Below are 113510 nucleotides of genomic sequence, written 5' to 3'. Positions count from 1 at the left end.
GGGGCTACGCGTGATGCCCGGGATACGGGTGCGCGGCCCGGCTCGGACCCCTCCCCCGCCCGGCGCCCCGGTCTCGTGACCGACGCGGGCGCGGCGTACCGTGGAAGCTGTCCTGGTCAGGTTCCCCGACCGGCCCGGGACGGCTACGGGCGGGGAGAGTTTGATACGGGCGGATGGTGGATGCGATGCGGAAGCAGCATGGCGGTGGGCACGTCCAGGTTTTCCGGATCACCGGCGCCCGGGCGGGACTTCAGGACGACGTCCGCGGGCGGCAGCGCCGGTACGTGATCTCGATGACGGTCCGCACGGTCTCCGTGATCCTCGCGGCCACGCTGTGGAACGTGGAACGGCACGTGGCCATCGTGGCGTTGGTCCTCGGGCTGGTGCTGCCGTACATCGCGGTGGTGATCGCCAACGCGGGGCGCGAGAACGCGCCGTCTCTGCCGTCGACGTTCATCGCCCCGCCGGTGCGCCCGATGATCACGCCGCCGGGGTCGCAGGACGGTCCGGCGGGATCCGCAGCGGAAGATGCCGTGTCCGGGCCGGTGCCGGGTGCGCGGACCGAGTCCGGCGAGCGGTGAGGGGCTCTCACGGGCGGTCGCGCACGGGAGTCATCTTCGCGCCAAGCTCAAGAAAAGCTCAGATCAATCGTGTTGTTCCGGTGCCGGGCTCGGGGTTACCCGTGACATACTTCGTACGCGCTCCGCATCCCCCGTCGGAGCGACGGACCGACGCCGGGCAGCTCCCCCCGTGGCTGCTCGGCGTCGCCTTTTCTGTGTGCAGTGGTGAGACGAAGCAGTGAGTGACGAGACGCCGATCTGTTCCGCGAAGGGTTGCCGTGTCGACGCGGTGTGGGTGCTCGCGTGGAACAACCCCAAGATCCATACGCCGGAGCGGCGCAAGACCTGGCTGGCCTGTGAGGAGCATCGCGAGCATCTGTCGCAGTTCCTCGGGGTGCGGGGGTTTTTGAAGGACGTGGTTCTTCTGAAGGAGTGGGAAGCGCGGGACGTGTGACGCGTTCGGGTGCGGGTGCGTCGTGGCTTGTCGCGCTCACGCGGCGGAGCCGCACATGGTTGCAGCCCCGCGCCCCTGAGTGTCTCTAGCCGCCGATCGCCGACATGGGCCTGGTGGGCTGCACGAACGTCGGGTCGTCCAGGCCCGCTCCCGCCTTCTTGCCCCACATCGCCAGGCGCCAGATGCGGGCGATCTCCTCGTCCGGGGCGTCCGAGCGGAGCGCGGCGCGCAGGTCGGTCTCCTCTTGGGCGAACAGGCAGGTGCGGACCTGTCCGTCGGCCGTGAGGCGGGTGCGGTCGCAGGCCGCGCAGAAGGGGCGGGTGACGGAGGCGATGACACCGACCACGTGCGGGCCGCCGTTCACCAGCCAGCGCTCGGCCGGCGCCGAGCCGCGCTTCTCCTCACCCTCGGGGGTCAGCTCGAACCGCGTGCGCAGGGAGGCCAGGATGTCCCCTGCCGTGATCATGCCGTCGCGCTTCCAGCCGTGCTGGGCGTCCAGCGGCATCTGCTCGATGAAGCGCAGCTCGTAGTCGTGCTCGACGGCCCAGGCGAGGAGGTCGGGGGCCTCGTCGTCGTTGAGCCCCGGCATCAGGACCGAGTTGACCTTGACCGGGGTCAGGCCGGCGTCGCGCGCTGCGTACAGGCCCTCGATGACGTCCTGGTGGCGGTCGCGGCGGGTCAGGGTCTTGAAGACGTCCGGGCGGAGCGTGTCCAGGGAGACGTTGACCCGGTCCAGACCTGCCGCCTTCAGGGACTCGGCCGTGCGCTTGAGGCCGATGCCGTTGGTCGTGAGGGACATCTGGGGGCGCGTGTCCAGGGCCGCGACGCGCTCGACGATGCCGACCAGGCCGGGGCGCAGCAGGGGCTCACCGCCGGTGAAGCGGACCTCCTCGATGCCGAGTGAGGTGACCGCGATGTCGATCAGGCGGACGATCTCGTCGTCCGTCAGCAGATCCGGCTTGGCCAGCCACTGCAGGCCCTCCTCGGGCATGCAGTACGTACAGCGCAGATTGCACCTGTCGGTCAGTGAGACCCTCAGGTCGGTGGCCACTCGGCCGTAGGTGTCGATGAGCACGTGGGCCCCCTCCCTCGACGCGGATCATGCCCGGAGCACGCTTTCTCCGACACCTGCGAGCCTACGTGACCCCGGTGACAACACCACAGGCCCGATCCCACGACGCGGGACGCGGCCGCGCCGCAGGGACCTGGAGGTTCCTACGACGCGGCCGCGCGCGGGGGTTGGTGCTCAGTGGGCGCCGGTGCCGGTCAGCGACCTGACCTCCAGCTCCGCGTACTTCTTGGCGTCCGGCTCCTCCTTGGACAGGATCGTGCCGAGCCAGCCCATGAGGAAGCCGAAGGGGATGGAGATGATGCCCGGGTTCTTCAGCGGGAACCAGGCGAAGTCGACCTCGGGGAACATCGCCTTGGGGTCGCCGGAGACCACGGGCGAGAACAGCACCAGGCCGACGGCGACGATCAGACCGCCGTAGATCGACCACAGGGCGCCCTGGGTGGTGAACCGCTTCCAGAACAGGCTGTAGAGGATGGTCGGCAGGTTGGCGGAGGCGGCGACCGCGAAGGCGAGCGCGACCAGGCCGGCCACGTTCAGGTCGCGGGCGAGGGCGCCGAGGCCGATGGAGACGACGCCGATGAAGACGGTCGCCCAGCGGGCCGCGCGGACCTCCTCGGCGCCGGACGCCTTGCCCCTGCGGATGACGTTGGCGTAGATGTCGTGCGCGAAGGAGGACGACGAGGCGAGGGTGAGGCCGGCGACGACGGCGAGGATCGTCGCGAAGGCCACCGCCGAGATCGTGGCGAGCAGGATCGCGCCCCAGGTCGAGTCGACACCGCCGAGGTGCAGGGCGAGCAGCGGCGCGGCCGTGTTGCCCGACGGGTTGGACGCGATGATCTCGTCCTGGGAGATCAGCGCGGCGGCGCCGAAACCGAGGGCGATGGTCATCAGGTAGAAGCCGCCGATGATGCCGATCGCCCAGTTCACCGACTTACGGGCGGCCTTGGCGTCGGGCACCGTGTAGAAGCGGATCAGGATGTGCGGCAGGCCGGCGGTGCCGAGCACCAGGGCGATGCCGAGGGAGACGAAGTCCAGCTTGGAGGTGCCGGTCATGCCGTACTGGAGGCCGGGCTCCAGGAAGGCGGCGCCCTTGCCGCTGTTCTCGGCGGCCTGGCCGAGCAGGTCGGAGATGTTGAAGTTGAACTTCAGCAGCACCAGGAAGGTGATCAGGATCGTGCCGCCGATGAGCAGCACGGCCTTGACCATCTGGACCCAGGTGGTGCCCTTCATACCGCCGATGGAGACGTACACGATCATCAGGACGCCGACGAGGGCGACGATGAGGATCTTGCCGGCGTCGGAGGTGATGCCGAGCAGCAGCGAGACGAGGACGCCGGCGCCGGCCATCTGGGCCAGCAGGTAGAAGATCGACACGACGATCGTGGACGTACCGGCGGCGGTGCGGACCGGGCGCTGGCGCATGCGGTACGCGAGCACGTCGCCCATGGTGTAGCGGCCGGAGTTGCGCAGCGGCTCGGCCACCAGGAGCAGGGCGACCAGCCAGGCGACCAGGAAGCCGATGGAGTACAGGAAGCCGTCGTAGCCGAAGAGGGCGATCGCGCCGGCGATGCCGAGGAACGAGGCGGCCGACATGTAGTCGCCGGAGACCGCGAGTCCGTTCTGGAAGGCGCTGAACTGACGGCCGCCCGCGTAGAAGTCGGCGGCGTCCTTGGTCTGGCGGCCCGCCCAGATGGTGATGCCGAGCGTGGCGAGGACGAACAGTGCGAACAGGGTGATGATCAGCGGGCGGTGCTCGCTGGCCTCGTTCGCGGCGAGCAGGGTCTGCTGTGCGGGGCTCATGCGCCGCCCTCCATCCGGGACTTGATGGCCTCGGCCTTGGGGTCGAGCTTCGCGGCGGCGTGCCGCGAGTACCACCAGGCGATGAGGAACGTGGTGATGAACTGGGCGACGCCGAGGAGGAGGGCGACGTTGATGTTGCCGAACAGCTTGGTGCCCATGAAGCCGCCCGCGTAGTTCGACAGCAGGACGTACAGCAGGTACCAGGCGATGAAGGCGACGGTCAGCGGGAAGGCGAAGGAGCGGTGGGAGCGGCGCAGTTCACCGAACTCCGCGCTCTCCTGCACCTCGGCGAACTCCTCGGGCGAGGGGAGTTTGTGTTGCTCTTTCGAGGGGGGCGGTGCATCGGTGGACACGGAGAGTCTCCTCGTGACGACGGAAGCGGTATGAACGGGGACGGAGGCGAGTGTCCTCGCGCTCCCTGCTCAACGTCACGGCGGCACGCGAGAACCGGTTCAACGGCCGGGCTTTCTTTCCGAAGTCGTTTCGACAAAACGTTGCTGGCCAGCGAGAGCGCGGGATAGCTTCGCCCTGCACCACCCCGTCATGTACCTGCCCGAGCACCACCTGTGCCTCGGGCCGGTTTCGTTTCCGGATGATGTGGAGACCCCATGTCCCAGCTGCGTTCCAGACGCCGGCTCGCTCTCGCCGTGCCCGTCGTGCTGTCGCTGACGGCCTCGCTCGGCTTCCTGCCCGCCGCCGCGTCGGCGGCCCCGGCCGCGGAGCCGACCGCACGGGTGGCGAACGCGCCGACGCTGGCGTACGTCGTCAACACCAAGGTGGACCGTCACACGATCGCGTCGGTGAAGAAGGCGATCGGCGCGGCCGGCGGCTCGGTCGTGGCCACGTACGAGCGGATAGGCGTGCTCGTCGTGCACTCCTCGAACGCCGGCTTCGCCCAGAAGATACGCACGGTGCGCGGGGTCCAGTCGGCAGGTGCGACGCGGACCGCGCCGCTGACCGCCGCGGGCACGACGGAGGAGGGGGCGGCGCAGTACCTGACGGCCGCCCAGGCCCAGCGTGCGGAGGCGGCCTCGGCGAAGACGCCGGAGAGCGAGCCCCTCGAAGCGGACCAGTGGGACCTGCGCGCGATCGGCGCCGACAAGGCCGCGAAGATCAACCCGGGCAGCCGCAAGGTGACCGTCGCCGTGATCGACACCGGTGTGGACGACACCCATCCCGACATCGCCCCGAACTTCTCCGCGTCCCAGTCCGCCAACTGCGCGGGCGGCAAGCCCGACACCACCGAGGGCGCCTGGCGGCCGTACACCGCCGAGGACTACCACGGCACGCACGTCGCCGGTGAGATAGCCGCCGCCCGCAACGGCATAGGTGTCTCCGGTGTGGCCCCCGGAGTGAAGGTCTCCAGCATCAACGTGACCGACCGGGCCAACGGCCTCTTCTACCCGGAGAGCGTGGTGTGCGCCTTCGTGTTCGCCGCCGACCACGGCGTCGAGATCACGAACAACAGCTACTACGTCGACCCGTGGCTGTACAACTGCATGGACGACCCGGACCAGCGGGCCATCGTCGACGCCGTCAACAGGGCACAGCTGTACGCCCAGAAGAAGGGCACGCTCAACGTCGCCGCGGCGGGCAACTCCAACCACGACCTGGACTCGGACGCGATCGTCGACGACTCCAGCCCGGACGACTCCACCCCCGCCCCGCGCACCATCGACCCGCACGAGTGCTTCGACGTGCCGAACCAGCTGCCGGGTGTCGTCACGGTGAGCGCGACGGGCGTGAACAGCCTCAAGTCGTACTACTCGTCGTACGGCGAGGGTGTCGTGGACGTCGCGGCGCCGGGCGGCGACGGGCGCTACCAGACGCCGGACACGCCCTCGAAGAACGGCCGCATCCTGTCCACCCTGCCGAACGGCGCGTACGGCTTCCTCCAGGGCACCTCGATGGCCGCGCCGCACGCCTCCGGGGTCGCCGCGCTGCTGAAGTCCAAGCACCCGTGGGCGTCTGCGGCCCAGCTCCAGGCACTGCTGAAGGCACAGGCCGACCGGACCGCCTGCCCCACGTCCTACGACCCGGACGGCGACGGCACGCAGGACGCGGTGTGCGAGGGCGGCAAGCGCGTCAACGGCTTCTACGGGTACGGCATCGTCAACGCGCTGCGCGCGGTCAAGTGACCCGTACTCCTGAGTCCTTCCGCAAAGTCCGCTCGTACCGCGAACGAACTGGAGACACCATGACTGCGCCGCACGCGCGCCATCGGCGCGCCGTCGCGATCCCGGCCGGGATGGCCATGGCCACGGCCCTCGCGTTCCTGCCGAACACCGCGGCCACGGCCGCCGATCGGGCCCCCGCGGCGGTCTCGGCCGACGCGACCCCGCTCAGCTACGTCGTCAACGTGAAGCCGGGGCACGGCACTTCGGGGTCCGTGAAGAAGGCCGTCGGCAGGGCCGGCGGCACGATCGTGACGTCGTACGACCAGATCGGCGTGATCGTCGTCCACTCCTCGAACCCCGGCTTCGCCCAGACCGTGCGCAAGGTGCGCGGGGTGCAGTCGGCGGGAGCCACCCGCACGGCGCCGCTGCCGTCGGCGGCGACGACCGACCTGGGCGCGCCGAAGGTGCTGAGCGCGGCCGAGGTCGCGAACGCCGGGGCGGCGGCCGGCCAGGACCCGCTGGAGTCCTTGCAGTGGGATCTGCCCGCCATCAAGGCGGACAAGGCGCACGAGAAGTCGCTGGGCAGCGAGAAGGTCACGGTCGGCGTGATCGACACCGGCGTGGACGACACCCACCCCGACATAGCGCCCAACTTCGACCGCAAGGCGTCGGTCAACTGTGTCTCGGGCAAGCCGGACACCGCCGACGGGGCCTGGCGGCCCGCCGCCTCGGAGAGCCCGCACGGCACGCACGTGGCGGGAGAGATAGCGGCTGCCAAGAACGGTGTCGGCATGACCGGTGTCGCACCCGGCGTGAAGGTCTCCGGGATCAAGGTGTCCAACCCGGACGGCTTCTTCTACACGGAGGCCGTGGTGTGCGGCTTCATATGGGCGGCCGAGCACGGCGTCGACGTGACGAACAACAGCTATTACACCGACCCCTGGTACTTCAACTGCAAGGACGACCCGGACCAGAAGGCGCTGGTGGAGGCCGTCACGCGGGCCTCGCGGTACGCGGAGAAGAAGGGCGCGGTCAACGTCGCGGCGGCCGGCAACGAGAACTACGACCTCGCCTCCGACGAGATCACCGACCCGTCGTCCCCGAACGACACCACCCCGGGCGACCGGGTCGTCGACCCGTCGAAGTGCCTCGACATCCCGACCCAGCTGCCCGGTGTCGTCACGGTCGCGGCGACGGGCGCGAAGGGCATCAAGTCGTCCTTCTCCAACCACGGGCTGGGCGTGGTCGACATCGCCGCGCCGGGCGGCGACTCGACGGCCTACCAGAAGCCGGAGCCGCCGGCCACGAGCGGGCTGATCCTGGGCACGCTGCCGGGCGGCCAGTGGGGCTACATGGCCGGTACGTCCATGGCGTCCCCGCATGTCGCGGGTGTCGCCGCGCTCATCAAGTCGACGCACCCGTCGGCATCCCCGGCCCTGGTCAAGGCCCTGCTGTACGCGGAGGCCGACGCCACGCCGTGCACCGACCCGTACGACATCGACGCCGACGGCAAGGTCGACGCGGTGTGCGAGGGCTCGAAGAACCGCAACGGCTTCTACGGCCGGGGCATCGCGGACGCGCTGGACGCGGTGACCGAGTAGAGCTCGTGTGAAGACGTTTCGGGCCGGGCGGGGGCACCCGCCCGGCCCGCTGCGTTCCTGCGGCAGGATTCGTCGTCATGGACGTGTACGAGGATCGGTCGACCTGGTCGACCTGGACAGCCGAACCGGTGCGGCCGCGGTGGCAGTTGGCCCTGCGCTTCGCCGGGAGTGTGGTGTGGTTCCCGGTGGTGGCCGTGCTGTGGGTGGCGGTGGCGGCGGTGTTCATCGTCGTCGGGATGTTCGCCGAGGTGATCACGGTGTTCAGCAACACCCTCGAACGCGGCTACCTCAACATGATGGGCGCGGCGCTGGACCGCGTGGGTGCGCTGGCCTCCTGGTGTGTGTCCTGGCCGGAGCTGCGTCATGAGGGTGACGCGGACTTCTACAAGGCGCGCGTGGACAAGGTGGTCGGGAGGTGGACCGCGCGTGCCTCGGCGCCGCGCAAGCCGAACATGCCGCCCCCGCCGGTCGAGTGTGCGATACCTCTGCGGAAATACCGCTGCGTCGGCGGCTGGTACGTCGCCGAAGTGGCGCTCGCCCAGGGGTGGGAGGTGCGGCCGACGGACGTGCGCAAGGAAGTGCGGCTGAAGTGGTCGGCCGCGTCGAAGACCGACTGAGTTCGTCCTCCTGGACTTGCCCGCCGATGTGAAGGCTGGTGAAGATCCTGGGGTGACCTCGACAAGACCCACACCCGGGGCCGCCGACGCGCACGGGACCGAACGGCCCACCGGTGCGGGCCGGTCCGTCGCCGTCCTGGTACTGGTGGCACTGGCCGCGCTGATCCCGCTGTTCGGCCCGTCCGCCGCGCTGCACGGCACCGGGGAGGCGGCCGCGCCCGGCTCCGGGGGCATAGCCCTGCTGCGCACGGCGCTGTTCGCGGCGCTGTGCCTGCCGATCGGCGAGCTGTTCGTCAACCGGCTGGCACGCTCCGTGCCGGGCGCCCCGGAGAAGCCCGCCGACGGGCCTCACCCGCCCGTTCCCCGCAGTTGGTCGCCCTTCGCGGCCGTGTGCGGCTTCGTCGCCGCTCTCGGGCTCGCCTCGGTCGTGGCCACCGGCAACCTCGTCCCGGGCGGCCTGTCGGACATCGACGTCGGGGGGCTCTACGCGTCCCGGGACGGCAAGCTCGCCCTGCTCGAGGTCAACGCGTTCCTCGTGGCGGGGCTGTGCGCGGTGTCGCGCCGGCCCGCCACGCAGATCTGGCCGCTGGCCGCCGTCGTCGTGGCGGAGGCCCTGCGCGCGCACCCCACGACCGAGCACGGTCCGCTGACCGGTTCGGCGCTGACGCTGGTGCACCTGGCCTGCGCGGCGCTGTGGGTGGGCGGCCTGCTGCACGCGCTGCGGACCCTGCGGCTGTGGCACGGCCGGTACGGCACCCGGGCGGGTGCCGCCCTGCTGGGCCTCTACGCGCGGGTGGCGGCCGTGCTGCTCGCCGCCATCACCGCGACCGGCGTGTGGAGTTCGCTGCGCCGGATGCCGCCGGAGACGATCCTGGAGCAGCTGACGGCGACGGCGTACGGGCGGGCCCTGCTCGCCAAGGCGCTCCTCACGGCCGTCGTCGCCGGCCTCGCCCTGTGGGCCCGTCAGCGGCTGCGCCGGGCTGCCGACCCGCTGACGGCCTGTGCGCCGGCCCGGGCGGAGGTCGTCACGCTGGGCCTGGTGGTCGCGGTGTCCGGGCTGCTGACGGCTCTTCCGGCGCCGATCCGCTGGTGAGTCTCAGACGGCGCGCATCTCGCCGTAGGTCGCGGCCGGCGCCCGGCGGGCGTTGAGCGCGCCGAGCGTGCCGAGGACGAGCAGGGCCTGCGCCGCGATGTACGTGAGCATGATCCAGAAGTCCGGCCTCGGTGGCTGCGGCCATTCGGCGACGCCGGTCGCGATGAGCGTGTCGGAGAGCAGGAACAGGGCGCCGCCGAGTCCGGTGAAGAGACCGAGCCGGATGGCGGCGCCGTACGCCATGGCCGTGAGCAGGAGGCTGTACGCGGCGACGGGCACGCGCAGGTCCGCGGGCAGGTCCGGCCGGAGCAGCGCGACCGTCGTGACGAGGGCGGTGGCGTAGCCGACGGCGAGCAGGCCCGCACGCGCGCGTGGGACCGCGTACCGGCTGCCGTTCCTCGCGAACAGGACGAGGTAGCAGACGTGTCCCGCCGCGAAGGAGGCCATGCCGGCGAGGAAGGCCGGTTCGGCGTCGGACAGCAGCAGGACGTCCCCGCCCCAGCCGAACAGGAGGGCGGCCAGGAGCGGCCGGGGTGCCCGGCGCAGGGCGGCCCAGGCGGCAAGGAGCGGCATCAGCAACGGCTTGGCCACGACGTGCCCGGGGTCGAAGCCGGCCGCGAGCGAGACGAGGTCGGTGGCGACGGCGAGGCCGAGGGCGAGGAGGAGGACGCGGGAGAGGTTCACGCCGACGTGCTCTCACCGACCGGCGCGCTGCCACCGACCGGCGCGCTCTCGACCACCGGCGAAGCCGCCGGTGACGCGGCCTCTGCCCTGACCGGTCCCGGGCCCCATCCCGGCCCCCGGAACACCCGTCCGGCGCGCTCGCGCCAGTCGCGGGCCGCCCTCAGGTCCTTGGCGATGGACACGTACTCGTGCGTGGCCACCTTGAGGAGGTTGTACGTGTCGATGTTCTTGGTCAGTCCGTACACCGGCCGTGTGGTCTCGGCGACGAACGATCCGAACAGCCGGTCCCAGACGATGAGGATGCCGCCGAAGTTGCGGTCGAGGTAACCGCCCTGGGAGGCGTGGTGGACCCGGTGGTGCGAAGGGGTGTTGAGGACGAACTCGAACCAGCGGGGCATCTTGTCGATCCGCTCGGTGTGGATCCAGAACTGGTAGACGAGGTTGGCGGACGAGCAGAACGCCAGCGCGGCCGGGTGCACGCCGGCGGCGATGAGGGGGAGGTAGAAGGGCCACACGGTCAGGGACGTCCAGGGCTGGCGCAGCGCGGTGGTGAAGTTGAACTTCCGGCTGGAGTGGTGCACGACGTGGCAGGCCCACAGGATGCGGATGACGTGGTGGCCGCGGTGGGACCAGTAGTAGAAGAAGTCCTGGGCGAGCAGCATCAGCGGGACGGTCCACCACAGGACGGGCACGCGCAGGGGCGTGAGTTCGTAGACGGCCGTGTAGACGGCGACGATCGGGATCTTCCAGAGGAAGTCGAAGACGAGGCTCCCGAGCCCCATGCCGACGCTCGTCGCGGCGTCCTTCGCCTCGTAGCCCTCCGCGTCCTCGTCGGGGTGGAGACGGCAGCTCACCACCTCGACCACGGTGAGCAGCACGAAGGCGGGTATCGACCACAGCACGACATCGGGCAGGTTCGGCATGCATGCACCGTAGGACCGCTGCCCTGCCCCGACTAGACGTTGTTACCCACAAGTATTACCGACGGTACGCGCTTGCTTCTTGGCGATCTCCGCCAATCCCCGGGGCCGGCGGCGGAGCACCTGAGTATCGATCAGACGTACGCCTCGCGAACGGACAGACCGGACAAGACGCCTGAGGGGGCGTCGGAAGGGACGGGCGGACGCCCCTGGCGGACGGCGGTGTCAGTCATGGCCCGTATCCTCAGGAACCATGCTCGAAGACCTGACGACCGCAGCGCTCTCTTCCACATCGTGGCCGACCGCGTATCCCAAGGGATATGCGGTCGTTGACGTGGAGACCACGGGTCTGGCCCGGGACGACCGCATCATCTCCGCGGCCGTCTACCGGCTGGACGCGCGCGGCGAGGTCGAGGACCACTGGTACACCATGGTCAACCCGGAGCGGGACCCCGGGCCCGTGTGGATCCACGGACTGACGAGCGAGGCACTCGAGGGCGCGCCCCTCTTCCAGGACATCGCCGAGGAGTTCACGACGCGGCTGGAGGGGCGTGTGCTCGTCGCGCACAACGCCGTCTTCGACTGGCAGATGATCGCCCGGGAGTACGCGCGCGCCCAGCGCGAGGCTCCGGTGCGGCAGCGGCTGTGCACCATCGCGCTCTCCAAGGAGCTCGGACTGCCGCTGCCCAACCACAAGCTGGAGTCCCTCGCCGCGCACTACGGCGTCGTCCAGCGGCGGGCGCACCACGCGCTCGACGACGCGCGCGTCCTGGCGGAGGCGTTCCGGCCGAGCCTGCGGGCCGCGGCGGCCGGCGGCGTACGGCTGCCGCTGCTGGAGTGCCGCCCGCTGACGGAGTGGTCCGACCGCCCCGCCACGCCCCGGATCGGGCAGCAGGCGGGATACGGCGGATACCGGCCGACGAGTTGGCGCCCCTCCCGGAAGCGGCCCGCGTGCCCGTACCCCAACCCGGGGCGGTACGAGCCGGGCGGGCGGCTCAAGCAGGGCATGCGGGTCGCCTTCTCGGGTGACACCTCGACCGAGCGGGAACTGCTGGAGGACCGGGCCACGGAGGCCGGGCTGCACGTCGCCACCAGCCTGTCCCGGCTGACCAGCCTGCTCGTCACGAACGACCCGGACTCGGGCACGTCCAAGGCGGTCAAGGCCCGGCAGTTCGGCACGCCGGTCGTGGACGAGGCGGCGTTCGGGCAGCTCCTCGCGGATGTGGAGCCGGCCTCGCAGGGGTGACCGGACGGGGAACGGCACCGCGGGGACGACCGTACGGACGGGTGATTGGCGGGCGACTCGCCCGGTGGCGGCTCGCCCGGGCCACGGCGACGGCTCACCCTGTGGCGCATGGCGACCTGTGAGGTATGTGGCAATCAGTACGGAATGACCTTCGAGGTGCATGCGCAGGGAGCGGTGCATGTCTTCGACTGCTTCGCCTGCGCGATCCACCGCATGGCCCCGATCTGCGAGCACTGCAGGGTACAGATCATCGGCCAGGGCGTCGACGTCGACGGCCACTGGTACTGCGGTGCCCACTGCGCCCGCGCGGAGGGAAAGGTGGGAATTGTCGACAAGGTGTAAACCCGTACCCGCCTGAACGCACCCCGCGACCCGGTTGTACGGTCGTGGGGTGTACCGCTTCCTGATGTCCCGGCAGTGGGTGATCCTGACGCTGATCGCCCTGCTCCTCATCCCCACGATGATCAGGCTGGGCATCTGGCAGATGCATCGCTACGAGGAGCGCACCGCCCGGAACCAGCTGGTCACGGACGCGCTGGCGGCCGAGCCGGTGCCCGTCGAGAAGCTGACCACGCCGGGGCACACGGTCACCAGCGCCGAGCGGTACCGGACCGTGACCGCCAAGGGGCACTTCGACACCGAGGACGAGGTCGTCGTCCGCCGCCGCACCAACTCCGACGACGAGGTCGGCTATCACGTCCTGACCCCGTTCGTCCTCGACGACGGCAAGGTCCTCCTGGTCAACCGGGGCTGGATCCCGTCGCAGGGCCCGAGCCAGACCGCGTTCCCCAAGGTCCCCGCACCGCCCGGCGGCGAGGTGACGGTCACGGGCCGGCTGATGCCCGACGAGACGACCGAGGCGAGCGGCATCAAGAACCTCGAGGGCCTGCCGGACCGGCAGATCATGCTGATCAACAGCGAGCAGCAGGCCCGGCGCCTGGACGCCCGGGTGCTCGGCGGCTACATCGCGCAGACGGCGCCCGAGCCGAAGGGCGACACCCCCGAGCTGCTGGGCAACCCCGGCAAGGAGGACGCGGCGCTGAACTACGCGTACGCGATCCAGTGGTGGCTGTTCTCCGCCGCCGTCCCGGTGGGCTGGGTGGTCCTGGCCCGCCGCGAGGCCCGGGAGCGGGCACGGAAGGCGACCGAGGCGGCCGACTCCGAGCAGGCGGAGCCGGCCGCGGTGTGACGGACCGCCGCCGCGGCCTCAGCCGCAGCGCCCCTGCCGGCACTTCTCCCGACACGACCGGTTCAGCACCTCCGTGAGCTCCCGCAGAAGATCTTCTTGCCGGCCCGCGGTGAAGGTCGTCTCGCTGACCGCGGTGACCCGGCTGGTCCTGGAACGGTTCGGCGGTCCGGGCCCGGTCTTCGACGGTGCCGCCCGGCGGCTGGGGGACCCGGCACCGGCGCGCCGACCGCCGTCGGCACGTCACTCCCCCGGTCCCTGCCCTGATTGCCACGCCGACTTGCCGGGAACCCGCACTCCGTGCATCCCCGCATCGAGGACTACGCGATCATCGGCGACGAACAGACCGCGGCCCTGGTCGGCACGGACGGATCAGTCGACTGGCTGTGTCTGCCCCGCTTCGACTCGGCGGCCTGCTTCGCGAGGCTGCTGGGTGACGAGGACAACGGGTACTGGCGCATCGCCCCCGCGGGGGCGGACCGGTGCACCCGGCGCGCCTACCGCCGGGACACCCTCGTCCTGGACACCGAGTGGGAGACCGAGCAGGGGACGGTCCGGGTCACCGATCTGATGCCCCAGCGCGACGTCGCCCCCGACGTCGTGCGTGTCGTCGAGGGCCTCGACGGCGAGGTGACGCTGCACAGCACCCTCAAACTGCGCTTCGACTACGGTTCGATCATCCCGTGGGTGCGCCGGGTCGACGGCCACCGTGTCGCCGTCGCCGGCCCCGACTCGGCGTGGCTGCGCAGCGAACCGGAGGTGCGCAGCTGGGGCGAGGACTTCGGCACGCACGCCGAGTTCACGGTCAGGAAGGGGGAGAAGGTCGCCTTCGTCCTGACCTGGCACCCCTCCCACGAGCCGCGCCCGCCGCTCGTCGACCCCTACGTGGCCCTGCGCCACAGCGTCGAGGACTGGCAGTCCTGGGTGGCCCGGTGCCGCTACGACGGACCGCACCGGGACGCCGTCGTCCGCTCCCTGATCACCCTCAAGGCGCTCACCTACGCCCCGACCGGCGGCATCGTCGCCGCCCTCACCACCTCACTGCCCGAGGAGCCGGGCGGGGTGCGCAACTGGGACTACCGCTACTGCTGGCTGCGCGACTCCACCCTCACCCTGAACGCGCTGCTGGCGGCGGGCTACCAGGAGGAGGCCGAGGCCTGGCGGAACTGGCTGCTCCGGGCGGTCGCGGGCGACCCGGCGGACCTCCAGATCATGTACGGCGTGGCGGGTGAGCGGCGGCTGCCCGAGTACGAGCTGCCGTGGCTGTCCGGCTTCGACGGCTCGGTCCCCGTGCGCGTCGGGAACGACGCCGTGAACCAGCTCCAGCTGGACGTGTACGGCGAGGTCATGGACTCCCTGTCGCTGGCCCGTGTCTCGGGCCTGTCCGCCCAGCCCGACGTGTGGGCGTTGCAGACGGCCCTGATGGACTTTCTGCGGACCCACTGGGACCAGCCGGACGAGGGACTGTGGGAGGTGCGCGGCGGCCGGCGCCAGTTCGTGCACTCGAAGGTGATGGTGTGGGTGGCCGCCGACCGTGCCGTGCGCACCCTGGAGCACCATCCGGAGCTGGACGGCGACCTGGACGGCTGGCGCGCGCTGCGCGACGAGGTGCACCGCGAGGTGTGCGAGAAGGGCTTCGACTCCGAGCGCAACACCTTCACGCAGTCCTACGGCTCCCGCGAACTGGACGCGGCGCTGCTGCTCATCCCGCGCGTCGGTTTCCTGCCGCCCGACGACCCGCGGGTGGTCGGCACCATCGACGCGGTCCGCGAGGAGCTGGACCACGGTGGCTTCCTGCGCCGCTACACCACCGACGACAACGGGGACGTCGACGGACTCCCCGGCTCGGAGGGCACCTTCCTGGTGTGCTCGTTCTGGCTCGCGGACGCCCTGCACATGACGGGCCGTACGAAGGAGGCCCGCGACCTGTTCGAACGGCTGATGGGGCTCGCCAACGACGTCGGCCTGCTCTCCGAGGAGTTCGACCCGGTGTCCGGCCGGCAGCTCGGCAACTTCCCGCAGGCGTTCAGTCACATCGGCCTGGTGAACACCGCCCTCGCCCTGTTCGGGCCGGACGGGGCAGGATAGGGACCATGGATCTTGGACTCAATGACCGGGTGTACATCGTCACCGGGGCCACCCGCGGCCTCGGCAACGCCTCCGCGCGCGAGCTCGTCGCGGAGGGGGCGAAGGTGGTCGTCTCCGGGCGGGACGAGAAGAGCGTCGCCGAGGCGGCGGCCGAGCTGGGCCCGAACGCGGTGGGTGTGGCCGTCGACAACGCCGACCCCGAGGCGGCGGCCCGGCTGATCGGCGCCGCGCGGGAGCACTTCAGCCGGGTCGACGGTGTCCTCGTCAGCGTGGGCGGGCCGCCGGCCGGGTTCGTCGCGGACAACACGGACGAGCAGTGGCAGACGGCGTTCGAGTCGGTGTTCCTCGGCGCGGTGCGGCTGGCCCGCGCCGCGGCCGCCGAGTTGCGGCCCGGCGGTGTCATCGGGTTCGTGCTGTCGGGGTCGGTGTACGAGCCGGCTCCCGGGCTGACCATCTCGAACGGGCTGCGGCCGGGGCTCGCGGGCTTCGCCAAGTCGCTCTCGGACGAGCTGGGGCCGCGTGGGATCCGGGTGGTCGGTGTGCTGCCCGGGCGCATCGACACCGATCGTGTGCGCGAGCTCGACGCGCTGTCGGCGGATCCCGAGGCGACTCGGGCGGCCTCGCAGTCGCGTATCCCGTTGCGGCGTTACGGGGCTCCGGAGGAGTTCGGTCGGGTGGCCGCGTTCCTGCTGTCGCCGGCGGCCTCTTATGTGACCGGGGTCATGGTGCCGGTCGACGGGGGCATGCGGCACGGGTTCTGAGCGTGCGTGGGTGCGGGTGTGCGGGGGCTGGTCGTGCGGTTCCCCGCGACCCTCGAACGAGGGGCTGCCGCACTCATCCCACCCGTTCGGCGCCGTGCTTGACCCCCCGCAGCCGTACCTCCGCGGGAAGTGACGTCAGGCCCGCCGACGTCTTCGCGTGCGTCAGGGCGCCGGTCGTGAGGTCGGTCAGGGCGGTCCCGGGGTCGACGTGCGGCTCCAGTGCGAGGTGGACGCGGGCCTCGGGGGCGGTGCGGCGGCCCGTGAAGTGGCCCTGGGCGCGAGCCACACCGTCGATTCTGCCCGCCTCCTGGCCGAGGACGTCCTCCAGGGCCCGGCCGCGCAGGAGCGCGCCCTCGCCGTCGCCGGTGTCGACCAGGATCTCGGCCAGGCGGCGCCGGCGGAGCACGGCGACCAGCCACCACAGCGCGAGCAGCAGGAGCACCGCGAGTACGGCGATGACGACCGGCCACCACCAGCCCTCGTCCTGCCAGCGGGTGCGTTCGGCGTTGCTCAGCAGGACGTCGTGCCGGCTGTCGTGGATCCACCACGAGGGCGCCGGAGCGCCCAGACCGACGGCCAGCACGGAGCCGCCGAGCACCAGCAGGACGAGGCCCACGAGCCCGAGGAACACGCGATTGACGACCCGGAGCACCGCGGTCACCCCTTTCGTCCGGGCCGCCGGACGCGCACCGAGTGCCTCGGCGTCCGGGACAGTCCGAGTCCGCCGACGGCGTCGGTGAGCACGGCGTCCAAGTCGGTTCGTACGTCGTCCAGTTCCCGGAAGTGCGACGTGGCGCGGACGTCGGCCCTGGTCCTGCGCATCCGTACCCGGACCGACTGCACACCGGCGACCTCCATGGCCCGGTCGCGCAGCGCGGTCGCGGCGGCGTCCCGGTGCAGTCCGGCGCGCACGTCGCGGTGGGGGCGCCGCATCGGGAGCAGGTCCCGCAGGCCGGGTGTGGCGGCCAGGATCAGCAGCCAGAGGCCGAGGACGGCGGCGACCCCGGCGCCGACGAGCACCCAGGTGTCGTCGAGGGGCCGTTCGGCGAGCTGGTGGGCCAGTTCCCGCCGCCAGTACATCTCGGGCCGGCCGGCCCGTACGGAGACGATGTCGTAGAGGAACAGCCCGAAGAGGCCCAGGAGCAGCAGCGCGACGATGCCCGCGGGGATGCGGCGCGCCGACCAGAAGCGGCGTTCTCGGCCGCCCTCGCCGTCGAGGGCGGAGGGTTGTCCGGTGCCGGACTCCGGCGCGGACCGGTCCGGTTCGCTGCCGTTCTCCGACGTGTCGAGGATGGGCAGGCGCTGGGTGGCGCCTTCGGCGGGTTCCGTGCCCTGGGGTTCACTCATCGCGTCCTCCCCTGTACCGCGCCGGGCACCGCCACCAAGTGCAACCGCTCCACCTGGACGACGACCTCCGGCGCCTGCATTCCGACCAGATCGCCCACCCGCTCGACGACCTGGCGACGCACCTGGCGGCAGCGCGCGCCGACGTCACAGGGGTAGTCGAGTTCGATGTGGACCCGGACGTGGGCCACATCGTGGTGGACGACGACGGTGGCGGACGGCCGGCCGGCGTCGGGCGGCAGCGTCCCCACGGCCTCGCGGGCCGCCTGCGAGGCGACCTTCGCGACGACCCGGTCGGCGATCCGCGTCGCGCCGCGCTCGCCCGGCGGGACGACTGTCAGGGGTCTGCCGAGCTCACCGGCCCCCGTGCTCACGGGCGCCCCCGCCGCCGTTCGTCACGGGGGCGGAAGAAGTCGCCGAAGTCCATGTCCCCCTCCAGGAACCGGCCGACGACGAAGCCGACAGCGCCCAGCGCCGCCACCAGCAGGAAGGCCCCGAACCCGCCGAAGTACCCGGCGAAGGCCAGCGCCATGCCGGCGATCATGCCGGCTACGCCCATGTTCATGCGCTCCTCAGCTCCTCAGCCGCTGTGTCGTCCGTGGCCCGTGCCTCACTGGATCCGGCGTTCCGGTTCCTCTTCCTCCTCGTCCGGCAGCTTCACGTCGCTCACCGCGATGTTGACCTCGACGACCTCGAGGCCGGTCATCCGCTCGACGGCGTTGATGACGTTCTCCCGTACGTCCCGGGCCACGTCGGCGATCGACACGCCGTAGACGACGACGATCTCCAGGTCGAGGGCCGCCTGCACCTCGCCGACCTCGGCCTTCACGCCGCGTGTCACCGACTTGGCGCCGCCGGGCACGCGGTCGCGCACGGCTCCGAAGGTGCGGGAGATTCCGCTGCCCATGGCGTGCACGCCGTCGACGTCGCGTGCGGCGAGCCCGGCGATCTTCTCCACGACGCCGTCCGCGATGGTCGTCCGGCCGCGGGAGCCCGGGTCTCCCCCGCCGCGCTTGGTCAGCGGACTCCTGCGTGCCGCCGGTGTCTCGCTCTCCCCGCCCCGGTTCTCGGTCATATCGGTCATCGCCGTACGTCCTTTTCGGTTGACGTCCTTCGACCACCGTAAGCACGGTTGCGTGGCAGCGCGCCTTTGATGCGGCAGGCTGGAGGAATGACGGCCGACCGATGGACGCAGGCAGTGAGACATCAGCTGGGTTTCGGCAGGTTGCTGCCTCTGGGTGATGCCCGGGACGGCGCGTGGATCACCGAGCGGGCCGCCGAGGCGGTGCTGCGGGGTGCGGCGGGGGACGCGCCGGGCGTGCGCCTCGACGCGCTGCGCGTCACGCTCGCCGATGTGGCGGACGTCGGGGAGCCTGCCGTACCGGCTCCGCCGAGCGCTCTGCCGCCCGGGCCGCTGCGGGTGACGGCGGAGTTGCGGGCCACGTCCTCCCAGCCGCTGCCGGCGACGGCGTCCCTGCTGCGGACGGCGCTGGCGACCGGCGCGACGCAACGGCTCGGTCTGACGGTGACGGAGGTGGATCTGCGCGTGACGGGCCTGCTGGACGAGGGGGCGGAACCGCCCGGGCCCGCCGGGCCGCTCCCCGAACCGCCGCCCGCCGCGCAGGCCGTGGGGGACGACGAGAGCCGGGTGGCGGTCGCCGCGCTCGGGGTCCCGGGCGTGCTCCGGCTGACCGGCACGCTGGGCCGCCCGGTGCACATCGAGACCCGCCCCGGAGACGCCGCGCTGCCGCACCGCCACGTCCGGCTGGAACTCGCGGTCGGCGCCGACCGCCAGACCCGTGACGTGGCCCGCGCGGTCCGCGTCGCGGTCAGGAGGACACTGCCGGACCATCCGACCGTGGCGGTGCTGGTGAGTGCGGTCGGCTGACCGCACTCACGGTGAGCCCGGAGGCCGTCAGTCGCCGACGCCCGCGAGATCCCGCAGACGGCGGGCCTGGGACTGGCGTTCCGCGCCGCGCTGGGCCTCGTAGGTGCGGTCCTGGGCACCGCGCAGCAGGGCCTTGGTCTCGATGACCGCGTCGCGGGGCGCCGCGAGCACGGCCGAGAGCAGGTCCCGTACGGCGTCGTCGAGCTGGCCGGCGGGCACGGCGAGGTTGGCCAGCCCGGTGTTCACGGCCTCCTCGGCCGTGACGAAGCGCCCGGTCACGCAGATCTCCAGCGCGCGGGCGTAGCCGACGAGTCCCACCAGCGGATGTGTGCCCGTCAGGTCGGGCACGAGTCCGAGGCTGGTCTCGCGCATGGCGAACTGCACGTCGTCGGCGACGACGCGCAGGTCGCAGGCGAGGGCGAGCTGGAAGCCCGCCCCGATGGCATGCCCCTGGACAGCGGCGACGGAGACGATGTCGCTGCGCCGCCACCAGGTGAATGCCTCCTGGTATTCGGCGATGGTCGCGTCCAACTCGGCGTCACTGCCGCGCGCGAGGTCGACGAACGACGGTTCGCCGTCGAAGCCCTCGGGAGTGAACGCCTGCCGGTCGAGCCCGGCCGAGAAGGACCTGCCCTCGGCCCGCAGCACCACGACACGGACGGAGCCCGGCAGCTGCCGCCCGGCCTCGGTCAGCGCCCGCCACAGAGCGGGGCTCTGCGCGTTGCGCTTGTCCGGGTTGGTCAGCGTCACCGTCGCGACCGCGTCGTCGACGGTGAGCCGTACGCCGTCCTTGTCGAGTACGGGAACGAGGTCCTTGTCGGGCGAAGCCATAGGACGCCTCCGATGTGTGCGGTCAGCTAAGTGACTGCACAGTAACCACCCGGGCGGTCAGCCGAACGACCGGGTGGCCACCATCGAAGCCGAGGGGCCACCCGGGGTCAGGCCGTGGCCTTCTTGCCCCGGGTCGCCCCGCCACGCCCTCGCAGCGTGACGCCCGACTCACTGAGCATGCGGTGCACGAAGCCATACGAGCGGCCGGTCTCCTCGGCCAACGCCCGGATGCTCGCACCGGCGTCGTACTTCTTCTTCAGGTCTGCCGCGAGCTTGTCGCGCGCGGCGCCGGTCACCCGGCTGCCCTTCTTCAGAGTCTCGGCCACCCGTGCCTCCTCATGGGAAGTGCGCTCTGGTCTCCTCATGATCACCCCTCCGGGCCCTGATGGCCACCCATTCGGCAAGGTCCGTGAGACAAGGTTGTGACGACGGGAGCGCGTCCCCACAAGCGGAATCTGAAATTCCGAGGAGTGGCATCCGTACGCCCGAACGGATTGTTCCGGGAAACGCCTGGTCAGAAAGGCGTCGCGGCCGAGCCCGGAAGAATCGGGGGCTCGGCCGCGAAATCGATGTAGGACACACCTCGGTACGAGGAGATCTCACGCAGATGATGGATCACCACTGGGCCGAATGATCCATACGCCGTTGATCACGCATTCGATCAAGCGGCACTGACGCTCAGGCCAGGGCGACGAGATCCGCGTAGTCGGCGCCCCACAGGTCCTCGACGCCGTCCGGCAGCAGGATGATCCGCTCCGGCTGGAGCGCCTCGACGGCTCCCTCGTCGTGGGTGACGAGGACGACCGCGCCCTTGTAGGTGCGCAGCGCGCCGAGGATCTCCTCGCGGCTGGCGGGGTCGAGGTTGTTGGTGGGCTCGTCGAGCAGCAGCACGTTCGCCGAGGACACCACGAGCGTGGCGAGGGCCAGCCGGGTCTTCTCGCCGCCGGAGAGGACGCCGGCGGGCTTGTCGACGTCGTCGCCGGAGAACAGGAACGAGCCGAGCGTCTTGCGGATGTCGACCAGGTCCAGGTCGGGGGCGGCGGAGCGCATGTTCTCCAGGACCGTGCGCTCCGGGTCGAGGGTCTCGTGCTCCTGGGCGTAGTAGCCGAGCTTGAGGCCGTGGCCCTGGATGACCTTGCCGGTGTCGGGCTCCTCCGCGCCGCCGAGGAGGCGGAGCAGGGTCGTCTTGCCCGCGCCGTTGAGGCCCAGGATGACCACGCGTGAGCCCTTGTCGATGGCCAGGTCGACGTCGGTGAAGATCTCCAGCGAACCGTAGGACTTCGACAGGCCCTCGGCCATGAGCGGGGTCTTGCCGCACGGGGCGGGCTCGGGAAAGCGCAGCTTGGCGACCTTGTCGGACTTCCGCTCGGCCTCCAGGCCGGCCAGCAGCTTGTCGGCCCGGCGGGCCATGTTCTGCGCGGCGACGGTCTTGGTGGCCTTGGCCCGCATCTTGTCGGCCTGCGAATGCAGGGCGGAGGCCTTCTTCTCGGCGTTCTGCCGCTCGCGCTTGCGGCGCTTCTCGTCGGCCTCGCGCTGCTGCTGGTAGAGCTTCCAGCCCATGTTGTAGATGTCGATCTGGGCGCGGTTGGCGTCCAGGTAGAACACCTTGTTCACGACCGTCTCGACGAGGTCGACGTCGTGGGAGATCACGATGAAGCCGCCGCGGTAGGTCTTGAGGTAGTCCCGCAGCCAGATGATCGAGTCGGCGTCGAGGTGGTTGGTCGGCTCGTCGAGCAGCAGCGTGTCCGCGTCCGAGAACAGGATGCGGGCCAGCTCGATACGGCGGCGCTGACCGCCGGAGAGCGTGTGCAGGGGCTGGCCGAGCACCCGGTCGGGCAGGTTCAGCGCGGCGGCGATGGTGGCGGCCTCGGCCTCGGCGGCGTACCCGCCCTTGGTGAGGAACTCCGTCTCCTGGCGCTCGTACTGCTTGAGCGCCTTCTCGCGGGTGCCGCCCTTGCCGGTGGCGATGCGCTGCTCGTTCTCGCGCATCTTGCGGATCAGTACGTCCAGGCCGCGCGCGGAGAGGATGCGGTCGCGGGCGAGGACGTCGAGGTCGCCGGTGCGCGGGTCCTGCGGGAGGTAGCCGACCTCGCCGGAGCGGGTGATGGCGCCGCCGGCGGGCATGCCCTCGCCCGCCAGGCACTTGGTGAGCGTGGTCTTCCCCGCGCCGTTGCGGCCGACCAGGCCGATGCGGTCGCCCTTGGCGATACGGAAAGAGGCGTTTTCGATGAGGACGCGGGCACCGGCGCGCAGCTCGATACCGGAGGCGGAGATCACGGACAGACTCCAGGGCGGATACGGGGGCGGGATGGGCGGCTGAGGACGTTCCCGCCGTCTAATGCGCGAGGAGAATGGCCATGGGGGACAGTCTAACGGGGGCGTGCAACCACTTTTTCTGGTCCTGGTGCGGTTCTGGTCACGACGGCCCGGGGGCCGTTGTCAGTGGCCGGTGGAAAACTGAGCAGCAGGCCGGATTCCGGCCTCCCGGGGCAGCGAGACACAAGGAAGTGATCGCCATGACAGGCACGTCCGGCGGGCGTCCGAGCATCTACCCGACGCTGCTGTACGCGGACGCGAAGGCGGCGATCCGGCAGCTCACGGAGGCCTTCGGGTTCACGGAGCTGTCGGTGTACGAGGGCGAGGACGGCTCGGTGATGCACGCCGAGCTGACGCAGGGCAACGGCGCGGTCATGGTCGGCACCAAGGGCCGCGGCGGCGTGTTCGACGCGGCCATGAAGGGCTCGGGCGGCACGGGGGTCTACGTCGTGGTGGACGACGTGGACGCGCACCACCGCCGTGCCGTCGACCACGGTGCGGAGGTCCTGATGCCCCCGACGGACCAGGACTACGGCTCGCGGGACTACATGGCCCGGGACCTCGAGGGCAACGTGTGGAGCTTCGGGACGTACGCGCCCGAGATAGCGGCCTGACGGCCCGGTGCCGGCCGCCGGCCCGGGGCTAGCTGCCGCCGGTGTGCACCTGGAAAGCGGCCCGGCGTACGGCCTTGGCCAGGGCCGGGTCCGGGTGGGCCGCCGCGAGGGCGACCAGGACCTGCACGGTGCGCGGGTGACCGACGGCCCGTACCTCGTCCAGGAGCATCGGGACGGTCGGCTGCACCGCGGACTCCAGATGGCGGACGAGCAGCGGGGCCTCACCGTGGTCGGCGACGGCGGCGGCGGTGTCCACCCACAGCCAGGTCGCCTCCTCCCGGGTGAGGACCTCGTGGGCGTCCTCCGGGTCGGCCCCGTCGTGCTCGGCCAGCCACAGCAGCGCGTAGGGCCGCAGCGTCGGCTCGTCCAGCACGGCGCGGACGTCCGGCTCGGCGGGGGCGCCGACCACGCGCAGCGCCTCGAAGGCGAGGCCGCGCAGCAGGGCGTCCTCGCCGCGGGCGGCGCCGAGGAGTTCGGTGACGGCGCTGCCGACCGGGCGGGCGGCGAGCCAGGCGCGGTACTCGGCGCGGGCCGCGTTCGGGCGCAGCTGGGCGCAGCCGCGGAGCATGTCCTCGGCGCCCTGCTCGATGTTCCCGGCGGGGCTCTGCGCGGCGACGCAGATCTGCTCCAGCTTGACCCAGACGGCCCAGCTGCCGAGCGGGGTGAGCGTGGCCTGGCCGTCGCCGTAGGTGAGGGCGCCGACGGAGGCGAGGGCGCGCAGGGCCCAGTCGAGGAGCGGGGCGAGCGGGGCGTCGGTGGGCTCCGGTTCGGCCACCGGCTCGGGCTGCGGGCCGTAGGGGATCTCGCAGCGTGCGGTGCGCAGCTCGGTGACGCGCTGCTCCAGGAGGTCGAGGAGCTGCTCCACGGGGACGGGGCCGGCGGACAGCTGGAGGAAGGAGAGCACCTGCGGCATGGCCGAGACGACCTCGGCGACGGCGGCGGGCTCGTGGCCCTCGGGCTCCGGGTGGGCGAGCGACCAGGCGTCGAAGAGGGCGACCCAGCCACGCAGTACGGCGCTGTCGTCGCGGTCCCAGGCGCGCAGCCGCCAGCCGGGGCGGGCGCTGTCGCCGTGCACCTCGACCAGGCCGGCGAGGCGGGCGGTGTCCCAGTCGGCCCTGACCTGAGCCGGGGTCAGGCCCAGCTCTGCGGCGGCCCGTTCGGCGGTCGCGGCGGAGAGGGTGGCCTTGCCGTCGGCGGTGGCGCTGTCCCGGCCGGGGCCGAGCGCGGCGTCGGCCCAGCGGGCGACGCGGGCCGCGTCGGCCAGTCCTGAGCGTGCCATTCTGGCCAGCTCCGCCGGTGCCGGGGTGCCCTCCGGAGGGCGCGGTGCGGGTCGGCGCGAGGGCCGCTGGTTCATCGCTCTGGGGGCGGCGGCCAGGGGTCGCGGGCGGACGAGTCGAAGCCTGGAGTCGCGCGGGATACGGGACGTCACGGGGGCAGTCTTCCGGTTGACGGTCCGAAAACCCAAACGGAATGTCACGGCGGGCGACGGGGATGGCCAACGCACCGGGCCCCGGGAGCGGTCGAGGGCCATGAACAGGCCAGTGGTACGACGCTAAACGGAATCATCGCGACCGGTCGTCGGCGGGCGGGGCGCGAGGTGGTGGCGACGGGATGGAGGGGGCGTGAACTCGAGGTGCCTCGGCGGCGTGCCGCGGGAGGCGTCACATGAGCGGTACCAGGAAGCGCCGCAGCGCCTCCTCGTAGGCCGGCGGGTCGGCGTTCCACATCGCTCCGTGGGGGGCGCCGGCGACGCGGTGGAGGGCGACCATGTCCGGGCGGGTGTCGGCGAGACGACGGGAGAGTCCCCAGGGGGCCACCGAGTCGTCCGGTCCGTGGAAGACGAGCGCGGGGACGCGGAGCCCCGCGGCGGGAGGCGTGGCCGCGTCGCGGTCGCCATACAGGCCGGTGCGGCCCTGCGCGGCGCGGACCGCCAGCGGCAGCAGCGCGCCCGGGGTGCGGCGGGCCGCGGCGAGGGCGCGCAGGGTGGTCTCCCAGCTGAGCACCGGCGAGTCCAGGACGAGCCCGGAGACCCGGTCGCGCAGTCCCGAGCGGGCGGCGGCGCGCAGGGCCATGGTGGCGCCGGTGGACCAGCCGAGCAGGACGACCTGCCGGGCGCCGTACCGCACGGCGTAGCGGATCGCCGCGTCGAGGTCGCGCCACTCGGTCTCGCCGAGGTGATTCAGGCCGTCGGGCCTGCGGGGCGCGCCGAGGTCGCCGCGGTAGGCGAGGGCGAGCACCGGGAAGCGGTTGCGGTGCAGGAACCCCATGACGTTCATGGCGAGTTCGCGGGTGGTGCCCAGGCCGTGCACGGCGATCACCCAGGTGTCCCTGTCGCCGGGCACGAACCACGCGGGCAGGGCGCCGAGTTCGCCCGGGACGTCGACGTCGGCGTGCTCGATGCCGAGGGCGGCGCTCGGGTTGCCGACGTATACGTTCGGGGTGAGCCAGACCTTGTCGCCGGATGCGAGGGTGCCGTGCGTGACCCGCTCCAGGCGGCGGACGACGGTGTCGGCGGAGCCGGGGGCGTCGGCCAGGACGGGCCCGACGACCGCGTGGGAGCCGTCGCCGGAGAGGCCGTAGCGGCCGGGGCGCAGGGCGGCCAGGTCCCGGGTGAGGCTGATCTGCCCCGCTGAGGTGCCGTGCACGGTCAGCCGGGGTTCGGTGGGCAGCGGCCGGCCCGGGGGCGCCTTGAGCGCGGCGTCGCTGGCCAGCCGGCCGGCGGCCACGGCGGCGGCGCCGGCTCCCAGCACAGCGGTGACGGCGGCGGCCGTCGCTTTGACAGTGCGCATCCCTCCAGTGTCCTGGCGGACCGGACGGGCGACCAGTGGGCGGGGGCGGCGGGGTGAGGGGCGGGGCCGGGGCGGCGGCCGGGGCGGAGGTGTCAGCGGCGCTGGCCGTACCCGCTCAGGCGCTCCGCCACCTCCGCCAACTGCTCGCCGGAGAGCAGGCTCGGGGACAGGCCCGGCACCGACGCGGCGGTCAGCCACAGCCGGCACATCCATTCCAGCTGGGCGGTGCGGTCGTAGGCCTGGTCCAGGGACGTGCCGTAGGTGATCGTGCCGTGGTTCTGGAGGAGGCAGCCGGAGCGGTCGGCGAGGGCGCGCAACATGTTCTCGGCCAACTCGTCGGTGCCGTAGGTGGCGTACGGGGCGACCCGGACGGGCCCGCCGAGCGCGGCCGCCATGTAGTGGATCAGCGGGAGCTCGCGCACGAGCGTCGAGACGGCCGTCGCGTGCACGGCGTGGGTGTGGACGACGGCACGGGCGCCGGTGGTGCCGTAGACCGCCAGGTGCATGGGCAGTTCGCTGGTGGGGACGAGCGCGCCGAGGACCTGCCGGCCGTCGAGGTCGATGCCGGTGACGTCGTCCGGTCCCAGTCGGTCGTAGGGGACGCCCGAGGGGGTGACCAGGACCGTGTCCCCGACACGCACCGAGACGTTGCCGGAGGTGCCGACGACGAGCCCCTCGGAGACCGTCCGGCGGGCCGTCGCGACGAGGTCCTCCCAGGCCCGCGCCTCCTCGGGGTGCGCCTCCCTCCGCCGCGGCTCCCCCGCCTCCGGTGCGCCGCCCCTGACGCTCCCCGTGTCCCGTGCGTCACCTCGCTGTTCAGCCATGCGGCGATCCTGCCAGGCAGGCCCTCGGCCCGTACAGAAGCCCCGGGGCTCTCGGCCGCCCGGAGACCGTCGGGCATTCGGGCGATCGGAACCCCTTCGACAGGTCACTCGATCGGTTGAAAGAGTGCGTGCGGGGCGCCTAGGCGGCGGGCGTGCGGGGAGCCTGTCAGCAGGGCGGAACGGCAACCCTCGTTTGTGGACACTCCTGCGCCCCTCCCAGTTCATCTTCCGTTCACTCGGGTTACCTACGTTCGTCCGGCCAACGACCTCGAACGATTGCCTGGGTAAATGGAAAGCTTCTCGCTGATCCTCGCGATTGTGGTGGTAACCGCACTCGCGTTCGATTTCACGAACGGTTTCCACGACACCGCGAACGCGATGGCCACGACCATTTCCACGGGCGCCATGAGACCGAAGGTCGCGGTGGCCATGTCCGCGGTCCTGAACCTGGTCGGCGCCTTCCTGTCCGTCGAAGTCGCCAACACGATCTCCAAAGGCCTCGTCGACGAGGCCGGTGTCCGTCCCGAGGTCATCTTCGCCGCCCTGGTCGGCGCGATCCTCTGGAACCTGCTGACCTGGCTGGTCGGCCTGCCGTCCAGCTCCTCGCACGCCCTGATGGGCGGCCTGATCGGCGCCACGATCGCCTCGGCGGGCGTCGGCGCGGTGCACGGCGACGTGCTGGTCACCAAGGTGCTGATCCCGGCGATCGCCGCGCCGCTGGTCGCGGGCATCGCGGCGATGTTCGCCACCCGGCTGACGTACTCCCTCGGGAAGAAGGCCGACGGCAAGGCGTCCGAGAAGGGCTACCGGGCCGGCCAGATCGCCTCGGCGGGCCTGGTCTCCCTGGCGCACGGCACCAACGACGCCCAGAAGACGATGGGTGTCATCACCCTCGCCCTGGTCGCCGGCGGCGCCGTCGCCCCCGACTCCGACCCGCCCCTGTGGGTCATCCTCTCGGCGGGGCTCGCCATCGCCCTCGGCACCTACCTCGGCGGCTGGCGCATCATCCGCACGATGGGCAAGGGCCTGACGGACCTTCAGCCGCAGCAGGGCTTCGCCGCCCAGACCAGCGCGGCGACGGTCATCCTGGCCTCCTCCCACCTCGGCTTCTCCCTCTCCACCACCCACTCCGTGTCCGGCTCGGTGATGGGCGCGGGCCTCGGCCGCAAGGGCGGCGTCGTCCGCTGGTCGACGGCGACGCGGATGTTCGTCGCCTGGGCCCTGACCCTGCCGGCGGCGGCCCTGGTGGGCGCGCTCGCCGAGTACGTCACCGGCTTCGGCGACTGGGGCACGGCGGTGGTGGCGGTCTTCCTGGTCGCCTCCAGCGCGGTGATCTGGAAGCTCTCCCGGCGTGAGGTCATCGACCACACCAACGTCAACGCCGCCGAGGAGACGGAGCCGGCCGGTGTGGTGACCACGGCGATGGCCGCGGTCACGCCGCCGCCGGCGGGCGGCACGGCATCGGAGGAGTCGCTGCCCACGTTCCCGGCCCAGGCGGAGGCCGAACGGGAAGCCGCCGCCACGACCACCACGTCCACCCCGGTCTGATCCCGCCCACGCGGTTACAAGGAGAACCTCTGCCATGAAGATCGACTGGGCGGCCCTCGGCTCCGTCTTCGGCGTCAGCCTCGTGGTCACCGTGGCCCTGGTGGGCCTGTTCACCCTCGGCATCACCGGCCTGTCCCGCCAGGAGCGGGCGGCCGCGCAGGGCGGTTCGGCCGGCCTCGCGGTCACCGGCGCGTACGCCTGCTTCGCGGCGTGTGCGGCGGCCGTCGGGTACGGGATCTACCTGATCGTGGCCTGACCACGACTGCTTGTCGCCGGGCGGCGCGGGGCTTCGGCCCTGTGCCGCCCGGTTGTCGTGTGCGGGTGTCGTGTGCGGGCGACTCGGCGTCGTACCGCCCCCACCCGGTGTGGGGTTCTGCACACTCTCCCCTCGCAGGTCAACGGCAAGTTGACGGCCGTTCGCGGCCGTGGTGGACTGCCGGGGCCAGTACGGCGGCAGGAGAGGAAGCCGGTGGAAGTCCGGCGCGGTCCCGCCACTGTCACCGGGGTAGTGATCCCCGGGAGCCAGGAACTCTCACCGCCGGTCTAGTCGAACCAGGGCGTGGACACCCTGAGTGAGGACATATCGCGATGCGCGGCTGCCGTTCGAGGTCGAGTACCCCGCCCCTGACCGCTTCCGTGGGCGGCTGAGCCCATGGGTGCCGGTCGCGTCTTCGCGTACGGCGCCGCCGCCGGCCTCATCGGTGACCTGCTGCTCGGCGATCCTCGCCGAGGGCATCCCGTCGCCGTGTTCGGGCGGGCCGCGGGTGCCGTGGAGCGGGTGTTGTGGCGGGACCACCGGGGGTGGGGCACGCTGCACACCACCGTGTGCGCGGGCGGTGCCGTCGCGCTCGGGGCCATCGCCGCACGTGCCGTCCGTACCTCCGCCGTCGCCTCCGTCGCGCTGACCGGCGCCGCCACCTGGGCCGTGGTCGGGGGGACTTCGCTCGCCCGGGAGGCGCGGGCCATCGGGCGGGCCCTGGAGGCGGGGGACGTCGAAGCGGCCCGTGCGCGGCTGCCGCATCTGTGCGGGCGGGATCCGCAGGCACTCGACGCCGACGGGATCGCCCGGGCCGTCGTCGAGTCCGTCGCCGAGAACACCTCCGACGCGGTCGTGGGGGCTCTCGTGTGGGGGGCCGTCGGGGGTGTACCGGGGCTTCTCGGCTTCCGGGCCGTCAACACCCTCGACGCCATGGTCGGGCACAAGTCCGCCCGGTACCGGCGGTACGGGTGGGCCTCCGCCCGGCTGGACGACCTCGCGGGGTGGCCGGGGGCCCGGCTGACCGCCGTGCTCGCGACGCTGGCCGGACCGGATCCGCGCGGGGCCGTACGGGCCTGGCGGGCGGACGCGGCGAAGCATCCGAGCCCCAACGCCGGGCCCGTGGAGGCCTCTTTCGCCGGAGCGCTCGGGGTGCGGCTGGGCGGGACGCTCTCGTACGGCGGGCGGGTGGAGCACCGGCCCGTGCTGAACACGGAAGGGCGTGCCGTCGACACGCACGACGTCGCACGGGCCGTGCGGCTGTCGCGGCGCGTCACCTGGCTCGCGCTCGGGGTGTGCGCCGGTGCGCGGCTGTTGAAGAGGGGGCAGTGAGTATGAGCGGTGGGCTTCTTGTCGCCGGCACCACCTCGGACGCCGGCAAGAGCGTCGTCACGGCGGGGATCTGCCGGTGGCTGGTCCGGCAGGGCGTCAAGGTCGCGCCCTTCAAGGCGCAGAACATGTCCCTCAACTCCTTCGTGACGAGGGAGGGCGCCGAGATCGGGCGTGCGCAGGCCATGCAGGCCCAGGCCTGCCGCGTCGAGCCGACCGCGCTGATGAACCCCGTGCTGCTCAAGCCCGGTGGCGAGCGCAGCAGCCAGGTCGTGCTGATGGGCAAGCCGGTGGGCGAGTTGAGCGCGCGCGGCTACCACGGGGGGCGCCAGCAGAAACTGCTCGGGACCGTTCTCGACTGCCTCGCCGAGTTGCGGGGCACGTATGACGCGGTGATCTGTGAGGGGGCCGGTTCTCCCGCCGAGATCAATCTGCGGCGGACGGACATCGTCAACATGGGGATCGCGCGGGGCGCGCGGCTGCCCGTGCTCGTCGTCGGCGACATCGACCGCGGCGGGGTCTTCGCCTCGTTCTTCGGGACCGTCGCCCTGCTCTCGCCCGAGGACCAGGAGCTCGTCGCCGGGTTCCTCGTCAACAAGTTCCGCGGGGACGTGAGTCTGCTGGAGCCCGGCCTGGACATGCTGCACGGGCTCACCGGACGGCACACCTACGGCGTCCTGCCCTTCCGGCACGGGCTCGGCATCGACGAGGAGGACGGACTGCGGGTGTCCCTGCGCGGCACGGTGCGCGAGTCGACCGTCGCCCCGCCCGTCGGGGAGGACGTCCTGCGGATCGCCGTCTGCGCGATCCCCCTCATGTCCAACTTCACCGACGTGGACGCCCTGGCCGCCGAACCGGGTGTGGTGGTGCGGTTCGTGGACCGGCCGGAGGAGCTCGCCGACGCCGATCTCGTCGTCGTCCCGGGGACCCGGGGGACGGTCCGCGCGCTGGAGTGGCTGCACGAGCGGGGGCTCGCCGAGGCGCTGCGGCGCAGGGTCGCCGAGGGGCGGCCCGTCCTCGGCGTCTGCGGCGGCTTCCAGGTGCTCGGCGAGCACATCGAGGACGACGTCGAGAGCCGGAAGGGGAGCGTGGCGGGGCTCGGGGTCCTTCCCGTCCGCGTGCGGTTCGCCCGGGAGAAGACCCTGACCCGGCCGGTCGGGGAAGCCCTCGGCGAGCGCGTCGAGGGCTACGAGATCCATCACGGGATCGCGGACGTCACCGGAGGGGAACCCTTCCTGGACGGCTGCCGGGTCGGGCAGACCTGGGGCACGCACTGGCACGGCTCGCTGGAGTCGGACGGGTTCCGGCGGGCCTTCCTGCGCGAGGTGGCGGCCGCCGCGGGCCGCCGTTTCGTGCCCGCGCCCGACACGTCGTTCGCCGCGCTGCGCGAGGAGCAGCTCGACCGGCTCGGCGACCTGATCGAACAGCACGCGGACACGGACGCGCTGTGGCGGCTCATCGAGTCGGGCGCGCCGCGAGGACTGCCCTTCATCCCACCGGGAGCGCCCGCATGAGCACTGTGTTGTTGTTGTCGACCGCCGACACGGACCTGCTGGCGGCCCGGGCCGCCTCCGGTGCCTCGTACCGGATCGGCAATCCGACCCGTGTGGACGCCCGGGAGGAGCTTCCGGCCCTGCTGGAGGGCGCCGACATCGCCGTCGTACGGCTGCTCGGCGGCAAGCGGGCCTGGGAGGACGGGCTCGCCGCGCTGAAGGCGTCCGGCATCCCCACCGTGCTGCTCGGCGGCGAGGCCGTGCCCGACGCGGAGCTGATGGCCGAGTCGTCCGTGCCGGCCGGTGTCGTCGCGGAGGCGCTGAAGTACCTCGTCGAGGGCGGACCGGCCAACCTCACCGAGCTGGCCCGGTTCCTGTCCGACACCGTGCTGCTCACCGGCGAGGGCTTCGCCGCGCCGCAGCGGATGCCCGAGTACGGCGTCCGGGGCGAACGTCCGCGCCACCAGGGCCGGCCGACCGTCGGCGTGCTCTTCTACCGGGCGCACGAGCTGAGCGGCAACACCGCGTTCGTGGACACCCTGTGCGACGCGATCGAGGCGCGGGGTGCCGACGCGCTGCCCGTGTACTGCGGTTCGCTGCGCGGGGCGGACGAGGGGCTGTACGAGATCCTCGGGCAGGCGGACGCCCTCGTGGCCACCGTGCTCGCGGCCGGTGGCACCCACGCCTCGCAGGCCTCGGCGGGCGGCGACGAGGAGTCCTGGGACATCGGCGCCCTCGCCGAGCTGAACATCCCCGTGCTGCAAGGGCTGTGCCTGACGTCCTCGCGGCAGGCCTGGGAGGCGTCAGACGCCGCCCTGTCCCCCATGGACGCCGCCATGCAGGTGGCCATCCCGGAGTTCGACGGGCGGCTGATCACCGTGCCGTTCTCCTTCAAGGAGCAGGCCACCGAGGACGGCGCCGACGTGCCCGTGTACGTCGCCGACCCGGAGCGCGCCGCCCGGGTCGCCGGGATCGCCGTGCGGCACGCGGAGTTGAGGCACAAGGCGAACGCCGAGAAGAAGCTCGCGCTCGTCTTCACCGCCTATCCCACCAAGCACTCCCGGGTCGGCAACGCGGTCGGCCTGGACACCCCGGCCTCCGCGGTACGGGTGCTGGACGCCCTCAGGGACGCCGGGTACACCGTGGACGGACACCCCGACAACGGCGACGAGTTGATCCACCGGCTGATCGAGGCGGGCGGTCACGACGTCGAGTGGCTGACCGAGGACCAGCTGGCGTCGGCGCCCGCGCGGGTACCGCTCGCCGACTACCGGGCGTGGTTCGACAAGCTCGACCCGGAGCTGAAGGACGCCATGACCGAGGCGTGGGGCGAGCCGCCGGGCGGCCTGTACGTCGACGGCGACGACATCGTGCTGGCGTCCCTGCGGTTCGGGAACGTCGTGGTGATGATCCAGCCGCCGCGCGGCTTCGGCGAGAACCCGATCGCGATCTACCACGACCCGGACATGCCGCCCTCGCACCACTACATGGCGGCGTACCGCTGGCTGGAGAACAGTTTCGGCGCGGACGCGATCGTGCACATGGGCAAGCACGGCACGATGGAGTGGCTGCCCGGCAAGGGCCTCGGGCTCAGCGGCGGCTGCGCCCCGGACGCCGTCCTCGGGGATCTGCCGCTGATCTACCCGTTCATCGTCAACGACCCCGGTGAGGGCACCCAGGCCAAGCGTCGCGGGCACGCGACCGTCGTGGACCACCTCGTGCCGCCGATGGCGCGCGCCGACACCTACGGTGATCTGGCCAAGCTGGAGCAGCTCCTCGACGAGTACGCGCTCGTCTCCGACCTGGACCCGGCGAAGGCCCCGGCCGTGCGCGCGCAGATCTGGACGCTGGTCAAGGCGGCCGAGCTCCATCACGACCTGCACGTCGACGAGCAGCCGGACGACGAGGCCTTCGACGAGTTCGTCATGCACATCGACGGCTATCTGTGCGAGATCAAGGACGTGCAGATCAGGGACGGTCTGCACATCCTGGGCGGCGGGCCGGTCGGCGAGCCGCGCGTCAACCTCGTGCTGGCCGTGCTGCGCGCCTCGCAGGTGTGGGGCGGGCAGGCGAACGCGCTGCCCGGGCTCAGGGCGTCGCTCGCGGAGCACTTCGGGCTGGTGGAGAAGGAGCTGCTGGCCGAGCCGGGCGCGCCGGTGAAGATGCCGGTGGAGCTGACGGACCTGGTGCAGGGCCCGGCGCGGACCGCCGCCGACGCGATCGACCTGCTGGAACAGCTGTGCCGGCGGCTCGCCGAGGGCATGGAGGAACGCGGCTGGGCGGTCGCCGAGAGCCCGGCCCTGGTCCGGGAGGTGCTCGGCACCGGAGTGCCCGCCGCGGTGGCCGTCCTGGAGTTCGCCTGTACGGAGGTCGTACCGCGGCTGGCCAGGACCACCGACGAGATCGGGCACATCCTGCGGGCGCTGGACGGCGGTTACGTCCCGGCGGGCCCGTCCGGTTCGCCGACCCGCGGGCTGGTCAACGTCCTGCCGACGGGCCGCAACTTCTACTCCGTCGACCCCAAGGCGATTCCGTCCCGGCTGAGCTGGGAGGTCGGGCAGTCGCTCGCGGACTCGCTGGTGCAGCGGTATCTGAGCGACACCGGCGCGTACCCGAAGTCCGTCGGGCTGACGGTGTGGGGCACCTCGGCCATGCGCACCCAGGGCGACGACATCGCCGAGATCCTGGCGCTGCTGGGCTGCCGGCCGGTGTGGGACGACGCCTCTCGGCGGGTGACCGGGTTCGAGGTCGTCCCGCCGGCCGAGCTCGGCCGGCCGCGCATCGACGTCACGGTCCGCATCTCCGGCTTCTTCCGGGACGCGTTCCCGCACGTGGTGGGGCTGATCGACGACGCGGTGCGGGCCGTGGCGGAGCTGGACGAGCCCGCCGAGCAGAACTACGTCCGGGCGCACGCCGACCAGGACACCGCCGAGCACGGCGACCGGCGCCGCGCGACCGCCCGGATCTTCGGATCCAAGCCGGGGGCGTACGGGGCCGGTCTGCTGCCGCTGATCGACGCCCGCAACTGGCGCTCCGACGCGGACCTCGCCGAGGTGTACGCGGTGTGGGGCGGCTACGCCTACGGGCGGGGGCTCGACGGCCGGGCCGCGCGCGGGGACATGGAGACGGCGTTCCGGCGGATCGCGGTCGCCGCGAAGAATGTCGACACGCGTGAGCACGACCTGGTCGACGCCGACGACTACTTCCAGTACCACGGCGGCATGGTCGCCATGGTGCGGCATCTGACGGGCGCGAGCCCCGAGGCGTACGTGGGTGACTCGGCGACCCCGGACCAGGTGCGGACCCGCACGCTGGGCGAGGAGACGCACCGCGTCTTCCGCGCCCGCGTGGTCAACCCCCGCTGGATGGCGGCCATGCGGCGGCACGGCTACAAGGGTGCCTTCGAGATGGCGGCGACGGTGGACTACCTGTTCGGGTACGACGCCACGGCCGGGGTCGTGGACGACTGGATGTACGAGAAGCTCAGCTCGGAGTACGTCTTCGACCCGGAGAACCGGGACTTCATGAAGACGTCCAACCCCTGGGCGCTGCGCGGCATCACGGAGCGGCTGCTGGAGGCCGCCGACCGCGGGCTGTGGGCGGAGCCGGACGCGGAGACGCTCGAGCGGCTGCGTGCCACCTACCTGGAACTCGAAGGCGATCTGGAGGGCGACGCATGAATGCCCTGCACACCCCCGCGTCGGCGGGGAGCACACCAGCACACCGCCTGCCGCCGGCGACACGCCCGGACCACCCCGGCGTCGGCGGTGAGCAGGCTTCGACCAAGACGGGGCCGCGGCTCGGCTGCGCGTCGTTCTGCCATGAATCCCCCGAAGGAGTGATCACCGCGTGAGCACGCCCTATCCCTTTACCGCCCTCGTCGGACAGGACAGCCTCCGATTGGCGCTGCTCATCAACGCGGTGAGCCCGGCGGTCGGCGGGGTGCTGGTGCGCGGTGAGAAGGGCACGGCCAAGTCGACGGCCGTGCGGGCGCTGTCGGCGCTCGTGCCGGAGGTGGACGTCGTCTCCGAGTGCCGCTTCTCCTGCGACCCCGGCGCGCCCGACCCCGGCTGCCCGGACGGGCCGCACGAGCCCGGGGGGTTCGCCACCCGGCCCGCCCGGATGGTCGAACTGCCCGTCGGCGCCTCGGAGGACCGGCTCGTGGGCGCGCTGGACATCGAGCGGGCCCTCTCGGAGGGCGTGAAGGCCTTCGAGCCCGGGCTGCTCGCCGACGCGCACCGCGGGATCCTCTACGTCGACGAGGTCAACCTCCTCCACGACCACCTGGTCGACCTGCTGCTGGACGCGGCGGCGATGGGTGCCTCGTACGTCGAGCGGGAGGGTGTGTCGGTACGGCATGCCGCGCGGTTCCTGCTGGTCGGCACCATGAACCCCGAAGAGGGCGAGCTGCGGCCGCAGTTGCTCGACCGGTTCGGGCTGACCGTCGAGGTCGCGGCCTCACGGGAGCCCGACCAGCGGGTGGAGGTCGTCAAGCGGCGGCTGGCGTACGACGCCGATCCGGCCGGGTTCGCGGCCCGGTGGGCGGACGAGGAGACCGCGGTACGGGCGCGGATCGCGGCGGCGCGGAAGCTGCTGCCGTCCGTGCGGCTGGGCGACGCGGCGCTGCGGCAGATCGCGGCGACCTGCGCGGCGTTCGAGGTGGACGGCATGCGTGCCGACATCGTGATGGCGCGCACGGCGACCGCGCTGGCGGCCTGGGCGGGGCGTACGGACGTGCTCGCGGAGGACGTCCGGCAGGCGGCGCTGCTCGCGCTGCCGCACCGCAGGCGCCGCAATCCCTTCGACGCGCCGGGGCTGGACGAGGACAAGCTGGACGAGACCCTGGAGGAGTTCTCCGGGGACGACGACCCTGACCCGGACTCCGATCCGGACCCGGACTCCGATCCGGACCCGGACTCCGACCCCGACCCGGGGCCGGACGGGCCGGGCGGTGGCGGTGGGCAGCCGGCGCCCGACGAGGGGCCCCAGGGCGATGACTCCGAGGCCCGGCCCGAGGCCGGGGAGGGCGGGCAACCGCAGCCGCAGCCGTCGGGGGCCGGCGAGCAGTCGGCCGTACGGGCCGCCGAACCGTTCCGGACCAAGGTGCTGAGCGTGCCCGGCCTCGGCGAGGGCGCCGCGGGGCGGCGGTCCCGCGCGCGGACCGAGCACGGGCGGACCACGGGGGCCCGGCGGCCGCGGGGCACGCTGACCAAGCTGCACCTCGCCGCGACCGTGCAGGCCGCGGCGCCGCACCAGCGGGCTCGCGGGCGGTCCGGGCCGGGTCTCGTCGTGCGCCGGGACGATCTGCGGCAGGCCACCCGCGAGGGACGCGAGGGCAATCTCGTGCTGTTCGTCGTGGACGCCTCCGGGTCGATGGCGGCGCGGCAGCGGATGAGTGCCGTGAAGGGGGCCGTGCTGTCGCTGCTGCTGGACGCGTACCAGCGGCGGGACAAGGTGGGGCTGGTGACCTTCCGGGGGTCTGGCGCGGACGTCGCGCTGCCGCCGACGTCCTCGGTGGACGCGGCGGCGGCCCGGCTGGAGTCGCTGCCGACCGGCGGTCGTACGCCGCTGGGCGCCGGGCTGCTGCGCGCGCACGACGTGCTGCGCGTGGAGCGGTTGCGGGATCCGGCGCGACGGCCGCTGGTCGTGGTGGTGACGGACGGACGGGCCACCGGAGGCCCGGAGCCGGTCGCCCTGGCCGGGCGTGCGGCCCGGCTGTTCGCGGCCGAGGGTGTCGCGTCCGTCGTCGTGGACTGCGAGTCCGGGCCGGTGCGGCTGGGGCTCGCCGGGCAGCTCGCCGGTGAACTCGGCGGCACCGCCGTGACGCTGGACGAGCTGCGGGCCGACTCGATCGCCGGGCTGGTCAGGGATGTGCAGGGAACTTCGAGGAGGGCCGCTTAATGCCGCAGGGACAGCCGAGTGTCGTTCCGGACGACGGACTGACGACCCGACAGCGCCGGAACCGGCCGCTCGTCATGGTGCACACGGGCGTCGGGAAGGGCAAGTCCACCGCCGCCTTCGGACTCGCGCTGCGGGCCTGGAACCAGGGGTGGCCGATCGGGGTGTTCCAGTTCGTCAAGTCGGCGAAGTGGAAGGTCGGCGAGGAGAACGCGCTGCGGGTGCTCGGCGCCTCCGGCGAGGGCGGGTCGGTCGCCTGGCACAAGATGGGCGAGGGCTGGTCCTGGGTGCAGCGCGACGCGCAGCTCGACAACGAGGAGAAGGCCCGGGAGGGCTGGGAGCAGGTCAAGCGGGACCTGGCGGCGGAGACCTACCGGCTGTACGTGCTGGACGAGTTCGCCTACCCGATGCACTGGGGCTGGGTGGACACGGACGAGGTCGTGGACGTCCTGCGGAACCGGCCCGGCACCCAGCATGTGGTGATCACCGGACGCAACGCCCCCGAAAAGCTGCTGGACTTCGCCGACCTCGTGACCGACATGTCCAAGGTGAAGCACCCCATGGACGCCGGGCAGAAGGGGCAGAGAGGCATCGAGTGGTGACGTCCTCCTCCGTTCCCCGGCTGGTCGTCGCCGCGCCCTCCTCGCGGAGCGGCAAGACCACCGTCGCCACCGGGCTGATGGCCGCGTTCGCCGCGCGGGGACTCGCCGTGTCCCCGCACAAGGTCGGGCCGGACTACATCGACCCCGGGTACCACGCGCTCGCGACCGGGCGGGTGGGGCGGAACCTCGACGCGTACCTGTGCGGGCCGGAGCTGGTCGGGCCGTTGTTCCTGCACGGGGCGCGCGGGTGTGACATCGCCGTCGTCGAGGGCGTGATGGGGATGTACGACGGGGCCGCCGGGGAGGGCGAGCTGGCGTCGACGGCCCATGTCGCGAAGTTGCTGCGGGCGCCGGTGGTGCTGGTCGTCGACGCCTCGTCGCAGTCGCGGTCGGTGGCGGCGCTGGTGCACGGATTCGTCTCCTTCGACCCGGAGGTGCGGGTCGGGGGCGTGATCCTCAACAAGGTCGCGTCCGACCGGCACGAGGAGTTGCTGCGCGAGGCCCTGGAGCAGGTGGGCGTGCCGGTGCTCGGGGTGTTGCGGCGGGCACCGCAGGTGGACACGCCGTCCCGGCATCTGGGGCTGGTGCCGGTCGCCGAGCGGCGGGCAGCGGCCGTGGAGGCTGTCGCCGCCATGGCCGCGCAGGTGTCGGCGGGGTGTGACCTCGAGGCGTTGGCCGGGCTGGCGCGGAGTGCGGGTGCGTTGTCCTGTGCGGCTTGGGACGCTGCTGAGGCGGTGTCCTCACCCACCCACCACCTGACACGGTCGGACAAGAGGCCGGGCCGACGGGCGGAGGCCGGTGGAGGCGCGCCGAGGGTCGCTGTGGCCGGTGGGCCGGCCTTCACCTTCTCCTACGCCGAGCATGCCGAACTGCTCGCCGCCGCCGGTGCCGACGTCGTGCCCTTCGACCCCCTGCGGGACGAGGAACTGCCCGAAGGGACGAGCGGGTTGGTGATCGGGGGCGGATTCCCCGAGGTGTACGCCGCCGAGCTGTCCGCCAACGAAGGCCTGCGCAAGGCCGTCGCCGTCCTGGCGGAGAGCGGTGCTCCCGTCGCCGCCGAGTGTGCGGGGCTGCTGTACCTGTGCCGGGAGCTGGACGGGCTGCCGATGTGCGGGGTGCTGGACGCCGGGGCGCGGATGACCGAGCGGCTGACCCTGGGCTACCGGGACGCCGTCGCCGTCGGCGACAGTGTGCTCGCGGCGGCGGGGACGCGGATGCGCGGACACGAGTTCCACCGGACCGCCGTGGAACCCGGCTCGGGGGCGGACCCCGCCTGGGGCTTCCGTACTCCGCACCGGCGGGTCGAAGGTTTCGTACAGCGCGGTGTGCACGCGAGCTATCTGCACACGCACTGGGCGGCCGAGCCCGGTGTCGCCCGTCGGTTCGTGGAGAGGTGCCGGACGTCATGAGCAGCAGGCTGGTCGGAGTGGGGGTCGGGCCCGGCGATCCGGAACTGGTGACCGTCAAGGGCGTCAACGCCCTGCGGGAGGCGGATGTCGTCGTCGTGCCCGTGATGGCCGCCGCCGACGGAACGGACGGCGGGGAGCGCGGGCGGGCCGAGGCCACCGTGCTGCACTACGTGCCCGAGGAGAAGGTCGTCCGGGTCGTGTTCGCGCTGAACGAGCGGAGCGACCGGGCGCGGCGCGAGGCCGCCTGGGACGCGGCGGGTCAGCGGGTCGCCGCGCTGCTGCGCGGAAACGCCGCCGTCGCCTTCGCGACCATCGGGGACCCCAACGTGTACTCGACCTTCACCTACCTCGCGCAGACCATCACCGAGCTGGTGCCGGGCACCGTCGTCGAGACGGTGCCCGGGATCACCGCCATGCAGGACCTCGCCGCCCGGTCCGGTGCCGTGCTGACCGAGGGGACCGAGCCGCTGACGCTCGTGCCCGTCACCGCGGGGGCGAGCGCGCTGAAGGAGGCCCTCGCCGGGCCCGGGACCGTCGTCGCCTACAAGTTCGGCCGGCAGGCGCACGAGGTCGCCGAGGCGCTGCGGGAGACCGGGCGGCTCGGCGGCGCGGTGTGGGGGTCGGCGCTGGGACTGACGGAGGAGTCGATCCGCCCGGCCGCCGAACTCGACGGCGCTACCCTGCCCTACCTGTCGACGCTCATCGCCCCCGCACGGCGTGACGGCGGACGTGGCGGGAAGCTCTGACCCGCCCGCGCATCCCCTCGCTCCCCACCGACCCCCTGTACGAGAGGACCGACCCCATGGCCGACGCCCCCGCCGGCAAGGTGACCTTCGTCGGCGCCGGCCCCGGCGCCGCCGACCTGCTGACCTTCCGCGCCGCCCGCGCCATCGCCGAGGCCGACGTCGTGATCTGGGCGGCCAGCCTGGTCCAGGAGGAGGTCCTGCGGCACGCGCGTGAGGACGCGGAGATCCTCGACTCGGCGACGATGTCGCTGGAGGACGTGGTGGCCGTGTACGAGCGGGCCCACACGGAGGGGCTGCGCGTGGCCCGTATCCACTCGGGGGACCCCGCGCTGTGGGGTGGCACGCAGGAGCAGCTCGACCGGTGTCAGGCGATCGGCGTCGAGACGGAGATCGTCCCCGGCGTCTCCTCCTTCTCGGCCGTGGCCGCACTCGCCCAGCGGGAGCTGACGATCCCCGAGATCGCGCAGTCCGTCGTGCTCACCCGGCTGGGCGGCGGCAAGACGCCGATGCCGCCCGGCGAGGAGGTGCGGGAGTTCGCCAAGCACGGCACCACCATGGCGGTCTTCCTGTCCGCCGCCCGCAGCGGGCAGCTGGTGCGGGAGCTGCTGGAGGGCGGTTATCCCACGACCACTCCCGTCGTCGTCGCCTACCAGGCGACCTGGCCGGAGGAGCTGGTCGTGAAGTGCACGATCGGCACGCTGGAGGAGACGGTCAAGGAGCACAAGCTCTGGAAGCACACGCTGTTCCTGGTCGGCCCGGCCCTCGACGCGCACGGCACACGCTCGCACCTGTACCACCCGGGTCATTTCCACGGCTACCGCAAGGCCGATCCCGAGGCCCGCAGGGCCCTGCGCGAACGGGGTGCCAGTACGTGATCACCACAGTCCCGGTACGTGTCGGCGAACGTGTCGAAGAAGGAGTCGCTCAGTGATCGGCCTCATTTCCGCCACCGCGGCGGGAGCGGCTGCGCGCGACCGGCTGGCCGCCGCGTGGCCGGACCGCACGCGGGTCTACGAGGGTCCCGTCGGGGACGCCGTGCGGGCCGCGTTCGCGCAGTGCGAGCAGTTGGTGTGCTTCCTGGCGACGGGCGCGGTGGTGCGCCTGGTGGCTCCGCTGCTGTCCGGCAAGGCGGCCGACCCGGGTGTGGTGTGTGTCGACGAGGGCGGCCGGTTCGCGGTGTCGCTGGTCGGCGGACACGCGGGCGGCGCCAACGAACTCGCCCTCGACGTCGGTGAGCTGCTCGGGGCCGAGCCGGTGGTGACGACGGCGACGGACGCCGTCGGACTGCCCGGTCTGGACACGCTCGGCCTGCCCGTGGAGGGCGATGTCGCCGGGGTGTCGCGGGCGTTGCTGGACGGCGAGGCGGTGGCGCTGCGGGCCGAGGTGCCCTGGCCGCTGCCGCCGCTGCCGGTGGCGGCCGAGGGTGCCCGCACGATCCGGCTCACCGACCGTCTGGTCGAGCCGGCCGAGGGCGAGGCGGTGCTGCGGCCGCCGTCCCTGGTCGTCGGGGTCGGGGCGTCGAAGGGCGCCCCCGCCGAGGAGGTGCTCGCCCTGGTGGGGGGCGCCCTGCGGGAGGCCGGGCTGTCCGCCGCGTCCGTGGCCGAGCTGGCCACCGTCGACGCCAAAGCCGGGGAGCAGGGCCTCGTCGAGGCCGCGCGGCGGCTGGGCGTGCCGCTGGTGACGTACGCCGCCGGGGAACTGGCCGGGGTCGAGGTGCCCAACCCGTCCGACGCGCCGCTGGCCGCCGTCGGCACGCCCTCCGTCGCGGAGGCCGCCGCCCTGGTGCGCGGCGGCGAACTCCTCGTACCCAAGCGGAAGTCCGCCGCGACCCCGGCGATGGCCACCTGTGCCGTGGTACGGCGGCCCGGGCGGGGGCGGCTCGCGGTGGTCGGGCTCGGGCCGGGCGCCCGGGACCTGCTGACGCCGCGAGCGAAGGCCGAACTCCGGCGTGCCTCCGTGCTCGTCGGTCTCGATCAGTACGTCGACCAGATCCGCGATCTGCTGCGGCCCGGCACCCGGATCCTGGAGTCGGGGCTGGGGGCCGAGGAGGAGCGGGCGCGCACGGCCGTCGAGGAGGCCCGCAAGGGGCAGGCCGTGGCACTGATCGGCAGCGGGGACGCGGGGGTGTACGCCATGGCCTCCCCCGCGCTCGCCGAGGCCTCGGACGACATCGACGTGGTCGGCGTGCCCGGCGTGACGGCGGCGCTCGCGGCCGGCGCGATCCTGGGGGCGCCGCTGGGCCACGACCATGTGTCGATCAGCCTGTCCGACCTGCACACGCCGTGGGAGGTCATCGAGCGGCGGGTGCGGGCGGCGGCCGAGGCGGACCTGGTCGTGACGTTCTACAACCCGCGCAGCCGGGGCCGGGACTGGCAGCTCCCCAAGGCGCTGGCGATCCTCGCCGGGCACCGGGACCCGTCGACCCCGGTCGGTGTCGTGCGCAACGCCTCGCGGCCGGACGAGTCCGCCCGGGTCACGACACTGGCCGCGCTCGACCCGGCGACCGTCGACATGATGACGGTCGTGACGGTGGGCAACACGGCGACCCGCGAGGTCGCGGGGCGCATGGTGACGCCGCGTGGCTACCGCTGGCAGGAGGGCGCCGGGTGAACCGGGAGTCCCATCCGGTCCAGCGGGCGCCCGCCCGGCGGCCGCTTCCCCGCCAGGTCCGCTCGCGCACGCTCGACGCCCCGCCGCACCACCCCACTTCCGCCGAGGAGAAACCGTGACCACCCCGCCCGCCCTGCTCATCGCCGGCCACGGCACCCGGGACGACGCCGGAGCCGAGGCGTTCCGCGACTTCGTACGGGAGCTGGGGCGCCGCCACCCCGAACTGCCCGTCGCGGGCGGTTTCATCGAGCTGTCCCCGCCACCGCTGGGCGAGGCCGTCACCGAACTGGTGGAGCAGGGCGTACGGCGGTTCGCCGCCGTGCCGCTGATGCTGGTGTCCGCCGGGCACGCCAAGGGCGACATCCCGGCGGCGCTGGCCCGCGAGAGGGAGCGGCACCCCGGCGTCTCGTACACCTACGGGCGCCCGCTCGGACCGCACCCGGCGCTGCTGAACGTGCTGGAGCGGCGGCTGGACGAGGCGCTGGGCGGCACGGGGCGCAGGCCGGGCGACCGGGCCGACGTGACGGTGCTGCTGGTGGGGCGCGGGTCGACGGACCCGGACGCCAACGCCGAGGTGCACAAGGCGGCACGGCTGCTGTGGGAGGGGCGCGGATACGCCGGTGTCGAGACGGCGTTCGTGTCCCTGGCGGCGCCGGACGTGCCGAGCGGGCTCGACCGGTGCGCGCGGCTCGGCGCCCGCCGGATCGTGGTGCTCCCCTACTTCCTGTTCACCGGCATTCTGCCGGACCGGGTCCGGCTGCAGACGGAGGGCTGGGCGGAGGCTCACCCGGAGGTCGAGGTGCGCTCGGCCGATGTCATCGGGCCGGAGCCGGAGCTGCTGGACCTGGTGTGGGAGCGGTACGAGGAGGCCGTCCAGGGCGATCTGCGGATGAACTGCGACTCGTGCGTCTACCGCGTCGCCCTGCCGGGCTTCGAGGACAAGGTGGGGCTGCCGCAGCAGCCGCACTTCCACCCGGACGACGGGGGCCACCACCACGGGCACGGTCACCCTCACCACGACGCGCACTCGCATGCGCACTGAGGGCCCCATGCACCCGGAGAGCGGGCATGATCTGCGGCACCACGGGGACGCTGAGGTCCGGGACGACGGCGGCTCACTGGTCGACCTCGCCGTGAACGTCCGCGCGGACACACCCCCGATGTGGCTGCGGGAGCACATCGCCGCGTCCCTGTCCGGGCTCGCGGCCTATCCCGACGGGCGGGCCGCGCGGGCGGCCGTGGCGGCGCGGCACGGGCTGCCGGAGGAGCGGGTGCTGCTGACGGCGGGAGCGGCGGAGGCGTTCGTGCTGCTGGCGCGGGCGCTGAAGGTGCGACGGCCGGTCGTCGTCCACCCGCAGTTCACCGAGCCGGAGGCGGCGCTCCGGGACGCCGGGCACACGGTCGACCGGGTGCTGCTGCGGGAGGAGGACGGCTTCCGGCTCGACCCGGCGGCCGTCCCGGAGGACGCGGACCTGGTGGTGATCGGCAACCCGACGAACCCGACGTCGGTGCTGCACCCGGCGGACACGATCGCCTCCCTCGCCCGTCCCGGGCGGGTGCTGGTGGTCGACGAGGCCTTCATGGACGCGGTGCCGGGCGAGCGGGAGGCCCTGGCGGACCGTGTGGACGTGCCCGGCCTCGTGGTGCTGCGCAGCCTCACCAAGACGTGGGGCCTGGCCGGGCTGCGGATCGGGTACGTGCTGGCGGCGCCGGAGACCGTCGAGGCCCTGGAGCACGCGCAGCCCCTGTGGCCGGTGTCCACTCCGGCGCTGGCGGCGGCCCAGGCGTGTGTGGGACCGCGGGCGGTGGCGGAGGCGGCCCACGCGGCCCACCGGATCGCAGCGGACCGGGCCCACCTCCTGGCGGGTCTCGCCGGGTTCGCCCCGGCGGGGCTGCGGGTGGCGGAGCCCGCGGAAGGCCCCTTCGTCCTCGTCCGTCTGCCGCACGCGGCCGCCGTACGCCGTCGCCTGCGCGACCTCGGCTACGCGGTGCGGCGCGGGGACACGTTCCCCGGCCTGGACGAGCAGTGGCTGCGGCTGGCGGTGCGGGACCGCAGGACGACGGACGGGTTCCTGCGGGCGCTGGAGCGAGCGGTGGCCCCGTAACAGCCGCACGCCGGGCGCGGCGTGCGGCGCCCGGCGTGCGGCTCCGACGAGGCACCGGGCCACGGCCGGCCGCCCTCCGGCGCGACCCGGCGGGCTCACCGCACGCCGTGGTGCGGCTGGTGGTCGTACCTGGGGGCTGAGCGCGCTGAGCCCCCAGCCGCGGCGACGTACGACCCACCGCTCCCTCGTCCACGGCAGTGCCGCCCAGGTACGGCGTCGTCGAGCCGCCGCCCGTCGCGGCGAGCTCCTCCTCGGCGGGCGCGGCGGACAGCTCGGCCGGTGGCTCGGCGGCCGACACGCCCCAGGGTCTCGCAGAACGCCTCGGCCGACGTGAGCATGGCCGGGGTGCCGTCCACCCCGGCCACGCTCAACATCGGCGGGCACGGGCGTTCCCCGCCGCTAGCCCACCACGCGGCCGTTCAGCACCACCCGGCGCGGCGCGCCCAGCACGCGGACGTCCGCCCTCGGGTCCTCGTCGTAGACGACGAGGTCGGCCGGGGCGCCCTCCTCCAGGCCGGGGCGGCCGAGCCAGGAGCGGGCCGTCCAGGTGCCCGCCGCCAGTGCCCGCAGGGGCGGGATGCCCGCGGTGACCAGTTCGGCGACCTCCGCCGCCGCGAGGCCGTGGGCGAGGCCGCCGCCCGCGTCGGTGCCGACGAAGACCGGGATTCCGGCGTCGTAGGCGTTCCGGACGGTGTCGTAGCGGCGCTCGTGGAGCCGGCGCATATGGGCCGACCAGCGCGGGAACCGGGACTCGCCCCCGTCGGCGAGCTGCGGGAAGGTCGCGATGTTGACCAGGGTCGGCACGATGGCGACGCCCTGCTCGGCGAACAGCGGGATCAGGTCCTCGGTCAGGCCCGTCGCGTGTTCGACGCAGTCGATGCCCGCCTCGACGAGGTCCTGGAGGGAGTCCTCGGAGAAGCAGTGCGCGGTGACCCGGGCGCCCAGGCGGTGCGCCTCGGCGATCGCCGCCTCCACCGCCCCGCGGGGCCAGCAGGCCGACAGGTCGCCGAGGTCGCGGTCGATCCAGTCGCCGACCAGCTTCACCCAGCCGTCGCCGCGCCGGGCTTCCTGGGCGACGTAGGCGACCAGGTCCTCCGGCTCGATCTCCCAGGCGTAGTTGCGGATGTAGCGGCGGGTGCGGGCGATGTGCCGCCCGGCTCGGATGATCTTCGGCAGGTCCTCGCGGTCGTCGACCCACCGGGTGTCGGAGGGCGAGCCCGCGTCGCGGATCAGCAGCGTGCCCGCGTCCCGGTCGGTCAGCGCCTGCTTCTCGGCGACGTCCTGCGGGACCGCGCCGTGCCGGTCGAGCCCCACGTGGCAGTGCGCGTCGACGAGGCCGGGCAGGGTCCAGCCCGTCACGGTGCGGATGTCGCGGGCGCCGGGGGGACGGTCGTAGGAGACACGGCCGTCGACCACCCACAGCTCGTCCCGGACGTCCTCGGGCCCGACGAGCACCCGACCCTTCACGTGCAGCACCGCGCGATCGCTCATGCACCGCACCTTAGTGAGACGCCGGGTGTGGTCCGAAGGGGGCTGGTTGTCGCGGGCCTCGACTCACAAGGGGGTGGTACCCGGCGGTTACCCTCGTTGCCGTCGAACCCGTGAGTGAAGAGAGCATTGCCGTGACGCATCCGTTTCTGGACCTGGCCCCGCTCGGCGCGGACCGCTTCGCCGCGATCGAGGACCGTGTGGCGCGGCTGCTGAGCACCGAGCAGGACGTCGTGATCATGCAGGGCGAGGCGCTGCTGCCGCTGGAGGGCGCGATCCGTGCGGCGGCCGGTCCGGGGACGACGGCCCTGAACGTGATCACGGGCCCGTACGGGCAGACCTTCGGCGACTGGCTGCGCGACTGCGGGGCCACGGTGATCGACCTGGCGGTGCCCTTCCACACGGCGGTCACGGCCGAGCAGATCCGGCAGGCCTTCGCCGAGCACCCGGAGATCGACTTCGTGTCGCTGGTGCACGCGGAGGCGGCGACCGGCAACACCAACCCGGTCGCGGCGATCGGCGAGGTGGTGCGGGCGCACGGGGCCCTGTTCTACCTGGACGCGGTGGCGTCGATCGGTGCCGAGCCGGTGCTTCCGGACGCGTGGGGCGTGGACCTGTGCGTGATCGGGGCGCAGAAGGCGATGGGCGGACCGGCCGGGGTGTCGGCGGTGTCGGTGAGCGAGCGGGCCTGGGCCCGGATGGCGGCGAACCCGCGGGCACCGCGCCGCTCGTACCTGTCGCTCCTCGACTGGAAGGAGCGGTGGATCGACGGCGGCCGCAAGGCGCTGCTGCACGCTCCGGCGCAGCTGGAGATGCTCGCGCTGGAGGCGTGCGTGGAGCGGATCGAGGCGACCGGGCTGAACGCCGTGATGGCCCGGCACGCCGCAGCGGCGGCTGCCACGCGGGCCGGGGCGGTCGCGCTCGGTGGCGGTCTGGAGCCGTACGTGTACGAGGCGGGGGACGCGGCGCCGGTCGCCACGACGCTGCGGACGCCGTCCGGGGTGGTGGCGGCGGAGCTGGTGGCCCGGGCGCTGGAGGCGGACCCGGCGGTGCCGCTCGCCGCCGGCGGGGGTGCGCTGGCCAAGGAGATGATCCGGGTCAACCACTACGGGGCCGACGCGACGCCGGGGGCGGTCCGGGCGAGTCTGGCGGCGCTGGGCGTGGCGCTCTCCGAGCAGGGACTGACGGTGGACGTGGAGGGCGCGCTGCGGGCCGTCGAGCGTGCGTGGCGGCACTGAGCGGCCCACGCCGCTGTCAGTGGCCCGTGCCATGCTCCCCGTATGACCACCGACACACCTGCCGGCATCCCCGCCGATGCCCCCCAGGCCCTCCCCGACGGGCGCCCGATCCCCCACCTCACCGGTGACGAGCGGGCCATGCTCGAGAGCTGGCTGGACTTCCACCGGGCCACGCTGGAGCTGAAGTGCGCGGGCCTGGACGACACGCAGGCGCGGACCGCGTCGGCCGAGCCGTCCACGCTGACGCTGCTCGGGCTGGTGCAGCATCTGGCCGAGGTCGAGCGGAACTGGTTCCAGCGCGTGGCCGCCGGGCTCGACGTGCCGCCGGTGTTCGAGGACGGGACGGGCTACGCGCTGGATCCCGGGCGGGGGCTCGACGAGGCGCTCGCGATCTGGCGGCGGGAGATCGCCCGGGGGCGGGAGCTGTGCGCGGGGCTGCCGCTGGACCACGTCGGGCGGGTCGCCGAGGGCCCGGTCCCGGGGATGGAGGTCAGCATGCGCTGGGTGCTCATCCACATGATCGAGGAGTACGCGCGGCACAACGGTCATGCCGATCTCCTGCGGGAACGCATCGACGGAGTGACCGGGGCTTGAATTGCACGTGCTTTCCGCAACATCTCACATGTAAGCTGGCACACAATTAAGAATACTTTCAAGAACAGCTTCCCGTATTCTTCTGCCCGCTTTCCCCGGTCCTAAACACAGAGATTTTGAGGACATTCAGCGAGGTAATTCGGTTGGATCTCGTGGGGCCTACACGGCTGTGACGCGTTACACACTGTGACTGCTTTGCCCGGTATTATCCGTGCAATAGCGGGCATTTTGCCGCCTCTACGGGCGAACCCTCGCGCTCGCGCGATAACACAGACCTGGCTCATACGTAACCCTGATCGACGATGCAATTTTGAATTTCCCTGGGTAAGTTCAATTCGCATGACTGCCGTACAAGCAGATCCGCAAATCGATCGCCCCACAACGGCCGACGGAGCCGCGCTGTGGCGGATGGCGAAGGACTCGAAGGTTCTCGACCTGAACTCGTCCTACAGCTATCTGCTGTGGTGCCGCGACTTCGCGGCCACGTCGGCCGTCGCTCGTGACGAGCACGGCGAGCCGATGGGTTTCATCACCGGGTACGTGCGGCCGGACAGCCCGCACACCCTGCTGGTGTGGCAGGTGGCGGTGGACGAGGCGCACCGCGGGCGCGGCCTGGCCGCCACGCTGCTCGACGGTCTGGTCGCGCGCACGGTCGCCGAGCGCGGAGTGACGACGGTGGAGACCACCATCACCCCGGGCAACACCGCCTCGGAGCGCCTGTTCACGTCGTTCGCCGAGCGTCACGGCGCCCGGCTGGAGCGCGAGGTGCTGTTCGACACGGGCCTGTTCCCCGACGGGCCGCACGACGCAGAGGTGCTGTACCGCATCGGCCCGCTGCCCCACTGAGACTTCCCGCCCCACCCCACACCCGCAGACTTCCCCCACGCACCGAGGAGCGATTCGTCGTGACCATCACCCAGCCCGACCTGAGTGTCTTCGAGACCGTGGAGTCCGAGGTACGCAGCTACTGCCGCGGCTGGCCCACCGTCTTCGACCGTGCGGTGGGCAGCCGCATGTACGACGAGGACGGCCACGAGTACCTCGACTTCTTCGCCGGCGCCGGTTCACTGAACTACGGGCACAACAACCCGGTCCTGAAACGCGCGCTGATCGACTACCTGGAGCGGGACGGCGTCGCGCACGGGCTCGACATGTCGACCACCGCCAAGCGCACGTTCCTGGAGGCCTTCCAGAACCTGCTGCTGCGCCCGCGTGACCTGCCGTACAAGGTCATGTTCCCCGGCCCCACCGGCACCAACGCCGTGGAGGCCGCGCTGAAGCTGGCGCGGAAGGTGAAGGGGCGCGAGTCGATCGTGTCGTTCACCAACGCCTTCCACGGCATGTCGCTCGGCTCGCTGGCCGTGACCGGCAACGCCTTCAAGCGGGCCGGCGCCGGCATCCCGCTGGTGCACGGCACGCCGATGCCGTTCGACAACTACTTCGACGGCACCGTCGAGGACTTCCTGTGGTTCGAGCGGCTCCTGGAGGACCAGGGCTCCGGCCTCAACAAGCCCGCCGCCGTGATCGTCGAGACGGTCCAGGGCGAGGGCGGCATCAACGTGGCGCGTCCCGAGTGGCTGCGCGCGCTGTCCGAGCTGTGCGAGCGGCAGGACATGCTGCTGATCGTCGACGACATCCAGATGGGCTGCGGCCGTACCGGCGCCTTCTTCTCCTTCGAGGAGGCGGGCATCACGCCGGACATCGTCACCGTGTCCAAGTCGATCAGCGGCTACGGCCTGCCCATGTCGCTGTGCCTGTTCAAGCCCGAGCTCGACATCTGGGAGCCCGGCGAGCACAACGGCACCTTCCGCGGCAACAACCCGGCCTTCGTCACGGCCACCGCGGCCCTGGAGACGTACTGGGCCGACGGCTCCGCGATGGAGAAGCAGACCCGCAAGCGCGGCGAGCAGGTCGAACAGGCCATGATCTCCATCACCGAGGAGAACCTGGCCGACGTGAAGGAGTACCGGGGCCGCGGCCTGGTGTGGGGCCTGGAGTTCCACGACAAGGCCCGCGCCGGCAAGGTCGCCAAGCGCGCCTTCGAGCTCGGACTGCTGATCGAGACGTCCGGTCCCGAGAGCGAGGTCGTGAAGCTGCTCCCCGCGCTCACGATCACCCCCGAAGAACTGGACGAGGGCCTGACGACGCTGGCCCGCGCCGTCCGCGAGACCGCCTGACCAACCAACCTGCACCACTCAGCTAGGAGGCATCGCAGCACCGTGATTGTCCGTTCGTTCAAGGAGATCGAAGGTACCGACCGGCACGTGAAGGCAGCGTCCGGTACGTGGGAGAGCAAACGCATCGTCCTCGCCAAGGAGAAGGTCGGCTTCTCCCTGCACGAGACGGTCCTCTACGCGGGTACGGAGACGTCGATGTGGTACGCGAACCACATCGAGGCCGTTGTCTGTGTGGAGGGTGAGGCCGAGCTTACCGACCACGAGACCGGGCAGAAGCACACCATCACGCCCGGCACCATGTACCTCCTGGACGGGCACGAGAGGCACACGCTCAAGGTGAAGCAGGACTTCCGCTGCCTCTGCGTGTTCAACCCGCCTGTGACCGGACGGGAGGACCACGACGAGAACGGCGTCTACCCGCTGCTCACCGAGGAGGTGTGACGTTTCCATGACCGCCACCACCGACACCACCACCGGTATTCCGGACCTCTATCCCAGCCGCGGTGCCGCCGAGGCACTGACCCCGCGCCAGGACCCGGTGGTCTGGGGCGCCCCCGACGCCCCGGGCCCGGTCGCCCCGGCCGACCTGCTGTCCTTCGAGCGTGACGGCTTCCTGGCCATCGACGAGCTCATCACCGAGGACGAGGTCGCCGTCTACCGGAACGAGCTGAACCGGCTGGTGAACGACCCGGACATGCGCGCCGACGAGCGGTCGATCGTCGAGCCGAAGTCCAAGGAGATCCGCACGGTCTTCGAAGTGCACAAGATCAGCGAGGTCTTCGCCCGGCTGGTGCGCGACGAGCGGGTCGTCGGCAGGGCGCGGCAGATCCTCGGCTCGGACGTGTACGTCCACCAGTCGCGGATCAACGTCAAGCCGGGGTTCGGGGCCAGTGGTTTCTACTGGCACTCGGACTTCGAGACGTGGCACGCCGAGGACGGTCTGCCGCGGATGCGCACGGTGTCGGTCTCGATCGCGCTGACCGAGAACTACGACACCAACGGCGGGCTCATGATCATGCCGGGGTCGCACAAGACGTTCCTCGGGTGTGCGGGAGAAACGCCGAAGGACAACTACAAGAAGTCGCTGCAGATGCAGGACGCGGGCACGCCGTCCGACGAGGCGCTGAGCCAGCTGGCCGCGCAGCACGGCATCAAGCTGTTCACGGGCAAGGCCGGTTCGGCGACCTGGTTCGACTGCAACGCCATGCACGGTTCCGGCGACAACATCACGCCGTTCCCGCGCAGCAACGTGTTCATCGTGTTCAACAGCGTCGAGAACACGGCGGTCGAACCGTTCGCCGCGCCGGTCCGGCGCCCCGAGTTCATCGGAGCGCGGGACTTCACGCCGGTGCGGTGACCAACCCCCGGCCGGGGGTCCGGGGGTTGCCCCCGGAGGACACAGCATCGGAGCGCGGGACTTCACGCCGGTGCGGTGACCAACCCCCGGCCGGGGGTCCGGGAGTTGCCCCCGGAGGACACAGCATTGGGGCGCGGGACTTCACGCCCGTGCGGTGACCGCCGCTCGCGGTGACGTGACCGTGTGACAGAGCTGCCGGGTGGGGCCTCCTCGTGTGGGACGGGAGGCCCCACCCGGTTTTGTATTGTCCGGGTCGTCAGGCGGACAGGACGTCCAGCAGCCGGTCGACGTCCGCCGGGGTGTTGTAGAGGTGGAAGGCGGCCCGCAGATTCCCCGCCCGGTCGGACACCTCGATGCCCGCCCGGCTCAGTTCGCCCTGGCGGTGGCCGAGCCCCGGCACGGACACGATCGCGGAGCCGGGCGCGGCCACCGGCTCGTGGCCCAGCTTCGCGAGCCCGACGCGGAAGCGGTCCGCGAGAGCGAGATCGTGGGCGTGCACGACGTCCACGCCGATCTCCTCCAGCAGCTCCAGGGACGCCCGCAGCCCGGCGTAGGTGAAGAGGGAGGGGCTGATGTCGAAGCGCCGTGCGGAGTGGGCGAGTTCCTCGACCGGCCCGTAGCAGCTGTCCCAGGGAACCTCACCGGCGGCCCAGCCGGAGAGCAGCGGCGAGAGGCCGCCGAAGTCCTGCGGGGCGATGAAGAACGCGGCTCCGTGCGGTCCCAGGAGCCACTTGAATCCGACGGCGGCGAGGAAGTCGTCGGCGTCGCCGTCCATCGGCAGCCAGCCGGCCGACTGGGAGGCGTCCACGTAGGTGCGCGCCCCGTGCGCCCGGGCCGCCTCACGCACGGCAGGCAGGTCGGCGAGCCGACCGTCGGCCGACTGGACGGTGCTGACCGCGACGAGCGCCGTGCCGGGGCGGACGGACTCGGCGAGCCGCTCCAGGGGCACGGCGCGCACCTTGAGGTCGCCGCGCACGTGGAACGGGTTCACCAGGGACGCGAAGTCGCCCTCCACCGTGAGGACTTCGGCCCCGGCGGGCAGCGAGGCGGCGATCAGCCCCCCGTACTCGGCGACCGACGCTCCGGTGGCGACCCGCTCGGCCGGCACCCCGGCCAGCCGGGCGAAGGACGCGCGGGCGGCCTCCACCTCCTCGTACAGGGGACCCAGCGGCGTGCCCTCGGCACGCATCCGCACCGCCTGCTGCACGGCGGTGACGGTACGGGCGGGCAGCAGCCCGTTGCTCGCGGTGTTGAGGTAGGTGTGCTTCGGGGCGAACTCGGCACGGACGAGGTTCTCGAAGGTCTCCATGGAACCACTCTGCGTCCCACGGATCTCCCCGTCCATTGCCGTCTTCTGCGTGATACGGCCAAGCAGCGCTTATGTATGGGCCCTGGCCTGCGCGTTTCAGTGCTGGGGCACCGCACAGCCGTCCGGGCCGCACGCGTCCGCGTCACCGCTGTCCACGATCGTCAGCGGGGCACGGTCACCGTACGCCTGGCTCAGGGCCTGGGCGAAGACCTCGGCGGGCTGGGCGCCGGAGACGCCGTACTTGCGGTCGAGTACGAAGAACGGCACACCGCTCGCGCCGAGCTGCGCGGCCTCCCGCTCGTCGGCCCGGACCTCGGCGGCGTAGGCGTCCGGATCGGCGAGCACGGCGCGGGCGGCCTCCCCGTCGAGACCGGCCGCCACGGCGAGCTCCACCAGCCGTTCGTCGTCGCCGAAGACCGAGCGCTCCTCGGCGAAGTTGGCCCGGTACAGCTGGTCGAGGAGCTGCTCCTGGCGGCCCTGCTCCTTGGCGAGGTGGAGCAGCCGGTGCATGTCGAAGGTGCTGCCGTGGTCACGGCCGCGCGTACGGTAGTCCAGCCCCTCCGCGGCGGCCTGTGCGCCCAGGTTGTCCTCACCGGCCTCGGCCTGCGCCTCGCTCATCCCGTACTTCCTGGTGAGCATGGTGATCACGGGCTGGATGTCGTCCTTGGCGCGACCCGGGTCCAGCTCGAAGGAGCGGTGCACCACCTCGATGTCGTCGCGGTGCGGGAAGTCCCGCAGCGCCTTCTCGAAGCGGGCCTTGCCCACGTAGCACCACGGGCAGGCGATGTCGCTCCAGATCTCGACGCGCATGTCTTCGGCTCTCTCCAGCTCGTACGGGGACACGGAGGTGCTCCCTCCGCCGAGTGCATGAACGTTCAAGCAGCGGCGTTCATTCCCCGGGCACCGTCAGGCGCAGACACCGGTGGTGATCACCCTCGGCGGGCGGGTTCGCCGGATCCTGGACCCAGCCCTGACGGGCGTAGAAGGCCTGCGCGCGCAGATTGTCGACGTGCACCTCGAGGACGGCCGTCCGCCTTCCGTCGGCCTGCCACTCCTCGACGCAGGCGGTGTGCAGCGCGGTGCCGGCGCCGCGGCGCCAGTGGCCGGGGTCGACGTGGAACTGGAACAGCTTCACCGTGTCCGCGGGTGCGCCGTCGGGGGTGCGGAACGAGGCCAGGCCGATCATGCGGCCCGCCTCGACGAGGCACAGCACCCGGCCGTCGGGCCGCGTGAGGGCGCTCTGCCAGGCGGCGAGCCAGTCGGTGCCGTCCTGCGGCAGCCCGTCGGGGTAGTACGTCGCCCGGGCCCGGGCGTGCAGCGCGACGACGTCCGCCACCTCGGCGGGCAGGACGGTACGGATCACACGCCCCGGGAACACTCGTTCTTCGATCATGGAACGGATGACGTGCCGGGCCGGGGTGCGGTTCCCGGGCCTGGCACGTCCTCAACTGCCGTCGCGCAGATCGTCCGGCCAGTGGGGACGGAACTCGATGTGGTCGTACGTCACCACGCAGCCCTCCCCCATCGGGGACTGGGTCATGAAGCCGACCAGGGCGGCCCCGGTCTCCTTCTCGTCGCCCAGGGTGAACAGGCGGACGAAGGTCCAGCGCTCGCCGTCGCGGGAGGCGTGGAAGGCGAAGGCCCGGCCCGTGCGGCTGACCCGCAACCAGACGGAACTGCCGTCCACGGTGAAGGAGTTGGCGTCGTCCGAGTGACCCCGGGTGACGACCGTGCAGACCGTGGGGACGTCCGGGGAGTACTCCAGGCAGAGCTTGGCCCAGGCCCGCTCCCCGACGTGGACGTAGAGCACCCCGGCGTCGAAGGCCGCGCCGAACCCGACCGTGACCCGGGCGATCAGCTGGAAGTCCCCCTCGGGCGCCCCGAGCAGCCGCGGCGCGTCGGAGGCGGGGTCCAGCGCTTCCCCGGTGGGCGGCACGAACCGATCCTGCCGCCCTTCGGCCCACCCGGTGAGCACACCGTCCTCATGGGACCAATGGCCGTCGGGCCCATAGGTACGCAGGGCGAAAGGAAGTTCGGGAAGTTCGAGATCCATTCGACCAAGTGTTTCAGGTCCGCCCCTCAGGGGCGCGGGGAACTGCGCGATCAACCACAACGAACCCGCAGCCCGCAATCCACCCGCGCCCCTCCGGCGCTCACCGCTCCAGAACCCCGTTGAACCTACGCGGCAGCCCCAGCGGGTTCTCGTCCCGCAGCTCCACCGGCAGCAACGCCTCCGGTGCGTTCTGGTACACCACCGGCCGCAGCCACCGCTCGATCGCCGTCCCGCCCACCGACGTGGACGTCGACGTCGTCGCCGGGTACGGCCCCCCGTGGTGCTGGGCAGGCGCCACCGCGACACCGGTCGGCCAGCCGTTGACCAGCACACGCCCGGCCAGCGGCGTCAGCTCCTGCAACAGCTCCGCGCCACGGCCCTGGCCGGCGGCCTCCTCCTCGGACAGCTGCACCGTCGCCGTGAGGTTGCCCGGCAGGCGCGAGAGCACCGCCTTCACCTCGGCCTCGTCCTCGTAGCGGGCCACCACGGTGACCGGGCCGAAGCACTCCTCCAGCAGCAGGTCGTGCTCGCCCTCCGTCGCCAGCCTGCTCGCCGGCACCGTGAGGAAGCCCGCGCTGACGGTGTGGTCGCCGCCCGCGCCGGGCGTGACGGGCGAGTCGACGTCGGGCAGTTCGGCCCGCTCGGCGACGCCCGCGACGAAGTTGTCGCGCATGCGGTGGTCGAGCAGGACACCGGCGTCGGTGTCGCTGACGGCGTCGGTCAGCGACTTCAGCAGGGCGTCACCGGCGGCGCCGGCCGGGGCGAGGACGAGGCCCGGCTTCACGCAGAACTGCCCGACGCCCAGCGTCATCGAACCGGCGAGACCGGAGCCGATCGCCTCGGCCCGCTCGGCGGCGGCGGCCTCGGTGACGACGACCGGGTTCAGGGAGCCCAGCTCGCCGTGGAAGGGGATCGGCACGGGACGGGCCGCTGCCGCGTCGAACAGCGCGCGCCCGCCGCGCACGGACCCGGTGAAGCCGGCCGCCGCGACCAGCGGGTGCTTGATCAGCTCGACGCCCGCCTCGAAGCCGTGGACCAGGCCCACGACACCCTCGGGGATGTCGTGCCGGGCTGCGGCCCGGCGCAGCACCTTCGCGACGTACTCGGACAGGGCCGGGTGGTCGGGGTGGGCCTTGACGACGACCGGGCAGCCGGCCCCCAGCGCGCTCGCGGTGTCGCCGCCGGCGACCGAGAAGGCGAAGGGGAAGTTCGACGCCGAGTAGACGGCGACGACGCCCAGGGGGACCTTGTAGCGGCGCAGGTCGGGGATCGGCGGGGTCGCGGTGTCGTCGGGGTGGTTGATGACGACGTCGAGGAAGGCGCCCTCGTCGACGATGTCCGCGAAGGCCCGCAGCTGGTAGCAGGTGCGGGCGAGCTCGCCGGTCAGCCGGACCGGGCCGAGCGCGGTCTCGGCGTCGGCGGTCTCGACGAGACCGTCCTTGGCCGCCTCCAGCTCGTCGGCCGCGGTGCGCAGGAAGGCGGCGCGGACGGCGCGGTCGGCGAGCGCGCCGCGCGCTTCCTCGGCGGCACGGACGGCGGCGTCCACCTCCTGGGCTGTGGCCTCCACCGCAACCTGTTCACGCTGCTTCCCGGTTCGGGGGTCGACACTCCAGACTGGTGCTGCTGCCACCGCGGGTCCCTCCACGTGTATCTGGGTCATTCACCAGGGATGTTCGATATACTGAACGCTGTCTCTGATGATGAATATGCTGTCGGAGACTATTTCCCGTCGAACGAAGGGGTCAAGGGCGATGTCGGTAGCCGAGACAGGCGGCGGGGCACAGGTCAAGTCCGCGGTACGGACCGTTGAACTGCTGGAATACTTCGCCGGGCGGCCCGGTATGCACTCCCTCGCGGCGGTCCAGGAGGCCGTCGGTTACCCCAAGTCCAGCCTCTACATGCTGCTGCGCACGCTCGTCGAGCTGGGCTGGGTCGAGACGGACGCGACCGGCACGCGGTACGGCATCGGAGTGCGGGCGCTGCTGGTCGGCACGTCGTACATCGACGGCGACGAGGTGGTCGCGGCGGCCCGGCCGACCCTGGACCGGCTCTCCGACGACACGACGGAGACGATCCACCTGGCCCGTCTGGACGGCACGAACGTCGTCTATCTCGCCACCCGCCAGTCACAGCACTACCTGCGCCCCTTCACCCGGGTCGGCCGCCGGCTGCCCGCGCACTCCACGTCCCTCGGCAAGGCGCTGCTGAGCACGTACTCGGACGAGCAGGTCCGCAAGATGCTCCCCGAGACGCTGCCGGCGCTGACCGAGCACACGATCACCGACCGGGAGAAGCTCATCGAGGAGCTGCACCAGGTGCGGGAGCAGGGCTTCTCGGTGGACCGCGAGGAGAACACGCTGGGGCTGCGCTGCTTCGGGGTGGCGATTCCGTACCGCACCCCGGCGCGGGACGCGATCAGCTGCTCGGTGCCGGTGGCCCGGCTGACGCCGGCGCACGAACAGCTGGTGAAGGACGCCCTGTTCGACGCACGGGACCGGCTGACACTGGCGACCCGTAGGCTCTGAGCCATGAATGTCGAGCTGCGCGAGGTCCACGACAGCGATCTGCCGGGTCTTCTACCGGCAGATGAACGACCCCGAGGCGCTCCATATGGCGGCCTTCACCCCCAAGGACCCCTCCGACCGGGACACCTTCGACGCTCACTGGGCCCGGATCCGCTCCTCGGCCGACGTGGTCCGCACGGTGCTGGCCGACGGTGACGTGGTCGGCAGCGCGGCGGTGTACGGGGTGGCCGGCGAACGCGAGGTGACGTACTGGGTCGACCGCGCGTACTGGGGGAAGGGCATCGCCACGGCGGCCCTCCGGGCGCTCCTGACGGAGGTACCCGAGCGCCCCTTGTACGCCCGGGCGGCGACGGACAACGCGGGGTCCCTGCGCGTCCTGGAGAAGTGCGGGTTCCGTGCCGTCGCGTCGGCCCGAGGGTATGCCAACGCCCGGGGCGCGGAGATCGACGAGACGGTGCTGATCCTGGAGGGCTAGGGACACTCCCTGGGGGTGTCCTTCTTCCCCCGGTGCGTCCTTCTCCCCTCCCGGTGCGTCCTTCTCTCTCCAGACGGCGCGTCCTTCTCCCCCGTCCGGCGGAGGCGGATCGTCGCCGTGCAGGACGTGCCGTCGGCCTGCCGCGCGGGAGGGTGCTCGCATGACGCAGTCCCTGGCACCCACGGCCGTTCCCCGCCCCGCCGTTCGTCCCAGCCGCTCCCGGCGGGTCCTCCGCGGCGTCGCCGTCCTCTCCTGTGCGCCCTACCTCGGGCTCAAGACCGCCTGGGTCGCCGGGAGCCATGTGGGGATCCCCGACGGGAGCGGGCTGCTCGACGACCGGGTGGGCATGGCCGTCATCAACGGTCTCTCCGTGCTGCTGGACAGCGCGGTGATCGTGCTGGCGCTGGCGCTGACCCGGCCGTGGGGGCTGCGGGTGCCGGCCTGGCTGCTCGCGTTCCCCGTGTGGGTCGCCACCGGGCTGCTCGCGCCGATCATCGCCGGGTTCCCGGCACAGCTGGCCGTGAGGGCGTTCGCAGGCGGCAGCGCGGCGGGCACGGAACACGAGCCGTTCCTCCACGCGTGGGTGTTCACCGTCGTGTACACGGGGTTCATCCTCCAAGGGCTCGCCCTCGGCGCCCTGTTCGTGCTGTACGCGCGTGACCGCTGGGGCCACCTGTGGCGCGGCCGGGTGTGGGAGCTGCCCGTCGGCGCCCTCGGTCCGGCCCACCGGGCGCTGGCCGTCGCCGCGGCCGTGCTCGCCCTGCCGCCCCTCACCCTCCACGTCCTCTGGGCCTGTGGGGCCGGTGCCGGGCTCGGCGAGGGCCGGGCGGCGGACCGGGGCGGTGACTTCTACGTCCTGGAGGCCGTGTTCGTGGTGTTCCTCGTCGCGGCCGTCGCGGGCGGCGTCCTGCTGGCCTTCCGGCGCGGCCGGGTCCTGCCCGTGTCGGTGCCGCTCGGGCTGGCCTGGGTCGGTTCCGGTGCCGCCGCCTGCTGGGGCGGCTGGCTGTCGCTCGCGCCCCTAGGCGGTGCGGAGGACCTCGCGGATCGTGCGACACCGCTGATGAACCTCGCCTACGCTGGGCAGATGCTCGTCGGCCTGCTCGTCGCCGCCATCGGCGCCTACTACTTCGCGGAGCGCTCGGCCAGGGCCGTACGGCGGGCGGTGTGAGAGACGCCGTCCGGCTCCTGATCGGCCGGCGGGCACGGCTGCGCTGGGTCCATCTGATCCTCGGCGGCGCGCTCGCCATGCCGTACGTCCTCGTCGGCTCGGTGATCATCGGCCCGGCCACCGGCAGCACGGACGTCTTCGGGTCCTTTCCCCTCCAACTCGCCTCGTTCGGTGTGGGGTTGCCGATCGCCGCCGCCTCGTCCCTGTTCCCGATGGCCCGCCCTCTGGAGGCCGCCAACGCGCGCTGGCTGTGCGGTGTCGACGCGGACCGGATCGCCTCGGGACCGGCCCGGACCTGGGGCGAGAGGGGCCGTACGGCGGCCTGGTTCACACTGCACCTCGGAATCGGCGGGATCATCGCCGGGATGTCGCTGGCGCTGCCGCCGTTCGCCGCCGTGCTGATCGTCCTGCCGGCCTTCGTGTGGCTGGGCGACACCCGGCTCGGGTTTCCCGAAGTGTTCGACCACGTCTGGGCGCTGGCGCTCGCCCCGGTCGCGGGTGTCGCCTCGCTCGTCGCCCTGGCCGGCTGCGCGGCGGGGTGCGGCGCGCTGCTGGCCCGCTGGGCGCCGGTGCTGCTCGGCCCGACGCCCGAGGACCGGCTCGCCGCCGCCGAGGCACGCGCCGCGGACCTGGCCGTACGCAACCGGCTGGCGCGGGAGCTGCACGACTCCGTCGGCCACGCGCTGAGCGCGGTCGGTCTCCAGGCGAGCGCCGCGCGCCGGGTCCTCGACGCCGACCCGGAGTTCGTCCGCGAGGCCCTCGCGGCGATCGAGGAGACGACCCGGCGCACCGTCGGCGAACTCGACGCCGTCCTGGGCGTGCTGCGCGAGGGCGACGCCCCCGGCACCGCCCCGGCGCCCACCCTCGCCGGCGACCTCGACGCTCTGCTGCGCCGCACCCGGGCGGGCGGGCAGCGGGTGACGGCCAGGGTCGAGGCCGACCCGGAGGCGCTGCCCCCGCTGCTGTCCCGCGAGGCCTACCGGATCGTGCAGGAGGGACTCAGCAACGCCCTGAAGCATGCCGGGGGCCGGGTCACCGTGGACGTACGCATCGCGGTGGTGGACGGGCTGCTGGAGATCACCGTGGTGAATCCGCTGAGCGGTGCCGCCTCCTCCCGGCCCGGCGGCGGCCACGGACTGCGCGGCGTCGCGGACCGGGTCAGGCTGCTGGGCGGTACGGCGGCGGCCGGTCCGACGGCCGACCGGACCTGGCGGCTGCACGTCAACCTGCCGATGAAAGGACCCGCATGACCCGACCCGCCCCGATCCGTGTCGTCCTCGCCGACGACGAGCGCATGGTCCGCACCGCGCTGCGCGCCATCCTCTCCGCCGAGCCGGACCTGGAGGTGGTGGGCGAGGCGGCCACCGGTGCCGAGGCCGTGTCGGTGGTCCGGGAGCTGCGGCCGGACGTCGTCCTCATGGACGTCCGGATGCCCGAGACCGACGGCATCCGCGCCACCGAGCAGATCCTCGGCACACTGGACGAACCGCCCCGGATCGTCGTCGTGACCACGTTCGAGAACGACTCCTACGTCTACGACGCGCTGCGCGTCGGCGCCGCCGGGTTCCTGCTGAAGCGGTCGGACGCGGACGCGCTGGTGCAGGCGGTCCGGCTGGTGGCGCGCAGCGACAGCCTGCTGTTCCCGGCGGCCGTACGCACGCTCGCGACCGCGCACGCGCGAGCGCGCCCGGCGCCGCCCGCGTGGGTGGCGAAGCTCACGGGCCGGGAGCGGGAGGTGCTGCGGCACATGGCGGACGGGCTGACCAACGCGGAGATCGCCCGCCGGATGGAGGTCGGCCCCGCCACGGTGAAGTCGCACGTCGCGGCGGTCCTGGCCAAGACGGGCGCCCGGGACCGTACGCAGGCGGTCATCGCGGCGTACGAGGCGGGCTTTCTTAACGCCGGGTGAGAAGAATGGGCCGCCGGATGAGAAAACCGGACGGCGGGAACGATCCGACCGGTCTCGCTCGTCCTCATGTTCGGGATGAACAAGACGATCAGGCGCGCGTCGGTCTTCACGCTGCTGCTCGTGTTGGCTCTGCTGGGCAGGGCGACCTGGGTGCAGTTCTACGAGGGCCAGGCGCTCGCAGACGACAAGGACAACCGGCGGAACGCCATCGAGACGTACTCGGCGCCGCTCGGGAACATCATCGTGGGCGGACGGTCGGTCACCGGCTCCGCCGCGACGAAGACGAGCGACCTCAAGTACAAACGCACGTACAAGGACGGCGAGCTGTACGCGGCCGTGACGGGATTCGCCTCGCAGGCCTACGCCCCGACCCAGCTGGAGGGCATCTACACCGACCTGCTCAACGGCACGGACAACCGGCTGAAGTCGGTGATGGACACCGTCACCAATCAGCGGGCCGAACCGGGCAACGTGGTCACGACGATCGACCCGGACGTGCAGAAGGCGGCGTACGACGCGCTCGGCGACAAGAAGGGCGGTGCCGTCGCGGTCGACCCGAAGACCGGGAAGATCCTGGCGGTCGTGTCCACCCCGTCGTACGACCCCTCGCAGCTGACCGACGCCAACACGGCGGGGGCCGCCTGGAAGAAGCTCACCACCGACCCGGAGAAGCCGCTGACCAACCGCGCGCTGCGTCAGCCGCTGCCGCCGGGGTCGACGTTCAAGCTGGTCGTGGCGGCGGCCGCGCTGGAGAACGGGCTGTACTCGTCGGTGGACGAGAAGACCGACAGCCCGGATCCGTACCGGCTGCCGGGCACCAGCAAGGACCTGTCGAACGAGAACCCGAACGCGCCCTGCACGAACGCCACGATCCGTACGGCGCTGGAGTACTCGTGCAACAACGTCTTCGCGAAGATGGCCGTCAACCTGGGCCAGGACAAGGTGAAGGCGATGGCCGAGAAGTTCGGCTTCAACGACGACCGGCTGGATGTGCCGGTGCGTGCGTACACGAGCGTGTACCCCTCGGACATGTACCCGTCGCAGACGGCTCTGACGGGCATCGGCCAGTTCGATGTGACCGCCACTCCGTTGCAGATGGCCATGGTGTCGGCGGCCATAGCCAACGGCGGCAAGCTGGTTTCGCCGCATATGGTTTCGCAGATCACCAACAGCGGCGGTGATGTGTTGCAGGACTACGACGACAATGCGGACTCAAAGGAGATCGTCAGCTCCTCGACGGCCGAGCAGCTCCAGTCCGCGATGCAGACGGTCGTGGAACAGGGCACGGGCACGAACGCCAAGATCCCGGGTGCGACCGTGGGCGGCAAGACGGGCACGGCGCAGCACGGCGAGAACAACAGCCAGGTGCCGTACGCCTGGTTCACCTCGTACGGGAAGTCCGACTCCTCGGGCAAGGAGGTCGCCGTGGCGGTCATGGTCGAGCAGTCGAACGCGGCCCGCTCGGAGGTCAGCGGCAACGGCCTGGCGGCGCCGGTCGCCAGGGCGATGATGGAAGCGGCGCTGAAGGACTGAACCCCGGCCGCGCATAAGCCGTCTGTACAGGTGACGGGCCGCCCCCTTCCCCCCGGGGGCGGCCCGTCACCGTATGTCTCCGTACGACCGTTCGTCGTTACTCGGCGTTACTCGCGTTACTTGGCGCCGAGCAGCTGCTCGATCGGGTCGATCGCGAAGTAGACGAGGAACAGCGCCGAGGTCCCCCACAGCAGCCAGTGGACCTCCTTGGCCTTGCCGAGCACGGTCTTGATGACGACGTACGCGAGGAAGCCCGCGCCGATGCCGTTGGTGATCGAGTAGGTGAACGGCATCACGGCGATGGTCAGGAAGGCGGGGATGGCGATGTCGTACCGGTCCCAGTCGATGTGCTTGACCTGGGTCATCATCAGGAAGCCGACGGCGACCAGGGCGGGTGCGGCGGCCTGGAGCGGCACGATGGTGAGCAGCGGGGTCAGGAACAGCGCGAGGCCGAACAGGCCGCCGGTGACGAGGTTGGAGAAGCCGGTGCGCGAGCCCTCGCCGACTCCCGCCGCCGACTCGATGTAGGAGGTCGCCGAGGAGGCGGAGGCGGCGCCGCCCGCGACCGCCGCGGCCCCGTCGATCAGCAGCACCCGGCCGAGGTTCGGGACCTTGCCCTCCTCGTCGAGCAGGCCCGCCTCGGCGCTGATGCCGACGACGGTGCCCATGGTGTCGAAGAAGTCGGACAGGATCAGGGTGAAGACCAGCAGGACGACGGTGATGACGCCGACGCCGGGGGCGCTGAACGCCCCGAACAGGTCGAAGTCGCCGATGAGGCCGAAGTCGGGGGTGTCGACGAGCTTGTCGGGCCAGGAGGGTGTGGTCAGGCCCCAGGTCTTGATGTCGGCTATGGAGTTGATCACTATCGCCACCGCTGTCATGGAGACGATGCTGATCAGGATGGCGCCCTTGACCTTGCGCGCGAGCAGGCCGATCGTCAGCAGGATCCCCAGACAGAAGACGAGAATCGGCCATCCGGTGAGCGTGCCCGTGCCGCCCAGCTGAACGGGCACGGTGGTGTTCGCCGCGTCCGGGATGCGGCTGACGAATCCGGCGTCGACGAAGCCGATGAAGGCGATGAACAGACCGATGCCGACGCTGATCGCCTGCTTGAGCGGCTGGGGTATGGCGTGCATGACGGCCTCGCGCAGACCGGTCACCACCAGTACGCAGATCAGCAGGCCTTCGAGGACGATCAGGCCCATCGCGTCGTCCCAGCTCATCAGCGGGGCGATCTGGAAGGCGACCACGGCGTTGAGACCGAGTCCGGCGGCGAGCGCGAGCGGCAGGTTGCCGGCCACGCCCATGATGATCGTCATGACCGCGGCCACCAGGGCGGTGGCGGTGGTGAGCTGGACGGCGTCCAGCTGATGCCCGAACTTGTCCTTCGCGCTGCCCAGGATGATGGGATTCAGGACAAGGATGTAGGCCATCGTGAAGAACGTGGCGAAGCCGCCGCGGATCTCCCGGCCGAGGGTGGAGCCCCGCTCGGAGATCCTGAAGAACCGGTCGACGCTGTTCACCGGGGGTGGCGCGGTGGGCGGCCGGTCGGTCACCTGCTGCGGTTCGGACATGACGCGTGCTCCTTGGTGCCGGGGTGATCGGTGTGCGGATGCTGGCTGGATTGTCCTCGCGTTGAACCACGTTCAGGTTTTCTTCGTGTTACGGAATCAGAGTCCGGCCCGCCAACCGCTGTTCGAAGCTCCGTACGAACCATCCTGACGATCGCTGCTACGCTTCCCGATCTCGTCCGGGCCTCCCCCGGATGATCACATGTCATCTACATGACACACACAGGCGCCCCCGTCCGGGAGTGCCCGAAGCCGCTGCGAGGAGAGGTCGCCCGTGGGCACTGTCGTCGACGACGCCGCCTCCGTGGAGTTCCACGCCTTCTTCGAGCGCCACTACGCCGAACTGTCCCGCCTCGCCTACCTGTTGACGGGCGAGTCGGACACCGCCGACGACCTGGCGGCGGACGCGTTACTGGCGCTGTGGCACCGCTGGGACCGGGTGCGCGCGGCCGACCATCCGGCGGCGTACGCCCGCGGGGTGGTCGCCAACCTGGCCCGCACCCGTATCCGCAGCGCGGTGCGCGAGCGACGGCGCATCGCCCTGTTCTGGTCGCAGCGCGAGGAGAACACCGAGAACCCGGACGTCGCGGGCGTGGTCGACGTCCAGGAGGCCCTGCGCAGGCTGCCGTTCCGCAAGCGGGCCTGTGTGGTGCTGCGGCACGCCTTCGACCTCTCGGAGAAGGACACCGCGCTCGCCCTCGGCGTCTCGGTGGGTACGGTGAAGAGCCAGACCTCGAAGGGAGTGGCCGAACTCCAGCGGTTGCTGGGCACATCGGGGGTACCGCAGCGCATGCACGCGGCGCTCGCCGCGCCCCGTTGCTCGCCCGCCGTGGAGGGCGTGCGCACCGGTGAGAGCGGAGGGAGGGACCGATGACCATGCCGCGGAACGTGCGGGAGGAACTGCACACCCGGCTGCGCGAGGCGGCCGGGGCGCACGAGCCCGACCGGGAGCGCATCCTGGCCCGGGTCGAGCGCGGCATGGCCGGCCCGGCCGGTTCCGGCCACCGGTCCACGCGTCCGCCGGTGTTCGGCTGGCTCCGGGTGACGGGTGCGACGGCCGCGGTGGCCGGTGTGCTGGCGGTGGGCGGCTACGCGGTCGCCTCGGCCGTGAAGGAAGAGGCCGCCCCGCCGCAGCAGGAGGTGGCGACGTCACCGACACCGGCGCCCACGGCCACGCCGTCACCGCAGGCGACGAGCCGGGCTCCCGTGCCGCCGGCGGACCCGACGCCGAGCCGCGCACCGGAACACCGCGAGTCCAGCCGGCCGCCCTCGCGGCAGCCGAGCACCTCCGTCACCGCACCGCCGCCCGCCGGCACCGAGGACGGGCCGCTGTGGTCGGACGGCTCGGTCGACCCGCACAGCAACGACTTCTGGGCGCAGAGCAACATCACCCTCAAGACCCGCGAGGAACTGACCGCGCTGTCGGTGCGGTTGCGGGTCGCCCAGACCGGCGGGGTCTCCGACGCGGGCGCCTGGCGCTCCCTGCCCGAGCAGGACTTCACCCTCACGGTCGACGAGCAGGACGGCTTCCTCGTCTACACCTGGACCCTCAAGGAGGGCCGTACGGTCCCGGCGGGCGAGTGGGTGTTCGCGGGGCAGTTCGACCACGCCCGCGGCGGACGGGACGCGGGCGCGGACCGCTACACGGTGACGGCCGCCGCGGGCTCCGACCGGCTGTCCGTGGGGGGCGGCTTCGCCGCGGTGGACGACGCCGGGGACGGCTGACCGAACCGGCCGACGCCCGGCTGCTCACCGACGCGGGGTACGGCCACACGGCGCTGAGCGATCCCAGCAGTTGCGTCCGGGCTCACCAGCGTCGACGCGCCCTGACGCACTGGCGTGAAAAAACCTTGAGGGCGCGGCAACCCTTTCCTCACCGGTGGCGACCAGTACACGCAAGAACCCCCCATCTGAGGAATCGGTACATGACTGCACCAGCAGAACAGCGCGTCCGCCATCGCCGTCGGGTCACCAGGCGGCGGGCGGTGATCTCCGGGCTGTCGGCGTTCGGGATCGCGGGAGCGGCGATCGTCACCACGTCGATGCTCTCCACCGCCAGCGCCGCGCCCTCCTGGCCCTCCGACACGGGCAGCGAGCCCGTGTCGAAGACGATTCCGGTCTCCGGTGTCCGCGACGGCGGCATGAAGATGTTCTTCGGCACCGGCGAGCTCGGCAGGGACAACCAGGACGAGGACCAGCCGCCCCTCTTCGAGCTGGCCGACGGCGCGACCCTGAAGAACGTCATCATCGGCAGCCCGGCCGCGGACGGCGTGCACTGCAAGGGCAGTTGCACGATCCAGAACGTGTGGTGGCTGGACGTCGGCGAGGACGCGGCCAGCTTCAAGGGCAAGTCGTCGTCCGCGGTGTACAAGGTGATCGGCGGCGGCGCGAAGAAGGCCGACGACAAGGTGCTGCAGTTCAACGGCGCCGGCACGCTGAACGTCTCGGGCTTCCAGGTGGAGGACGCCGGCAAGCTGGTGCGCTCCTGCGGCAATTGCAAGACGCAGTACAAGCGTACGATCGTGCTCGACGACATCGACGTGACGGCGCCGATGAACGCGATCGTCGGTGTCAATCAGAACTACGGCGACACCGCCACGCTGTCGAAGATCCGTGTGCACGGCGACAGCAAGAAGAAGATCAAGACGTGTGTGCGCTTCGAGGGCAACAACACGGGCAAGGAGCCCAAGGAGCTGACCCCGCCCGGCCCGGACGGCAAGACCTGCAAGTTCAAGGCCTCGGACATCAGCTACCAGTGAGGCCGCACACCGCCTGAACTCCGGCCGGTCCCGAAACCCCCCTCGGGCCGGCCGGCCGCCGGATGTCCGGGCCCCCAGTCGGACTACCGGCACCACGACCTTCCGGAGCCCCTCTCCGGGCGGTCGAACGCACTGGCCGAGCCCCCCTCGGCCGGTTCGCGGGACGCCCCCGCCGGATCGCACCGGCGGGGGCGTCGCCGTTCATGTGACGGGCATCTCTGGCGGCCGGCGGCCTGATCCTCCACGGAGCCCGCGACAGCCGCCTGTCGGCCCCGGAACGCCGTCGGACAGGCCCTAGTTCATCGTCGAGCCGATGGTCGTGGAGCCGGTCGTCAGGAACGTCGTCGCGGGAAGCGACCCGTCCGCCTTGCGTGCCGCGTAGGCGGTCGTGGCGTCCGTCGACCGGAAGGGCGGGGTGGCGACGCCGCTGTCCCAGTTGTTGCCGGCGGAGACCGTCGAGGAACCCAGCTTCGCGGGGCCGCCCTTGTCGCCCACGGCGAGGTTCTTGCCGAGGCGGGCCTTGCCGGTGGCGAAGTAGAAGCCGCTCTCGGCATTGGCGTAGGTGGTGTTGCGGTTCAGGGCGATGGCGCCGGTGTTGGAGTTCTCGGTGAAGCCGTGCAGCGTGTTGTCCCAGGCCGCGTTGTTGTTGACGACGTGGGCGACCGACGCTCCCCCGCCGCCCAGTTTGAAGCCGTTGCCGTTGCCCTCGAAGGCCGGGTCGCTCCAGCGGTTCTCCCCGTTGCCGAAGGCCCAGGAGTGCTCGACGGTGACCGGGGAGGAGAACTGCCAGAGGTCGAGGCCGTCGTCGGAGTTGTTGTACAGCCGGGCGCCGGTGATCCTGTTGCCCGTCCCGGAGCCGAACTTGACGGCGATGCCGTCGGCGTTCTGGCCGTGGCCGGCCGGGTCGTAGTTGCCGTGGCTGTCCAGGTTCTGCACGAGGTTGCCGGTGGTGCCGTCGCCGCGCAGGGTGAAGCCGGAGTCGCCGTTGTCCGCGGTGACGAGGTTCCTGAAGACGCCGCCCACGGAGGAGGTGGCGACGAAGCCCTGGGCCGGGGAGTTGACGAAGGCGAGGTTCTCGACGGTCCAGTGGTCGCCGTAGATCCCGGCCAGCCAGGAGCCGTCGGGAAGCTTCGAGCCGTCGATGCGCACCGTCTCGCCGCCGTACGCGCGCAGCGTGATGGGTGCCGAACTCGTGCCGTCGGCCGTGGACTTGAGGGTCGCGGCCGGGTAGTAGGTGCCGCCGCGGACCTGGATGACGGTACCGGCGGTGGCGTTCCTCACGGCCGTTTCCAGCTGGGCCGTGGTGGAGACGGTGACCGTCGTGGAGGCGGCCTGCGCGCCGCCGGTCGACAGTCCGAGGTAGACGCCGCCCGCGCCCGCGGCACAGGCCACGGCGGCGGCGATGGAGAGCGTACGGGTCCTGCGGTGGCGTCCGGTGCTGGGCAGCACGGAGCGTTCCTTTCCTGGGGGATCGGGGACGGAAACGGATCGGAGGGGCCCGCTCCGGCCCGTTTCCGCCCACCAGTCGCCGCCGCACCGGGAAAGGGTTGCCGCTCCTCCGCCCGTGGTTCCGAAACTTTCGGAACCACGGGCCCCGTGCACACCCGTTGACGCCCTGTTCCCGTCCGGTGAAACTCCGAGGGCCGCCATCCAACAGAATCCCCCAGACTCCGACAGGAAGTGTCATGCGCCCCCGCACGTTCCTGCTTCCGTTCCTGGCCCTGACGGGGCTCCTCCTGACCCTTCTCACAGCGCCGCCCAGCACCGCAGACCCCGGAGCACCCCCCGTGAAGCATCCCGAGTACGCCGGCTATCTCTTCGCCTACTTCACGGGCGAGGGCACGGCCGACGGCGAGCAGATCCGCTACGCCCTCAGCCGGGGCAACGACGCCCTGCACTGGCGTGAGCTGAACGCCGGCAAGCCGGTCCTGACGTCGACCACCGGCGAGAAGGGCCTGCGCGACCCGTTCGTGATCCGCTCCCCCGAGGGCGACAAGTTCTACCTGATCGCCACCGACCTGCGGATGTACCAGAACTCCAGCGGCAGCTGGGACCAGGTCCAGCGGCACGGCAGCAAGTCGATCATGGTCTGGGAGTCCACGGACCTCGTCCACTGGACCGACCAGCGCCTGGTGAAGGTCTCCCCGGACAACGCGGGCAACACCTGGGCCCCGGAGGCCTACTGGGACGACGAGCTCGGCGAGTACGTCGTCTTCTGGGCGTCGAAGCTGTACGCCGACGACGACCCTGACCACAAGGGCGACACGTACAACAAGATGATGTACGCGACCACGAAGGACTTCCGGACCTTCAGCGAGCCCAAGGTGTGGAACGACCCGGGCTACTCGGTGATCGACTCCACGGTCGTGAAGTACAAGGACGAGTACTACCGCTACACCAAGGACGAGCGGGACCCCAGCTCCTCCAGCCCCTGCTCGAAGTTCATCACCGGCGAGAAGTCGGCCTCGCTGACCTCGACGAAGTACGACTTCGTGGCCGACTGCATCGGCAAGGGCGCGATGGACCGCGGCGAGGGCCCGACGGTGTTCAAGTCGAACACCGAGAAGAAGTGGTACCTGTTCATCGACGAGTACGGCGGTCGCGGCTACGTCCCGTTCGAGACCACCGACCTCGCCTCGGGCCAGTGGACGCCGTCCACGAACTACCAGCTCCCGGCGAGCCCCCGGCACGGCACGGTCCTCCCGGTGACTCAGCGGGAGTACGACCGGCTGCTGGCGGCCTACCCGAGCACCCCCACCTCCGTGGTGGACGCGACGGCCCCGCACCAGAAGGGCTACTCGATCGTCACGGAGAGCGCTTCGAAAGTCGTCCTGCCGATGGAGCCGGACGCCGATCTGCGCGGCCTGGCCCCGAAGCTGTGGGTCGCTGAGGGCGCGAAGCTCAGCCCGAAGTCCGGTACGCGCCGCGACTTCCGCACACCGCAGAAGTACACGGTGACAGCCGCCGACGGCACCAGGCGCACCTGGACGGTCGAGGCGGTCCGCACCCGCAGCCCCCTGCTGCCGGGCCTGAACGCCGACCCCGACGTGCACTACCTGAACGGCAGATACTGGATCTACCCGACGACGGACGGCTTCCAGGGCTGGAGCGGCACCAAGTTCAAGGCGTACTCGTCGAAGGACCTGGTGACCTGGAAGGACCACGGCGTCATCCTCGACCTCGGTCCTGACGTGAGCTGGGCCGACAAGTACGCCTGGGCGCCCGCGATCGCCGAGCGGGACGGCAAGTACTACTTCTACTTCTGCGCCGAGCAGCAGATCGGCGTGGCCGTGGCCGACTCCCCCGCCGGCCCCTTCAAGGACGCGCTCGGCAAGCCGCTCGTCGCCAAGGGCGGTTCGCTGAAGGGCCAGATGATCGACCCGGCGGTCTTCACGGACGACGACGGCCAGGCGTACCTGTACTGGGGCAACGGCCACGGCTACGTCGTGCCGCTGGGCGACGACATGGTGTCCTTCGACGCGTCGAAGGTGCAGGACATCACCCCGGACAACTTCCGCGAGGGCTCCTTCGTGATCAAGCGGAAGGGCACGTACTACTTCATGTGGTCGGAGGACGACACCCGCAGCGAGAACTACCACGTGGCGTACGCGACGGGCCCGTCCCCGCTCGGCCCGTGGACCAAGCGCGGGACGATCCTGGAGAAACGGCCCGAGTACGGCATTCTCGGCACCGGTCACCACTCGGTGGTGAACACCCCGGGCACCGACGACTGGTACATGGTCTATCACCGCTTCGCCCTGAACGGCCCCGGCAGGCCGGGCGGCGACGGCATGCACCGGGAGACCACCGTCGACCGCCTGGAGTTCGCGGCCGACGGCACCATCAAGCCGGTGGTGCCGACCCTGGAGGGCGTCAGGCCGGTACGGCGGTGAGCCTCACAGGACGTCGTCGAGCCAGCTGAAGACCTCGTCCTGCATCTCGCGCGCGAAGACGTGGCCGAGCTCCGGCCACGTCTTCGTGCGTATCCGCTCCTCGGCGTGGAGCGCACGCCACACGGCACGCAGCTTGTCGTACGCGACCTGGACCCCCTGGGCCGGGAACAGCGTGTCCAGCCCGCCGTTGAAGAACAGCGCCGGCCGGGGAGCGGCGATGCTCGCCACGTCGGGGATGTCGAGGTGCCGGGCGAGCCCGGGGTGGAGCATGTAGTAGGCGGACTGGCCGCGCAGGGTGTTGTTGCCGGGCACCGTCATCTCCTTGAGGCCGGTCATCCAGCACACGCTCGCGGTGGCCGCGACGTGGTCGCTGAGTGCGGCGGTCTGCCAGGCGCGGTAGGCGCCCATGGAGAAGCCGAGGGCCGCGATCCGCCGGGCGTCCACCCGGTCGAGTCCGGCCAGGAAGGCGGCGGCCCGCTGGTCCTCCCGGGCCATGAGCCCGGCGAGCGAGGAGCCGAGGTGGTAGAAGTTGGACGCCAGTGCCTGCTGCTGCTCGTAGGCGAGCGGGCCGCGGTCGCCCCAGCCGAGGGCGTCCAGGCACAGCACCACGTACCCCCGCCGGGCCAGTTCGTCGCCGACGAACCGCCCGCTGAAGTACGTGTCCGCCCACGCCTGGGCCGAGGCGAGCCGCGTGTCGTCGTACCAGGGCCGGACGAGTTTCTCCTTCCCGATGTCGAACCTGGCGCCGTGGTCGTGCAGGAGCAGCACGGCGGGGAAGGGCCCGTCGCCGTGCGGGGTGAGCAGGGCACCCCGGACGCGCTCGTAGCGGGTGAGGGAGACGGTCACCAACTCGCGGGTGCAGTCGTGCGCTCGGTCCCGACCGGTGTACTCCGGAGCGAACGGCACCCGGTCCTGCCGCTCGACCAAGAGGTGCTCCTCGACCGTGGCCCGGGCGGCACGCCGCCAGGCGCGGAAGTCGCGGATCGGGGAGCTGCCCCAGGCGAGCGGGAACGTCAGGGCGTCCTTCAGCGCGGGGTGGAAGTCGGGCAGCGGCCCGTCCACGACCGCCGCCTCCGCCCCGGTCACCGCTCCCCCGGACAGCAGCGCCGTACCCGCCCCGACCACGAACGACCGCCGTCCGAGCGGTTCATGGGCGTCCATACGGTCTCCCGGCTCCGGCGTGCCGCAGCACGTACCGCTCGACCGCCGAGGGCGATGCGAGGGCGTGGTGGTCGTAGACGTCGGCGGGGTCCCAGCCGACGTCGCTCCCGAGACCGAGTCCGCTCGCCACGGCGTTCAGGCGGGCGGGCCGGCCGTTGAACCAGGAGCCGATGTCGCGGAACCGCTCACCCCCGTAGTCCGCGACGGCGAGGGACTGGCTTCCAGCGGGATACCGGAAGACATTGCGCTCGGAGAAGATCGCCGACTCCACTCCGACGCCCAGGGCGTAGAGCGGCGCCCACCCCCGGTGGACGTTGTTGACGACGTGCACCTGTCCGAAGCGGACGCGCGGGGCGCGCTGCGCGATGCCGGTGAAGAGGTTGCGGGCGAAGGTCACCTTGAGATGCCCCCGGTCCCGGTCCCCGCGTCCGTCGCCCGAGCCGATGAGGATCGCCTTGTCGTGGTCCTCGAACCGGCTGTCGGAGACGGTGACGAAGTCCGAGCCGTCCTCGATGTCGAGCAGCCCGTCGTGCCGCTGCACGCGCTCGCCGTGGAAGCCGAGGGGCGCCTCGCGGTCCGGGAACCGGCCGTCGGTGAAGGTGCAGTGGTCGATCCAGATGTTCCGGCCGGTGATGATGGTGAGCGCGTCGAAGCGGGCGTTCCAGTTTCCGTGTGCGCCGTCGTCCGGGGACCAGCCGGTGAAGTGGTCGACGGGTGCTTCGAGGCGCAGGTTGCGGACGATGATGTCGCTGCCGGTGTTGACGGTCAGGAACCCCCCGAGCAGCCGGGCGTCGCGCCCGACACCGACGAGTGTGGTGTTGCTCGGCACGGTGAGCTGGATCTGCGCCTTCTCCTTGTCGGAGCCGGTCTGGCGCAGCTGCCGCTGCTGCTTGCAGTAGTCGAAGCGGGTGTCGGACCAGACGGCGCCGTCCTCGCCGAAGCAGGACATGTACTTGCGGAGGTCGTAGCCGGGCGCGTAGTCCTGCTCGCCGAGCAGGGACCCGTCGTCCGCCTCGTGGCCGTCGATGTCTCCGACGACCCGGATCACCTTGGGCGCGGTGGGTTCGCCGTCGTTGGCGAGGGCCTGCTTCAGCTCGGCCCGCGTGTCCACCGTCCAGGTCCTGCCGCCCGCCCCGCCGTCGGTGCCGGAGCCGGTCGAGGCCCAGCCGACGGGCCCGGGTTCGGCGGCGGAGGCCGCGGGTGCCGGCCACAGCAGGCACACGCCGAGGAGGAACGCCGCGGCCCTACGCACAGGGCTTCCAGTCACCGATGTGCGGGACGCTGACCACCTCGCGGTACGTCCCCGGGTGCACGGCGACGGTCCAGCCGGGACCGTCCACGGCGTCCACGGCGGCCTGGACGGAGTCGCCGGGCCGGACGTGCAGGATGCGGCGGTCGGCTGCGGCGAAGGCGGGCGCGGCTCCGACGGCGACCAGGCCGCCGGCGAATCCGGTGAGGAGAGTGCGCCGGTGCATTCAGCACGCCTCCTTCCACGGCTCCCAGTCGCCGAGGTACGCGCTGCGGGTCGCGGACCGGGCCTGCCGGGAGGTGAGCTGGGGCCGGTTCTCCGGGACGGTGATCCTCGCGCCCGGCCCGGTGTTGCGGTACTCGGCGAACCGCATCGACTGCCACGGGTAGGCGTCCGACATGTCGGTGTAGGGCGCCACCGCGTCGATGCCCGGGCCGAGCCAGGTGTCCCGGACGGTGAGCATGGGGCGGGCGGTGGTGTCGGAGCTGGGCACCCAGGGGCGGGCCAGCTTGTAGGCGCCGTCGGGGGCCTCGCTGCTGACGCGGCCGCCGGTCACCAGGTAGCCGAGCGGATTGGCACCGGCCGTGGACGGGGCGAAGACGAAGCCGTACGGGGAAGCCGAGAGGTCGGTCCGGTTCAGGGTCCGGAAGCGGCAGTGCTCGAAGACGGCGGTGGCCCGCCCGAAGACGAAGTCGACGTCGCCCTCGGCGTAGCAGTGGGCGAAGTACTGGCGGGCGAAGGTGCCGAGCGCCATGGAGTCGGCGTACAGGGTGTCCTGGTGGCCGAGGAACCGGCAGTGGTGGAAGGCGGACCGGTCGCCCTGGACCTTGAGGGCGACGGCCTGGGTGCCGGTGATCCCGGGGTGGTCGGCGCGCAGCCAGTCGTTGGCGAAGGTGATCCAGCGGGCGGTGAACCCGTCGGCCTGCACGGTGGTGGTGGCGGACCCGGTGGTGCCGTAGGTGCCGCCGCCGGGCTTGGGCGTCCCGGCCGCGTTGTCGTACACGATCACGACGTCACGGGGGTCCTCGCTCGCCCCGATCCACGTCATCTCGGTACGGCCGGGATCGACGGCGACGGTCTGCCGGTAGACGCCGGGGGCGATGACCAGGGTGTGTCCGCTGCCGCTCGCCGCGGCGACGGCGTCCCGGACGGTGGTGAAGTCACCGGCGCCGCCCGGGTGGACGTACAGCGTCCCGGGGGTGGGACGCGCGGCGGGCGATCCGAACCGGCCGAACGGTCTCGGCCCGGTGGCGGCCCGTGCGGGGCCGGAGGCGAGGCCGAGGCCGGTGCCCGCCGCGGCGCTCGCGACGAGGAACCCCCGGCGGGAGAGGGAGGAACGGTGAGGCTGCGCGAGCATGCGGCGGCTCCTTCGCGGTGGGCTGGTGCGGTCGGGGAGAAGCCGGGGCGGGCGCACCCCGGGGCAGGGGTGCGATGCGGGCCGCCCCGGCCGGCTCAGGGCAGGGTCAGCGCATGCGGCCGGCGCCCGCGCGGGCGTCGACGAGTCCCGGGACGGCCTTCGCCGGGTCGACGTGCGCCCGCAGGGTCGGCGTCCAGCCGGCGCCCGACTGGAGCGTCTCCTCCGGGATCTCCGCGTTGTGCACGGCGATCAGGTCGACGGCCTTGCCGTTGACGAGGTTGGCGTCCGCGGTGACCGGCGCCTCGTTCCACTTCTTGAGGATCTTCGCCGGGCTGATGCCCTGCGCCAGCGTGAACGCGTTGTGCTCGGCGACGAGCCGGGACTCCTTGCCGACGCCGTAGACGTAGCCCCACTTCTGGGCCTTGGTGACCACGAAGTGGTTGTTGTAGGAGTCGACCTGGCCGAACCGCACCCGGGGCGCCCGCTCCACGATGCCCTCGAAGCGGTTGTGGTGCAGGGTGACCTTCAGCTTGCCCGTGTCGTCGGCGGTGGCACTGTCGCTGTTGCCGATCAGCATGGTCTTGTCGTGGTCGTCGAACGAGTTCCAGGACACGGTCACGTAGTCGGAGCCGCGCACGACGTCGAGCAGCCCGTCGTGCTGCTGAAAGGTCTTGCCGAAGTAGGACGGCAACGCGCTGTCGGGGTGACGGCCGTCGGTCAGCGTGTTGTGGTCCACCCACACATGGGTGGAGCCGTAGACCACGACACCGTCGTACTCGCTGTTCCAGGCACCGGTCTTGTTGTCGTCGGTCGGGTCCCACTGCGGGAAGCAGTCGATCGGGGCCTCGACGGTGAGGTTGCGGACGATGACGTTGTCGACGCCCTTGATCTGGAGGCTGCCGCCGAGGATCCCCGAGCCCTTCCCCACCCCGATGATGGTGGTGTTGGCGGGCACGGCGGCCTTGATCGTCTTGTCCTGCTGGGCGGCGGACGCGGCCCGCAGCTCCTCCTGCTCACCGCTGACCGGCTTGTCGTGCCCCCAGACCGCGGGGTCGTAGGCGGCGAGGTACTTCTGGAAGTCGTACCCCTCGGCCTCGAACGCCTCGCATCCCTGGGAGACCGCGTCGATCATCCCCTTCACCTTGATGATCTTCGGCGCGGACCCGCCGTCCTTCAGAGCGGTCTTGAACTGCTCCCAGGAGGTGACGGTGTAGACGTGCGCGGCGTCGGCGGCGGCACCGCCGGTGGTGCCGGTGCCGTACGCGCCCCATCCGTCGTCGGCGCCTAGGGTCTGGCGCGCCACGTCCCGGGGCTGGGCCTGCGCGCCGGTGCCGCTCAGGGACAGCACGAGCGCGGCACATCCGGCCACGACAGCGACTCTCCTCTGGATGGCATGATCATGACACTTGCGAACGTTCATGGTGCGGCTCTCTTCCTTCATCGTCGGGGGTGTGACGCGGCGGCTTCCGGCCAGGTGATCCAGGACTCCGGAATCTCCGCCTCCAGCCGGCGCACCTCGCGCGGCCCGAGCACCCGGGCCCGGAGCAGTTCCCGGGCCACCAGCCGGGCCACGGCGATCGCGCCCGGCGGATTGAAGTGCGTGTTGTCCTGCTCGGTCGCGGTCCAGTTGAAGTACTTCTTCGTCTCCTCGACCCCGAGCCGCTGCCACAGGGCGAGCGACAGGGCCTGGATGTCGAGCAGCGCGACTCCCTCCTCGGCGGCCAGCGCCCGCATGGCGGCCGGATACTCACCGTGCGTCGGCACGGCCGTCCCGGTGGCGTCGAACCGGCGCCGCTCGACGGAGGTCGCCAGCACCGGCCGGGCCCCACGCGCCCGGGCCCCGTCGAGGTACATCCGCAGATACCGCTGGTACGTCGACCAGGGCTCGGTGTACCGGGTGGGGTCCTCCGCCTTCTCGTCGTTGTGCCCGAACTGCACGAGCAGGAAGTCGCCGGGCTTGATCGCCGAGAGAATCACATCGAGGCGGCCTTCATCGACGAAGCTCTTGGAACTCCGCCCGTTCACCGCATGATTGGCGACCGCCAGGCCGTCACGAAGAAAAAAGGGAAGAGCCATGCCCCACCCGGTCTCGGGCGCGGCGTCAGCGTATTTCTGGGCGGCGGTGGAATCACCGGCGATATAGAGGGTGCGACTTCGGCGGCTGGCGGCTTGTGCGGCACCGCCGGCGGTGAACGCGAGGGGCACGGCAGCGACAGCGGCGACTGCGGCCTGTCTTCGGCTGAGAGACACGCGTGTTCCTTTCTGACATGCGGATGGTGGTTCCCTCAGGGGCGCGGGGCAGTATTGATATGCGGCTCCGCCGCGTGGGCGCGACAAGCCACGGGACGGCCCGCACCCTGCAATCCACAGGCCGCCCCACGGCGAAATCCAGCAACCAGAACTAACCGTTCTGCTGATCCCACTCCGCCTGCGCGCTGTTCAGCTGCTCGGCCAACGTGTCCAGAAACGCCTTCGCACTCATCTTCCCGAGCAGCACCTTCTGGAAGTTCGGCTCGTTGTCGGCCTTGGAAATCGTGTTCCAGTCGGGCAGGTAGTACGGCAGCTGCACGATCGTGGTGGACCCGTCCGACAACGCGTCAGCGGCCAGCTTCGTGGGCTCCGCCTTCGAGATCCACGCGTCCCCCGCCGCGTCCGTGTTCGCCGGCACCTGCCCCGCCGTCTCGTTGAACTTCGAGTTCTCCGCCTTGGACGTGGCGAACTCGATGAACTTCCACGCGGCGTCCTTGTTCTTGCCGCTCTTGAACAGCCCCAGCCCGTCCACCGGGTTGGAGACCTGGACCCGCTTGCCCCCGGGCCCGGTCGGCTGCGGAATACCCCGGAACTTGTCGACCCCGAGCGCCTTCACATGATCCTGGTACGAGCCGAGATTGTGGTTCAGCATCCCGATCGTGCCGGAGTCCCACTGCGCGACCATCTTGGTGAAGTCGTTGTTGAGGTCGGCCGCGGGCGTGACCTTCTTGTACAGCTTCGCGTACTTCTCCAGGGCCGCCACGTTCTTCGGGTCGTTCACCGTGGTCTTCTCACCACTGGAGTTCCAGAACGAGGTGATCCCGGACTGCCCGTACATGGCGTCCAGCGCCTGGGCGATGGACCCCGTGCCACCGCGAATGGTGTACCCGAACTCGTTCTTGCCCTGGTTCGTGAGCTTCTCCGCGGCCTCGTAGAACCGCTCCCACGTCGTCGGCTCCTCGAGGCCCGCCTTCTTGAACAGGTCGGTGCGGTAGTACAGCACACCGTTGTTCGCGGAGGTCGGGATCGAGTAGAGCTTGTCGTCGCCCCCGCCGGCCGCCTTCAGCGACTCGACCATGTCCTTGTTGAGCTTGCCGTCGAGCGAGGAACCCGCGAGCCGCTCGTCCAGCGGTTCCAGCGCGCCCTGCGCGGCGAACCCGGCGAGCATGGCCGCGCCCACACCCCCGACGTCCGGCAGGCCGCCGCCCTGGAGGGCGGTGTCGACCTTGGACTGGTACTCGGTGGCTGCGATCCCGACGTACTCGACCTTGATGTCCGGGTTGGCCTTCTCGAAGTCGGCGATGATCTCCTTCCAGATGTCGGTGCGGACACCGCCGTTGTTGTCCCAGAAGACGATCTTGCCCTTGCCGCTGCCCTCGGCGCCCTTGTCACCGCCGGCGCCGCTGCCGTCGTCACCGCAGGCGGTGGCGGTCAGGGCGAGCGCGGCCCCCAGGGCGACGGCCGTGGCGGCGCGCCTGCTTCTGCGAATGCTGATCTTCATTGGTCGGCTCTCTTCTTCTGGATCCAACTGGCTGTGACGGTGGGGGGAGTCAGTGGTGGCGGGCGTACGGAGCCCAGTCGTCCGTGCCCTTGAGGTAATGCGCGACGGTGTGGGTCCGCGCGTCGGCGTCGCTCATCTGGGGCCGGTCCGCGGTCACGCCCGCCCCGGGACCGTGGTTGCGGTACTCGGCGAACCGCGCGTCCTTCCACGAGAACCCGCTCATGTCGGTCCACGGCGCGGTCTTGATCGCGGCAGGCAGCTCGGTGTCCCGGATCAACACCTGGGCGACGGCCTCGGGTTCACCCCCGGGGTGCCAGGGCCTCCCCAGGTGGAAGGAGCCCGCCGGCGCGTCGCTCACGATCTTCGACCTGGTGATGAGGAACCCGTGCGGGTTCCCGGTCCACGTCGAGGCGGCGGTGATGTAGCCGTTGTTGGTGTCCGAGCCCCGGCTCAGCGCCCGGATGACCGACCGCTCGATGACCGTGGTGGCCCGGCCGTAGACGAAGTCGACGTCGCCCTCGATGTAGGAGTCCCGGAGGTAGACCCGGCTGACGGTGGTCAGCTTGGGGCTGTCGGTCATCAGGGTGTCCTGGTTGCCCAGGAACGCGGTGTCCTCGAAGACGATCCGGTCGCCCGTCGTCTTCATCGCCAGCGCCTGCTCGCCCTTCAGCTCGTGCGCGGCCTCGTCGAAGTCGTTCTGGAAGGTGAGGTTGCGTGCCGTCACGTCGTTCGCGGCGATGCGTACGGTGGCGCTGCCGGTCGAACCCCCGTACTCGGCGGGCGTGTCGAAGACGACGACGGTGTCGGAGCGGTCGCGTCCGGTGCCCCGCAGCACGAGGTTCGGCTTGCTCGCGGGGATGTACACCTTCTCGCGGTACGTGCCCGGGGCGACGGCGATCTCCACCGGGGTGTCGTTGCCGTCGGGCACCGCGTCCACGGCGGACTGCACGGTCGGGTAGGCGCCCGGGACGTGCAGCACGACCGGTCCGCCGACGCGCTTCTGCGGCCCCGAGAACCGCTTCACCAGCGCGGGCACGGCGGCCGCCGGGTCAAGCCGGTAGTCGTAGAACTCACGCGGGTCGAACGCGGCGCCCCACGCATCGTGCCGGCCGGTGGTGTTCCTCAGGACGGAGCCGCGCTGCACCAGCTCGGCGCTGGCGTCGGCCTGGTAGGGGTGCTGAACTCCGTCGTAGTAGCTGTTCTCGATGACCATCTTGGTCCGGCCGCGCGACCAGTTGCCGTACGTCCACACGGGGTCGCCGTCGGACAGCTGCGAGGACAGGTAGTTGTTGTAGAGGTGCGCGTAGGCGCAGTTGTCGGCGGACGGGTTGCGCTGCTTGGTGCCGCGGAACCAGTTGTGGTCGACGGTGATCTGCGTCCTGACGTTGGGCGTCCAGCCGATGCCGAAGGTCTTGTTGTTGCTCGTGAACTGGTTGTTGGAGACGGTGACGTACTCGCTGTCCTTGCGGATGTCGAGCTGGCCGTCGCAGATGCGCGAGAACCGGATGTGGTCGATCCACACGTGGTGCGCGGTGTCCAGCCGGATCCCGTCGAAGTCGGTGTCCTTGCAGTCCCAGTTGCCCTCGATGGCCGTGTCGCGGATGGTGAGGTTGCGGATGACGACGTTGTGCGTGCCGGGGTCGAGGGTGAAGCCGCCGTGCACGATCTCGGCGGAGTCGCTCACGCCGACGATGGTCTTGTCGGAGGCGACGGGTATCTCCGTGCCGAACGGGTCCATCTCCACGGAGCCCTTGACGCGGATGACGTAGGGCTCTTCGGCCGCCGCGTACCTCGCCAGCGCGGCCTGGTCGGTGACGGTGACGATCTTGCCGCCCGCCCCGCCGGTGGTGCCGCCGGCGAGGGAGGCGAAGCCGTGCGGGCGGTCGGTCCAGCGGTCCGCGGCGGGCGCGGCCTGCGCGGGCGGGGCCGCCTGGGCCTCCCCGATCGCCCCGAGACCCAGCGCGGCGACGAGACCGAGCACGGCGGCCACGACCTTGCCGTGCCCCGGTCTTGACAAGCGCTTGCTACGGAGGTGCGTCATTGCGGCTCCCAACAGGCTTACGACTGGAGTGCGTTACGAGGCGCTGATCCGGAACCGGGTGAAGGTCGCCGCGCCGGCGTGCCCCTGCCCGGCGGGTGCGAGGGCGACGAGACCGAGCAGGGCGCCGACCCAGCGCCACGGGGTGGCGGTGAAGACGGGGCCCGACGGCCGGAAGCCGTCGCCGGTGTCGGCCGAGAAGCGGCAGCGTGCGCCCGCGCCGATCTCGATCCGCAGCCGGGCCCGGCCCTCGGTCGCGAGCCGGGGGTGTGCGGCGTCGCGTTCGGCGTCCGCGACCCCCTCGGCGAACCGGTGCACGAGGTGCGCGGTCCCGTCCTGCCCCCGCTGGAGCCCGATCCAGCCGAACGCGTCCCCGAGGACCGCGAGCCCGGCCCGGGCCCCGGGCTCGTCGCTGTCGAGCCGCAGCTCCACCTCGACCGTGCAGGGCTTGCCGGGCAGCCGCTGGGTGAGCACGTTCGGGAGCCTCCGCAGGTCGTGCGCGTCGGCCGAGCGCACGCAGGTCAGCCGCAGTCCGTCCCCGGAGTGCTGGGTGGCCCAGCCGTCACCCGGGTTGGCCGTCCACTGCCACTGGCGTCCGTAGCGCCCGCCGGGGAAGTCGTCGTCGGTGGCGGGCGCCGCCGCCGGCTGCGGCGGCAGGTCCGGCCGCGTGTGTACGGCGACGGGGGCGCCGTCGTCCCCGAGGACCGGCCAGCCGTCCGGGCCCCAGCGCATCGGCTGGAGGTGCACGACCCGGCCGTAGGCGCCGCGCTGCTGGAAGTGCAGGAACCAGTCCTCGCCGGTCGGGGTGCGCACCCAGCCGCCCTGGTGGGGGCCGTTGACGTCGGTGTCCTTCTGCTCCAGGACGATCCGCTCCTCGTACGGCCCGAAGAAGCCGCGGGAGCGGAAGGCGCCCTGCCAGCCGGTCTCCACACCTCCGGCGGGGGCGAGGATCCAGAACCAGCCGTCGTGCCGGTAGAGCTTGGGCCCTTCGAGGGTGAACCAGCCGGGGATGCGGTCGCCGTCGACGATCACCTTGCCGTCGTCGAGGAGTTCGGTGCCGTCGGGGTGCATGCGGTGGCCGGTGAGGCGGTTCTTGACGCCCGAGCGGGACTTGGCCCAGGCGTGGACCAGAAAGGCCTCGCCGGTCTCCTCGTCCCACAGCGGGCAGGGGTCGATCAGGCCCTTGCCCGCCTTCAGCAGGTGCGGGCGGGTCCACGGGCCCCTGATCTGCGGGGCGTTGACCTGGAAGACGCCCTGGTCGGGGTCGCCCCAGAAGATCCAGAAACGCTCGTCGTGATAGCGGAGGGACGGGGCCCAGACGCCGCAGTCGTGGCGGGGCCTCGCGAACTCCTCGGCCGGTTCCAGCCGTTCGAGGGCGTGACCGACCAGGGTCCAGTTGACCAGGTCCCGCGAGTGGAGCAACGGCAGGCCGGGGGTACGGCCGAAGCTGGAGGCGGTCAGGTAGAAGTCGTCGCCGACCCGGACGACGTCCGGGTCGGACCAGTCCGCGTCGAGGATCGGGTTGCGGTAGGTCTCCTCGGTCACGGGCTCACCGCCTTGCGGACGAGGGCGGCCGCGGCGTCCCGGTCGAGACGGCCGTCGGCGACGACGGTGACGACCCGGCGCACGACGGTCTCGCCGGGCGGGACCGGCAGCCGCTCGTCGTGTGCCAGTGAGGAGCCGACCCCCGGGTACTCCTCGGTGCGCACGAACCACGGGTCGCGGCGGGTCTGTTCGGTGGCACCGGCGAAGACCAGCGTCCAGGTGCCGCCCTGGAGGGCGAGCCAGTCGGCGGGGCGGCCGTGGATCCGCGCCTCGCCCTCCTCGGCGGCCGTGAAGACCTCCGGCGGGGCGGACTCCTTGCGGGCCCGCCAGAAGAAGCCGCCGTAGGCCGCGCCCGGGCGCCCGTTGGTCGCGGGGCTGCCGATCGACAGCGGAATCGTGGTGACGTTGGTGAGGGAGAAGGTGAGGTCCAGCGCCCAGGCCTGGTCGGTGAGTTCGGTGGCCGCGACCGTGCGGCGCTCGCGCAGCAGCTCACCGCCCGCGCCCACCCAGCGCAGCTCCTCCACGAAGCCGTCCGGGTCACGCAGCTGGAACGCGACGTGCCGCTGGGAGCCGTGGTTGTCGAGCTCGGTCGGGCCCCGGTCGCGGACGTAGGTGCGCCCGCCCCAGAAGTTGTGCCCCTCGACGTCGGGAACGGCGACACCGACGCCGAGGTGGTGTGCGTGGTCGGCGGGGCTCAGCTCGGTGACCGCCGTACCGGTCAGGGTGGTGACGGGGTGCAGGTACGGCCGCGGGGAGAGCCGGGCCGGCAGTTGGGGCCGGGTGACGTACCGGCCGACCGGCCGGCCCGCGACGCGCAGGACCGCGGTGTCGTTGCTGGTCATCGGGTGCTCACCTCGTCGGGCAGATGCTCCGCCGCCAGGGCCCAGGGGGCGCCGAGCTCGGAGTAGAGGGAGAGGGTGTCGGCGGCGGCCGCGACGAGTCCGTCGATGCCGGGCACGACCCGGCGGTTCTCGTCGGGGATCCGGTGCCAGGCGGCGTCCGGCAGCGGCGCCGGGTCGGGTGCGGTGCGGATGGCCTCCACGACCTTCATGAAGGCGCCGGTCTCGTCCGGCGGGACCAGCAGGTCCGCGCCGGTGGTGAGGTGCGCGACGAGGTTCTCCAGCAGGTCGGTGCGGCCGTGGTCGGACTCCTGAGGGCCGTGGCCCGCGCGCTGGAGCAGTACGCGGTCCTGCTTGTACCAGAAGGTGATCCGGCCGGTGCTGCCGTGCACCAGGACGTACGGCTCGTCCGCCTCCTCGGCGCACAGGGTCGCGGCGACGGTGACCGGGTGGCCCTGCGCGGTGGTGATCCGGACGCAGGAGGTGTCGTCGGACTCGATGGCGTTGGCGCGCAGCAGTTCGGTCTCGATGCCGGTGACGTCCTCGGCGCGGGTGGAGCCGCCCAGGGCGAGGGCGGTGGCGACGGCGTGGGCGAGCGGGTTGGTCAGCGCCCCGTCGATCACGTCGACGCCGTTCAGCCGTCGTTTGCCCGCCCAGGGCGCCCGCCGGAAGTAGTCCTCGTCCCGTACCCAGGCACCGGCCCCGCCGAGCCCGACCAGCCGTCCGATCGCGCCCTGGCCGATGAGCTCGCGGATGGCCGGCAGGGCGTGCGACCCGAGCGACTGGAAGCCGATCTGGCAGACGACACCGGCGGCGGCGACCCCGTCGGCCATCCGGCGGAACTCCGCGTACGAGGGGGCGGGCGGCTTCTCCAGGAGGAGGTGCACGCCCCGCTCGGCCGCGGTGAGCGCGAGGTCGGTGTGGGTGGGGATCGGGGTGCAGATCACGGCGATCCGGGCGCCCGTGGAGTCCAGCAGCGCGCCGAAGTCGGCGGACTGCTCGGGGGTGCCCAGGTCGCCGAGTTCCTCCTCGGTCAGCGGCGTCAGTTCGCAGACGCCGGCCAGCCGCACGATGCCCTTCTTCTGCAGGCGGCGGATGTTCTCGACGTGCCAGCGGCCGTGACCGCGGGCACCGGCGAGGACGACGGGCAGGGGGGTGCTCAGGGGTGCGCTCATGGCGTCGATGATGCGACCGGTCACCGGATCCTCCCCGCTCCCGCGCCGCGGGCCACCGCCCGGTCGGCCGCCGCGGCGCTGTCGATCCGTCCGTGCAGGGCCGGGGTCCAGCCGACGTCGGAGGTCAGATCGCGCTCGCTGCCGGAGTTGTAGGCGTTGTAGACGGCGAGCAGGTCGACCGGGAAGCCGTTGAAGAGCGTGCCGCTCTGGTGCAGGGCGCTGCCGTTCCAGCTCTTGACCAGGTCGGCGACCTCCACATGGCCGGGGGCGTGGAAGGCGTTGTTCTCGGCGTGGATCTTCGACTCGGTGGAGACGCCGAGGGAGTAGCGGTAGTCGTCGCCGGTGATCTCGTAGCGGTTGTTGTAGACGTGCACCTGGCCGAAGCGGACCCGCGGGGCGCGCTGGACGACCGACTCGAACGCGTTGTGGTGCAGGGTGACCCGGAGCTTGCCCCGGTCGCCGGTGGCGGTGTCTCCGTTGCCGATGAGCATCGCCTTGTCGTGTCCGGTGAACCGGCTCCAGGAGACGGTCACCAGGTCGGAGCCGCCCGTGATGTCGAGCAGGCCGTCGTGGCGCAGATAGTTGCGGGCGAAGTAGGTGGGTTCCTTCGCGTCGGGGTGGCCCTTGTCGCTGAGGGTCACGTGGTCCACCCACACATGGCCGGCGCCGGTCAGCCAGATGTTGTCGTACGCCGTCTTCCAGTCGCCGAGGCCGCCGGTGTTGGGCTGCCAGACGGGGAAGCAGTCGTAGGCGTCGCGCACGTCGAGGTTGCGGACGATGACGTTGTCCGCGTTCTTGATCTGGAGGCTCGCGCCCTTGAGGACGGCCGAGTCGCCGAGGCCGACGAGGGTGGTGTTCGAGCCGACGGGCAGCACGATCCGCTCGGCCTGTCGCGCGGCGGATGCCTGGCGGGCCTCCTCCTGGGGGCCGCTCGGCTTGGCGGCGCCCCAGGTGCGGGGGTCGTAGGCGGCGAGGTACTTCTTCAGGTCGTAGCCGTCGGTGGCGTAGTCGGAGCAGTCCAGGCGGTCGCCGTCGTCGTCGGTGTTGGCGCCGATGGTCCCGGCGACCTTGATGATCTTCGGGGTGTCGCTGCCGCCGTCGAGGGCGCGGACCAGTCCGGCGCGGTCGGTGACGGTGAAGACGTGGGCGGCGTCGGCGGCGGCACCTCCGGTGGTGCCCGAGCCGTACGCGGCCCAGCCGTCGTTCGCCGGGAGGGTGTCGCGGCCGAAGTCCCTGGTCCCGTCGGCCTGGGCGGGGACGCTCAGGACCCCGAGCAGCAGGCCCGCCAGTGCCACCTGAAGTGATCTCATCCCTTCACCGCCCCCGCGCTGAACCCGGTGATCAGCCACTTCTGGATGAAGGCGAACACGATCACGACCGGCACGGCCGCGATGATGCCGCCCGCGGCGAGCGCGCCCAGGTCGACGCTGTCGGCGCTCATCAGGGAGTTGAGGCCGACGGGGATCGTCTGCTTGTCCTGGTTGTTCAGGAACATCAGGGCGAACAGGAAGTGGTTCCAGGAGTGGACGAAGGCGAACGAGCCGACGGCGATCAGGCCGGGCCGCAGCAGTGGCAGCACCACGATCCGGAAGGCCGTCATGCGGTTGCAGCCGTCGACCCAGGCCGCCTCCTCCAGCGAGTACGGCACGTTCTTGATGAAGTTGCTGATCAGGATCATCGACAGCGGCAGCTGGAAGACCGTCTCGGCGAGGATGACACTGCCGAGCGAGTTGATCATCTTCAGTTCGGCGAAGATCTCGAACAGCGGCACCAGCAGCAGCGCGCCCGGCACGAACTGGGAGCACAGCAGGGCCAGCATGAACCAGCGCTTGATCTTGAAGTCGAACCGGGCGAGGGCGTAGCCGCCGGCCAGCGCGACGAGCGTCGTCATGAGCAGGGTGGCGACGCCGACGAGGACGCTGTTGGCGAAGTAGGTGCCGAAGCTGCGCTCCGTCCACACCTTCTCGAAGTGCTCGAAGGTGATCGGCCAGGGCACGAGCGAGGTCGAGCCGGCCGGGCGCAGCGAGAAGAGCAGGATCCAGTAGAAGGGGATGAGGGTGAAGAGCAGGTAGATGCCGAGGGGCAGGTAGATCTGCCAGCGGGGGGCCTCGTCCCAGGCACGGTTCTTCTTGGTGGGCCGGGGCGGTTCGGGGGTGGCGCGCACGGGAGCGGGCGCGGTCTTGGTGGCTTCCTTGACGCTCACTTGCTCTCGCCTCCGAACTTGCTCAGCCGCAGGTAGACCATCGAGCAGAAGAGCAGGATCACGAACGCCACGGTGGTCAGGGCCGACGCGTAGCCGAAGTTGTGGGCGTCGACAGAGGTGTTGGCGATGTACAGCGGCAGGGTGGTCGTCTCGCCCGCGGGGCCGCCGCCGGTCAGGGTGTAGAGCAGGTCGACGTTGTTGAACTCCCACACGGCCCGCAGCAGTGTCGACAGGATGATGGCGTCCTTCAGGTGGGGCAGCGTGATGTGCCAGAACTGCTTGAGGCGGCTGGCCCCGTCGACCTCGGCGGCCTCGTACAGGTCCTTGGAGACGGACTGGAGGTCAGCGAGGATGAGGATCGCGAAGAACGGCACCCCGCGCCAGAGGTCGGCCACGACCGCCGCCGGGAACACCGTGGAGGTGTCCGACAGCCAGCTCGTGCCGTAGGAGCCGATGCCCATGTCCGCGAGGTAACGGGTGATGCCCGTCTGGGAGTTGTAGAGCAGCACCCAGATCGCGGAGGTCAGCACGCCGGAGACGGCCCAGGGGGAGAAGACCAGGGCGCGGCCGAGGCCCCGGCCCACGAAGGTCTGGTTGACGATGAGCGCCAGCGCCAGACCGAACAGCAGCTGGAGGCCGACCTCGACGACGACCCACTTGGCGCTGAAGACCAGCGTGTCCCAGAAGACCGGGTCCTTCGTGAAGGCGTGGACGAAGTTGTCGAAGCCCGCGTAGCCGTTGCGCCACGGCTTGGTGGGGTTGTAGTTCTGCAGGCTGTAGTAGAAGACGCTGATGACCGGGTAGGCGATGAAGCCCAGCATGAGCAGGGCGGCCGGGGCGATCAGCAGGTACGGGAGCCTGCGCGGTGTGGCGGAGGCCCTGCGTCGCCGGGGTGGCGCGGGCGGTTTCGCCACGGCTGCGGCTTGGGCCATGACTGTTCTCCGTTCTCAGTACGTCGTGGTACGTCGTGCGTCGGTGCGTGCGCGGGAAGCGCTTTCTCCGTGTGCGCGGTCGTGCCGGTTCTCCGTGTGCGGGGGTCGTGCCGGGTCGCGCTGCGTGCGGGGGCGCGCCGAGGCGGCGCGGTGGTGCCGTGGGGCCTGGCGGCGACGGCCTCCAGGTCGTGCGGTGCGGTGGCGCGTGGTGCGGTGAGGCGTGGCGCGTGGTGCGGTGGTTCAGCCCGCGTAGGGGTCGGCGACCCGGCCCGGGCGGGCGAGGAACTCGAAGTCGCAGCCGGTGTCGGCCTGCGTGATCTGCTCGTTGTAGAGCGCCCCGTAGCCGCGCTCGTACCGGGTGGGCGGCGGCGTCCAGTCCGCCCTGCGCCGCTCCAGCTCCTCGTCGTCCACGTGGAGATGGAGGGTGCGTGCTTCGACGTCGAGGGTGATGCGGTCCCCGGTGCGGACCAGGGCGAGCGGTCCGCCGACGTACGACTCGGGGGCGACGTGCAGCACGCACGTGCCGTAACTGGTGCCGCTCATCCGGGCGTCGGAGATCCGGACCATGTCGCGGACCCCCTGCTTGAGCAGGTAGTCGGGCAGCGGCAGCATCCCGTACTCGGGCATGCCCGGGCCGCCCTTGGGGCCGGCGTTCCGGAGCACGAGCACATGCTCGGGGGTGATGCCGAGCGACGGGTCGTTGATGGTGCGCTGCATCGTCTTGTAGTCGTCGAAGACGACGGCGGGGCCGGTGTGCTTGAGCAAGTGCGGCTCGGCGGCGATGTGCTTGATGACGGCGCCGTCCGGGCAGAGGTTGCCGCGCAGCACGGCGACCCCGCCCTCCTGCGCGACCGGGTTGTCCCGGGTCCGGATGACGTCGTCGTTGTGGACCCGGGCGCCGTCGAGCTGCTCCCGCAGGGTGTCGTGCGAGACGGTCGGCCGGTCCAGGTGGAGCAGGTCCGTGATCCGGGAGAGGAACCCGGGCAGACCGCCCGCGAAGTGGAAGTCCTCCATCAGGTAGGTCTGTCCGCCGGGCCGTACGTTGGCCAGCACCGGGACCGTGCGGGCGACGCGGTCGAAGTCGTCGAGGGTCAGCTTCACGCCCGCGCGGCCGGCCATGGCGATCAGGTGGATCACCGCGTTGGTGGAACCGCCGAGACCGAGCACGGTCGTGACCGCGTCCTGGAAGGCCTCGGCGGTGAGGATGTCGCTCAACTTGCGGTCCTTGTGGACCAGTTCGACGATCCTGAGCCCCGCGGCGGCGGCCATCCGGTCGTGCCCGGAGTCCACGGCCGGGATGCTGGAGGCGCCCGGGACGGTGACGCCGAGCGCCTCGGCGGCGGCGGTCAGCGTGGAGGCCGTGCCCATCGTCATGCAGTGGCCGGGCGAGCGGGCCAGGCCGCTCTCCAGCTCCTGCATCTCGCAGTCGCCGATGACGCCGGCCCGCTTGTCGTCCCAGTACTTCCACATGTCGGTGCCGGACCCGAGCACCTCGTCGCGCCAGTGCCCCGGCAGCATGGGACCGGCCGGCACGAACACCGCCGGCAGGTCGGCGCTCGCGGCACCCATCAGCAGGGCGGGCGTGGACTTGTCGCAGCCGCCCATCAGCACGGCCCCGTCGACGGGGTAGGACCGCAGCAGCTCCTCGGTCTCCATGGCGAGCATGTTGCGGTAGAGCATCGGGGTGGGCTTCTGGAAGGTCTCGCTCAGCGTGGAGACCGGGAACTCCAGCGGGAAGCCCCCCGCCTGCCACACCCCCCGCTTCACGGCCTGCGCGCGGTCCCGCAGGTGGACGTGGCACGGGTTGATGTCGGACCAGGTGTTGAGGATCGCGATGACCGGCTTGCCGAGGTGCTCCTCGGGGAGGTAGCCGAGCTGGCGGGTGCGGGCACGGTGGCTGAAGGTGCGCAGGCCTTCGGTGCCGTACCACTGGTGGCTTCTGAGGTCCTCGGGACGCTTCCGGTCGGTCATATCGACCACCCTGCGGCGATGGCGGCGACCTCGGCCCGCTCGCCCTGAGGCAGCGGCTTGCTCGGCGGGCGGACCTCGCGGCGGCACAGTCCGAGGGAGGCGAGCGCCTCCTTGACGACGGTGACGTTGTTGGCGGAGCCGCTCTCGGCGCGCAGTTCCTCGAAGCGGCGGATCTGCTCCCAGACCTTCATGGCGGCCGGGTAGTCGCCGGAGCGCAGCGCTTCGATCATGTTCAGGGAGACGGCCGGGGCGACGTTGACCAGCCCGGAGGTGAAGCCGGTGGCGCCCGCGGAGAAGTAGGAGGGGGCGTACGGCTCGGCGAGCCCCGCCACCCACACGAACCGCTCAAGACCCGCGTCCCGTGCGAAGGCCGCGAACTTGGCGGCGTCCGGCACGGCGTACTTCACGCCGATGACGTTCGGGCAGTGGTCGGCGAGTTCGGCGAGCCGGGCCCCGGTGAGCTGCGGGTTGCGGATGTACGGGACGACGCCCAGCTCGGGCACGGCCTCGGCGACGGCACGGTGGTAGTCGACCCAGCCGTCCTGCGAGACGTAGGGGTGGACGGGCTGGTGGACCATCACCATCTGGGCGCCGAGCTCGCGGGCGTGCCGGGCGGAGGCGACGGCCGTCGGGACGTCGTGTCCGACCCCGACCAGGACGACGGCCCGGTCCCCGGCCTCGTCCATGGTCAACTCGGTGACCAGACGGCGCTCCTCGGGGGTCAGGGCGTAGAACTCGCCGGTGTTGCCGTTGGGGGTGAGGGTCGTGATGCCGCCGTCGAGCAGACGGCGCAGCAGGGCCCGGTAGGTGTCCTGCGCGACGGAGCCGTCCTCGGCGAACGGGGTCACCGGGATCGCCACCACGTCGGCCAGGGCCGCCCGCTGGGTCTCGAACGCCACGCTGCTCATTCCTGACCTTCCTGTTCCAGTCCTGCCTCGGGGAACGCGCGCCGCACGAAGGACGCGATGTGGGAGTGGAGGGCGCGGGCCGCGCCGTCGGCGTCGCCGTCGAGGGCGAGCCGGAGGATCTCGCGATGCTCGCCGGCCTCCCGCTCCCAGGAGGGCGAGGCGGCCCAGGCGACGGCGGAGACCAGGGCGGCCTGGTCGCGGACCTCGTCGAGCATCCGGCCGAGCAGCGGGTTGCCGCACGGCAGGTACAGGGCGCGGTGGAACTCCCGGTTGGCGAGGGAGCGTTCGGCGGTGTCCGTGGCCTCGTCGGCCCTGGTCAGCGCGGACCGGGCGGCGTCCAGGGAGGCACCGCGCTGCACCGCGCGCTTCAGTGCCTCGGGTTCCAGCAGCAGCCGCACGTCGTAGACCTCGCGCGCCATGTCCGCGTCCACCATGCGCACCGTGACGCCCTTGTACTGGCTCATCACGACCAGCCCGGTACCGGCGAGGGTCTTGAGCGCCTCCCGCACGGGCGTCTTCGACACCCCGAACTGCGCGGCGAGCTCGGTCTCGACCAGGGCCTGGCCCGGCGTCAACTGCCCGGTGAGGATGCGGTGTTTGATCCCTTCCAGCACGAACTGCGTGCGGGAGGGGATCGGCGTGGGCACAGAGGTCATGCGCGCCTCTCGGATCTCGCGTCTCGGTGGATCGCGTATCGGATCTCGCGTATCGCGTCTCATATATGACGTACGAAGTACGACGCGATGACGGTAGGAGGGCGCGGGGGGTTCGTCAATGCTTTCGACCAAGGAAGTAGCAATCGCTTTCTACGACCTGGGCGTCCACCCCGGCCGCCGTCCGCTCAGCCCCACCGCCCGGTCCAGCAGCCCGGCGTCCACCCCGACGTCCACGACGGGGCCGAAGATCTCGCCGCGGCCGGGGTCGTCGGCCGCCGCCGCGAGGAAGTCGTGGCAGGCCTGGAGCGCGGCAGGGTCGGGGGCGTAGGACTGGCCGGTCGCGCGGGCCAGGTCCCAGCCGTGGATCACCAACTCGTCGATGGCGACCAGACCCGCGATCTCGCCGGGGAGGTCCACGCTTCCGGCGCGGGTCATGCCGGTCCAGCCGGCCGGATCCCGCCAGGCCTCCGCCATCTCGCCGAGCGCCTTGGGCAACCCTTCGCGCCAGCCGTGCCCGAGCTCGGGCACGGTGGAGCCCGGGCGGGTGTCAGTGGTGACGCCCAGGTCCTTGCGGCCGGCGTCGCGGAAGGCGATGGCCAGCCCGGCCAGGTGGGCCAGCACGTTGCGCACCGCGTACTCCGGGCACGGCGTCGGGTCCGCCAGTTGTTCGTCGGTGACACCTTCGGCCAAGCGCACCACGACCGCCGCCTGCGGTCCGAGGTCGAGGGTCGGAGTCGTGTCGGTCATCGGCTGCTCCTCGTGGTTCCGTTCCTGGGAGGTAGACCGGCTCCGCCCCCGGGACTCATCGCATCGCCGGAATCGTGGCCCATGGTCGGCCGACCTAATATGAACATAGGGGTTATTTCAGGCACCTTCAGTGACGGGTGGTGCGCTATGACACAGGACGTCGGGCTGAGACTGCACCTGGAATTCGAGCTGGCGGATGAGCCCGTGCGCGTGTTCCGAGAACTGACCGACCCCGTGGAAGTGGCCCGCTGGTGGGGCCCCGACGGGTTCAGCACCCCGAGTGTGGAGATCGACCTCCGCCCCGGTGGCGCCTACCGGATCGCGATGCAGCCCCCGGAAGGCGAGCTGTTCTACCTGGTGGGCGAATACATCGACGTCCATCCCCCGGTAGGCCTGTCGTACACCTTCCGCTGGGAGGATCCCGACCCCGAGGACCGGGAGACGGTGGTGACGCTGTCGCTGTACGACACCGACGTCAGACAGTCCCACCTCACCCTCGACCAGGGCGACTTCGCCACGGAGCGGCGGCGGGCCCTCCACGAGGAGGGCTGGGTTCAGGGCCTCGGCAAGCTCGGGGAGATGCTCGCCATACAGTGGGATTGATCATCCCGACGCGAACTAAGGCACTCTCCCGATCCCTCCGCGCCATCCTTAGTCCCACGATGGCCAGGCATGACGACCAAGACGACCTGGCCTCTCCTGCGCGTCCTGCGCGACCGCGACGCGGGCCTCTACCTCTCCGGCGCGGTGGTGTCCGGCTTCGGCACCTCGGCCCTGTGGCTGGCCTCCGGAGTGTGGGTGAAGGACCTCACCGGCTCGGACGGCCTGGCCGCGTTGTGCATGCTGGCCATGTGGCTGCCGGCCCTGGCCGGGCCGCTGCTGGGCACCGTCGCCGACCGCGGCCGCCGCAAGCCGGTGCTGATCGGCGTGAACGTGCTCCTCGCCGCCCTCCTGCTCACCCTCGTGTCCGTCGACTCGCCGGGGGAGCTGTGGCTGCTGTACGCGGTGCTGTTCGTATACGGCGCGGCGGGCGTCGTCCATGACGCGGCCGAGTCCGCGCTCGTCTCGGCCGCCGTCGACCCGGCCCTGCTGGGCGACTTCAACGGCCTGCGGACGACGGCGACCGAGGGCATGAAGCTCCTGGCCCCGCTGACGGGCGCGGGCCTGTACGCGGCGTACGGCGGGGCGGGCGTCGCCCTCCTGGACGCGGCTACGTTCGTGCTGGCCACGGGGATGTACGCGGTGCTGCGGGTTCGGGAGGAGAAGCCCGCGCGGCCGGCCGGGAACCACCGTCGACAGACCGCCGAGGGCGCCCGCCACCTGTGGGCGCACCCGGGCCTGCGCGCCCTGGTCGTGGCGGGCGGCGCCACCATGCTGTGCGCCGGACTGAACGGGGCGCTGGTCTACGCCGTGGTCGACGGCCTCGGCCACTCCCCCGCGTACGCGGGTGTGCTGTACGCCGTGCAGGGCGCGGGGTCGGTGGCGGTCGGGCTGCTCTCCGGCAGCGCCCTGCGCCGACTGGGCGAGCGGCGCTTCGCGGCGTACGGCATCGCGCTGCTCGCCGTCGCGGTCGCCCTGCGGGCGGTGCCGTCCGACCCGTCGGCGCTGGTGTGCAGCGCGGCGATCGGCGCGGGCCTGCCCGCGGTGCTGATCGCCACGCTGACCTCGGTGCAGCGCGAGACGCCGGGCCCGCTGCTGGGCCGCGTCACCGCCACGGCCCACACCCTGGTGTACACGCCGAACGTGCTCGGACTGGCCGCCGGAGCGGCCCTGGTCGAGCTGGTGAGCCACCGGCTGATGCTGGTGACGCTGGGCGTGGCCCTGCTGACGACAGCGGCCGCGCTGCTTCAGCGCCCGTCGAGAACGGGGACCACCACCGCCGCCTGGTGAGGCCCCCTCGCCACTTCAGCCCCCTCCGAGGGCAGAACCGTCCCCGCCCCTCGACGCCACCGCACCGCATCAGCCCCAGCAGGGCCCGAACCGCCCCCGACCGGCGACGCCGCCCCATCGCCTCAGCGACATGAGAGCCAAGCGCACACCGCCCGGCGACAAAGGCCGACGCCTCAGCGCGACACAAGAGCCCGACTCATCCCCGACACGCGCCACAAAGCCACCACATCAGCCCTCAGCAAGGTCCGTACCGCCCCGCCCGGCGATGCCACCCACCACAACAGGGCCGCCCGACAAGGACCCAAACCGCCGCCGCCCGGCGACAAGCACCCACGGCCTGAGCGCGGCACAAGAGCCAGACCCGTCCCCGACACGCGCACCACGCCACCACATCAGCCCTCTGCAAGGCCCCCACCGCCTCCGACCGGCGACGCCAAGCCACTGCCTCAGCGCGACACGCACGCCAAGCCCACCCCGCCCGGCGACGCCACCCCACCACACCTGCCCCGGCAAGGACCCCGGCGACGAAGGCGTGGCCCGGCGTCTCAGCGCGTGGTGAGGGCGGAGCGGACCGTCTCCAGGTCGCCGTCGGACGCGAGCCCGGCGTGGTACAGCCGCAGTTCGGTGGCGCCGAGGCGCGTGGCCTCGGCGGCGTCGGCGGCGAGGGTACCGGGGCTGCCGCCCATGCCGGAGACGACGGGGAAGTTGGCGGCGATGACGGCGCCCTCCCTGCCCTGCCGGGCGAACGGCGTCAGCGTGCCGGTGCCGCCCGCGCAGGGCACGACCACACCGTCCGCCACGGACAGGATGTGCGCCGGATCGACCCCGGGGTTGGCGCCGGCGTGGTAGGACACCGGGTCCGCGTGGAGCAGCACCTGGAAGCCGTCGGGGGCGGCGGCCCGGACCGCCGCGACGGCCTCCTCCTGGAGCGAGCGGGCGGTTTCGTCGCGGTACGCGCGCGTGGTGTTCGCGAGCGTCTCGCCGAGGAGCTTCTCGATGCCCGTCCAGCCCCCGTCCGAGGGCGCGCCCTGCCACACCGGCTCCAGCGCGGCCCGTACCGCGACCGCCAGCTCGTCGGCGTCCAGGCCGTGCCGGCCGTAACCCTCCCGGCAGGCCGGGCAGAAGCAGAGCGCCATCAGGTACTGCCCGGCGTCCCCGAGGCCGACGCCGCCGGTCTTGTCGTGGGCGTGCAGATGCTCCAGGCCGTACCAGCCGAGGGACTCCAGCTCGGTGCCGCGCGCCCCGGGCCGGACGGCGGCCTCCGCAGCCAGGTCGATCAGGTACGCGCGCGTGGCCGGCTGGGCGATGCACGGAGCCCAGGGGTAGCGGTCCCCGTAGGCGTTGACGACCGAGGTGCCGGGGTGCTCGGCGCCCAGGCGGGAGTTGTGCGCGAGGACGACCCAGGTGTGCACCTCGAGACCGGCGTCCGTGAGCGCGGCGGCGGCCTCGCCGAAGGCGTCCCCGGGGGCCCAGCCGCCGGCCGGGTAGGGGCGCAGCTCCCGCCCGTCCCAGCGGTCGCCCGCCGGGTACAGCACGGCGGCGTGCTCGGCGGTGACGATGCGGTGGCGGGGGTGGCGGGGCGTGAGCGCGCGGGTGGAGTGGTAGGCGGCGGCGAGCGTCACCTGCTCCACGCCCAGCCCGGCGATCCGAGCGGGCGCCTCCGGGTCCCCGTTGACGTCCCAGGGGTAGACGAAAGCCGACGCCTTCACTTGGCCTCCTCCAGCAGCGCGTAGCCGCGTTCGATCAGTTCGGCGAGCTGCTTCACATGATCCCCGGTCGGCTCGTGCAGCGGGGGCCGCACCTCTCCCACGTCCAGTCCGCGCAGCCGGACACCGGCCTTGACGAGGGCGACGGCGTAGCCGCGGCCCTGGGCGCGCAGTTCGACGAAGGGGCGGAAGAAACCGTCGAGCAGCTTCTCGACGGTCGGTTCGTCGCCGGTCCGCAGGGCCTGGTGGAAGGCGAGGGCGAGCTCGGGCGCGAAGCAGAACACGGCGGAGGAGTAGAGCGTGACGCCGAGGGCGCGGTAGGCGAGCTGGGTCTGCTCGGCGGTCGGCAGGCCGTTGAAGTAGAGGAAGTCCCCCGGGCTCGCGGAGCGTACGGCGCTGACGATCCGCTGCATGAGGTCGAGGTCGCCGAGCCCGTCCTTGAGGCCGATGATCCCGTCCGTACGGGCCAGTTCGACGACGGTCTCCGGGGTGAAGACTGCGTTGTCGCGCTGGTAGACGATGACGGGCAACGAGGTCGCCGCGGCCACCTCCCGGTAGTGCCGCAGCAGCCCCTCCTGCCCGGCGACGACGAGGTAGGGCGGCATGGCGAGCAGGCCGTCCGCCCCGGCCGCCTCGGCGAGGCGGGCGTAGCGCACGGCGAGCGCGGTGCCGTACCCGGCGCCCGCGACGACCGGCACCCGGCCCTCGGCCGCCTCGACGGCCACCCGGACGCCGGCCTCGAACTCCTCGGGCGTCAGCGCGTGGAACTCGCCGGTGCCGCAGCAGGCGAACACGGCGGCGGCCCCGGCCTCGACCCCGCGGCGCACATGTGTGCGGTAGGTGTCGAGGTCCACGGAGCCGTCGGGTCCGTAGGCGGTGACCGGGAAGAACAGCGGTCCGCTGGGGATGTCGAGTCGGGCGGCGAGAGGGGCTGACGTCACGAGCTCTCCCGGTTCCATATTCATGATTGCCGTCTATATTTCTGAACGAGTCCACGCTAAGGCGCCGCCTCGGTGCCGGTCAAGCGCGCGAACCCTGGACACATCAGCGCATTCGTCACTCACGCGACCCCCTTGACGGGCTCCACCCCACCTCCTTAGCGTGTCCACGCTTATGAATGGCGTGCGCTCATGTGCACAATGGCCGATTCAAGGAGAACCGAGGATGCCCGCTCCCCGCACCGTTCTGCTCACCGGCGCCGCCGGGGGCCTCGGCACCCTGATGCGGGACCTGCTCCCCGACTACGGCTACGACCTGCGCCTGCTCGACATGCGCCCCGTCGAGGGCGCGCCGGACGCGATCGTCGCCGACCTCGCCGACCGGGAGGCCCTGCGCGAGGCGGTCCGGGGTGTCGACGCGATCATCCACCTCGCGGGCATCTCCCTGGAAGCCCCCTTCGAGAAGATCGTCAAGGCGAACATCGAGGGCACCTACCACCTCTATGAGGCCGCCCGCGAGGAGGGCGTCGGCCGGATCGTCTTCGCCTCGTCCAACCACGCCGTCGGCTACACCCCGCGCCCGCGAGGCGACGACCCCCTCATCCCGATCGACACCCCGCGCCGCCCGGACACCTTCTACGGCCTGTCGAAGTGCTTCGGCGAGGACCTCGCCCAGCTCTACTGGGACCGGCACGGCCTGGAGACGGTCTCGGTGCGGATCGGCTCCTGCTTCCCCGAGCCGACGAGCGTCCGCATGCTCTCGGTGTGGATGAGCCCCGCCGACGGCGCCCGGCTCTTCCACGCGGCCCTGACCGCCGAGCACGTCGGCCACACGGTCGTCCACGGCTCCTCCGCCAACACCCGCCTCTGGTGGGACCTGACCTCGGCGCGGGCGCTCGGCTACGACCCCCAGGACGACTCCGAGCCCTTCGCCGAGAAGCTGATCGCCGAGCAGGGCGAACTGCAGGACGGCAACGAGGCGCACGCCTACCTGGGCGGGCAGTTCGTGACGGACCCGCCGGTCTGGCCGCACTGACCTGAGGACATCACCTCCGGCGGCGGGCGGGCAAAAAACGGACCCGCCCGCTCGGGCATTCGGGCACGCTCCGGAAGGCGGCGGGGCGACACCCTCAGGGGCGCGGGGAACTGCGCCACCAGCCACAAAGCGCCCGCAGACGGCCGCTGCACCCCCGCGGAACGCCGCGCATGTCCGGGACCGAACGGGCACACACGGGCAGGATCGCGCCCGCAACAGACCTGGCCACCGTCGAGGACCCGCTGTAGAACTTCCCCCATGGCCCGAACGGGCAGCACAGCAGGGAGGCGGGTGACGGCCATGAACAGAACCGCGGAAGAACGTCAGCGCGAGATCGTGCTGGCCGCCCGGCGCGACGGCTCGGTCGACGTCACCGCCCTCGCCTCCGAACTCGGCGTGGCCAAGGAGACCGTACGGCGGGATCTGCGCGTCCTGGAGGACCACGGCCTGCTCCGCCGCACCCATGGCGGCGCCTACCCCGTGGAGAGCGCCGGGTTCGAGACGACGCTCGCCTTCCGCGCCACCAGCCACGTCCCCGAGAAGCGGCGCATCGCCACCGCCGCCGCCGACCTGCTCGGCGACGCCGAGACCGTCTTCGTCGACGAGGGCTACACCCCGCAGCTCATCGCCGAAGCACTCCCCCGGGACCGGCCGCTGACCGTGGTCACCGCGTCCCTGCCGGTCGCGGGCGCCCTGGCCGAGACCGACACCGTGTCCGTCCTGCTGCTGGGCGGCCGGGTCCGCTCCGGCACCCTCGCCACCGTCGACCACTGGACGACCAAGATGCTGGCCGGCTTCGTCGTCGACCTGGCGTTCATCGGCGCCAACGGCATCTCCCGCGAACACGGCCTCACCACCCCCGACCCGGCCGTCAGCGAGGTCAAGACACAGGCGATCCGGGCCGCCCGCCGCACGGTGTTCGCCGGTGTGCACACCAAGTTCGGAGCCGTCAGCTTCTGCCGGTTCGCCGAGGTCGGCGCGCTGGAGACGATCGTGACGAGCACCCTGCTGCCGACGGCCGAGGCCCACCGCTACTCACTGCTCGGACCGCAGGTCATCCGCGTCTGACCAACCGCACTCCCCCACCGCACTCCACGTCCCCGGGCTCAGCCACGCCCCGTGATGCCCCTTATCTCCCCATACATCCTCTCCCCATATCTCCAGGAGCGATCCATGCGAACCCAGAGCCGACGACGGCCACCGCGAGCCACGCTCGCCATGGCCGCCGCAGGGACGCTGCTCGCCCCGCTGCTCTCCGGCTGCTGGGTCGGCGCGGGCGGGGCCGGATCCGGCGGCGACGCCATCAACGTCCTGATGGTCAACAACCCCCAGATGGTCGAGCTGCAGAAGCTGACCCGCGCCCACTTCACCAAGGAGACGGGCATCAAGGTCAACTTCACCGTGCTGCCCGAGAACGACGTCCGCGACAAGATCAGCCAGGACTTCGCCAACCAGGCCGGCCAGTACGACGTCGCCACGCTGTCCAACTACGAAATACCGATCTACGCCCGCAACGGCTGGCTGCGCGAGATGAACTCGTACGTCGCCAAGGATCCGGCCTACGACGAGCAGGACGTCCTCAAGCCGATGCGCCAGTCCCTCTCCGGGGACGACGGCAAGCTCTACGGCCAGCCCTTCTACGGCGAGTCCTCGTTCCTGATGTACCGCAAGGACGTGTTCGAGCAGAAGGGCCTGACCATGCCCGCGCGCCCCACCTGGCAGCAGGTGGCGGACCTCGCGGCGAAGGCGGACGGCGCCGAACCCGGCATGAAGGGCATCTGCCTGCGCGGCCTGCCCGGCTGGGGCGAGGTGATGGCACCCCTGACCACGGTCGTGAACACCTTCGGCGGCACCTGGTTCGACAAGAACTGGAAGGCGCGGCTCGACTCCCCGGAATTCAAGAAGGCGACGAAGTTCTATGTCGACCTGGTGCGCGAGCACGGCGAGTCCGGCGCCGCCCAGTCCGGCTTCGCCGAGTGCTTGAACAACATGACCCAGGGCAAGGTCGCCATGTGGTACGACGCCACCTCCGCGGCCGGATCCCTGGAGGCGGCGAACTCGCCCGTCAAGGGCAAGGTCGGCTACGCCCCCGCCCCCGTCGAGAAGACCGACTCCTCCGGCTGGCTCTACACCTGGGCCTGGGGCATCCAGAACGCCTCCCGCAACCCCGACAACGCCTGGAAGTTCGTCTCCTGGGCGTCCGGCAAGGGCTACGAGGAACTGGTCGGCGACAAGGCGGGCTGGTCCAACGTGCCGGCCGGCAAGCGTGCTTCGACGTATGCCAACGCCGACTACCGCAAGGAAGCCGCCGCCTTCCAGGAGATGACCAAGGAGGCCATCGAGGGGGCCCGGCCCGACGACCCCGGCGTGCAGCCCCGGCCCGCCCCCGGCATCCAGTTCGTCGGCATCCCCGAGTTCACCGACCTCGGCACCAAGGTCTCCCAGGAGATCAGCGCGGCCATCGCCGGACGCCAGTCCGTCGACTCGGCCCTGAAGAAGTCACAGGCGCTCGCCGAGAAGATCTCCGAGGAGTACGAGGGACGATGACAGCGACGACAACGGCCCCCGTGGCCACGCCCCCGGTCCCCGCGACACGTCCGCCCTCGGCCCGGCTGCGCGCCTGGGCCACCCGGGCCCCGCTGCTCCCCGCCCTGATCTTCATGATCATCGTCACCCAGCTGCCGTTCGTGGCCACGCTGGTGATCTCCTTCTTCGACTGGAACTCCCTCTATCCCGACGCCCGCCGCTTCACCGGCCTCGGCAACTACCAGGAGGTCCTCACCGACGCGGACCTGCGCCACTCGGTGTGGACGACCGTGCTGCTGACGGTCGCGGTCGTCCTGGCCAGTCTGGTGCTGGGACTGGTACTCGCCCTGCTGCTGGACCGGCGGTTCCGGGGCCGCGGCCTCGTCCGCACCCTGCTGATCGCCCCGTTCCTGGTGGTCCCGGTGGCAGCGGCACTGCTCTGGAAGCATGTGCTCTACAACCCTGAATACGGCCTCCTCAATGGGTTGTTGCACTATGTGGGCGGCCCACAGCCGGACTGGGTCTCCAACACCCCGCTGCTCGCGGTCGAGGCGTCGCTCGTCTGGCAGTGGACGCCGTTCATGATGCTGATCCTGCTCGCCGGCCTGCAGAGCCGCGACCAGGAACAGATCGAGGCCGCCCGGGTCGACGGCGCGAGCGACTGGCAGATCTTCGTCCACCTGACGCTCCCCCATCTGCGCCGCTATCTCGAACTGGGCGCCCTGCTGGGCTCGATCTACATCGTCCAGAACTTCGACGCGGTCTTCACGATCACGTCCGGCGGCCTGGGCACCGCCAACCTCCCCTACACCGTCTACCAGAGCTTCTACCAGGCCCACGAGAACGGCCTCGCCTCGGCCGCGGGCGTCCTGGTCGTCATCGGCTCGATCGTCATCGCGACCTTCGCCCTGCGCGTGGTGTCGTCCCTGTTCCGTGAGGAGGTGTCCCGCGCATGAGCACGACCGCACTGCGTGCCCGCCGGGTCCGTGGCAAGGGTGCGGGCCTGGGCCTGCTGGCCTGGCTGCTCGGCATCGCGTTCTTCCTGCCCATCGCGTGGATGGCCCTGACGTCCTTCCACTCGGAGGCGGACGCGGCGACCAACCCGCCGTCCTTCACCGCGGCCCTGACCCTCGACGGCTACCGCGAGTTCTTCGGCGCGGGCGGCGGCGCGAGCCCCTGGCCCGCCCTGATCAACTCGACGGTCGCGTCCGTGGCCTCGACACTGCTCGTCCTCGCCCTGGCCCTGCCGGCCGCGTACGCGCTGTCGATCAACCGGGTCCGCAAGTGGACGGACGTGCTGTTCTTCTTCCTGTCGACGAAGATGCTGCCGGTCGTGGCGGGCCTGCTGCCGATCTACCTGTTCGCCAAGAACGCCGGGATGCTGGACAACATCTGGCTGCTGGTCATCCTCTACACCTCGATGAACCTGCCGATCGCGGTGTGGATGATGCAGTCGTTCCTCGCCGAGATCCCGGTCGCGGTGATCGAGGCGGCGCGGGTCGACGGGGCCCGGCTGCCGACGGTCCTCACGCGCGTGGTCGCCCCCATGGCCCTGCCCGGCATCGCGGCGACCGCCCTGATCTGCTTCATCTTCAGCTGGAACGAACTGCTCTTCGCACGGGTGCTGACCGGCGTCGTCGCCGAGACCGCCCCTGTCTTCCTGACCGGCTTCATCACCAGCCAGGGCCTGTTCCTGGCCAAGGTGTGCGCCGCGTCGCTCGTCATCTCCCTGCCGGTGCTCGCCGCGGGGTTCGCCGCCCAGGACAAGCTGGTCCAGGGCCTGTCGTTGGGAGCCGTGAAATGAAGGCCGCCGTCATCGAGTCCGTGGGCCGGGCCGTCGTCGCCGAGGTCCCCGACCCGACGCCAGGGCCGCGGGAGGTCGTCGTGGAGGTCGCGGCCTGCGGGCTGTGCGGCACCGACCTGCACATCCTCCAGGGCGAGTTCGCCCCGAAGCTGCCGATCGTGCCCGGGCACGAGTTCGCCGGCGAGGTCGTCGGGGTGGGCGCCCAGGTCACGGAGGTGTCGGTGGGCGACCGGGTCGCGGTGGACCCGTCCCTGTACTGCTACGAGTGCCGCTACTGCCGCACCGGCCACAACAACCTCTGCGAACGCTGGGCCGCGATCGGCGTCACGACGGCCGGCGGCGCGGCACAGTACGCGGTCGCCCCGGTGGCGAACTGCGTGAAGCTCCCGGAGCACGTCCGCACCGAGGACGCGGCACTGGTGGAGCCGCTGTCCTGTGCGGTACGCGGCTACGACGTCCTCCAGTCCCGCCTCGGCGCCCATGTCCTGATCTACGGCTCGGGCACCATGGGCCTGATGATGCTGGAGCTGGCCAAGCGCACGGGCGCGGCGAGTGTGGACGTCGTCGACGTGAACTCCGCCCGTCTGGAGACCGCCCGCCGCCTCGGTGTCTCGGCGTCGGCGGCGAACCCGGACGAACTCGACCGCCCGCAGGGCTGGGACCTGGTCGTCGACGCCACCGGCAACGCGGCGGCGATCCAGGACGGCCTGGACCGGGTGGCGAAGGCGGGCACGTTCCTTCAGTTCGGCGTGGCCGACTACGCGACGCGCGTGACGATCGACCCGTACCGCATCTACAACCAGGAGATCACCATCACGGGCTCGATGGCGGTGCTGCACAGCTTCGAACGGGCGGCGGAGCTCTTCGCGAACGGCGTCCTGGACCCCGACGTCTTCATCAGTGACCGCATTCCACTGGAGCGGTACCCGCAGGCCCTGGAGCAGTTCGCGGCCGGGGTGGGCCGGAAGATCGTGGTGGTGCCGTAGGGAGCCGGAAGGACCACACACGTGTGGGGTGCGGCCCCCCTCTCGCCGCACCCCACACTCCCCCGCGTCCCCCGTGTCCCAGCGGTTGTGCAAGATCCTTCTCCGCCAGTCTTGTGCAGCCGGGCCGCCGGGGGAACCTCCGCCCGATGCCGATGTCCGACGGATTGATAGCGGAACGCCTATCAATGGGGGCGGGCGAAAATCACTGGGGTGTCCGCCTCCCGTCCCCTACCCTCGCGGCATGCCGCGCCCCCACGGATTCAGCTACGAGCAGCACACCGGCGGGACCGTCCGCATCAGCCACCACGGCCGCCTCGCCAGCACGCTGAACGGCCCGCGGGCCGCGCGGTTCCTCGCCGAGGTCGAGGCCTCCGACCCCCAGCTCGTCATGGCCCGCTGGACCGGCAACTACAAGCGGGGCAACGAACGCACGGCGCGCGACCACCCCCGCAATCGGCGCTGACCCGATTGGGCGCAGGGTAAGGGAACGGTAAAACCGCCTCGCTCGTTCACGGGGCATGACAGCTATGACCCCCGGCTCGAACATCCCCCTGTCCGCCGCCCGCGTGACGGTGGACGTCGCCGCCCCCGTGCGGCTCGACGTATCGGGCCTGCTGCTCACCGCCGACGGCAAGGTGCGCTCCGACGACGACTTCATCTTCTACAACCAGCCGTCGGGCCCGGGCGTGACGTACCGCTCCGGCGGCGGCACCTCGCCCGACGCGATCACGGTCGACACGACGGCCGTGCCCCCGGGCATCGAGAAGATCGTCGTGACGGCGAGCCCGGACGCCGCGGGCCAGACCTTCCAGGGCATCGAACCGACGGCCACCGTCCGCAACGCGGACGACGGCTCCGTCCTGGCCACGTTCACGCCGCCGCAGCTCGGCGCCGAGACGGCCCTGGTGATCGTCGAGATCTACCGGCGCAACGGCCAGTGGAAGGCCCGTGCCGTCGGCCAGGGATACGCCAACGGCCTCGCGGGCATCGCCACGGACTTCGGTGTCACGGTGGAGGAGCCGGCCGCCCCGGCCCAGCCGGTGCCGCCCGCCCAGCCGGTGGCCGCTCCGCCGCCCCCGGCGCAGCCCCCCATGGCCGCCCCGGCCCCGCCCGTCTCCGCACCCGCACCCGCGGCCCAGGCCACACCTCCGCCGCCCGCGCCCGGCGCCGGGAAGATCAACCTCGACAAGGGCCGCGTCAGCCTCCAGAAGAACCAGACGGTCTCCCTCGTCAAGGGCGGCCGCCCCCTGCTCTCCCAGGTCCGGATGGGCCTCGGCTGGGAGCCGGCGTACCGCGGCAAAGACATCGACCTGGACGCCTCGGTCATCGCCTACGGGCCGCAGCGCAACCACATCGACAGCTGCTACTTCGGCAAGCTCCAGATCGTCGGCGGCGCGATCCGGCACTCCGGCGACAACCTCACGGGCGAGGGCGGCGGGGACGACGAGGTCATCACGGTCGACCTCGGCCGTCTCCCCCAGGAGGTCTCGGGCCTGGTCTTCACGGTCAACTCCTTCTCCGGCCAGAAGTTCACGGAGGTCGCCAAGGCGTACTGCCGCCTCCTGGACGGCACGACGGGCGAGGAACTGGTCCGCTTCGACCTCACGAGCGCCGAGCCGCAGACGGGCGTGTTGATGGCCAAGCTGATCCGCCAGTTCTCCGGCGAGTGGGAGATGACGGCGATGGGCGACTTCGTGAAGTCGCGCACGGTGAGGGGGATGGTGAAGCCCGCGGCCCAGGCGCTGTGACACGCCTGTTCCCCGTGCCCCCTTGAGGGGCGCGGGGAACTGCTCGCCAAGCCACACACCCACCGCACCCGCAGGCCGCCCCCGCACCCTACGTGTCGACCCCGGGCCGGCCTCCCCGTCGTCTCAGGATCCCCGCGGCCGCAACCCCTCCGTCAGCAACGTCAGATACCGCCGGATGTGCCCGCACTCCGCGTCCGCCAGCTCCGCCGCCGCCGCGACACCATGGGCCAGCCGCAGGACGTCGATCGGCTCGATGTCACACCGTAGCGCGCCTTCCTCCTGGGCCGCACGGACCAGTCGCCCCGCCGCGCCCTTCACCGAGTCACCGCAGGCCGTTCCCACGGGGGAGCCGGTGTCCGCGACGGCCGGGCCCAGCAGGGCCCGGAGGCCGCGCATCCGGATCAGCCCGGCGCCGAGTGCGTACAGCCACTCGACCAGCGCCTCGCCCGGCGGGAGTTCGGCCGCGAGCTCGTCCGCCCGGGCCGCGATCGCCTCGATCCGGTCGAGGTACGCGGCCTCCAGCAGCGCGTGCCGCGTCGGGAAGTGCCGGTACAGCGTGCCGGAGCCCACCCCCGCGCGCTTGGCGATGTCGTCGAGCGACGCCCCTTCCCCGTGCTCGGCGAAGGCCTCCACGGCGACCTTCAGCAACCGCTCGTAGTTGCGCCGAGCATCCGCCCGCATGGGCCTGGCCTGCGCCATGCGTGCACTCCTCATGAACCGTGGGGCCCACCCCGGAACCGGGGACTCTCTCCGCACCCTACCGAGAACCGCCGAGGGCGGCGCGTGCGCTCGGCATCGGGCCGCCTCACCTCTTCATCGCCCCCGCCGCCAGGTCCCGCAGGAAGTGCCGCGCCCCGATCACGAACACCACGAGGGAGCTGCACGGCCGATCTGCCGTGCCTGGCGCCGCCGGAGGTCAGGCGGACGTCAGACGGACGTCAGGCGGACATCGGACGGGAGTCGAGCGGACGGCGCCTGGAAGCCAGGCGGAGGTCGGCGGACGTCGGGCGTTCGTCAGGCTGAGGCGCGCACCACGAGTTCGGGCACCACCCAGGCGTCCGCGCCCCGCAGCGGCTCCTCACCCGCGCGCAGCCGGGCCACCTGCTCCACGGCCAGCCGCCCGAGTCTCCGCTTGTCGATGTGCAGGGTGGTCAGGGCGGGTTCCACCAGCTCGCCCAGGGAAAGGCCGTCGAAGCCGAGGACGGCCAGGTCGTCCGGGACGCTCCGGCCGCGGCGGCGGGCGGTGCGCATCGCCCCGACCGCGATCAGGTCGTTGAAGCCGAAGACGGCGGTGATGTCCGGGCGTGCGGCCAGCAGCCGTTCCATGCCCGCCTCGCCGCCCGCGACGCTGTGCTCGGGGCACACCACGACCCAGTCCTCGTCGGCCGGCAACCCGAGCCGGCGTGCCTGGTCCAGGAAGGCCTGCCGGCGGGGGCCGGGACTGTGCACGCCGTCCAGCATGCCGATCCGGCGGTGCCCCGCGCGGAAGAGATGGTTCATGCCCTGTTCGACGCCGGTGGCGGCGTCGATGCCGACGGCCGCGAACCGGGTCTGCTGTGGTCCGCGCTCCAGCAGCACCAGGGGGACGCCGCCGAGGTGCCGGGTGAGGACGTCGTCCGGGTCCATGAAGTAGCCCACGACCGCGTCGGCCTGGTGGGAGAGCACGTCGAGCGCCTGTCGCTCCCTGGCCTCGTCGATCCGGGAGTCCCACACGACGACCTGCCAGCCGCGCTGCTCGGCCGCCTCCAGCACCCCCGCGGCCACCTCGGGGAAGAACGGATTCCGCAGGTCCGGAATGACCAGGCCGGCCGTCACCGTCCCCTTCTGGACGAGTCCGCGCGCGAACCGGCTGGGCCGGTAGTCCAGAAGCCGCGCGGCCTCCAGGACCCGTTCCTTGGTGCCCGGGTCGATCTCACCCTTGTCGTTGACCGCCCGGGAGACCGTCTGGCGTGACACCCCGGCCAGTCGTGCGACGTCGTGGATCGTGGCCCGGCGCCGGGCACTCTCGGGCCGGTCGGCACCCGGCTCCGCCCGCTGATTCTCCGTCCGCACGCGCAGCACTGTATCCGGCGGCGCCGGGCCCGGCACGGGCTACCGGGCCGGGGCCGCCCGCCCGTCTCCTCCAGCGCGGCGAACCCGGCGACCGTGCCGGCCTGGGTGGAGCCGGTCACCGAGCTCGCGTTCGAGGGGTCCGAGCCTCAGCGGCGCTGGCGCTTCCAGGGACCGGTGATGGCGAGCATGATGCCGGGGGTCTGGATGTTGGCGTAAAGGGTCCGGCCGTCGGGCGAGAAGGTGACGCCGGTGAACTCGCTGAACTCCGGCTCCTCCGCGGTGCCGATGTTGAGCTCGTTGCGGGCGATCGGGTACGTGCGGCCGCTGTCGGTGGCCCCGAACAGGTGCTGCACCCCTTCCCCGTCCTCGGCGATGACGAGGCCGCCGTACGGGGAGACGGTGATGTTGTCGGGGCCGTCGAAGGCACCGTCCTCGGCCGGGTCGGGGTTCACGCCGAGCAGCACCTTCAGCGTCAGCGTCCGGCGCTTGGGGTCGTAGAACCAGACCTGTCCGTCGTGCTGGACCGGGCTCTCCTGACGGGCGTACGAGGAGACGATGTAGGCGCCGCCGTCGCCCCACCACATGCCCTCGAGCTTGCGGGCGCGGGTGACCTCCCCGTCGCCGAACTGCTTGCGCACGGGGGTGGTGCGGGCGTCGCGGTCGGGTACGTCCACCCAGTCGACGCCGTAGACGGTGCCGATCTTCGTGGCGCGGGACAGGTCGTCGACGAACTTGCCGCCCGAGTCGAAGCACTTGGGCGCCTGGAGGACACCGGCGTCGTCGGCCAGCTCGCGGAACTTCCCGGGGCCGTACTCGAAGCCCTTGGGCGGGGTCCAGCGGAAGAAGAGGCCGTTGGGGCCGGCGGCGTCCTCGGTGAGGTAGGCGTGGCCGCGCCGGGGGTCGATGACGACGGCCTCGTGGTCGTAGCGGCCGAAGAACTTCAGCGGCTTGGGGCTCCGGTTGGCGCGCCGGTCGACGGGGTCGACCTCGAAGACGTAGCCGTGGTCCTTGGTCATGCCGTTGACGCCGGCCTTGTCGGAGTTCTCCTCGCAGGTGAGCCAGGTGCCCCAGGGGGTGCGGCCACCGGCGCAGTTCGTGGACGTACCGGCGATGCCGACCCACTCGGCGACCCGCCTGTCGGGGCGCACCTCGACGACCGTGCAGCCACCGGCGGCGGCCGGGTCGTAGACGAGGCCCTCGGTGAGCGGGACCGGGTACTTCCAGTTGGCGCGGGGGCCCTTCAGCTCGTGGTTGTTGACGAGCAGGGTGGTGCCGCGGGGGCCGTCGAAGGTGGCGGTGCCGTCGTGGTTGGAGGGCGTGAACTCACCGGACTCCAGCTTGGTTCTGCCGCTGTAGGTGATGACCCGGTACTCGAAGCCGGCGGGCAGGGCGAGGATGCCCTTCGGGTCGGACACGAGCGGCCCGTAGCCGACCCCGCGCCCCGCCTCCGCGGACGCCTCCTCCGTGCTGCTCTCGGTGTCGTAGGACGCGAGGGCGTTGGGTGCGGTGGCGAGGGCGCCGACGCTGCCCGCCAGCGCGACACCGGCACCGGTGATCGCGGAATTCCTGGCGAAGTCCCTGCGGGTGAGCGACATGGTGTCTCCTGTGACGGTGAGGATGCCGTGGAGGGTGGCGGACCTCGTTCGGCGAAACCGTCCCGCTCATCCGTGAACACCGGTTGAACAACACCCCGGGGGCGCGGGGAACTGCGCGAAAATCCACGACGAGCCGGCACTCGCGCGACGAACTCAGCCCCCCTGCTGCGACCGCGCCTTGAACGCAGCCTTCCGCGCCTCCTTGGCGACCTTCTTGTCCGGGTGCAACCGCCCCATCGCCTCCAGCACATCGGCGGTAGCCGGATGATCGACCCGCCACACGGCGGCGAAGAACCCACTGTGCTGCTGAGCAAGCCCCTGCACCAGCGCCCGCAGCTCCTCCGAGTTCCCCTCGGCGGCCAGCTGCGCGGCCACCGTGTCGATGGTCAGCCAGTACACCATCGCCTCGGACGGGGGCGGCACGTCCGTCGCGCCGTGCTCGGTCAGCCACACCCGGGCGAGGCCGCCCAGCTCGGCATCGTCGAGCACCTCCCGCAAGGCGGGCTCGGCCGAAGCGCCGACGAGCGACAGGGCCTGCTGGCACCGCAACCGCCGCAACGGCGCCCCGGGGTCGGAGCCCCGGGCCGCAGCCAGCAACTCCCGCGCCGCGGCGAGCGATTCCCGCCGCTCCAGCCACTGCTCGGTCTCGGCCTGTGCCGCGCCCGGCGGGTACTCCGCCGTGCCGTCGAGCAGCGCGTCGGCCCCCTTGTCCGCGAGCTCGCCGACGGCCGGCGCCTCGAACCCGGCCTCCATCAGCCGGGCGCGCATGCCGTACAGCCCGAGCGGGGTGAGCCGGACCATGCCGTAGCGGGAGACGTCGGTGTCGTCGACGGGCGCCGAGGGCTCCTCGTCGGCGTCGGCCATGAGCGCCTCGTCGACGGGCTGGTACTCCACGAGCCCCACCGGCTCCAGCGTCCGGAACTGGTCGTCCAGCCGCATCATCGCGTCGGACACCTGCTCCAGGACGTCGTTGGTGGGCTCCCCCATGTCGCTGGGCACGATCACCGAAGCGGCCAGCGCCGGCAGCGGCACCGGGGCGTCACCGGGCGTGTCCTCGCCGGCGGTCAGCAGGTAGAGGTTGCCGAGCACGCCGTCGAGGAACTCGGCCTCGGCCTCCGGATCCCAGTCGAGGGCGGAGAGATCGATCTCGCCGCCCTCGTCCACGAGATCGGCGAGTCCCTCCAGGTCGGGCACGCTCGCGTCGGCGAGCACCGTCTCCAGGGCAGTGAGCCACACCGCGAGCACGTCGTGCGGCGAGCCACCGGTGAGCAGCGCCAGATCCTCGCCGGCCCGGACGGTGCCCTCCTCCTCGTCGACGATCTCGACGAGCCCGGCGTCCACGGCCACCCGCCACGCCTCACTGGCGTCGGCGGCGGCGTCGTCTCCGCTCAGGTCAAGTGCCTCGGCCGCCGCGGGGAGCTGCTCGTCGACGAGGCCGCCGCCCGCGTCGACCCGGGTCTCCGGCCCGGCCCAGCGGGCCAGTCGGGCGGCCCGGGACAGCACCGGCGTGGACAGCGCGTCGCGCGCCAGCTCCGCTTCGGAGTGCAGCCGCACCGGCGGCAGGGGGGAGCTGTCTGACATCGGCTGTTCTCCTAGGACGCCTCATACGACTCAGCCGCTCAGCCTAGACGGATTTACACCCATGCCGCCCACTTCATGTCCCCGTCAGCGGTTGTACATGGCCGAAACCTTGACAACTGCCCTGAGCAGGCAGGAGATTGACGCGCGTAGAAGTCGGCGGACACTTGTTCACCGGGTCAGCCCCACCACACACCCGTCCACCACTCTCTACGCGCGTCACACCGCCCGCCCCACAGGTAGCGGCTGCCAGCCACACGTTCCACCCTCGTCCCGGCGCCTGTCACGTCCCCGGAGGGAATCCCGTTGCCGAGCAAGTCGTCCGCGCGCCTCGCCGCGCTCACCGTCGCCGCCGCGTGCTCCGCGGCATCCACGATCGTCCTCACCGCCCCCGCGCACGCGGACTCGGTCCGTGTCCACGACATCCAGGGCACCACCCGGACCTCCCCGTACGCCGGCAAGCAGGTCGCCGACGTACCCGGAATCGTCACGGGCATCCGCACCTACGGTTCGTCCCGCGGCTTCTGGATCCAGGACCCGAACCCGGACGCCGACGCCGCGACCAGCGAGGGCGTCTTCGTCTTCACCAGCTCCACGCCGAAGGGCGTCGCCGTCGGTGACTCCGTCACGGTCGGCGGCACGGTCTCGGAGTACGTCCCCGGTGGCACCACCTCCGGCAACCAGTCCCTGACGGAGATCACCAAGCCGACGTTCACGGTCCTGTCCAGCGGCAACCCGCTCCCCGCGGCCACCACCGTCTCCGCACGGTCGGTCCCCGCCGCCTACGCACCGGCCGGCGCCACCGACGCGAACGGCTCGATCAACGCGCTCCCCCTCCGGCCCGCGAAGTACGCCCTGGACCACTACGAGTCGCTGGAGGGCATGACGGTCCGGGTCGCCGACACCCGCGTGGTCGGCGCCACCGACCCGTACACCGAGCTCTGGGTGACGGTGAAGCCGCACGAGAACCGCAACCGCCACGGCGGCACGGTCTACGGCTCCTACGACGCCCAGAACACCGGCCGCCTCCAGATCCAGTCCCTCGGCCCGACGGCCGACTTCCCGGAGGCGAACGTCGGCGACACCCTCACCGGCACGACGGCGGGCCCGCTGGACTACAACCAGTTCGGCGGCTACACCCTGGTCGCGAGCGAGCTCGGCACGCTCAAGTCGTCGGGCCTGAAGCGCGAGACGACGAGCAGGCAGCGCTCCTCCGAGCTCGCGGTCGCCACCTACAACGTGGAGAACCTCGACCCCTCCGACGACACGTTCGCCGCCCACGCCGCCGCGATCGTGAACAACCTCAAGTCTCCGGACATCGTGTCCCTGGAGGAGATCCAGGACAACAACGGCGCCACGAACGACGGCACGGTCGCGGCCGACGAGACCCTGACCAAGCTGATCGACGCGATCGTCGCGGCCGGCGGCCCGAAGTACGACTGGCGCTCGATCGACCCGGCGAACAACACGGACGGCGGCGAGCCCGGCGGCAACATCCGCCAGGCCTTCCTGTTCAACCCGGAGCGGGTCTCCTTCACCGACCGTGCGGGCGGCGACGCCACCACGGCCACCGCCGTCACGAAGATCCGCGGCAAGGCCCACCTCACCCTCAGCCCGGGGCGCGTCGCCCCCGCCGAGGAGGCCTGGAAGAACAGCCGCAAGCCGCTGGCCGGCGAGTTCGTCTTCCGGGGCCGCACGGTCTTCGTGATCGCCAACCACTTCAACTCCAAGGGCGGCGACCAGGGCCTGACGTCCCAGTACCAGCCGCCGTCCCGCAGCTCCGAGACCCAGCGGCACCAGCAGGCCACCCTGGTGAACGCCTTCGTCAAGGACATCCTCGACACCCAGAAGAACGCGGACGTCATCGCCCTGGGCGACATCAACGACTTCGAGTTCTCCCGCACCGCGCAGCTCCTGGAGGGCCGCGGCGAACTCTGGTCGGCGATCAAGTCGCTCCCCCGGAGCGAGCGTTATTCGTACACGTACCAGGGCAACAGCCAGGTGCTCGACCAGATCCTGATCAGCCCGTCGATCCGCCGCGACTGCGACTTCGAGTACGACAGCGTGCACATCAACGCGGAGTTCAACGACCAGATCAGCGACCACGACCCGCAGGTCCTGCGCTTCCGCCCGTAACACCCTCACCCCGGGGGCCGGCTGGACACCACGCCCAGCCGGCCTCACCCGGGCACGAGCCCCAGAGCATGCCGGTACCGGCTCCCGCTCGACCCCTTCACCCCCGGATACGTCCGCACCCGTTCCCACGCGTCGGTCACCGGTGCGGCCAAGGACTCGTCATAGGCCCGGTCGCTCTCCCACTCGGCGTAGTTCAGCACGTGCCCGCCGTCGGTGCTCAGATGGAAGTGGGCGGAGATCAGCCCGGCATGCCCCTCCGGATCCTCAGCCACGCCCCGGAGCACGAGGTCCACCCACTCCGCCCGCCGCTCCCCGGCCTCGAAGTCGACCCGCACGGCAACGATCAGCCCCGGCACCCGCACATCCCCGACGGCCCGCTCCCGGCTCCGATACCGCCGGTACCGGCCGAGCCCCACCCGTTCGATCCCCGGCACATGGGTGTCGATCTCGTCGACCCGCTCCTGCCGATGAGCTTTCACAAAGCCCTCGTAGCCCTGCTCACTGCTCCACTGCGAGTAGTGCATCAGCGTGGTTCCGTCGTCCCCCGCGTACACGTGATACCCCAGCAGATCACCAGCGGGCCAGGGCCGCCGCTCCCAGGTACGCCCTATCGCGTCCACGGTCTGCCGCTGGCGCTCGGGGGTCCCCACGCGCCACGTACTGAAGAAGGGTGCGCCGATGCGCGGGTCGGTGAGGTCGGGGTGCTGCTCAGTTCGACGGCTCATTGAAGGCTCCTGTGGTGTGCTCCGGTCGGTGCACACCACACCCTGCAACCTCGACCAAACTTGAGGTCAAGCTCCGAGTTGTCGCCGAGGTCGGGGCGTCACGCAACCCGGCGGAACGGGGTGCCGCTGCGCCCACCCTCCCCCAAGCCCTCGGCTTCGCTCGAGCAGGGGGGACCCCCATCGCCCCTAGCGGCACGCATGCCCGCAGCTAGGACGGCTCGCAGCCGCCGTGCCACGGAAGGGGGCGTGTCGGGGGGTGCCCGCCCGCAGCGGGCGGCGCGTGTAACGCCAGTGAGCCGGTAGGTGACCTGGTCGCGCCGTTCCGAGGACGGACACCCCCCGGCACGCCCCCGACCCACACCCCACGGCCGACGCTCAGCCCCTCAACACCAGCGATGCCCACGCTGCTGCTGCCGCCGCCGCACCACCTCGACCGCCACCACCGCAGCCCCCGCAGCCACCCCGGCAACCAGTACCGGTCGCGGATGCCGCATCCCGGCCCGCACGACATTCCGCACCGGCCGAGGCCCCGTATGCGTCGCCTTGTCCTGCACCGTGTACCCAGCCTGCGCGGCGCTGCTCCGCAGCTGCACGGTCATCGCCCCGGCCTTGTCCCGGAGATCTGCCGCCCGAGCCCGCGCACGCCCCTTCACATCCGCCTTCCCCGCCAACTCCTCCACCGTGTCCCCGAGTTCGTTCCGAGTCCGCTCGATCTGCTGCCGCAGTTCGTCGGGCCCCTTGGCCCCACCCGTCGCTTCCGTCATCGATGCGCCCTTTCCTTGATCTCCTCCACGTCCGCCTTGACGCTGCCGAGAGCCTCCTCAGGCGTGGGAGGCGTAGCCCGCCGCAGCTGTCCCCGGCCGACCGCGGCCAGCACGCCCGCGATCACGAACAGCACACCCGTGATGATGAGCGCCGCGGCCCAGACGGACAGCACGAGCGACAGCGCGGCGATGCCCGTACCGGCCAGCGCGAGGAACCCGGCGTAGGCGACCGCACCCGCCGCCCCGAGCAGTCCACCGCCACGGCCCGCACGCCGTCCCTTCTCGGCCAGCTCCTCCTTGGCAAGAGCCACTTCCTGCCGCACGAGCCGGGAGAGCTGCTCCGCGGCCTGTGAGACGAGCTCCCCCACGGAGTGGTGCTCGTCGCGCACGGCCCTTTGATCAATGGTCCCGGTCACGGTGTTCCGCCTCCTCTCGACGTAGGAACCCCCGAGTACCCGGCCCACCCCCCGCTACCCCTGCGGCGCCCCGCCGTCCCCCCGCTCCCCCAGCCGGGTCAGTTGAGCCTGAAACCAGTCGAGCCGCGCCTGCAACAACGCGGCCTCCGCGACAAGTTCGGACACCCCCACCTCCACGCCCACCCCTGCCCCCTCCACCCTCGCCCCCGCCAGAGCCACCCCACCCAC

At 71.8% G+C, this 113510-nt stretch carries 102 protein-coding genes, 2 pseudogenes and 1 riboswitch; of the genes and pseudogenes, 53 read left to right on the top strand and 51 right to left on the bottom strand.

The features are described 5' to 3' along the window. Positions 1 to 185: 185 nt before the first annotated feature. Both ABEA82_RS36540 and ABEA82_RS36535 read left to right on the top strand, forming a co-directional pair. A complete protein-coding gene (locus ABEA82_RS36540; RefSeq protein ID WP_345666068.1) occupies positions 186 to 581 on the top strand; it encodes a DUF3099 domain-containing protein in 396 nt (131 codons plus the stop codon). Positions 582 to 798: 217 nt separating this feature from the next. Then, a complete protein-coding gene (locus ABEA82_RS36535) occupies positions 799 to 1014 on the top strand; it encodes a hypothetical protein (protein WP_345666067.1) in 216 nt (71 codons plus the stop codon). Between the two features lie 85 nt (positions 1015 to 1099). On the opposite strand, the gene moaA is transcribed toward ABEA82_RS36535, so the two are convergent. The 3 genes from moaA to ABEA82_RS36520 form a co-directional block, all read right to left on the bottom strand. Continuing rightward, positions 1100 to 2089: a GTP 3',8-cyclase MoaA gene (gene moaA, locus ABEA82_RS36530; RefSeq protein WP_345666066.1), complete on the bottom strand. Its 990-nt coding sequence runs from the start codon at positions 2087 to 2089 to the stop codon at positions 1100 to 1102. A gap of 171 nt (positions 2090 to 2260) precedes the next feature. Then, entirely contained in the window at positions 2261 to 3886 is a 1626-nt protein-coding gene (locus ABEA82_RS36525) for a solute symporter family protein (protein WP_345666065.1), read from the bottom strand. Next, the gene (locus tag ABEA82_RS36520) at positions 3883 to 4239 is read right to left on the bottom strand and encodes a DUF485 domain-containing protein (RefSeq protein WP_345666064.1); all 357 of its coding nucleotides are present in this window, start codon (positions 4237 to 4239) and stop codon (positions 3883 to 3885) included. Before ABEA82_RS36520 ends, ABEA82_RS36525 begins: the two co-directional genes overlap by 4 nt. Before the next feature lie 255 nt (positions 4240 to 4494). On the opposite strand from ABEA82_RS36520, the gene ABEA82_RS36515 reads away from it, so the two are divergent. From ABEA82_RS36515 to ABEA82_RS36500, 4 genes are all read left to right on the top strand, one after another. Continuing rightward, on the top strand, positions 4495 to 6024 hold the full coding sequence (locus ABEA82_RS36515) for a S8 family peptidase (RefSeq protein WP_345666063.1): 1530 nt from the start codon (positions 4495 to 4497) through the stop codon (positions 6022 to 6024). 59 nt (positions 6025 to 6083) lie between these two features. Next, positions 6084 to 7604 carry a S8 family serine peptidase gene (locus ABEA82_RS36510; protein WP_345666062.1) on the top strand — a complete coding sequence of 507 codons (1521 nt, stop codon included), beginning with the start codon at positions 6084 to 6086 and terminating at the stop codon, positions 7602 to 7604. Positions 7605 to 7681: 77 nt separating this feature from the next. Beyond that, positions 7682 to 8221, top strand: a complete 540-nt coding sequence (locus ABEA82_RS36505; protein WP_345666061.1) for a hypothetical protein — start codon at positions 7682 to 7684, stop codon at positions 8219 to 8221. Between the two features lie 52 nt (positions 8222 to 8273). Next, entirely contained in the window at positions 8274 to 9314 is a 1041-nt protein-coding gene (locus tag ABEA82_RS36500; protein ID WP_345666060.1) for a CopD family protein, read from the top strand. A 3-nt stretch (positions 9315 to 9317) separates the two neighbouring features. Here ABEA82_RS36500 and ABEA82_RS36495 read toward each other — a convergent pair whose 3' ends face one another. After that, the gene (locus ABEA82_RS36495) at positions 9318 to 9998 is read right to left on the bottom strand and encodes a lysoplasmalogenase (protein ID WP_345666059.1); all 681 of its coding nucleotides are present in this window, start codon (positions 9996 to 9998) and stop codon (positions 9318 to 9320) included. Continuing rightward, positions 9995 to 10921 (bottom strand): sterol desaturase family protein, encoded by a 927-nt coding sequence (locus ABEA82_RS36490; protein ID WP_345666058.1) that lies wholly within the window; start codon positions 10919 to 10921, stop codon positions 9995 to 9997. Before ABEA82_RS36490 ends, ABEA82_RS36495 begins: the two co-directional genes overlap by 4 nt. 250 nt (positions 10922 to 11171) lie before the next feature. Here ABEA82_RS36490 and ABEA82_RS36485 point away from each other — a divergent pair, with 250 nt between their 5' ends. From ABEA82_RS36485 to ABEA82_RS36465, 5 genes are all read left to right on the top strand, one after another. Beyond that, positions 11172 to 12164: a DEDDh family exonuclease gene (locus ABEA82_RS36485; RefSeq protein ID WP_345666057.1), complete on the top strand. Its 993-nt coding sequence runs from the start codon at positions 11172 to 11174 to the stop codon at positions 12162 to 12164. A 108-nt stretch (positions 12165 to 12272) separates the two neighbouring features. Beyond that, positions 12273 to 12506, top strand: a complete 234-nt coding sequence (locus tag ABEA82_RS36480) for a hypothetical protein (protein WP_003989324.1) — start codon at positions 12273 to 12275, stop codon at positions 12504 to 12506. A gap of 49 nt (positions 12507 to 12555) precedes the next feature. Then, entirely contained in the window at positions 12556 to 13353 is a 798-nt protein-coding gene (locus tag ABEA82_RS36475; RefSeq protein WP_345666056.1) for an SURF1 family cytochrome oxidase biogenesis protein, read from the top strand. Between the two features lie 297 nt (positions 13354 to 13650). Then, a complete protein-coding gene (locus ABEA82_RS36470) occupies positions 13651 to 15438 on the top strand; it encodes a glycoside hydrolase family 15 protein (RefSeq protein ID WP_345666055.1) in 1788 nt (595 codons plus the stop codon). Between the two features lie 5 nt (positions 15439 to 15443). Then, complete coding sequence (locus tag ABEA82_RS36465; RefSeq protein WP_345666054.1) at positions 15444 to 16199, top strand: SDR family oxidoreductase; 756 nt, start codon at positions 15444 to 15446, stop codon at positions 16197 to 16199. Between the two features lie 73 nt (positions 16200 to 16272). Here the strand turns inward: ABEA82_RS36465 and amaP are convergent, their stop codons facing one another. From amaP to ABEA82_RS36440, 5 genes are read right to left on the bottom strand one after another with little or no spacing between them, the layout of a single operon-like run. Then, complete coding sequence (amaP, locus tag ABEA82_RS36460) at positions 16273 to 16860, bottom strand: alkaline shock response membrane anchor protein AmaP (RefSeq protein WP_345666053.1); 588 nt, start codon at positions 16858 to 16860, stop codon at positions 16273 to 16275. Next, positions 16857 to 17546 (bottom strand): DUF6286 domain-containing protein, encoded by a 690-nt coding sequence (locus ABEA82_RS36455; protein ID WP_345666052.1) that lies wholly within the window; start codon positions 17544 to 17546, stop codon positions 16857 to 16859. Before ABEA82_RS36455 ends, amaP begins: the two co-directional genes overlap by 4 nt. Then, the gene (locus ABEA82_RS36450; protein ID WP_345666051.1) at positions 17543 to 17917 is read right to left on the bottom strand and encodes an Asp23/Gls24 family envelope stress response protein; all 375 of its coding nucleotides are present in this window, start codon (positions 17915 to 17917) and stop codon (positions 17543 to 17545) included. The genes ABEA82_RS36455 and ABEA82_RS36450 overlap by 4 nt, the downstream gene beginning before the upstream one ends. Next, complete coding sequence (locus ABEA82_RS36445; RefSeq protein WP_345666050.1) at positions 17914 to 18108, bottom strand: hypothetical protein; 195 nt, start codon at positions 18106 to 18108, stop codon at positions 17914 to 17916. Before ABEA82_RS36445 ends, ABEA82_RS36450 begins: the two co-directional genes overlap by 4 nt. A gap of 45 nt (positions 18109 to 18153) precedes the next feature. Beyond that, positions 18154 to 18627 (bottom strand): Asp23/Gls24 family envelope stress response protein, encoded by a 474-nt coding sequence (locus ABEA82_RS36440; protein WP_345666049.1) that lies wholly within the window; start codon positions 18625 to 18627, stop codon positions 18154 to 18156. Between the two features lie 87 nt (positions 18628 to 18714). Here ABEA82_RS36440 and ABEA82_RS36435 point away from each other — a divergent pair, with 87 nt between their 5' ends. Beyond that, a complete protein-coding gene (locus ABEA82_RS36435; protein ID WP_345666048.1) occupies positions 18715 to 19431 on the top strand; it encodes a nucleopolyhedrovirus P10 family protein in 717 nt (238 codons plus the stop codon). 27 nt (positions 19432 to 19458) lie between these two features. Here the strand turns inward: ABEA82_RS36435 and ABEA82_RS36430 are convergent, their stop codons facing one another. The 3 genes from ABEA82_RS36430 to ABEA82_RS36420 form a co-directional block, all read right to left on the bottom strand. After that, on the bottom strand, positions 19459 to 20262 hold the full coding sequence (locus ABEA82_RS36430; protein WP_345666047.1) for an enoyl-CoA hydratase/isomerase family protein: 804 nt from the start codon (positions 20260 to 20262) through the stop codon (positions 19459 to 19461). A gap of 107 nt (positions 20263 to 20369) precedes the next feature. Next, positions 20370 to 20588 carry a helix-turn-helix domain-containing protein gene (locus ABEA82_RS36425; RefSeq protein WP_010037790.1) on the bottom strand — a complete coding sequence of 73 codons (219 nt, stop codon included), beginning with the start codon at positions 20586 to 20588 and terminating at the stop codon, positions 20370 to 20372. A 352-nt stretch (positions 20589 to 20940) separates the two neighbouring features. Continuing rightward, on the bottom strand, positions 20941 to 22539 hold the full coding sequence (locus ABEA82_RS36420; protein ID WP_345666046.1) for an ABC-F family ATP-binding cassette domain-containing protein: 1599 nt from the start codon (positions 22537 to 22539) through the stop codon (positions 20941 to 20943). A gap of 239 nt (positions 22540 to 22778) precedes the next feature. On the opposite strand from ABEA82_RS36420, the gene ABEA82_RS36415 reads away from it, so the two are divergent. Further along, positions 22779 to 23192, top strand: a complete 414-nt coding sequence (locus ABEA82_RS36415) for a VOC family protein (RefSeq protein WP_345666045.1) — start codon at positions 22779 to 22781, stop codon at positions 23190 to 23192. Between the two features lie 28 nt (positions 23193 to 23220). Here ABEA82_RS36415 and ABEA82_RS36410 read toward each other — a convergent pair whose 3' ends face one another. From ABEA82_RS36410 to ABEA82_RS36400, 3 genes are all read right to left on the bottom strand, one after another. Beyond that, the gene (locus tag ABEA82_RS36410) at positions 23221 to 24471 is read right to left on the bottom strand and encodes a hypothetical protein (protein WP_345666044.1); all 1251 of its coding nucleotides are present in this window, start codon (positions 24469 to 24471) and stop codon (positions 23221 to 23223) included. A 382-nt stretch (positions 24472 to 24853) separates the two neighbouring features. Continuing rightward, a complete protein-coding gene (locus tag ABEA82_RS36405; protein WP_345666043.1) occupies positions 24854 to 25981 on the bottom strand; it encodes an alpha/beta hydrolase in 1128 nt (375 codons plus the stop codon). Between the two features lie 92 nt (positions 25982 to 26073). Continuing rightward, complete coding sequence (locus tag ABEA82_RS36400; protein ID WP_345666042.1) at positions 26074 to 26805, bottom strand: class II aldolase/adducin family protein; 732 nt, start codon at positions 26803 to 26805, stop codon at positions 26074 to 26076. A 288-nt stretch (positions 26806 to 27093) separates the two neighbouring features. Between ABEA82_RS36400 and ABEA82_RS36395 the strand changes: the two genes are divergently transcribed. The 13 genes from ABEA82_RS36395 (at position 27094) to cobC (ending at position 44801) form a co-directional block, all read left to right on the top strand. Then, positions 27094 to 28353, top strand: a complete 1260-nt coding sequence (locus ABEA82_RS36395; RefSeq protein WP_345666041.1) for an inorganic phosphate transporter — start codon at positions 27094 to 27096, stop codon at positions 28351 to 28353. Between the two features lie 34 nt (positions 28354 to 28387). Continuing rightward, positions 28388 to 28609, top strand: coding sequence for a hypothetical protein (locus ABEA82_RS36390; RefSeq protein WP_003989346.1), 222 nt, complete (start codon positions 28388 to 28390; stop codon positions 28607 to 28609). 156 nt (positions 28610 to 28765) lie between these two features. Continuing rightward, positions 28766 to 28904: riboswitch (cobalamin riboswitch) on the top strand. Positions 28905 to 29005: 101 nt separating this feature from the next. Beyond that, a complete protein-coding gene (locus tag ABEA82_RS36385) occupies positions 29006 to 29941 on the top strand; it encodes a cobalamin biosynthesis protein (RefSeq protein WP_345666040.1) in 936 nt (311 codons plus the stop codon). Positions 29942 to 29943: 2 nt separating this feature from the next. Further along, positions 29944 to 31452: a cobyric acid synthase gene (locus ABEA82_RS36380; protein ID WP_345666039.1), complete on the top strand. Its 1509-nt coding sequence runs from the start codon at positions 29944 to 29946 to the stop codon at positions 31450 to 31452. After that, a complete protein-coding gene (gene cobN / locus ABEA82_RS36375; protein WP_345666038.1) occupies positions 31449 to 35111 on the top strand; it encodes a cobaltochelatase subunit CobN in 3663 nt (1220 codons plus the stop codon). The genes ABEA82_RS36380 and cobN overlap by 4 nt, the downstream gene beginning before the upstream one ends. A 169-nt stretch (positions 35112 to 35280) precedes the next feature. Further along, complete coding sequence (locus tag ABEA82_RS36370; protein WP_345666037.1) at positions 35281 to 37332, top strand: putative cobaltochelatase; 2052 nt, start codon at positions 35281 to 35283, stop codon at positions 37330 to 37332. Then, complete coding sequence (cobO, locus tag ABEA82_RS36365; RefSeq protein ID WP_345666036.1) at positions 37332 to 37931, top strand: cob(I)yrinic acid a,c-diamide adenosyltransferase; 600 nt, start codon at positions 37332 to 37334, stop codon at positions 37929 to 37931. Before ABEA82_RS36370 ends, cobO begins: the two co-directional genes overlap by 1 nt. After that, positions 37925 to 39340, top strand: coding sequence for a cobyrinic acid a,c-diamide synthase CobB (locus tag ABEA82_RS36360; RefSeq protein WP_345666035.1), 1416 nt, complete (start codon positions 37925 to 37927; stop codon positions 39338 to 39340). Before cobO ends, ABEA82_RS36360 begins: the two co-directional genes overlap by 7 nt. Further along, positions 39337 to 40086, top strand: coding sequence for a precorrin-2 C(20)-methyltransferase (gene cobI / locus ABEA82_RS36355; protein ID WP_345666034.1), 750 nt, complete (start codon positions 39337 to 39339; stop codon positions 40084 to 40086). Before ABEA82_RS36360 ends, cobI begins: the two co-directional genes overlap by 4 nt. A 56-nt stretch (positions 40087 to 40142) precedes the next feature. Beyond that, positions 40143 to 40961 carry a precorrin-4 C(11)-methyltransferase gene (gene cobM / locus ABEA82_RS36350; RefSeq protein ID WP_345666033.1) on the top strand — a complete coding sequence of 273 codons (819 nt, stop codon included), beginning with the start codon at positions 40143 to 40145 and terminating at the stop codon, positions 40959 to 40961. Positions 40962 to 41013: 52 nt separating this feature from the next. Continuing rightward, the gene (cobJ, locus tag ABEA82_RS36345) at positions 41014 to 42696 is read left to right on the top strand and encodes a precorrin-3B C(17)-methyltransferase (RefSeq protein WP_345666032.1); all 1683 of its coding nucleotides are present in this window, start codon (positions 41014 to 41016) and stop codon (positions 42694 to 42696) included. Between the two features lie 115 nt (positions 42697 to 42811). Then, entirely contained in the window at positions 42812 to 43738 is a 927-nt protein-coding gene (locus tag ABEA82_RS36340; RefSeq protein ID WP_345666031.1) for a sirohydrochlorin chelatase, read from the top strand. Continuing rightward, positions 43728 to 44801, top strand: a complete 1074-nt coding sequence (gene cobC / locus ABEA82_RS36335) for an Rv2231c family histidinol phosphate aminotransferase CobC (RefSeq protein ID WP_345666030.1) — start codon at positions 43728 to 43730, stop codon at positions 44799 to 44801. The genes ABEA82_RS36340 and cobC overlap by 11 nt, the downstream gene beginning before the upstream one ends. Positions 44802 to 45200: 399 nt before the next feature. On the opposite strand, the gene ABEA82_RS36330 is transcribed toward cobC, so the two are convergent. Further along, positions 45201 to 46292, bottom strand: a complete 1092-nt coding sequence (locus ABEA82_RS36330; protein ID WP_345666029.1) for an amidohydrolase family protein — start codon at positions 46290 to 46292, stop codon at positions 45201 to 45203. Between the two features lie 131 nt (positions 46293 to 46423). Here ABEA82_RS36330 and ABEA82_RS36325 point away from each other — a divergent pair, with 131 nt between their 5' ends. The 6 genes from ABEA82_RS36325 to thpD all read left to right on the top strand — a co-directional run bounded on the left by ABEA82_RS36325 (position 46424) and on the right by thpD (position 51655). Then, positions 46424 to 47527, top strand: a complete 1104-nt coding sequence (locus ABEA82_RS36325) for a pyridoxal-phosphate-dependent aminotransferase family protein (RefSeq protein ID WP_345666028.1) — start codon at positions 46424 to 46426, stop codon at positions 47525 to 47527. 42 nt (positions 47528 to 47569) lie between these two features. Next, a complete protein-coding gene (locus ABEA82_RS36320) occupies positions 47570 to 48121 on the top strand; it encodes a DinB family protein (protein ID WP_345666027.1) in 552 nt (183 codons plus the stop codon). 339 nt (positions 48122 to 48460) lie between these two features. Beyond that, complete coding sequence (ectA, locus tag ABEA82_RS36315) at positions 48461 to 48967, top strand: diaminobutyrate acetyltransferase (protein ID WP_345666026.1); 507 nt, start codon at positions 48461 to 48463, stop codon at positions 48965 to 48967. Between the two features lie 59 nt (positions 48968 to 49026). Next, a complete protein-coding gene (gene ectB, locus ABEA82_RS36310) occupies positions 49027 to 50298 on the top strand; it encodes a diaminobutyrate--2-oxoglutarate transaminase (RefSeq protein WP_345666025.1) in 1272 nt (423 codons plus the stop codon). A 42-nt stretch (positions 50299 to 50340) separates the two neighbouring features. Then, on the top strand, positions 50341 to 50739 hold the full coding sequence (locus tag ABEA82_RS36305) for an ectoine synthase (protein ID WP_345666024.1): 399 nt from the start codon (positions 50341 to 50343) through the stop codon (positions 50737 to 50739). A gap of 7 nt (positions 50740 to 50746) precedes the next feature. Further along, positions 50747 to 51655 (top strand): ectoine hydroxylase, encoded by a 909-nt coding sequence (gene thpD / locus ABEA82_RS36300; protein ID WP_345666023.1) that lies wholly within the window; start codon positions 50747 to 50749, stop codon positions 51653 to 51655. Between the two features lie 256 nt (positions 51656 to 51911). On the opposite strand, the gene ABEA82_RS36295 is transcribed toward thpD, so the two are convergent. The 5 genes from ABEA82_RS36295 to ABEA82_RS36275 form a co-directional block, all read right to left on the bottom strand. Then, positions 51912 to 52964, bottom strand: coding sequence for an aminotransferase class V-fold PLP-dependent enzyme (locus tag ABEA82_RS36295; protein WP_345666022.1), 1053 nt, complete (start codon positions 52962 to 52964; stop codon positions 51912 to 51914). A 96-nt stretch (positions 52965 to 53060) separates the two neighbouring features. Beyond that, positions 53061 to 53774 carry a DsbA family oxidoreductase gene (locus tag ABEA82_RS36290; RefSeq protein WP_345666096.1) on the bottom strand — a complete coding sequence of 238 codons (714 nt, stop codon included), beginning with the start codon at positions 53772 to 53774 and terminating at the stop codon, positions 53061 to 53063. Positions 53775 to 53853: 79 nt separating this feature from the next. Next, positions 53854 to 54357 carry a GNAT family N-acetyltransferase gene (locus tag ABEA82_RS36285; RefSeq protein WP_345666021.1) on the bottom strand — a complete coding sequence of 168 codons (504 nt, stop codon included), beginning with the start codon at positions 54355 to 54357 and terminating at the stop codon, positions 53854 to 53856. A gap of 51 nt (positions 54358 to 54408) precedes the next feature. Further along, positions 54409 to 55017, bottom strand: coding sequence for a DUF1349 domain-containing protein (locus tag ABEA82_RS36280; protein ID WP_345666020.1), 609 nt, complete (start codon positions 55015 to 55017; stop codon positions 54409 to 54411). A 100-nt stretch (positions 55018 to 55117) separates the two neighbouring features. Then, entirely contained in the window at positions 55118 to 56647 is a 1530-nt protein-coding gene (locus ABEA82_RS36275) for an aldehyde dehydrogenase (NADP(+)) (protein WP_345666019.1), read from the bottom strand. A 121-nt stretch (positions 56648 to 56768) separates the two neighbouring features. Between ABEA82_RS36275 and ABEA82_RS36270 the strand changes: the two genes are divergently transcribed. The 6 genes and pseudogenes from ABEA82_RS36270 (at position 56769) to ABEA82_RS36245 (ending at position 62627) form a co-directional block, all read left to right on the top strand. After that, positions 56769 to 57542: an IclR family transcriptional regulator gene (locus ABEA82_RS36270; protein WP_003989371.1), complete on the top strand. Its 774-nt coding sequence runs from the start codon at positions 56769 to 56771 to the stop codon at positions 57540 to 57542. A gap of 3 nt (positions 57543 to 57545) precedes the next feature. Continuing rightward, a pseudogene (locus tag ABEA82_RS36265) lies at positions 57546 to 58017 on the top strand (GNAT family N-acetyltransferase). A gap of 160 nt (positions 58018 to 58177) precedes the next feature. Further along, positions 58178 to 59185 carry a hypothetical protein gene (locus ABEA82_RS36260; RefSeq protein ID WP_345666018.1) on the top strand — a complete coding sequence of 336 codons (1008 nt, stop codon included), beginning with the start codon at positions 58178 to 58180 and terminating at the stop codon, positions 59183 to 59185. Then, positions 59182 to 60435, top strand: a complete 1254-nt coding sequence (locus tag ABEA82_RS36255) for a sensor histidine kinase (RefSeq protein WP_345666017.1) — start codon at positions 59182 to 59184, stop codon at positions 60433 to 60435. The genes ABEA82_RS36260 and ABEA82_RS36255 overlap by 4 nt, the downstream gene beginning before the upstream one ends. Then, positions 60432 to 61094 (top strand): response regulator transcription factor, encoded by a 663-nt coding sequence (locus ABEA82_RS36250; protein ID WP_345666016.1) that lies wholly within the window; start codon positions 60432 to 60434, stop codon positions 61092 to 61094. The genes ABEA82_RS36255 and ABEA82_RS36250 overlap by 4 nt, the downstream gene beginning before the upstream one ends. 75 nt (positions 61095 to 61169) lie before the next feature. After that, positions 61170 to 62627 carry a peptidoglycan D,D-transpeptidase FtsI family protein gene (locus tag ABEA82_RS36245; RefSeq protein ID WP_345666015.1) on the top strand — a complete coding sequence of 486 codons (1458 nt, stop codon included), beginning with the start codon at positions 61170 to 61172 and terminating at the stop codon, positions 62625 to 62627. A gap of 116 nt (positions 62628 to 62743) precedes the next feature. Here the strand turns inward: ABEA82_RS36245 and ABEA82_RS36240 are convergent, their stop codons facing one another. Continuing rightward, positions 62744 to 64201 carry an NCS2 family permease gene (locus ABEA82_RS36240; RefSeq protein WP_345666014.1) on the bottom strand — a complete coding sequence of 486 codons (1458 nt, stop codon included), beginning with the start codon at positions 64199 to 64201 and terminating at the stop codon, positions 62744 to 62746. A 271-nt stretch (positions 64202 to 64472) separates the two neighbouring features. Here ABEA82_RS36240 and ABEA82_RS36235 point away from each other — a divergent pair, with 271 nt between their 5' ends. The 3 genes from ABEA82_RS36235 (at position 64473) to ABEA82_RS36225 (ending at position 66957) form a co-directional block, all read left to right on the top strand. Further along, positions 64473 to 65072 carry a SigE family RNA polymerase sigma factor gene (locus tag ABEA82_RS36235; protein ID WP_345666013.1) on the top strand — a complete coding sequence of 200 codons (600 nt, stop codon included), beginning with the start codon at positions 64473 to 64475 and terminating at the stop codon, positions 65070 to 65072. Beyond that, positions 65069 to 65923: a hypothetical protein gene (locus ABEA82_RS36230; RefSeq protein ID WP_345666012.1), complete on the top strand. Its 855-nt coding sequence runs from the start codon at positions 65069 to 65071 to the stop codon at positions 65921 to 65923. Before ABEA82_RS36235 ends, ABEA82_RS36230 begins: the two co-directional genes overlap by 4 nt. A gap of 200 nt (positions 65924 to 66123) precedes the next feature. Beyond that, the gene (locus tag ABEA82_RS36225) at positions 66124 to 66957 is read left to right on the top strand and encodes a pectate lyase (protein ID WP_345666011.1); all 834 of its coding nucleotides are present in this window, start codon (positions 66124 to 66126) and stop codon (positions 66955 to 66957) included. Between the two features lie 294 nt (positions 66958 to 67251). On the opposite strand, the gene ABEA82_RS36220 is transcribed toward ABEA82_RS36225, so the two are convergent. Next, positions 67252 to 68406 carry a right-handed parallel beta-helix repeat-containing protein gene (locus ABEA82_RS36220; protein ID WP_345666010.1) on the bottom strand — a complete coding sequence of 385 codons (1155 nt, stop codon included), beginning with the start codon at positions 68404 to 68406 and terminating at the stop codon, positions 67252 to 67254. 236 nt (positions 68407 to 68642) lie between these two features. Between ABEA82_RS36220 and ABEA82_RS36215 the strand changes: the two genes are divergently transcribed. After that, a complete protein-coding gene (locus ABEA82_RS36215; RefSeq protein WP_345666009.1) occupies positions 68643 to 70850 on the top strand; it encodes a glycoside hydrolase family 43 protein in 2208 nt (735 codons plus the stop codon). Positions 70851 to 70853: 3 nt separating this feature from the next. Here the strand turns inward: ABEA82_RS36215 and ABEA82_RS36210 are convergent, their stop codons facing one another. From ABEA82_RS36210 to ABEA82_RS36125, 18 genes and pseudogenes are all read right to left on the bottom strand, one after another. Next, on the bottom strand, positions 70854 to 72011 hold the full coding sequence (locus tag ABEA82_RS36210) for a dienelactone hydrolase family protein (RefSeq protein WP_345666008.1): 1158 nt from the start codon (positions 72009 to 72011) through the stop codon (positions 70854 to 70856). Continuing rightward, a complete protein-coding gene (locus ABEA82_RS36205; RefSeq protein WP_345666007.1) occupies positions 71998 to 73263 on the bottom strand; it encodes a pectate lyase family protein in 1266 nt (421 codons plus the stop codon). The genes ABEA82_RS36210 and ABEA82_RS36205 overlap by 14 nt, the downstream gene beginning before the upstream one ends. A gap of 22 nt (positions 73264 to 73285) precedes the next feature. Next, a pseudogene (locus tag ABEA82_RS36200) lies at positions 73286 to 73486 on the bottom strand (pectinesterase family protein); the annotation flags it as partial. Next, positions 73487 to 74617, bottom strand: a complete 1131-nt coding sequence (locus ABEA82_RS36195) for a pectinesterase family protein (RefSeq protein WP_345666006.1) — start codon at positions 74615 to 74617, stop codon at positions 73487 to 73489. 106 nt (positions 74618 to 74723) lie between these two features. Continuing rightward, positions 74724 to 76037: a pectate lyase family protein gene (locus tag ABEA82_RS36190; protein WP_345666005.1), complete on the bottom strand. Its 1314-nt coding sequence runs from the start codon at positions 76035 to 76037 to the stop codon at positions 74724 to 74726. Positions 76038 to 76054: 17 nt separating this feature from the next. Then, positions 76055 to 76867, bottom strand: a complete 813-nt coding sequence (locus tag ABEA82_RS36185; protein ID WP_345666004.1) for a rhamnogalacturonan acetylesterase — start codon at positions 76865 to 76867, stop codon at positions 76055 to 76057. Between the two features lie 151 nt (positions 76868 to 77018). Continuing rightward, positions 77019 to 78368: an ABC transporter substrate-binding protein gene (locus tag ABEA82_RS36180; RefSeq protein WP_345666003.1), complete on the bottom strand. Its 1350-nt coding sequence runs from the start codon at positions 78366 to 78368 to the stop codon at positions 77019 to 77021. Positions 78369 to 78417: 49 nt separating this feature from the next. Next, positions 78418 to 80409, bottom strand: a complete 1992-nt coding sequence (locus tag ABEA82_RS36175; RefSeq protein ID WP_345666002.1) for a pectinesterase family protein — start codon at positions 80407 to 80409, stop codon at positions 78418 to 78420. 33 nt (positions 80410 to 80442) lie between these two features. Beyond that, complete coding sequence (locus ABEA82_RS36170; protein ID WP_345666001.1) at positions 80443 to 81951, bottom strand: glycoside hydrolase family 43 protein; 1509 nt, start codon at positions 81949 to 81951, stop codon at positions 80443 to 80445. Then, positions 81948 to 82793, bottom strand: a complete 846-nt coding sequence (locus tag ABEA82_RS36165; RefSeq protein WP_345666000.1) for a DUF6807 domain-containing protein — start codon at positions 82791 to 82793, stop codon at positions 81948 to 81950. The genes ABEA82_RS36170 and ABEA82_RS36165 overlap by 4 nt, the downstream gene beginning before the upstream one ends. Next, positions 82790 to 83965 carry a Gfo/Idh/MocA family protein gene (locus tag ABEA82_RS36160; RefSeq protein ID WP_345665999.1) on the bottom strand — a complete coding sequence of 392 codons (1176 nt, stop codon included), beginning with the start codon at positions 83963 to 83965 and terminating at the stop codon, positions 82790 to 82792. Before ABEA82_RS36160 ends, ABEA82_RS36165 begins: the two co-directional genes overlap by 4 nt. A gap of 20 nt (positions 83966 to 83985) precedes the next feature. Further along, positions 83986 to 85275 (bottom strand): pectate lyase family protein, encoded by a 1290-nt coding sequence (locus ABEA82_RS36155; RefSeq protein WP_345665998.1) that lies wholly within the window; start codon positions 85273 to 85275, stop codon positions 83986 to 83988. Then, the gene (locus tag ABEA82_RS36150; protein ID WP_345665997.1) at positions 85272 to 86168 is read right to left on the bottom strand and encodes a carbohydrate ABC transporter permease; all 897 of its coding nucleotides are present in this window, start codon (positions 86166 to 86168) and stop codon (positions 85272 to 85274) included. The genes ABEA82_RS36155 and ABEA82_RS36150 overlap by 4 nt, the downstream gene beginning before the upstream one ends. Beyond that, positions 86165 to 87100 carry a carbohydrate ABC transporter permease gene (locus ABEA82_RS36145; protein ID WP_345665996.1) on the bottom strand — a complete coding sequence of 312 codons (936 nt, stop codon included), beginning with the start codon at positions 87098 to 87100 and terminating at the stop codon, positions 86165 to 86167. Before ABEA82_RS36145 ends, ABEA82_RS36150 begins: the two co-directional genes overlap by 4 nt. Before the next feature lie 240 nt (positions 87101 to 87340). Continuing rightward, a complete protein-coding gene (gene araD / locus ABEA82_RS36140) occupies positions 87341 to 89071 on the bottom strand; it encodes an L-arabinonate dehydratase (protein ID WP_345665995.1) in 1731 nt (576 codons plus the stop codon). Further along, positions 89068 to 89979, bottom strand: a complete 912-nt coding sequence (locus ABEA82_RS36135; protein WP_345665994.1) for a dihydrodipicolinate synthase family protein — start codon at positions 89977 to 89979, stop codon at positions 89068 to 89070. Before ABEA82_RS36135 ends, araD begins: the two co-directional genes overlap by 4 nt. After that, a complete protein-coding gene (locus tag ABEA82_RS36130; protein ID WP_345665993.1) occupies positions 89976 to 90635 on the bottom strand; it encodes a GntR family transcriptional regulator in 660 nt (219 codons plus the stop codon). Before ABEA82_RS36130 ends, ABEA82_RS36135 begins: the two co-directional genes overlap by 4 nt. A gap of 150 nt (positions 90636 to 90785) precedes the next feature. Further along, positions 90786 to 91382, bottom strand: a complete 597-nt coding sequence (locus ABEA82_RS36125) for a TIGR03086 family metal-binding protein (RefSeq protein ID WP_345665992.1) — start codon at positions 91380 to 91382, stop codon at positions 90786 to 90788. Between the two features lie 147 nt (positions 91383 to 91529). Between ABEA82_RS36125 and ABEA82_RS36120 the strand changes: the two genes are divergently transcribed. Together ABEA82_RS36120 and ABEA82_RS36115 are read left to right on the top strand one after the other, a co-directional pair. Continuing rightward, positions 91530 to 91985 (top strand): SRPBCC family protein, encoded by a 456-nt coding sequence (locus ABEA82_RS36120; protein WP_345665991.1) that lies wholly within the window; start codon positions 91530 to 91532, stop codon positions 91983 to 91985. A gap of 69 nt (positions 91986 to 92054) precedes the next feature. Continuing rightward, positions 92055 to 93272, top strand: a complete 1218-nt coding sequence (locus ABEA82_RS36115) for an MFS transporter (protein ID WP_345665990.1) — start codon at positions 92055 to 92057, stop codon at positions 93270 to 93272. A 545-nt stretch (positions 93273 to 93817) separates the two neighbouring features. Here ABEA82_RS36115 and ABEA82_RS36110 read toward each other — a convergent pair. Then, positions 93818 to 94981 carry a hypothetical protein gene (locus ABEA82_RS36110; protein WP_345665989.1) on the bottom strand — a complete coding sequence of 388 codons (1164 nt, stop codon included), beginning with the start codon at positions 94979 to 94981 and terminating at the stop codon, positions 93818 to 93820. Then, complete coding sequence (locus ABEA82_RS36105; RefSeq protein WP_345665988.1) at positions 94978 to 95919, bottom strand: 5-dehydro-4-deoxyglucarate dehydratase; 942 nt, start codon at positions 95917 to 95919, stop codon at positions 94978 to 94980. The genes ABEA82_RS36110 and ABEA82_RS36105 overlap by 4 nt, the downstream gene beginning before the upstream one ends. Before the next feature lie 223 nt (positions 95920 to 96142). On the opposite strand from ABEA82_RS36105, the gene ABEA82_RS36100 reads away from it, so the two are divergent. The 8 genes from ABEA82_RS36100 to ABEA82_RS36065 all read left to right on the top strand — a co-directional run bounded on the left by ABEA82_RS36100 (position 96143) and on the right by ABEA82_RS36065 (position 104016). After that, on the top strand, positions 96143 to 96952 hold the full coding sequence (locus ABEA82_RS36100; RefSeq protein WP_345665987.1) for an NAD-dependent epimerase/dehydratase family protein: 810 nt from the start codon (positions 96143 to 96145) through the stop codon (positions 96950 to 96952). A 300-nt stretch (positions 96953 to 97252) separates the two neighbouring features. Beyond that, positions 97253 to 98020, top strand: coding sequence for a DeoR/GlpR family DNA-binding transcription regulator (locus tag ABEA82_RS36095; protein ID WP_345665986.1), 768 nt, complete (start codon positions 97253 to 97255; stop codon positions 98018 to 98020). Positions 98021 to 98125: 105 nt separating this feature from the next. Continuing rightward, positions 98126 to 99499, top strand: coding sequence for an ABC transporter substrate-binding protein (locus ABEA82_RS36090; protein ID WP_345665985.1), 1374 nt, complete (start codon positions 98126 to 98128; stop codon positions 99497 to 99499). Continuing rightward, positions 99496 to 100434, top strand: a complete 939-nt coding sequence (locus ABEA82_RS36085; protein WP_345665984.1) for a carbohydrate ABC transporter permease — start codon at positions 99496 to 99498, stop codon at positions 100432 to 100434. The genes ABEA82_RS36090 and ABEA82_RS36085 overlap by 4 nt, the downstream gene beginning before the upstream one ends. Next, the gene (locus ABEA82_RS36080) at positions 100431 to 101282 is read left to right on the top strand and encodes a carbohydrate ABC transporter permease (protein WP_345665983.1); all 852 of its coding nucleotides are present in this window, start codon (positions 100431 to 100433) and stop codon (positions 101280 to 101282) included. Before ABEA82_RS36085 ends, ABEA82_RS36080 begins: the two co-directional genes overlap by 4 nt. Continuing rightward, a complete protein-coding gene (locus ABEA82_RS36075) occupies positions 101279 to 102268 on the top strand; it encodes a zinc-dependent alcohol dehydrogenase family protein (RefSeq protein ID WP_345665982.1) in 990 nt (329 codons plus the stop codon). The genes ABEA82_RS36080 and ABEA82_RS36075 overlap by 4 nt, the downstream gene beginning before the upstream one ends. Positions 102269 to 102509: 241 nt before the next feature. After that, the gene (locus tag ABEA82_RS36070) at positions 102510 to 102731 is read left to right on the top strand and encodes a hypothetical protein (RefSeq protein ID WP_345665981.1); all 222 of its coding nucleotides are present in this window, start codon (positions 102510 to 102512) and stop codon (positions 102729 to 102731) included. A 64-nt stretch (positions 102732 to 102795) separates the two neighbouring features. Beyond that, on the top strand, positions 102796 to 104016 hold the full coding sequence (locus tag ABEA82_RS36065) for a TerD family protein (RefSeq protein WP_345666095.1): 1221 nt from the start codon (positions 102796 to 102798) through the stop codon (positions 104014 to 104016). 123 nt (positions 104017 to 104139) lie between these two features. Here the strand turns inward: ABEA82_RS36065 and ABEA82_RS36060 are convergent, their stop codons facing one another. The 4 genes from ABEA82_RS36060 to ABEA82_RS36045 all read right to left on the bottom strand — a co-directional run bounded on the left by ABEA82_RS36060 (position 104140) and on the right by ABEA82_RS36045 (position 109244). Continuing rightward, positions 104140 to 104715, bottom strand: a complete 576-nt coding sequence (locus ABEA82_RS36060) for a TetR/AcrR family transcriptional regulator (protein WP_345665980.1) — start codon at positions 104713 to 104715, stop codon at positions 104140 to 104142. Positions 104716 to 105030: 315 nt separating this feature from the next. Further along, positions 105031 to 106068: a LacI family DNA-binding transcriptional regulator gene (locus ABEA82_RS36055; protein WP_345665979.1), complete on the bottom strand. Its 1038-nt coding sequence runs from the start codon at positions 106066 to 106068 to the stop codon at positions 105031 to 105033. A 146-nt stretch (positions 106069 to 106214) separates the two neighbouring features. After that, positions 106215 to 107663 (bottom strand): alkaline phosphatase PhoX, encoded by a 1449-nt coding sequence (locus ABEA82_RS36050; protein WP_345665978.1) that lies wholly within the window; start codon positions 107661 to 107663, stop codon positions 106215 to 106217. Between the two features lie 153 nt (positions 107664 to 107816). Further along, positions 107817 to 109244 carry a hypothetical protein gene (locus ABEA82_RS36045; protein WP_345665977.1) on the bottom strand — a complete coding sequence of 476 codons (1428 nt, stop codon included), beginning with the start codon at positions 109242 to 109244 and terminating at the stop codon, positions 107817 to 107819. 303 nt (positions 109245 to 109547) lie between these two features. Between ABEA82_RS36045 and ABEA82_RS36040 the strand changes: the two genes are divergently transcribed. After that, positions 109548 to 111377, top strand: a complete 1830-nt coding sequence (locus tag ABEA82_RS36040; RefSeq protein ID WP_345665976.1) for an endonuclease/exonuclease/phosphatase family protein — start codon at positions 109548 to 109550, stop codon at positions 111375 to 111377. Between the two features lie 44 nt (positions 111378 to 111421). Here ABEA82_RS36040 and ABEA82_RS36035 read toward each other — a convergent pair whose 3' ends face one another. The 3 genes from ABEA82_RS36035 to ABEA82_RS36025 form a co-directional block, all read right to left on the bottom strand. After that, positions 111422 to 112102 carry an antibiotic biosynthesis monooxygenase gene (locus ABEA82_RS36035; RefSeq protein WP_345665975.1) on the bottom strand — a complete coding sequence of 227 codons (681 nt, stop codon included), beginning with the start codon at positions 112100 to 112102 and terminating at the stop codon, positions 111422 to 111424. 383 nt (positions 112103 to 112485) lie between these two features. After that, the gene (locus tag ABEA82_RS36030) at positions 112486 to 112866 is read right to left on the bottom strand and encodes a DUF3618 domain-containing protein (protein WP_345665974.1); all 381 of its coding nucleotides are present in this window, start codon (positions 112864 to 112866) and stop codon (positions 112486 to 112488) included. After that, positions 112863 to 113282, bottom strand: coding sequence for a phage holin family protein (locus tag ABEA82_RS36025; protein WP_345665973.1), 420 nt, complete (start codon positions 113280 to 113282; stop codon positions 112863 to 112865). Before ABEA82_RS36025 ends, ABEA82_RS36030 begins: the two co-directional genes overlap by 4 nt. Positions 113283 to 113510 lie beyond the last annotated feature (228 nt).

Source organism: Streptomyces venetus (assembly GCF_039540295.1).
GTDB lineage: Bacteria > Actinomycetota > Actinomycetes > Streptomycetales > Streptomycetaceae > Streptomyces > Streptomyces venetus.
The sequence above is the reverse complement of the archived record's forward strand: the minus strand, read 5'-3'. Positions and strand labels throughout refer to the sequence as shown.

Coding starts and splice junctions, on each gene's coding strand:
- thpD (WP_345666023.1), top strand. CDS start 50,747: ATGACCGCCACCACCGACACCACCACCGGTATTCCGGACCTCTATCCC.
- ectA (WP_345666026.1), top strand. CDS start 48,461: ATGACTGCCGTACAAGCAGATCCGCAAATCGATCGCCCCACAACGGCC.
- ABEA82_RS36115 (WP_345665990.1), top strand. CDS start 92,055: ATGACGACCAAGACGACCTGGCCTCTCCTGCGCGTCCTGCGCGACCGC.
- ABEA82_RS36175 (WP_345666002.1), bottom strand. CDS start 80,409: ATGACGCACCTCCGTAGCAAGCGCTTGTCAAGACCGGGGCACGGCAAG.
- ABEA82_RS36485 (WP_345666057.1), top strand. CDS start 11,172: ATGCTCGAAGACCTGACGACCGCAGCGCTCTCTTCCACATCGTGGCCG.
- ABEA82_RS36320 (WP_345666027.1), top strand. CDS start 47,570: ATGACCACCGACACACCTGCCGGCATCCCCGCCGATGCCCCCCAGGCC.
- ABEA82_RS36230 (WP_345666012.1), top strand. CDS start 65,069: ATGACCATGCCGCGGAACGTGCGGGAGGAACTGCACACCCGGCTGCGC.
- ABEA82_RS36270 (WP_003989371.1), top strand. CDS start 56,769: ATGTCGGTAGCCGAGACAGGCGGCGGGGCACAGGTCAAGTCCGCGGTA.
- ABEA82_RS36515 (WP_345666063.1), top strand. CDS start 4,495: ATGTCCCAGCTGCGTTCCAGACGCCGGCTCGCTCTCGCCGTGCCCGTC.
- cobC (WP_345666030.1), top strand. CDS start 43,728: ATGCGCACTGAGGGCCCCATGCACCCGGAGAGCGGGCATGATCTGCGG.
- ABEA82_RS36385 (WP_345666040.1), top strand. CDS start 29,006: ATGGGTGCCGGTCGCGTCTTCGCGTACGGCGCCGCCGCCGGCCTCATC.
- ABEA82_RS36415 (WP_345666045.1), top strand. CDS start 22,779: ATGACAGGCACGTCCGGCGGGCGTCCGAGCATCTACCCGACGCTGCTG.
- ABEA82_RS36030 (WP_345665974.1), bottom strand. CDS start 112,866: ATGACGGAAGCGACGGGTGGGGCCAAGGGGCCCGACGAACTGCGGCAG.
- ABEA82_RS36080 (WP_345665983.1), top strand. CDS start 100,431: ATGAGCACGACCGCACTGCGTGCCCGCCGGGTCCGTGGCAAGGGTGCG.
- ABEA82_RS36240 (WP_345666014.1), bottom strand. CDS start 64,201: ATGTCCGAACCGCAGCAGGTGACCGACCGGCCGCCCACCGCGCCACCC.
- ABEA82_RS36195 (WP_345666006.1), bottom strand. CDS start 74,617: ATGCTCGCGCAGCCTCACCGTTCCTCCCTCTCCCGCCGGGGGTTCCTC.
- ABEA82_RS36070 (WP_345665981.1), top strand. CDS start 102,510: ATGCCGCGCCCCCACGGATTCAGCTACGAGCAGCACACCGGCGGGACC.
- ABEA82_RS36100 (WP_345665987.1), top strand. CDS start 96,143: ATGCCCGCTCCCCGCACCGTTCTGCTCACCGGCGCCGCCGGGGGCCTC.
- cobM (WP_345666033.1), top strand. CDS start 40,143: ATGGCCGACGCCCCCGCCGGCAAGGTGACCTTCGTCGGCGCCGGCCCC.
- ABEA82_RS36330 (WP_345666029.1), bottom strand. CDS start 46,292: ATGAGCGATCGCGCGGTGCTGCACGTGAAGGGTCGGGTGCTCGTCGGG.
- ABEA82_RS36540 (WP_345666068.1), top strand. CDS start 186: ATGCGGAAGCAGCATGGCGGTGGGCACGTCCAGGTTTTCCGGATCACC.
- ABEA82_RS36215 (WP_345666009.1), top strand. CDS start 68,643: ATGCGCCCCCGCACGTTCCTGCTTCCGTTCCTGGCCCTGACGGGGCTC.
- ABEA82_RS36225 (WP_345666011.1), top strand. CDS start 66,124: ATGACTGCACCAGCAGAACAGCGCGTCCGCCATCGCCGTCGGGTCACC.
- ABEA82_RS36490 (WP_345666058.1), bottom strand. CDS start 10,921: ATGCCGAACCTGCCCGATGTCGTGCTGTGGTCGATACCCGCCTTCGTG.
- ABEA82_RS36285 (WP_345666021.1), bottom strand. CDS start 54,357: ATGATCGAAGAACGAGTGTTCCCGGGGCGTGTGATCCGTACCGTCCTG.
- ABEA82_RS36430 (WP_345666047.1), bottom strand. CDS start 20,262: ATGGCTTCGCCCGACAAGGACCTCGTTCCCGTACTCGACAAGGACGGC.
- ABEA82_RS36390 (WP_003989346.1), top strand. CDS start 28,388: ATGAAGATCGACTGGGCGGCCCTCGGCTCCGTCTTCGGCGTCAGCCTC.
- ABEA82_RS36260 (WP_345666018.1), top strand. CDS start 58,178: ATGACGCAGTCCCTGGCACCCACGGCCGTTCCCCGCCCCGCCGTTCGT.
- ABEA82_RS36510 (WP_345666062.1), top strand. CDS start 6,084: ATGACTGCGCCGCACGCGCGCCATCGGCGCGCCGTCGCGATCCCGGCC.
- ABEA82_RS36505 (WP_345666061.1), top strand. CDS start 7,682: ATGGACGTGTACGAGGATCGGTCGACCTGGTCGACCTGGACAGCCGAA.
- ABEA82_RS36125 (WP_345665992.1), bottom strand. CDS start 91,382: ATGACCGACACGACTCCGACCCTCGACCTCGGACCGCAGGCGGCGGTC.
- ABEA82_RS36480 (WP_003989324.1), top strand. CDS start 12,273: ATGGCGACCTGTGAGGTATGTGGCAATCAGTACGGAATGACCTTCGAG.
- ABEA82_RS36165 (WP_345666000.1), bottom strand. CDS start 82,793: ATGACCAGCAACGACACCGCGGTCCTGCGCGTCGCGGGCCGGCCGGTC.
- ABEA82_RS36440 (WP_345666049.1), bottom strand. CDS start 18,627: ATGACCGATATGACCGAGAACCGGGGCGGGGAGAGCGAGACACCGGCG.
- ABEA82_RS36130 (WP_345665993.1), bottom strand. CDS start 90,635: ATGACCTCTGTGCCCACGCCGATCCCCTCCCGCACGCAGTTCGTGCTG.
- ABEA82_RS36060 (WP_345665980.1), bottom strand. CDS start 104,715: ATGGCGCAGGCCAGGCCCATGCGGGCGGATGCTCGGCGCAACTACGAG.
- ABEA82_RS36290 (WP_345666096.1), bottom strand. CDS start 53,774: ATGCGCGTCGAGATCTGGAGCGACATCGCCTGCCCGTGGTGCTACGTG.
- ABEA82_RS36090 (WP_345665985.1), top strand. CDS start 98,126: ATGCGAACCCAGAGCCGACGACGGCCACCGCGAGCCACGCTCGCCATG.
- ABEA82_RS36160 (WP_345665999.1), bottom strand. CDS start 83,965: ATGAGCGCACCCCTGAGCACCCCCCTGCCCGTCGTCCTCGCCGGTGCC.
- ABEA82_RS36280 (WP_345666020.1), bottom strand. CDS start 55,017: ATGGATCTCGAACTTCCCGAACTTCCTTTCGCCCTGCGTACCTATGGG.
- ABEA82_RS36145 (WP_345665996.1), bottom strand. CDS start 87,100: ATGGCCCAAGCCGCAGCCGTGGCGAAACCGCCCGCGCCACCCCGGCGA.
- ABEA82_RS36180 (WP_345666003.1), bottom strand. CDS start 78,368: ATGAAGATCAGCATTCGCAGAAGCAGGCGCGCCGCCACGGCCGTCGCC.
- ABEA82_RS36065 (WP_345666095.1), top strand. CDS start 102,796: ATGACCCCCGGCTCGAACATCCCCCTGTCCGCCGCCCGCGTGACGGTG.
- ABEA82_RS36380 (WP_345666039.1), top strand. CDS start 29,944: ATGAGCGGTGGGCTTCTTGTCGCCGGCACCACCTCGGACGCCGGCAAG.
- ABEA82_RS36095 (WP_345665986.1), top strand. CDS start 97,253: ATGAACAGAACCGCGGAAGAACGTCAGCGCGAGATCGTGCTGGCCGCC.
- araD (WP_345665995.1), bottom strand. CDS start 89,071: ATGACCGACCGGAAGCGTCCCGAGGACCTCAGAAGCCACCAGTGGTAC.
- ABEA82_RS36085 (WP_345665984.1), top strand. CDS start 99,496: ATGACAGCGACGACAACGGCCCCCGTGGCCACGCCCCCGGTCCCCGCG.
- ABEA82_RS36455 (WP_345666052.1), bottom strand. CDS start 17,546: ATGAGTGAACCCCAGGGCACGGAACCCGCCGAAGGCGCCACCCAGCGC.
- ABEA82_RS36120 (WP_345665991.1), top strand. CDS start 91,530: ATGACACAGGACGTCGGGCTGAGACTGCACCTGGAATTCGAGCTGGCG.
- ABEA82_RS36135 (WP_345665994.1), bottom strand. CDS start 89,979: ATGAGCAGCGTGGCGTTCGAGACCCAGCGGGCGGCCCTGGCCGACGTG.
- ABEA82_RS36045 (WP_345665977.1), bottom strand. CDS start 109,244: ATGTCAGACAGCTCCCCCCTGCCGCCGGTGCGGCTGCACTCCGAAGCG.
- ABEA82_RS36445 (WP_345666050.1), bottom strand. CDS start 18,108: ATGAACATGGGCGTAGCCGGCATGATCGCCGGCATGGCGCTGGCCTTC.
- ABEA82_RS36155 (WP_345665998.1), bottom strand. CDS start 85,275: ATGAGATCACTTCAGGTGGCACTGGCGGGCCTGCTGCTCGGGGTCCTG.
- ABEA82_RS36410 (WP_345666044.1), bottom strand. CDS start 24,471: ATGGCACGCTCAGGACTGGCCGACGCGGCCCGCGTCGCCCGCTGGGCC.
- ABEA82_RS36400 (WP_345666042.1), bottom strand. CDS start 26,805: ATGGCTGAACAGCGAGGTGACGCACGGGACACGGGGAGCGTCAGGGGC.
- ABEA82_RS36435 (WP_345666048.1), top strand. CDS start 18,715: ATGACGGCCGACCGATGGACGCAGGCAGTGAGACATCAGCTGGGTTTC.
- ABEA82_RS36295 (WP_345666022.1), bottom strand. CDS start 52,964: ATGGAGACCTTCGAGAACCTCGTCCGTGCCGAGTTCGCCCCGAAGCAC.
- ABEA82_RS36465 (WP_345666054.1), top strand. CDS start 15,444: ATGGATCTTGGACTCAATGACCGGGTGTACATCGTCACCGGGGCCACC.
- ABEA82_RS36210 (WP_345666008.1), bottom strand. CDS start 72,011: ATGGACGCCCATGAACCGCTCGGACGGCGGTCGTTCGTGGTCGGGGCG.
- ABEA82_RS36250 (WP_345666016.1), top strand. CDS start 60,432: ATGACCCGACCCGCCCCGATCCGTGTCGTCCTCGCCGACGACGAGCGC.
- ABEA82_RS36050 (WP_345665978.1), bottom strand. CDS start 107,663: ATGTCGCTCACCCGCAGGGACTTCGCCAGGAATTCCGCGATCACCGGT.
- ABEA82_RS36395 (WP_345666041.1), top strand. CDS start 27,094: ATGGAAAGCTTCTCGCTGATCCTCGCGATTGTGGTGGTAACCGCACTC.
- ABEA82_RS36245 (WP_345666015.1), top strand. CDS start 61,170: ATGAACAAGACGATCAGGCGCGCGTCGGTCTTCACGCTGCTGCTCGTG.
- cobI (WP_345666034.1), top strand. CDS start 39,337: ATGAGCAGCAGGCTGGTCGGAGTGGGGGTCGGGCCCGGCGATCCGGAA.
- ABEA82_RS36405 (WP_345666043.1), bottom strand. CDS start 25,981: ATGCGCACTGTCAAAGCGACGGCCGCCGCCGTCACCGCTGTGCTGGGA.
- cobO (WP_345666036.1), top strand. CDS start 37,332: ATGCCGCAGGGACAGCCGAGTGTCGTTCCGGACGACGGACTGACGACC.
- ABEA82_RS36525 (WP_345666065.1), bottom strand. CDS start 3,886: ATGAGCCCCGCACAGCAGACCCTGCTCGCCGCGAACGAGGCCAGCGAG.
- ABEA82_RS36075 (WP_345665982.1), top strand. CDS start 101,279: ATGAAGGCCGCCGTCATCGAGTCCGTGGGCCGGGCCGTCGTCGCCGAG.
- cobN (WP_345666038.1), top strand. CDS start 31,449: ATGAGCACTGTGTTGTTGTTGTCGACCGCCGACACGGACCTGCTGGCG.
- ABEA82_RS36035 (WP_345665975.1), bottom strand. CDS start 112,102: ATGAGCCGTCGAACTGAGCAGCACCCCGACCTCACCGACCCGCGCATC.
- ABEA82_RS36190 (WP_345666005.1), bottom strand. CDS start 76,037: ATGAACGTTCGCAAGTGTCATGATCATGCCATCCAGAGGAGAGTCGCT.